This window comes from Pandoraea commovens (assembly GCF_024704525.1).
GTDB classification, from domain to species: Bacteria; Pseudomonadota; Gammaproteobacteria; order Burkholderiales; family Burkholderiaceae; genus Pandoraea; species Pandoraea commovens.
In genome coordinates this window covers 4,656,320-4,770,473 of record NZ_CP102780.1, presented here as the reverse complement: position 1 = coordinate 4,770,473, position 114,154 = coordinate 4,656,320, and the positions used below count along the sequence as shown (strand labels likewise).

The following is a 114,154-nucleotide window of genomic DNA, read 5'->3' as shown; positions in this document are numbered from 1 at the left end:
GGATTGCATTCATGGCCGTCATCCTCAGTGGGTCGCGAACAGCAGTTGATCGATGCGGGTCTCAAGCTCGCTCTGATGCGCCGTGCCGAGTTGTTCGGGGGCGATGCTGTTGAGTTCTGCCTTGACCTGACCCGGATGCGGCGAGAGCAGCAAAATGCGTGTGCCGATGCGGATCGCTTCGTCGATGCCGTGCGTGACGAACAGCACGGTGAAGCGCGTGTCGTCCCACAGGCGCAGCAGTTCGTCCTGCATCTTGCGGCGGGTGAGGGCGTCGAGCGCGGCGAACGGCTCGTCCATGAGCAGGACGTCCGGCTCCATTGCCATGCCGCGTGCAATGGACACGCGCTGCTTCATGCCGCCGGAGAGTGTGTGCGGATAACTGTCGATAAACTTCGCCAGACCGACTTTCTCGATGTAGTGGGCGGCGCGCTCAGCGGCGTCGCGTCCCTTGAGGCGTCCGCTGGCCGTGAGCGCAAACTCCACGTTCTGACGCACGGTTTTCCACGGCAGGAGTTGGTCGAACTCCTGGAACACCATCATGCGGTCCGGGCCGGGTTCGGTGATCGTGCGGCCTTTGAGGCGGATTTCGCCGTGAACCGGCGGCAGATAACCGCCGATGGCCTTGAGCAACGTCGATTTGCCGCAGCCCGACGGGCCGAGCAGCACGAAGCGGTCGCCCGGGTAGACGTTGAAGCTCACTTGCTGGGCGGCGGTGACGAGATAGTCGTCGGTCTTGTATTGCAGCGTGACGGCGTCGATTTCGAGCAATGGCGGCACTGCGGGCGAAGTCGTCCCCGCAGCGCCCGTATGGGGGGCGTTGTGCATTGCGTGTCTCCTGAAGAATGCGATAGTGCTTTTTTGTAGTCGGCTCGATACTAAGTAGCGAAGCTGTAGCGAACCTGACATCGGGCCGCGCCACGGCCCGAATTCAGGGGAAACACTGAGGTGGCTCACTGGGATTTCCGAGACAATCGCGCTCAGAAGACGAAAGCCTCAGGAAGATTAGGAGACGAGAAGACCATGCGCATCATGCTGGTGGAAGACACCGCCGATGTCGCCGAAGCGATCGCCACGCAATTGCGCAGGCTCGGCCACGCGCTCGATTGCGAGACCGACGGGGCGGTTGCCGCCGGCCGCATCGGCGACGACTACGACCTGCTGATCCTCGACGTCATGCTGCCGCATGTCGACGGATTCGAGTTGCTCAAACGCGTGCGCGAGCGCGGCCTGTCCACGCGCGTGCTGATGCTCACCGCGTGTGCCGAGATCGAGGAGCGCGTGCGTGCGCTCGATCTCGGCGCGGACGATTACCTCACCAAGCCCTTCGATTTCCGCGAGCTCGAAGCGCGTGTGCGTGCGTTGATGCGCCGCACCGGGCAGGACGCGACCAATCGTCTGACCTGCGCCAATCTGACGCTCGATCGCAAGAGTCGTGGCGTCGAAGTGGACGGCCAGCCCATCGAACTCACGCGCCGTGAAGTCACGCTGCTGGAAATTCTCGCCGGACGCCCGGGGCGTATTTTCGGCAAAGACGAATTGATGGATCGTTTGTACGGCGACGAGCCCGCGCCGAATGCGAACGCCATCGAACAATACGTCGCCCGTCTGCGCAAGAAGCTGGCCAGCGCGCAATTCCAGATTCGCACGCTGCGCGGGCTGGGCTACCAACTCGTCCTGTCATGATCGTCCCCGGTCGCTCTCTTTACCTGCGTCTGGTGATCCGCATGGGTGCGGTGCTGGCGTTCGCCGTCGTTGCGGTGCTGCTGGGCATCTGGTTTTCGACGCGCGCCGCCGTCGACCGGGCCTACGACCGCTGGTTGCTCGGCAGTGCCTTGCAGGTGGCGGAGAACACCTGGTACCAGAACGGTGAAGTGAACGTCGATGTACCGCTTGCGGCCTTTTCCGCGCTCGCTCCCGGCGATCAGATCTTCTACACCGTGCTCGATCCGAACGGCCGGTCCGTGGCGGGTGATTCGGAGTTCCGTCCGCCGATTCCGTGGGACAAGCTGGCTGACGGTCCTCTCGTGGTCGACGGCACGTATCAGGAGATGCCGATCCGCATCGCCATCGTGGGACGGCGCATGCCGGTGACGTCGCCCCATCCGTGGGCGGTGGTCGCGCTGGCACACACGCAGAATGCGCGCGAACGCTTCACACGCGGGTTGGCCGACAACACGTTGCTCATCACGATTGCGACCGGTGTGCTGACGATGCTCGCCGCGTTGTGGACGCTACGTCAGGCGCTCGCACCGCTCAAGCAAATCGAAGCGGCGATACGCGCGCGGGATCCGAACGACCTTGCGCCCCTTGCCGTGACGGTGCCTGCGGAAACGCTGGCGCTCGTGGGTGCGATCAACGACTTCATGCAGCGGCTCGCGACGTCGCGAGCGTTGATGCGTCGCGTGATCGGCGACGCGGCCCATCAACTGCGAACGCCGGTGACTGCGCTTACGGCGCAAGCGGAAATGCTGACGCAGACGCAGGACGAGGCGGCGCGTCAGACGCACATCGCCCGCATTCAGAAGCAGGCGCGCGGACTGGGTGGGCTGATCCATCAACTGATCAATCACGCGATGGTGCAGCATCGGGCGGAGAGCGTCGCGCCGATCCCCGTCGATCTGAACGAACTGTTGCAGACGGCGATGCGCGAGACGTTGTCGTACGCCACGCGCGATATCGACGTTGCGCTGCATGCGCCGGAGGAGCCGTGCATGATCGTCGGCGACGAGTTGAGTCTGCGTGAGGCGATCAAGAACGTGCTGGTCAACGCGGTGGCTTACGGCGCACCGCATCGTCTTCATGTGGACGTGACGCGTGTCGGCGATCAGTGGCGCTTGCGATTTTTCGACGACGGGCCGGGCATCCCGGAGCAGGAGTGGCAACGCGTACGCACCCCCTTCTCATCGCGCGCGGACGGACGCGAAGGCGCAAGCCTGGGCCTGGCGATGGTCGCGGAGGTCGTGCATGCCCACGGAGGACATATGAGCTTCGAGCGTGTGGATGGCGAGGGCTTTGCCGTCATCCTGACGTTGCCGGTCGCGGCATAAAAAAAGCGGCTCATCGCTGAACCGCTTTTTTCTCGTCCTCGCGGACGTTGCCTGCATCCGATCTCAGAAGCTATGTTCCAACGTCGGGAACGTGCTGTGCTTCACCGCCTGCACGTAAGCTTCAATCGCCGCCGCAATGCTCGGCTGGCCGTCCATGAAGTTCTTCGAGAACTTCGGCGACTTGCCGGGGAACACGCCGAGCATGTCCTGAAGCACCAGCACCTGACCATCGCAGTCGACACCCGCACCGATACCGATGGTCGGCATCGTCGGCAGTTCCGGCGTCACACGCGTGGCAAGCGCGGCGGGAATCGCTTCGAGCACCACGAGTTGAGCACCGGCCGCTTGCAACGCGCGTGCGTCTTCAAGCAGTTGCACCTGCGCCGCGTCTTCACGACCCTGCACCTTGAAGCCGCCGAACGCGTGCACCGATTGCGGCGTCAGACCCAGGTGGGCGCACACCGGAATACTGCGCTCGACCAGAAAGCGCACCGTCTCGGCAAGCCACGCGCCGCCTTCGATCTTCACCATCTGCGCACCCGCTTGCATGACGGCGACGGCGCTCTGATACGCCTGCTCCTTCGTACCGAACGTGCCGAAGGGCAGATCGGCCAGCACGAGCGCCTTCTCAACACTACGTGCCACACATTCGGTGTGATAGCAGATGTCGCGCAGCGTGACGGGCAGCGTCGTGCGCTGGCCTTGAATCACATTGCCCAGCGAGTCGCCGATCAGAATGGCGTCGACGCCCACGCGGTCCAGCAGCGCGGCGAAGCTTGCGTCATAAGCGGTGAGCATGGCGATCTTCTCGCCACGTGCGCGCATCTGGGCAAGTCCGGGAACGGTCACGGCCTTGCGGTTGGATTCTTGCAGATAACTCATGTCAGCCTCGGTTCAGGAGGGTTCGCGGGCAGCACAGATGCGACGGGTGCGCTATGAGCGCAGCGGAAGGCGGAGCTTCAGAGGTCAGCGTTCAGAGGCGAGCGCCCTTGACGAAGACTTCCTTGCGCCCGCGCATCTGATCGATGCGTTCGACCAGCAGGGCGAAGTCGCTGTCGTCGTGCGCCGGATCGAATTGTTCTGTGTCGACTGTCAACACCGGCGCAGCGGCGTAATGATAGAAGAATTCGCCGTAGATGTCGCACAGCGCGCGCAGATAGGTGTCCGGAATCTGCTGTTCCATCGGAATCGCACGCTTCTGGATGCGAGAGAACAGCGTTTCGGGACTGGCTTGCAGATGAATCACGAGGTCTGGCGCACGGTGCGGACGCTCGATATGCGCAACAAGCTTGCGGTACAGCTCAAGCTCGTCGGCAGACAGCGTAAGACGCGCGAACAGACCGTCCTTCTCCGGCAGGAAGTCGGTGAAGATCGGCTTGCCGTCGATTTCACGACGAGCAATTTCCGTCGCTTCATCGACACGCTGCAAACAGAACGACAACTGCGCGGGCAACGCATAACGCGCGCTGTCGCGATAGAAACGTTCGAGAAAGGGATTGAGCACCGGTTGTTCGAGCATCAGATCCGCACCGGCTGCGTCGGTCAGACGCTGCGCGAGCGACGTCTTGCCAACGCCGATCGGACCCTCGACGGCGAGATAGCGAAATCGCCCGAGTACAGGCGATCTCATGACGTGCAAACCCGCTTGGTCGGGCAGCAGCCCTGAGCAACGCGTTCGATGCGTTGATCGGCAACGTCGGGCAACAGGGCGCTGACGCGTCCCACGCCGGGAATGTCGAGTTCGGGGGCGATATCCGCGAGCGGATGCAGCACAAAGGCACGCAACGCGAGACGCGGATGCGGCACGATCAGATCGGGCTCAGTGATGCGTTCGTCGCCGTAGACCAGCAGATCGAGATCGAGCGTGCGCGGCGCATTCTTGTATGGCCGCTCACGTCCGAAATGCAATTCGATCTTCAAGCACAGGGCGAGTAGCTGGCGGGCGCTCAGACTCGTCTCGACGGCGACAGCGCAGTTGAGATAGTCGTCGCCGCTCGACTCGATGGGGGCGGTGCGATACAGGTCGGATTTGCCGATGATCGTGACGCCGATCTGCTGCGCCAGGCAGACGATGGCGTCCTTAATCGCTTGGCGGGCGTCGCCGAGATTCGCGCCGAGCCCGATATAGGCAACAGTCATTAAGCACCTTCGGAACCATGCTGTCGCGATGATACCCGCTTGCCATGATTCTCGCTGGTAGCGTTCTCACTACCGCCGCCGCCCTCATTGCCTCCGCCTTCACCACCTTCACCGCCACGTCCGCCCGAGGGCTTGCGACGACGACGGCGACGCTTCGCAGCAGGCGTCGATCCCGACGATCCGCTGCCTTGCGACAGCAGTTCGTCGCGCTTGACCGAGTCGCCTTCGAGGAAGTCCGTCCACCATTGACCAGCTTCGGCCGGGACTTCACCCGACTCGCAACGCAGCAACAGGAAGTCGTAACCGGCACGCAGGCGCGGATGTTCGAGCAGACGCAACGGCGTACGGCCGACGCGCTTGTCCAGACGCACCTGCAAGCCCCATATTTCCTTCATGTCGGCGACGAAACGGCGCTGGATGGCCAGCTTGCCGGTTTGTGCCTCGAGCACGTCGTCCATCGCGAGATGCAGCGCCGGAATCGGATATTCGCCAGCGCTCTGATAGGCCTGCCACTTCTCCAGTACCAGATGCCAGAGCAGCGCCGCGAACAGGAAGCCCGGCGACACCGGCTTGCCCGCACGAATGCGTGCGTCGGTATTGGCGAGTGCGAGCGTGACGAATTTCTCGCCGAGCGGCTGCTCCAGCACCACGTCGAGCAACGGCAGCAGACCGTGATGCAGACCTTGCGAGCGCAGTTGCTGCACACACGCCCAGGCGTGACCCGAGAGCAACAGCTTGAGCATTTCGTCGAACAGACGCGCCGCAGGCACGTTGTCGATCAGCGGCGCGAGTTGCGGAATCGGCTCGGCCGTCGCTGCGTCGATCTTGAAACCGAGCTTGGCCGCGAAGCGCACCACGCGCAGCATGCGCACCGGGTCTTCGCGATAACGCGTGGCCGGATCGCCGATCATGCGCAGCACGCGCTTCTGAATGTCTTCAAAGCCGCGGTGATAGTCGTGCACCGTCTGCGTCGCCGGATCGTAATACATGGCGTTGACGGTGAAATCGCGCCGGGCGGCGTCTTCGTCCTGCTCGCCCCACACGTTGTCGCGCAGCACGCGGCCCGATTCGTCGGTGACATGCGTCTTGCGATCGAGCTCGCCCTTTTTCGGACGACGCGCACCGATCTGCTCGCTATCGACTGCCTCGACCAACGCCCGGAACGTAGAGGTCTCGATGATCTCCTGTCCGAATTGCACGTGAACGATCTGGAAGCGGCGGCCGATGATGCGGGCGCGGCGGAACAGGCGCTGGACCTGCTCGGGCGTGGCGCTCGTGGCGACGTCGAAGTCCTTGGGGGCGATGCCGAGCAGCAGATCGCGCACCGCGCCGCCGACGACGAAGGCCTTGAACCCGGCTTGCTGCAACGTGTCGGTCACGCGCACGGCGTTCTTCGACAGCAGCGTCGGATCGATGCCGTGCACGGAAACGGGAATGACGACCGGCGTGCCGGGCGGCAGACTATTTACGCCGCCGTCGGTCTGGCCGTCTTTGCCGAGCAGCTTCTTGATGAATTTGCGGATCACTGGAACAACTCGAGAATGGGCCAGCGACGCGCCAGTGCGATTTCGCGCAGCGCCTCATCGGGGTTCGTTGCCACCGGATGGTTCACCTTCTCCATCAGGGGGACGTCGTTGGCGGAATCGCTATAGAAAAAGGCGTGGTTGAAGTCGCCCCAGGTCTTGCCGAGGCTGGCGAGCCACGCTTCGGTGCGGGTGATCTTGCCTTCGCGGAAGCTCGGCGTGCCCACGTACTCGCCGGTGTAGCGCGCGTTCGGGTCGTCGCCGACGGTCGCCGGTTCGGTACCGATCAGATGGTCGACGCCGAAGGCCTTTGCGATGGGGCGGGTGACGAACGTGTTCGTCGCCGTCACGATGGCGCACAGATCGCCCGCCTTGCGGTGCATGTCGAGCAGTTCGAGCGCTTCCGGACGCACGTGCGGCAGGATCGATTCTTCCATGTACTGCGCATGCCAGGCGTCGAGCTGGTCACGCGGATAGCGCGCGAGCGGGGCGAGGCAGAAACGCAGATAGGCCGGCATGTCGAGCCGACCTGCACGGTAGTCCTGATAGAAGGCTTCGTTGGCCTGCGCGTACGAGTCGCGCTCAACCGCGCCCTGGCGCACGAGGAAACGGCCCCATTCCTTGTCGCTGTCGGTCGGCAGCAGGGTGTGATCGAGATCGAAGAGAGCTAAATTGGTCATTGCGCGAATTTTACCTGAAGCGAAGGGCCGTCTAATGTCGTTCGGTGATTGAGGGGGCTGGCACCTGCGCGGAACGGGTCTCGATTGTTACCGAGAGGTACCTCATGTGATGTGTCCGGTAATGTCTCCGATCGGCCACCGCTCAGGGTTTGCCGTCCGGCGAGGCCGGGTCGGTATGGGTGAGCATCTGGCGTAGCAACGGCAGCGTGACCGCCCGCTTTTGCTCCATCGAAAACCGGTCGAGCCGGTCGAGCAAGGCCATCAGGCTCGACATATCGCGCTCGAAGTGCGTGAGCAGATAGGCCGGTACGTCGGCCGCCAACTGCAACCCACGCTCGCGTGCGGCGTTTTGCAGGGCCTGCTTCTTGCCGTCATCGTCCAATCCCACAATGTGAAATACGAGGCCCCAGCCGAGGCGGGTGCGCAGGTCTTCGCGCAGCGGCATGTCGACCGGCGGCTGTGAGCCGGCGGCCACGAACGCGCAGTGCGGACGGGCGCGGGTCTCGTTGAACAGATTGAAGGCGGCGATTTGTTGCGTGGGCGAGAGGTTGTCGCTGTCGTCCACGCAGTAGACCGTGCTGGCGTCGTCGAACGTGAAAGCGGCCAGCGGACTGTTGGGACGCAAATAACGCGCGCTCGGCCCCATGGCGTGGCACAGGGCCTCCATCAGATGGGTGCGGCCGGACCCGACAGCTCCCCAGAGGTAGATGCCGCGGTCGCGCGCCGTGCCCGACGAGAGTTCGGCGGGAAGGTCGGCAAGCGTCTGCGCCGCCTCGCGGTTGGGCCCGACAATAAAATTGTCGAACGTCGCGGGCGGCGGGGTGCCGAGGTCGAGATACAGTTGCTGAATCACGAACGAAGAAAGCCGGCTAAAGGCCGGCAGAGTACGGTTGTGCAGGGCACGCCGGGCATTCCTGGCGTCCGATATCCGGATTGCGTTCCGAAAGGACACGCGCATCGGGTAAAATCGCATTTTACCGAACCTTGATGCATTCCCGTCATGTCACACCCTAACGAAACTTCCGGCCTTTCCTATCGCGACGCTGGCGTCGACATCGAAGCGGGCGACGCATTGGTCGAAGCGATCAAGCCGTTTGCCAAGAAAACCCTGCGCGACGGCGTGCTGGGCGGCATTGGCGGCTTCGGCGCACTGTTCGAAGTGCCCAAGCGCTACAAGGAGCCGGTGCTCGTTTCGGGGACCGACGGCGTGGGCACCAAGCTCAAGCTGGCCTTCACGCTGAACAAACACGACACGGTCGGCCAGGATCTGGTTGCCATGAGCGTGAACGACATTCTGGTGCAGGGCGCCGAGCCGCTGTTCTTCCTCGACTACTTCGCCTGCGGCAAGCTGGATGTGGCCACGGCCGCGACGGTCGTCAAGGGCATCGCTCAGGGTTGCGAGCTGTCCGGTTGCGCGCTGATCGGCGGCGAGACGGCGGAAATGCCGAGCATGTACCCGGACGGTGAGTACGATCTCGCCGGTTTCGCGGTCGGTGCAGTCGAGAAGAGCAAGATCATCGACGGCAAGTCGATCGTCCCGGGCGACGTGGTGCTGGGTCTGGCCTCGTCGGGTGCGCATTCGAACGGTTACTCGCTGGTTCGCAAGATCATCGAGGTCGCCAAGCCGGATCTGGACGCCGACTTCCACGGCCAGCCGCTGCGCGACGTGCTGATGGCGCCGACGCGTATTTACGTCAAGCCGCTGCTGGCGCTGATGGAAACGCTGACGGTCAAGGGCATGGCCCACATCACGGGTGGCGGCATTGTCGAGAACATCCCGCGCGTGTTGCAGGATCATCTGACGGCCGACATCAAGCAAGATGCCTGGACGCTCCCGCCGCTGTTCCAGTGGCTGCAAGCGCACGGCAAGGTGGCCGACGCCGAAATGCACCGCGTGTTCAACTGCGGTATCGGCATGGCCGTGATCGTGTCCGCTGCCGACGCGGATGCTGCGGTCAAGCACCTCGAAGCCTCGGGCGAGACGGTCTACCGTCTGGGCACGATCCGCGAGCGCAAGGAAGGCGAAGCGCAAACGATCGTGTCGTAAGACACCCGTCGTCAGGAATGCAAAAAGCCCGCCGGAGATCCGGCGGGCTTTTTTGTTTTTGGGCTAGCGGGTTGTCATCGTCTGCGTTCGGACGGTGTTCGCCGTCGCCACTTCGACGATGTCAGCACGACGTCTCTTGTGTCGCCATCCGCCTGCGTGTTTCTCCGAGACAGAAGAACACAACGATTGCACACAACATCGTCGCCATGGCGAGGCGCTCGAGCAAGGCGGAGAACGCTTGTTCGTAGGCGTCGCGCAATACCGCTTCGCTCCACACAGGGACGCTTGCCGCCGCACCATGAAGATCGCCCGCCACGATGCGGTTGACCGCCTCACGAGTGATGTCGGGAGCCACGGCGCCATGCACGTCAGGCAAGTGCGTGCCAATCAGCGCGATCAGCACCCCGCCCACGAGCGCGAGCGCAAGACCTTCGCTTGCCACACGCGTCGTGTTGAAGATGCCCATGGCCATGCCCGCACGTTCCGTCGGCACCACGCTGACCGACAGACCGTCCATCAGCCCCCAAGGTATCGCGCTGCCGGTGCCGATCACGAGCATTGGCCAAAGCGAAGGGCTCAATACGCCGGTCTCCGGTGCACCGATGCTGCGCGCGAGCCACCCCAGACCGGCCGCTGCGATCACCAGTCCCGCACTGCAAAGCACACCCGCAGGCATGCGCCTTGCGAGTTGCGTCGCGATGAACGGCACGACAAGCATCGGCAACGACAGTGCCACCATCTTCAACCCCGCCACGATCTCACTGTCGCCGTGCACGCCGATGAAGCGTAGGGGCAACAACACCAGCAGCACGATGTAGCAAAGACAAGTCGCAATCGGCAACATCTGTACGCCGATGAAGCGCACGTAGCGAAACAACGTCAGGTCAAGCATGGGATGCGCAACATGCCGTTCGACGAAGACAAACGCAATCGCCAGCAACAACGCCAGCACGAGCGCACCGATTACCTCCGGTGCCGTTGTGCCAAGCGCCGGTGCCTGAATCACCCCGTAAGTGAAGCACGAGAGGGCGCCGGTGAACGTCAGTGTGCCGGGCCAGTCGAGGCCCGTGGCGGCTGGATCGCGCGATTCGCGCACGCACTGCGCGCCGATGACAAGCGCCAGCGCGGAGACGGCGGCTGTCGCACCGAACACGCCTTGCCATCCGAAGCGCGCAATCAACGCGCCCGCAAGCAGCGGGCCAAACGCCAGGCCGACGCCGAAGGTCGTCCCGAGCAACCCGTAAGCGCGGGCGCGGGCGTGACCGTCGAAGTCCTGCGCGAGCGATGCACCGCCACCAGCAAGCGTCGCCGCAGCCGCAACGCCTTGCAGCGCACGAAGCCAGTCGACGGCGAGCGCCGAGCGCGCCAGCGCCAATGCCAGCGATGTCAGCAGCAATGCACCGACACCCAGCAAGAAAACACGCTTGCGGCCGAACGCGTCGGCACATGCCCCTGCGGCCATCAGGCAGCCGCCGAACGCCAGCATGAACGCGCTGGTGATCCAGCGCATCTCCAGCGCACTGCCGTGCAGCGCCGCACCGATGGCCGGGGTGGCGACGGCGCCGCCGGAAAAACTCATCGGCAGCAACAACGCCGCGATGCAGACGGAAAACAAACCCAGCAACCGGCGGCGCAGCGAGGCGTCCGTTTGCGGTGAACCTCGAGAAGTCGTGATCGACATGAACAGATCCTGAAGAAGACGCGAATCCATACGAATCGACGCGTCGCAGACGAAAGAGGAACGTCGGCCGACGTCACGTCATACATGCTAGAAGATCGTCAATCGAGAATAAACAGGCGCAAAGTTCTCAGATTCAGGAATAAAATTCCGTAATTGACGGCGCGTGATACGCGACACTGCCGAACGGCGCGCGGTCCGCGAGTGAGAGGTAAGCGACGATGGACAATCTGGCGGAAATTACGGCTTTCGTACGGGCGGCCGAGACCTTGAGTTTCGTGGCGGCGGGGCGCGCGACGGGCGTGTCGGCATCGGCCATCGGTAAGCAAATCGCGAGACTCGAAACGACGCTCGGCGTGCGGCTCTTTCAGCGCAGCACGCGGCGCGTGAATCTCACCGAAGCCGGGCAGATGTACTACGAACGCTGCCGTCGCGTACTCGATGAGCTGGCCGACGCGCGCGCCATGCTTTCGCAGGTGTCGCAAACGCCGCGCGGCAAATTGCGTATCGGTTTGCCGGTCACGGCATATCGCTTCGTGATGCCGCTGTTACCTGCCTTCGCCGAAAAGTATCCAGACATCGAACTTGATCTGAACTTCGACGACCGTATCGTCGATCTGATCGAAAGCGGGTTGGATGTGGTGATTCGCAGCGGTGACCTGCCCGACTCCACGCTCATGTCGCGAAAGGCAGGGCCGTTCCGGTTCGTCCTGTGTGCGTCGCCGCGCTATCTCGCGAAGCGTGGCACGCCCCAATCGCCAGCCGATCTGGTGGCGCACGCGTGCATCCGTTTTCGCTTTCCGACGTCGGGGAAATTGCAGCCGTGGGCCTTTGTGGCAGAGGTGACGAACGAACCGAAGCTACCCACGAGCCTCACATGCAACAACATGGAGGCGTTGCTAAGCGCGACGACGCATGGGCTGGGCATTGCCTACATGCCCGACTTCCTTGCGCGCGACGCGCTCGCTGCCGGACAACTTCAGTCGTTCCTTGGCGAGTATCTGGAGAACCCAGGGCAGTTCTGGATGCTTTGGCCGTCGAGTCGGCATCTCTCGCCAAAGCTGCGCGTGTTCGTCGACTTCATGTGCGACCGGATGCTGTGAGCATCGCTCGCGGGCACCGAAGCGTCACCGTTTCATCCGCGCTTCCACCGCCGCCATCACATCGTCCAACGTCGTTTCCATCACCCGCACGAGATCGTCGAGCTGTGCGCTCGGGGCGGCGGCGCGCGGCGTAATGCGCAGGGTATGAAAGGGCATTGATGGCTCGAAGCGTCGCAATACGAGATCCGAATCGAGGAAGTCGTAGGCCGACACCGGGTGCAGCAATCCGATACCGACGTTCTCCTTGACCATCGTGCCGATGTTGATCGAATAGCGGGCCGTGGCCACGACCTGCTCGTGCAGATGACCGTCGGCGAACAACTGGTCCATGCCCCAGCGAATCATGTCCGTCGGCTCGTACGAGAGAATCGGCTGTCCCTTGAGATCGGCCAGACGAATCACCTTCTTGCGCGCGAGCGCATGACCCGCAGGTAATGCGCAGATCGCGTCGAGTTTGGCAAAGGAAACGGCGTCCGTCGCGGCCACGTCGATGGTGTCGGTCACCAGTCCTAGCGCTAGTTGATGCGTGACGACCTGATCGCGAATCAGGTCCGATGCGCCGGTCGTCAACGCCAGTTGCACGCTCGGATACAACGCCCGATAACCCGCCATCACGCGCGCGGAGAATCCGAGCCCGAACGACACGACTGAGCCGACACGAATCACGGCCCGGTCGGGGTTGCGCAGGTTCAGCGCGAACTCGCGGATGTTGTCGAGACCCGCATAGCGGCGCTCGACTTCCTCGAACAGGGCGAACGCTTCCGTCGTCGGCTCAAGACGGCCCCGCGCACGGTCGAACAGTGTGAGACGTGTCGAGCGTTCGAGATCGGCGACGAGACGACTCACCGCAGACTGCGACGTGCCGAGCACCTGTGCCGCTTTGGTGGTCGTGCGCGTGAGCATCAGCGCCCGAAAGGCGTCGATGTGCCGGAAATCCATCGATTCTCCACGGAAGGTTGGCGTGTGGGCAGACGTGTCAGGCCGCAGAATCAGACGTGAGCGACGACGCGCGAATCCTTGAGGCGCGTCGCCTCCCCATCCGGTGCAGCCACTGCCTTACAGCGCGAAAGCGTGGATTTTACCGCCCTTCATCACCATCGGAATTCGCTCCCCCTGCCCGAGCAGGCAGTCGAGCGACGCGAGCGGATTACCGTCGACGATCAGCACATCGGCATGCGCACCGGGCACGATCTCACCCAGTTGCCCCGACTGTCCGAGCACTTCCGCGCCGACGACCGTCGCACTGCGCAGAATCTCCGCAGGCGACAGTACTTCGGCACGCAGACGGAATTCGTCGCTTTGCAGACGCTGCGACTCGCCGAGCAGGTCCGAGCCGTAACCCATCTTCACCCCGGCTTCGCGGAAGATCTCCAGCGAGCGCAGACCGGCCGCGTGCACGTCGGCAATCTTCGCGACGCTGTCGTCCGGCAGGCCGAGCGACTTGCCTTCGTTGGCGAGTGCGTCGTAAGTCACCAGCGTGGGCACGGCATACGCGCCTTGCTCAGCCATAAAGCGTGCGGTCGGCGCATCGACAAGATTGCCGTGCTCGATGGTGCGCACGCCGCAACGCACGGCACGCTCGATGGCTGCCGCCGTGTAGGCATGCGCGAGCACGTAGGTGCCACGCCCGCGTGCTTCTGCAACGATGGCGCGGATTTCGTCTTCCGAATAACCCCATGCGCCAACGGGATCGGTCGGCGATGCCACGCCGCCCGACGCCATGATCTTGATCTGGTCTGCGCCCATTTGCAGCTCTTCGCGCACGGCGCGGCGCACTTCGTCCACGCCGTCGGCCACACGTGAGAGCGCGCCGACGCGCACGCAGCACGGGCATGGGCCGTCGGTGCCGATGTAGTCGGTGCGCGGGCGTCCGTCGCCGTGTCCACCGGTCTGGCTGATCGCGCGGCCCGACACGAACAGACGCGGGCCTTCGGCCAGTCCGCTCTCGACCGCATGCTTGATGGCGTGACCTGCGCCGCCTGCATCGCGCACGGTGGTGAAGCCGCGTCGCAACATGCCTTGCAGAATCGGCACAGATTTGAGCGTGACGAGCACGTTCGGCAGATGCGCTTGCGCCGAGAGATTGAGCTGCGTGGCGTGCACGTGCACGTGCAGATCGATGAGACCCGGCATGACGGTGCGGCCGTGCGCGTCGATCTCGCGTGCGGACGTCGCGCGAATCGGTTTGTCGGAGACTTCTTTGATGCGTCCGTTTTCAATCAGCACAGCGTGATCTTCGCGAAGCTCGCCCTTGACGGGGTCCAGCAGTGCGCAGTTCGACAGCAGAATCGACTCCATGACTTCTCCTCCGGGATGTTTTTCTGAGCGGACGCCTGTACGTCGGCATCCGCCTTCCGTTCTCAATCGATGGTCGCGTGCGCGAGCGTTCGCGGGGTCTGGGTGAGCATGATCGGGGTGTCGCCGGTGACGACCGAGTCGTCCAGGCGGAAGCCGCCCAGCCCGTAGACGTAGATGCCCGGCTCGGCCGAATACACTTCATTCGCCAGCAACGGACGATGGTTGAACGCCATGTCGTCCGGATACTCGTGACCGATGATGCCCATGCCGTGACCGGTGCGGTGACGGATGTACTCCCCGCAACCGGCCTTCTCGATGACGGCCTGCGCAGCGGCGTCGATGCCGGACACGGGCTTGCCGGTGATCGCGGCGCCGACTGCGGCTTCGTTCGCCGCGCGCGCGACTTCGTAGAAGCGCGCCTGTTCGCTCGACGGTTTGCCGCAGAACCACGTGCGTTCGTTTTCGATGACGAGACCATTCAGACGCGGGATCACGATATTCACCATGCCGTCACCTTCGCTGATGCGCGCACCACACGATGCGCCATCGCCATGCGGCGAGGCAGATGCAGGGCCGGAGAGTGTCCAGCAGCGCATGACTTCGAGGTTCTCGCCGGGGAAGCGTTTCGCACCTTCAGTGACCATCAACGCGGCCATCGAATAGTCGAGTTCCTGCACCAGACGCCCGGGACGAATGTTCTCGCGATACCGGTCCTGCACCCAATCCGCCAACTCGGAGGCCGCGCGCATGATGGCGATCTCTTCGTCGTGCTTCACCCAGCGCAGGCCGCGCATCTCCGCGAGCATCGGCACAAACTTCGCGTCGGGCAGCATGGCGCCTGCACGTGCAAGCGGACCGCCTGCGGCATCGACCCCAATACGCGATGCGGCCAGCCCCGCGGCGCGCAGCGTGTCCGCGATGAGCGCGGGCACTTCGGCAAGCAGCGGCTGACGTTGCGTGACGCGCGGATGCTCAGCGTAGAGCGTGACGCGTTCCAGATCGAGCCACAGGTGATGGCGCTCACGCGCCATCATCAGATGATGCGTAGACAGTTCGTTCATCACGGCGAACGGCTCGCCGTTACGCGGCACGCAAACGGCGATGGGGCGCTCCCACGTCTGGACGTCGACGTGAAAGTTGGTGGCCCATTGGAAGAAGTCTGCGGCGGTGAATACGAGTGCATCGACACGCGTGCGGTCCATCAGATCATTCATCAGCCCGCGACGGTACTGACGTGTGGCATCGGAGAGAGTCGGCATGGGGAAATCCTTGTCTGCAAACGAGAGGCGAAATGTCGGGGACATGCGCGCGGGCCAGGACAAGCGGAGCTGGCGCGCATGTGCGAAGTCAGGTCATCATCGTCTTCGCGTAACGGCGGTGAATGACCCAGTGAGAGGCGATGGCCAGTGCGAACGTCACGACCATCGACACGATGGACAGCACGGCGCCGAACGGCCAGTTGTTCGCTTTGGCGATCTGGTCGTAGATCGAAGGCGTCATCATCGTGATGCCGGTGCCGCCGAGCAGCACGGGGGTGGCATATGCGTTCATGCACAGAATGAAAACGAGCATCGTGCCCGCCGCGATACCCGGTGCGGCCATCGGGAGGATCACGCGGGTGAGTGTCTGACGGAAGGTCGCACCGAGATTGCGTGCCGCTTCTTCGACGGAAAAGTCCATGCCTTCGAGCACGCTCTGCAACGTCAGAATCATGTAGGGCAGCACGACCGCCGTGGTGCCGATAACGACCGCGAACGGCGTGTACAGCAGGCGAATCGGCTGCGGCACGATGCCCAGTGAGACGAGCAGCGAGTTGACGAAGCCAGCGTTGCCGAGCATCACCATCCAGCCCGCCGCGCGCACCACGTTGCCCACGAGCAACGGGAACACCAGCAGCATGACGAGCAGGCTCTTGAAACGGCTTTGCGTGCGCGCAAGCACATACGCGACGGGGAAGCCGAAGACGAGCGCGAGCACCGTGCACAGCGACGCGACTTTGATCGTCGTCCACAACACCGACAGGTAGTACGGATCGGTGAAGAACTTGATGTAGTTCGCGCCGGTGAGGGCCGCTTGCATCATGTCGACGGGGTCGAACCGGTTGAAGCTGTAGCGCACCAGTTGCAGACCCGGCAGCACGATCACCAACAGCACGACGAGCGTGGCGGGTGCTGCGAGCGAGCCGCCGGTGAACGCGCCGCGCACCGCGCGTGCGGTGGCGGCCCGGGAGGCTTCGGTGGACGGGCGAGGCGACGTCATGGTGGTGTCCGGCGTGTCGGCGACGTTCACAGCCCCACCTTGAATTCCTTGTTCCAGAAGTCGAGCAGTGCGGGCTTGTCGGCGGTGAAGCGCGCATAGTCGAGCTTCACCATGCGGTCGAGTTCGGCGCTCGTGAAGCCCACGCTTTGTTGCAGCGACGGCGGCAGGTTCGCGTTCTTCACGGTCGGCGCGTAGCCCATCGTCTCGGCGAAACCGATCTGGGCGCGCGGGTCGAGCATCGCGTTCAGATAGTTGAAGCCGCACGGCTTGGACTGCGAGTTCTTCGGCACGGCGGCTTCGAACGTCACCGGCACTGCGCCTTCCTTCGGCACAACGTAGTCGATGGGCACGCCTGCCTTCTTCCACTGAAGCGCGCGCGCCTTCCACATGCACGTGAACCAGATGTCGCCGCTCTTGAGTGCCGAGGCGACCGCTTCGTTCGACGGATAGACCTTGGGCTGCTGCGTCTTGCGCAACTCGCGCAGGAACTGCACGCCACCGGCCATATCGCCGTCCTTGTGACCGGCCGCGAGCGAACTGCTCACCACGTTGAAGTTGTAAAGAATGTCGGAGAAGCCGACCTTGCCCTTGAGTTTCGGATCGAGCGCGGCGGTGAACGAATCGGGCTTCGTACCGAGCTTTTCCGGGTTGTAGACGATCACCATCGCGCTGAAGATGTGCGGGATCGAGTACGGACGACGCAGCGTTTCGAGGGTGTTGGCCAGATTCGGCACGAGCTTAGCGTCGACGGTCTCGAGGATCCCCGAGCGGTTGATGTCGTACATGTCGAGGTCGGCGAGGCACGCAACGTCGAGCGAGCCGCGACGCGATGCCTTTTCGGCGCGCAGCTTCGTCATGCGTCCGACCTGATCGGCGGAGTCGTACGTCACCTTGCCGCCGGCGGCTTCGATGATCGGCTTGCCGATGTTCTGTTCGAGCAGGTTCAGATAGTCGCCGCCCCAGGTGCCGACTACCACGTTCGGACACGCCTCGGCGGCATACGCCGAGAGGGCATCGAGTCCGAGCGCGGGGGCAATCACCAGACCGGAAGCGGTCTTCAGGAACGTGCGGCGGTTAAGGGCGTGCGTCATGTCGTCATCCTTCTAAACGTCGGCCATCGAGGGCCTTGGCATGGGTCGAAGCGTGCGTGAAATGTGCGTGGAATATGCTTGGAATGAGGGCTTGGTCGTGAAACGTCAGGCGTTGAAAAACAGGCAGTCGGTGCTCGCGAAGCACGCCTTGAGTGCGCTGCCGGGCGCATAAAGACGGGCGTCGTCGCGCGCGGTATTCGGCACATGCGCCACGAGCATTTCGCCTTGCGGGCTCTTCAGCCGAAGCTCCAGCGTCGAGCCGAGATAGATCGTCTGATCGACGGTGACGGGCAGGGCGGTTTCGTGTTGCGCCGGGGCGTCGGTCAGGCGCAGGCGTTCGGGGCGGATGCCGAGTGTCTTTGCGTCGGGTGTCGCACCCGGGAGCGCAAGGCGCTCGCCCTTCGCGGTGACGAACTGGCCCGCGTCCATCTGTCCGGCGAGGAAATTCATCTTGCCGAGAAAGTTGGCGACGAAGGGGTTCGCCGGGCGTTCGTAGAGCGCGTCGGCGGTGCCGATCTGCTGCACGCAGCCGTCGTGCATCACGGCCAGACGGTCGGCAATCGCGAGGGCTTCTTCCTGATCGTGCGTGACGAAGATCGTCGTGAGGCCGAGACGGCGTTGCAGCGCGCGGATTTCTTCGCGCACTTCGGTGCGCAGCTTCGCGTCGAGGTTCGAGAGCGGTTCGTCGAGCAGGAAGACGTCGGGGCGAATCGCGAGCGCGCGGGCGATGGCGACACGTTGCTGCTGACCGCCCGAGAGCTGACGCGGATAGCGGTCGGCGAGCGACGTGAGACGCACCATGTCGAGCGCTTCGCGAATGCGTGTGGCGCGGTCGGCGGCGGACACGCGTCGCATCTCCAGTCCGAACGCCACGTTCTCGGCGACCGTCATGTGCGGGAACAGGGCGTAGCGCTGAAACACCATGCCGGTGTTGCGACGGTGCGGCGGCAGACGCGACACCTCTTTGCCGCCGATCCAGATTTCACCGGCCGTCGGCTCGACGAAGCCTGCGACCATGCGCAGCGTAGTGGTCTTGCCGCAGCCGCTGGGGCCGAGGAAGGCCACGAGTTCGCCTTCGGCGATGTCGAGTGAGAAGTCTGCAACGGCAGCGGCGTTGCCGTATTGCTTGCGCAGCGAGCGAAGCGAAACGTTGGCCATGTCAGATCACCTGGCTGAGTTTGACGAAGCGATCGGTGATCAGCATGACGATGCCGAGCAGCACGATCTGCGCCGCAGACACGGCGGCAATCGTCGGATCGAGGTTGAATTCGAGGTACTGCATGATCGCGATGGGCAGCGTGGTCTTGCCCGGTCCCACGAGCGGCAGCGTGAGTTCGAGGTTCTCGAACGACACGATGAAGCTGAACAGCACGGCCGCGACGATGGCGGGGCGCAGCATCGGCAGCGTCACTCGCCACAGCGTGCGCCAGGGGCCCGCGCCGAGGTTACGTGCGGCTTCTTCGATGGTGCCGTCGATCTGCGCGAGGCTTGCACCTACGAGGCGCATCGTCCACGGAATCGTCAGGCAGATGTGGGCGATCACGAGACCGCCGAACGTGCCGACGATGTCCATGTCGAGCGCGTTCTCGGCGCGCAGATAGAACAGATAGGTGGCAATACCCGCGACGATGCCCGGCACCACGAGGGGCAATAGCAAAACGTTGCCCAGCGTGCGACGCCCGGGGAAGCGGTAGCGGGCGAGCGCGAGCGATGCGGCCACGCCGAGGATGACGCCGCCGATGGCCGCGCACGCAGCGAGTTGCAGGGAAAGCAGGAACCCGTTGGCGAACGCAGCGTTGCGCCACGCGTTGACGTACCACGACACGGTATAGCCGCTCGGCGGGAACGTGATGATCGCGTCTTTGAAGAAGCTCAGCCAGACGACGAAGATCAGCGGACTCAGCATGAACAGGTAGATCAACGCGATCCCTGCACGCACCGCCCATTTCGTCCATGCCGCAACCGGCACGCGCCTCGGGCTGCCTGTCGGCCGCCTTAGCACATCACCCGTCACACCACTCGGCTCCATCGAAGTCTGCGTCATTGGCACCCTTCCCGGTATCGTGGATTCGATGCAAATTTGCATTGCTCGAAACGTTGATATGCAAATTAGCATATCAAAATCGACATGCAAACCGGAAAGCTGTCAGGGTTTCAACGGATGCCGCAGGGCGATTCGACGGGCGAGGGAGACGGGGTTCGGACGGCGGAACGCGCAGGGCGAGCAGGAGGGAGATACGCTTCGCGGCGACAGCCAGCGAAGCGTCGGGGATGAGGCGTTCAGTCGCCCCAGAGCGCGCGCACGGTCGCGAAGGCGCGTTGTGGGGCGTCGTCGGCGGTGCAGTCGACGATGTGACGCTCGGGCATCGAGCGCAGCCACGTGAGCTGACGTTTGCACAACTGACGCGTGGCGAAGACGCCCTTGTCGCGCATGGTGTCGTAGTCGGTCTCGCCGTCGAGGTATTCCCACACCTGACGGTAGCCGACGCAGCGCATCGACGGTAGCCCCGGATCGAGGTCGCCGCGCGCGCGCAAGCGCTCGACTTCTTCAATGAAGCCCGCTGCGAGCATCAACCGGAAACGCTCCGCGATGCGCGCGTGCAACACCGATCGGTCGCCCGGCTCCAGCGCCACAGGCACGAACGTGTGTGGCGAGGACGTGTCGGGCGTTTGTTCGGCCAGCCACTGCGACATCGGTTTGCCCGACAACTCGAAAATTTCCAGCGCGCGTTGAACGCGCTGCGCGTCGTTCGGTGCGAGGCGTGCAGCCGTCACCGGATCGACGCTCGCGAGCCGCGCATGCATCGCTGGCCATCCATCGCGTGCGGCGTCTTCATCGAGTTTTGCTCGCACATCGGCGTCGGCTGACGGCAATGGTGAGAGGCCTTGCGTGAGCGCTTTGTAGTACAGCATCGTGCCGCCGACGAGCAGCGGACGACGTCCGCGTGCGGCGATCTCGTCAACCAGACGCAGCGTGTCTTCGCGGAACTGCGCGGCCGAGTAGGCGTCGCGCGGATCGATGATGTCGATCAGGTGATGCGGCACGGCCGCGAGTTCGTCGGCGCTCGGCTTGGCTGTGCCGATATCCATCTCGCGATAGACGAGTGCGGAGTCGACGCTGATGATTTCCAGCGGGGTGGTTTGCGCGAGCGCGAGCGCGGCAGCGGTCTTGCCGGAAGCCGTCGGGCCCAGCAAGCAGACGATCGGAGTGTTTGCCTTCATGAACCGCTCAACGTCCGCGCATGAACAATTTGTCGAGGTCGCCGAGCGTGAGCTGGTACCAGGTGGGACGTCCGTGATTGCATTGGTCGGCACGCTCGGTCGCTTCCATCTGACGAAGCAACGCGTTCATTTCTTCGTGCGTGAGACGTCGGTTCGCACGCACCGCCGTATGGCAGGCGAGCGTGCCCAGCAACTCGTGCTGGCGCTCGGTGAGCACGCGCGAGCCGCCGTACTGACGCAGATCGGCCAGCACCGCGCGGGCCAGCGCCTGTGCGTCGGCACCGTCGAGCAGCGCAGGGATGGCGCGCACGGCGAGCGTCGTCGGGGACATGGCGGCGAGGTCGAAGCCGAGCGCAGTCAGCGTCTCCTGATGCTCTTCCGTTGTGCCGATTTCCACCGGGTCGGCGAAGAATGTCACCGGGATGAGCAGCGGCTGCACGGGGACGCTGCGCTCGACCAGCGCCTGCTTGAAGCGCTCGTAAAGAATGCGTTCGTGCGCGGCGTGCATGTCGACCAGCACGAGGCCGTAGGCGTTTTGCGCGAGGATGTAGATGCCGTGCAACTGGCCGAGCGCGAAGCCCAGCGGCTGTTCGAGTTGCATGGCGGCTGCGGCGTCGGCGGACGTGTCGCCGGCGGAGGCCGACAACGCATCGGCAAGACCGCCGGTGAGTGCTGCGCCGTCCGCAGTACCCAAACCACCCGCGCTACCGTAAGCCGGTGACGGGGCATCCGTCACCCCCGGCTGTCCGTAGGGACGTGCCGCGGGCGGCGCAGTGCGTCCGAAAAGATTGTCGTAGACGGACATCGGCTGCGGCACCGCCAACGAGCCTTGCTGCGCACGCGCGTTCCAGCTATTGCCTCCCGGCGTGCCGAAGCCGCCTGCCGGACGTGCGCCGAAGCCACCGCCAAGGCCACCGCTAAGCCCCCCCAATCCGCCTGCCGCACCCGGACCGGCGGCGAGACCACCGCTTTCCGTCAGATGCGCGGAGTGCGTTGCGCCGCCGCTGCCTGCCGCGCGCGCGAGCGCACGTTGCACCGCGTGGAACACGAACTGGTGGACGCTGCGGGCATCACGGAAACGCACTTCGATCTTCGACGGGTGAACGTTGACGTCTACCAACTGCGGCGGCAGTTCGAAGTACAGCACGTACGCCGGGTAGCGGTCGCCGTGCAACACGTCTTCATAGGCGGCGCGCACGGCGTGCGTGAGCAGCTTGTCGCGCACGAAACGGCCGTTCACAAAGAAGAATTGCTGGTCGGCGCGGCCACGGCTGGCCGTCGGCAGGCCGACGAAGCCCGACAGACGCAGTTCCGCCGCGCCTTCGTCCAGCGCGAGATGGGCGTCGGCGAAGTCGTTGCCAAGCACGCGCGAGACCCGTGTGGCGGCGTCCGACGCGTTCCAGTGCTCCACGGCCCGGTTGTTGTGCAGGATCGAGAACCCGACGTCCGGGCGCGCGAGGGCGCTACGGCGGATGACGTCCATGCAATGACCGAACTCGGTTTGCTCGGTCTTCAGGAATTTGCGGCGCGCGGGGGTGTTGAAGTACAGGTCGCGCACGTCGACCGTTGTGCCCACCGGACCGGCCGCCGGGGTGATTGCCCCGGTGTTGCCGTCGATGGCGGTCGCGTGCGGCGCATCGATCTGACGGCTGGAGAGCGTGAGCTGTGCGACCGAGGCGATGGATGCCAGCGCTTCTCCCCGGAATCCGAGCGTGAGCACCGACTCTAGCTCGTCTAGCGTGCGAATCTTGCTCGTCGCGTGGCGGGTCAGCGCCAGCGGGAGTTGCTCGGCGGACATGCCGCCGCCGTCGTCGGTAATGGCGATGCGGCGCACGCCGCCTTCTTCGAGCTTGACCTGGAGCGCACGGGCACCGGCGTCGAGGGCGTTTTCCAGCAGTTCCTTAACCACGGACGCCGGACGCTCGACCACCTCGCCCGCGGCGATCTGGCTGATGAGCTGGTCGGGCAGTACGCGGATGGCGCGCGCGGGCGCGAGGCCCGCTGGCATTGGGCCGGGACGGCGTTCGGGCGCGTTGGCCGACGTATCGGCGGCCGGGTCTTGCGCTTCGGGGGCGGGGGTCGGGGTGGCAGACATGGGAACCATTATAAAGGCTGCCCTCAAAGACATAAGCCGGGCGCCGTTTCGGCATGTGACACGTGATCTAATGCGTTCTGACGTATCCCCATCGGCGCGTTTCTTGTCATTATTTCGTCTTTAATTGGCAACTAATTCGACTGTGGGATGCTGGTATGATGCGACTCGTCGCGCGCCCGCAGGGACGGGCCGGCGTCCTTTATCTTGAGGAATCGACTTGGATACTTTGGTGCAATTGCTGGAGATGGTGCTCCATATCGATAAACATCTTGGGGTGTTTATCGATCAGTACGGAAATTGGGTGTACCTGTTCCTGTTCATGATCGTATTCGTGGAAACGGGGCTGGTGCTGTTCCCGTTCCTGCCGGGCGATTCCCTGCTGTTCATCGGCGGCGCTTTCGCGGCCACCGGGGCCATGGATCCGTGGCTGCTCGGCGTGCTGCTGTTTATCGCTGCGGTGACGGGCAACACACTCAACTACTGGATCGGCTCGAAGATCGGGCCGCGCGTGTATGAGAAGAACTGGCGTTTTCTCGATCGCGACGCGCTGCGTAAGACGCACGACTTCTACGAACACCACGGCGGCAAGACCATCGTGATGGCGCGTTTTGTGCCGGTCGTGCGCACGTTTGCCCCGTTTGTGGCCGGTGTCTCGGCCATGCCGTGGACGCGCTTCCAGCTCTACAACGTGCTGGGTGCCGCGATCTGGGTGGTGCTGCTCGTGGGTGGCGGCTACCTGTTCGGCAACCTGCCGCTGGTCAAGCAGTACCTGAACGTGATCGTGCTGGTCGGTATCTCGGCCGCCGTCGTGCCCATCGCCCTCGGCGCCGTGTGGAAGCTGTTCACGCGCGGTCGTCGTAGCAATACGGCACAAGGGCAGAGCAAGTAAGTCAGTCGATTTGCGAGGGAGCGGCGGACGTTCGTCACTCCCCGAAGCAGTCCAGGTCAGTACAAAAAAAATGGCGCGTCCGGTTTCCGACGCGCCATTTTTTGTTGGGTGGCAGAGACTTCGTGTGCTCAGGTGCTCAGGCCGTGCGATTCTTCGCGATGGGCGGATTCTTCGAGAAGTAGGCCCGGATCCCCTTGAGCAGCGCGTTTGCAAGCCGTTCCTGATAGGCCGGATCGTTCAGATACTGCTCTTCCTTGGGGTTACTGATGAAGGCCGTCTCGACCAGCACCGACGGAATATCCGGTGCCTTGAGCACCGCGAACGACGCTTGTTCGACGTTCTTGCTGTGCAGACGGTCCGCCACCGTGCCGATCTCGGCGAGCAGCGCGGTGCCGAACACCTTGCTGTCGCGAATCTGCGCCGTGGTCGACATATCGAGCAGCGCATGCGCCACCGTCCGGTCGTTGGTCTTGATGTTGACGCCGCCGATCAGATCCGAGGCGTTCTGCGTTTTTTCGAGCAGCCGGGCGGTCGCACTCGTCGCGCCCCGTTCGGACAGCGCGAACACGGAAGCGCCGTTGGCGGAGGGCGACGTGAAGGCGTCGGCGTGAATCGACATGAACAGATCGGCATCCACTCGACGCGCTTTCTGCACGCGCACGCCGAGCGGCACGAAGAAGTCGGCGTCGCGCGTCATCATGGCGCGCATGTTCGGCTGCGCATTGATCTTGTCGCGCAACCGTTTTGCGATCTGTAACACCACGACCTTTTCATACGTGCCGCTGCTGCCGATCGCCCCCGGGTCTTCCCCGCCGTGGCCGGGGTCGAGGGCGATGGTGAGCAGACGCGCCGTCTTCTGACCGCGCGGCGGCGGGGGCAGATCGTCGGTGTCGTCGTCGTTGCGCTGGGCGAGCGGCGGTGTCTTGTCCGGGGCGGCAGGCGTAGCGGGCGTGGGTCCGGGGCGCGCAGGACGCGTCGTCTGACCTTGCTGCGCATACCGCTGGAAGAACGCTTCGCTCTCTTCGCTGCTCGGCGTGTTGGCGTTGCCCGAGGTCTGCGGCGGATGCGAATTCTGCGCGAGCGCCTGCGCCTTGTTGGCGGTTTGCGCGAGCAACTCCATGAGCGGATCGGGCTCGACGGCCGGGTACAGATCGAACACGGTGCGGTACTTGTAGCCCGCCACCGGGGGCAGCGTGAACGACTGCGGCTTCACGCCCGCCTTCAGATCGAACACCATGCGCACGACGCCGGGCTTGAATTGCCCCACGCGCACCTGGGCGATCTGCGGATCGTTCGGCTGGATCTTGGCAACGAGGTCGCGCAGCGCAGGACTCAGGTCCACTTCGTCGAGATCGATGACGAAGCGGTTCGGACTTTCCATCAACTGCTGCTGGAATTTGACCGGGTTGTCGGTCTCCAGCGTGACACGTGTGTAGTCCCTCGCCGGCCAGACGCGCACTGCCACGATAGCGTTGGCGAACGCGAAGCGGGGGCCGGTGAGGGCGAGAATCAGGGTCGATGCGCCTGCGCGCAAAGCGCGGCGGCGGCCGGCGTTGGGCGATGAGGCGTCGTCGGTACGGGCGAAGCGTTTGATCAGCATGAGTTCAGGCAAGCAAGACCGGCCGGCGTGTAGGCGCTCGTCGTGAGACGGCGGGCATCGCCAACTGGTTCCAGCCAAAGGCGCAAATCGGGGGTGCCAAGGAGTCCTTCGGCTTTTTCCGGCCACTCGACCAGGCACAGGGCGTCGCCTGCAAAATGCTCGCGAAAGCCCGTGTCGTGCCATTCGGCCGGATCGGCAAAGCGGTACAGATCGAAATGATAGACCGGCAACACGCCTTGTGGTGTGTCGATGTTGTATGGTTCACACAGCGCGTAAGTGGGGCTTTTGACGCGTCCGGTGTGACCCAGCGCGCGTAACAGGGCGCGTACGAAGGTGGTTTTGCCCGCGCCGAGGTCGCCCGAGAGCTGCACGTGCAGTCCTGCGTGCGCGGCGTCGGTATGCGCCATGCGCTCAACGACAGCGCGAGCGAATGCCGCGGCGAAGGCCTCGGTGGCGGCTTCGTCCGGCAGCGCGAAGATGCGTTCGCCCAGCGGAAGCGGCGCAGAGGAGTCGGGCATGGCGGGCATTGCGTAAAATGGAGTCGATGAAAGCTTCCGTGATTTTCCCCGCTACCGCCGCACAAGTCGAGCCATCGGCACCTCCGAATGCAAAGGAAGTGTCGCCCTCGCGCGACATTGCGACGCCGTCGGCCCTCGCTGCCACCCTCGATCCGAAGGGTCTGGCCGCGCTTGCGGTGCAAATCCGGGGGTGGGCGCGCGAGCTTGGTTTCGGTCACGTGGGCATCACGGACATCGACCTCTCGCATGCCGAAACGGGTCTGCAACAGTGGCTCGACGACGGCTGTCATGGCGACATGGACTACATGGCGGCCCACGGTATGAAGCGTGCGCGGCCCGCTGAGCTGGTCCCCGGCACGGTGCGCGTGATCAGCGCCCGCATGAATTATCTTCCCAGCGACACCGACCTCGCCCAGTGGCGCAAGCGCGAAATGGCGCGTGCCGAGATGCCCGGCGAGGCTGTCGTGTCGCTCTATGCCCGGGGACGCGACTATCACAAGGTGCTGCGCAATCGTCTGCAACAACTGGCGGATCGCATTACGCAGGCCATCGGGCCGTTCGGTTATCGCGCGTTCACCGATTCCGCGCCGGTGCTGGAGGTCGAACTCGCGCAGAAGGCGGGGCTCGGCTGGCGCGGCAAACACACGTTGTTGCTCTCGCGCGACGCGGGCTCGCTTTTCTTCCTCGGTGAAATCTTCGTCGACGTTCCGCTGCCGGTCGACGCTGATGAAAGCGACAACGAGGACGACAGCGCCAGCTCAAGCACTCGCATGGATCGCGGCGAGCATTGCGGCCAATGCCGTCGCTGCCTCGATGTCTGCCCGACGGGCGCGATCACCGAAGCGTTTCGCGTCGATGCACGGCTGTGTGTGTCGTATCTGACCATCGAACACAAGGGCGCAATCCCTGAGCCGCTGCGTGCCAAGATGGGCAACCGCATTTACGGGTGCGACGACTGCCAGCTCTACTGTCCCTGGAACAAATTTGCGCAGCCGTCGCCGCTGCCCGATTTCGCACCGCGCAACAAACTCGATAACGCGTCGCTGGTCGAGCTGTTTGCGTGGACTGAGACGGAATTCATGGACCGGCTTGCGGGCAGCCCGATTCGTCGTATCGGCCACGAGCGATGGCTGCGCAATCTCGCCGTCGGCCTTGGCAATGCGCTACGCGAGACGCCCGATGCCGATGCCCGCATTCCCATGCGCGATGCGTTGCTTGCGCGTCGCGATCACCCCTCCGCGCTGGTGCGCGAACATGTCGAGTGGGCGCTTGCCCAGGAAGGAGTTCCGGTTTGAGCATGACTGAGCGCACGCAAGTTTCCGAGCCGATGCTCACGCGCAGCACGTCGCTCATCGACCAGTTCTGCGACACGATCTGGCTCGAAGACGGCCTGTCGCGCAACACGCTCGACGCCTACCGTCGCGATCTGCGTCTGTTCGCGGAGTGGCTGGCGGACGAGGCTAAGGCATCGAATACTGCAAATGGCGCGGACAAATTGCACGACACCCCGCACGACAATCTGCCCGCCATGTCCCTCGACACCGTGGACGAGGCGGCGCTCTCGGCCTATCTCGCATGGCGTCGCGAGAGTCTGGCGAGCAGCGTGAACCGCCGTCTGTCCGTCTTCAAGCGCTTCTATCAATGGGCGTTGCGCGAGCACCTCGTGCAGCAGGATCCGTGCTTGCGGATTGCGTCGGCCAAGCGGGCGCAACGTCTGCCGTCGACCTTGTCGGAAGCGCAGGTCGAGGCGCTGCTCGCCGCGCCGGATCTCGCGCAGCCGCTCGGTTTGCGCGACCGCGCCATGCTGGAGCTGATGTATGCGAGCGGCCTGCGCGTGTCTGAGCTGGTTGCGCTCAAGACCATCGAAGTGGGGCTGAACGAAGGCGTGCTGCGGATCTTCGGCAAGGGCGCGAAGGAACGGTTAGTGCCGTTCGGCGAAGAGGCGAACGGCTGGCTCACGCGATATCTGGCCGAGAGTCGTGGTGTGTTGCTCGCGGGACGCGCGTGCGACACGCTGTTCGTAACGCAACGCGGCGAGGGCATGACGCGTCAGGCGTTCTGGTATCTGATCAAGCGGTACGCGTTGCAAGCCGACATTCGTGCGCCGCTCTCACCGCACACGCTGCGCCACGCGTTCGCCACGCACCTGATCAATCACGGTGCGGATCTGCGCGTGGTGCAGTTGCTGCTCGGCCACGCCGACATCTCGACTACGCAGATCTACACGCACGTGGCGCGCGAGCGTCTCAAGTCGCTGCACGCGCAGCATCACCCGCGCGGCTGACGGTCGCGAACCGCGTTGGGCAACGTCAGAGCATCGCCTTGAGCTTGTGCTTGAGCACTTTGCCGGTCGATGCGGCAGGCAAGGCGTCGAGCACGCGAATCTGCGCGGGACGCTTGTACGGCGCGAGTCGCTGTGCGGCCCATCCCGCTAGCGCTTCGACGTCGACCTCATGTCCCGGACGCGCTTCCACAAACGCGATCACTTGTTCGTTGCCGTCGACAGCACGGCCGAGTACGGCCACCTGAAGCACGTCGGGATGACTTGCCAGCGCTTGCTCGACTTCAATCGGATAGACGTTAAAGCCCGAGTGGATGATGAGTTCCTTTGCGCGTCCGGCAAGGAACAATGCGCCGTCCGCGGCACGTCGGGCGAGATCGCCGGTGCGCAGCCAGCCGTCTTCCGTCACGGTCGCGGCCGTCAGTTCCGGCGCGCGGTAATAGCCGAGCATGACGTTCGGTCCGCGCACCCACAATTCGCCGACATCACCTTCGGTCACATCCTCGCCGTCGAGTCCCACGATACGCACCGCGACGCCCGGAATCACGGTGCCGACGGAGCAGTCTTCGCGCGGTGCGTCCAGCAAGGTCTGAGAGACGGTCGGGCCGCTCTCGGTAAGGCCATAACCGTTGTGGATGGGCAGGCCATAGAACGCTTCGACACGCGCCTTGAGGGCGGCGTCGAGCGGTGACCCGCCGGAGTAGACGAAACGCAGACGCGGCGCAACAAACGTCGCACCGGGTGTGGTGCCCTGCGTCGTCACATACGCCATCAGGCGCGCGTGCATGGCGGGCACGCCTTGCAGTATCGTCAGCCCGTCGTGTGCGAGCGAGTCCAGCACCGCCTCGGGGGTGAAACGCGCGGCGAGGCGCAACGTGCCCCCCGCGTACAACGTCCCGAGACACACGGACGTCAATCCGTAGACGTGCGAGATCGGTAGCACGCCATAGGCGATGTCGTCCGCGCCGACGCGTCGCAGCGTGCTCGATACCGCCGCAATGAACATCAGATTGCGATGCGACAAGCGCACGCCCTTTGGCGCACCGGTCGTGCCCGTCGTGTAAATCAGCGCCGCGCACTGTTCGGACGGATCGCTTTGCACCGGCTCAGCCACGCTCGCGGGATCGACGTCGGACACCGCCAGCGCGCCCAGCGCCAGTTCGGTCCAGGCCACCTTGGCAGCATCGGTACGCGCGTGCGCGGCGGCGTCGGGAGACGCATCGATGGCGTAGACGGCGCAACGCGGTTGCGCGTGCTCGCGAATCACCCGCAACTCGGCGGCAGAGAGGCGGGCGTTGCAGAGCAGCGGCCACGCGTCGAGCGAGGCGACGGCGAGCAGCAGCACCACATACGCGATGCCGTTCTCGCCGACGATCATCACGCGGTCGCCACCTCTGACGCCGTGCTCGCGCAAGCGCGTTGCACACGTGCTCACGGCATGCGTCAGTTCGCCGTACGTCATCCGGCCGAAGTCGTCGATCAGTGCGATGCGCGACGGCGTTTGCGCAGCGATGCGCGCTGGCAGGCTATCGATGCGCGCGGGCAAGTCGGTGAGGAACGCGTTCAAGGACGAAGCCAAGGACACCGCGTCGGCGTCGGTCGGCAACGGAAGCAGGGGCGATAAATGTGAGGCAGGCATGGCGGCATTGTAATGCCCGATGAAGCGATTGCTTACAATCCGTAATTAACGAACCCTGGGGGTCCCATTGCGCGCGTGCCCGAACGCCTGCAACGTGATCCGAGAACCGACTGCATTTTTTACGATATGAAATCCAAGGCCACCGCTGAAACCCCTGCGACCAAACAGCTCCGCGAAGCCAAGGTCGCATTTCAGAACCACTTCTACGAGTACCAGGAGCATGGCGGCACGCGTGTCTCGTCGGAGGCGTTGCAGGTGCCTGAGCACGCGGTCGTCAAGACGTTGATCATGGAAGACGAGGACGCGCATCCGCTGATCGTGCTCATGCACGGCGATTGTCAGGTGTCGACCAAGGCATTGGCGCGGCAAGCCGGACGCAAGCGCATCGAGACGTGCAAGCCGGAAGTCGCCAATCGTCATTCGGGCTTTCTGGTCGGCGGCACGAGTCCCTTCGGTACTCGCAAGCGCATGCCGATCTTCATGGAAGCGTCGATTCTCGAATTGCCGGAGATCTACATCAACGGTGGACGTCGCGGCTACCTCGTCTCGATGGCGCCCTCGGAAATCGTGCGAGTGCTCGCGCCCACGCTCGTGAACGTCGCGCTGATCGACTGACCGAGCCACAGCCCCCTAATCTCCTGATCCCCGGATCGTCCGTCTCCCATCGACGGTCATTGCGCATACCTCGATGCGCATGAGAAGTCTTTAAGAAAACACCCATTTCAACGCCATTGAGCGAAATCTGACTTGTCAGATTTCGCTCGCCTGCGCTCGTTTCTAAGATGGGGACTCCAGTTCGGCAACAGCGAATTCGCGAGTCTGCGTCGCTTTGCCGCAACGCGACAACGAGTGCAACGAATGGAAATGTATGACGCTGTATGACGCGATACGCCACGCGACGGACTTCGTCACGCGGGTTCTGCTGACCAGAACCCAACGAACCGGACAAGCCATCCGAACCGGACGCGGCGCACGCACGATGGTCGGTGCAGCGCTGGTGTCGGCCCTGACGATGACACAGACCACGGCAATGGCCAACGTCACCGTTTCGCCCATTGCGAGTGTGATTTCCAGCGGACAGCAGCAGGTCAGCATCATCAGAATTACGTCGCAATCGACACAGGCGCAATACGTGGACGTGTCGGTCAGGCGGATCGTGGCGCCTGCAACCCCCGACGAGCATGAAGTCGCCGTGAATATCGAGCAGGGCGACGGTCTGGTCGCGTCGCCTGCGAAATTCGTACTGGCTGCGGGCGCCACCCGACTCGTGCGTGTCGTCGCCCTCGGGCGGCCCCAGGTCGAGGCCGCTTATCGCGTCTATTTCCGCCCCGCGACGGCACCGGACGACACACCGGCGAGACCCACGCAGGGAGCGTTCGAGAACGACGTCAACGTGAGCTTCGTGTGGGGGGCGCTGGTGCGCGTCGAGCCGGCGAAACGCGCCCCTGGTCTCGCCTCCACCGAAGACAACACCGCCCTCAGGAACATCGGCAATGTCCGGGCCCATGTGCTTGCGATGGGCCGATGCACCGGCGATGCCGAGCACACCTGTCAGTGGCACGACATCGGCCGCAGTATCTATCCCGGCATGACGCAACCCATTCCCGACGCACTGCGCGACGCGCAGGTGCGTATCCGATATCGCGTCGATGGCGTGACGAACGAACAGGTCATGGACCTGCCGCGCGCGCCGTAGCCCGATTCGATGGGGCCGAAGAGCCTCATTTTCATCCGGTCGGATCGCCCGGCCGAACCGGGGACACCCCCCCGCATCAAGCAAACCAAGGAATTTCAAATATGAAGACGTTCAAGCAATTCGCCGCCGCGATGACACTGGTACTTCCGATGGCCGCCGCTCACGCGGCAGATGTCGTCATCGATCTGAGTGCCAATATCGATCCGACCCTGTCGGTGCTTCAGGCGAATGGCAGTCCCATGCCGCAGAATCTCGACCTCGGTTACAACGCGGCGACGGGTGATTTGAGCTCGCCGACGATTCAGACGCGTCTCTATACCAACGACGTGACCCGGAACGTGGAGGTGCGGCTTGGTTCCGCTGCGTCGCTCGTTCATGCGACCAATAACGCTGTTGCCGCCATTCCGCTGACGGTGCGACTCGATGGTCAGACGATCACGACCGCTGCGACCACGCTCAACGCCAATGAGGTCTGGACGGGGAGCGGGGTGGGCGAGTCGCGCACGCTGCCGCTGACGGTCTCGGGGCGCGCGGCAGGGGCGAACCCGCCCGTTGCCGGTCGCTATGTCGGCCGTCTTGAGATGGTGATCCTGGCGTCGGCAGCCGGTGGTAACTAAGGCAACGGCGAATCAGTAGAAGGGCGCAGACACGATGGAACGCGTGTCTGTTCCCTCTCATCGATCATGAAAACGCTTCGCCGCGCGTGCCTCGCCTGTTTGTCGTGGTTCGTCGTGACCGACGCCCCGGCACATGCCAATCCCCGCCCGCAAGTGCCTGCGGGATTCGAGGACATTGCGCTTGGTCAGGTCGAGCATCTCGAAGTGCGGTTGCTGGGGCAGTCGCTCGGGTTGTTCCCGGTGTTCGTTCGACCGGACGATGTGCGTCTCGAAACGCCCGAAGCGCTCGCACAGACCATCGACGAACGAATGAGCATCACCCGCGGCGACACGGCGGCGGTGTCGCTGGCTTCGCTGGTCGAGGCCCTGGCTCGTCCCATGCCCCGCAATGGTCATCTCGCGTGCGACGACATGAGTTCGGGCACGGGATGCCGGTTTCTGGAAACCGAGTCGGCCGGTGTCATCCTTGACGAAAGTCAGGGCACGCTCGAACTCTTTCTGTCCCGAGCCTGGCTTCCGGCGAAAAGCGCTCATGGCCCCGAGTTCCACGCGAATACGCCCGGCAGCGAAAACGCGCTGATTCACTCACAGATCGTGAACGCGGCGACGACCGATCGTTATCGCAACCTCACGGTCATGGGTAACGGCGCGCTGGGCATCTCGCCCGCCAGTTACGCAGGCTTTTCCTGGTCGCTCGTGCATTCGAGCTACAACCGGCGTCATAGCGATGCGAACGCCGTTCCTGCCACGAGCGCGCCGTCGTCGGGCGGCACGCAGGCGACGCTCGACAGTCTTTATTACCGTCACGATCTCGGCCCCCGCTATTACGTGCAATCGGGGCGTATGGATCAGCGCAATCTGTCCAGCGCGCAAGGCGGCAGTTTCGGCTTCACGCTACTGCCCGTGAGCCGCTTCGATGGCGCGCGGATCGGCACCTCTCAGGCTTACGTCAACGAATCGGCTGCGTCGCTGGGCTCGCCGCTGACGGTGTTACTGACGCGCGAGGCGCGCGTCGACGCCTATCGAGGTCACGAACTGCTGGGGAGCGCCTATTTCGCGGCCGGTGTGCAGCCGTTCGATACCCGTTACTTCCCGGAGGGGAGTTATCTGGTCAGCCTGCGAATCTTCGAGGGCGATACGCTGGTGCGTACCGAAACGGTGCCCTACTCGAAGGTGGGCGGCGGCGCGTCCGCGAAGGGCACGCAATGGTTCGTGCAGGCCGGGCGAGTCGTCGATCGGCTTGGCTATGCGAGCCATACCGCGCAACGGCGTGAAGGGGAGCGTGAGCGCCAGCGATTCACGTTTCAATCCGGTATTCGTGCCGCTTTCGGCCCCGGATTCACCTTCACGAGCGGTCTCGTCTGGTTGCAGTCGAGCCTCTACAACGAGTCCCAGATCGGCTGGCAACGGGAGTTCGCGTTGGGGCGTCTGACGACAACGGCGGCATTGCTGAGCGGCTCGGACGGTGCGCGCGGCAACACGCAATCCATCTCGTTTTCCAATGGCGTCGGCGTCAGTCTGTATCGCTATCAGATGCGTGATGCGGCATGTCGCGGTAGGGCCGCGGCGGCCGGTGCGGCGGGGGCGAATTTCGGCTGCTACGACGTGCTCAATGCGAGTGTCTCCGCGCCGCTGGGAAAGTGGCAGGCGGTCGCCGCATACAGCGAGAGTCAGTCTTTCGGACAACCTCGGCAGTGGGACGGTGATGGACTGGAAGATCCCTGGCTCGGCGCGGATCGCGCCGCCGGTGGCGTGTCGCGGACCTTGCAAACCGCGCTCAGTCGTTCGTTCCGCTGGGACAAACTCCTGATCAATGCGCGCGTCGGTGGCTATCACCGGCGTCAGGCCGGGATGGAGCGACGGGAAACCGGCGGCTTCGTCAGCGTATCGCTGAGCGCGCATCGCCCGGCCGCCGCTGGGCAGAGCCTGTCGACCTATGCGAGCGCAGGCGCCGACGTGCGCACCGGTGGCGGGGGCGAGCGCGGGGCGAGTACCGATTATCACGGGACGTATTCGCTGGTCTGGGAAGACGCGTCGCGCCGGGAGCTGATGCTGAGTCTGAATGCCAACGAACAAGGTGCGGGTAACGCGATCTTGCGAGGCGCGATCGACGGTCGATATGGTGACGCGCACGCGGCCGTTTCGCGCAGTTTGCTTCGTGCGGGCGGCGCAGAGGGTGGAGGTGGCGGAGGGCAGAGTTCTTTCGTCGGTGGATACGCGTCGAGTTTTGCGGTGTCGCGCGATGGCTTTCGGGTGGGCCCGGCCATGCTGGCAGGTGAGCCGCCTGCTGGCGTTGCGCTGGTGGTCGACGCCCTCGACGAGGATGACCCCACAGGCGCCGCCGCCGCGACGTTGCAGGTCGGGGGACGTTCGCTGCCGGTCGACTTCGGCGCGTCGGCGCTGAGTCCCGTCAGCGGTTACCGCGCGCTCAAGGGTGAAATCTCCGAGGCGCACGAGGGCGAGATCGATCATTCCGTGGCGCTGGTGCGCGGGGCGGGGCAGTACGACTACTTCCTGACACCGGGGCGCTTAAAAGTGCACCGAGTCGCAGCGGGTCGTATCTACACGTACGTCGGACGCGCCGTGGGGCCGGACGGCCTCTCGATGGAAAACGCGCGTGTACTGAGCGTGGTTGCGCCGCCGCTCGATGCGCAAGGCACATTCCTGGTCGAGTCTGCGCAGCGTCTCAAGCATCTTTACTTGTTGGACGGCGCTCAGCCGATGCGTTGCGAACTCAACGTGACCGAGCGGCAGGACGTGATTCACCTGACTGGCGTCACGCAGTGCGACCACGTCGCCCAACAGGCAATCCCGGAGTCGCTGCGCGCGCAGTTACGCGTGCAGCGTTTGCTCGGCGAAGCGTCGTCGGGACCGCAACAACAGGCGGCGATGCGAGACGCGCAGACCGGCGAGAACTAATTTGCGACGTCAACGATAGAGCGAGCCGAATGAAGGACGAGAGCAAGCACGAGAGGAAGCACGAGATGAAGCATGAGTGCATGCGCGTGATCCGGCGCGCGAAGTGGGTTGTCGCCGCCGTAGGGGCAATGGGCGTGGTATCTCCGGTCGTCGCGCAGATATTGCCTTCCGACCGCCACGAGAGCGTTTCGTTGACGTTCGACCGATCGTCGGTGCCAGCCAACTGGCTTTTCAGTGGGCAAGTGACGTCGCATTACACGCCGGGTGTCGGCATTGGTTCGCGCACGGCACATGTTTGCCGCTCGAACGTCGATACGACCTTGGGCGCCTGTCCGGTCAGACCCGCCAACGTGACCGGGCCGGTACCGACACCGATTTCCCTGCGATTCACCGAGGAGCGTTCCAAACTTCAGGTCGATCTGACGGTGGGCGGCACCAAAGTCACTACCGTTTCGGGCAGCACATGTACTCACGTGAGACCTCCGTTTCACACCGATCGGAACTTTGGAAGGTGCCAAGCGGGTCCTTATGACGTATCGCGATACGAACTGGCGATCCCCCGTGTCGAGTTGCAGAGGATTCCGGTCGGCGGCATCTGGCGGGCACGTCTTGAGTTCGACGTCGTCGAGCTGGGGAATCAGGTGAGAAGCGCAGCCCACAGCTACGACATCGAACTTCGCGTGACGGACGAACGGAATGCGCAGATTTACTTTCCGACGCTGTCCAGCACATCGCCACGAGTTGCGCTGGACTTAAGGCGACGCCCCGGACCCAACTTCGTCCCAATCGTGTATGGGGGGCGGTCGGTCGACATGTGCTTCTACGACGGGTTCGGCTCGAACTCTCCCGGCGCATTACGCGTGCGCGCCAGCGACGCACGTGCAAACTTTCCTGCGCGACCGCCCGGAAACGGGTTGCTCTTGAGGCAAGGGACGGACGGCTCGCAGCCCCGGCAGCGGATCGAGTATCGGGTCGGCCTGACGTATGCCGGTGCGCATCAGTGGGTGAGCGTGGGCGACACCGTAGGCACTACCTTTGCTTCGGTAGCGCAGGCGCCGATTCGGATCGTACGGTTGCCGGGCATTCCGGCGCCGGTGGCCTGTTCGCCGGGGACGCTCGTCTTCGAGGTCGTGCCGTTCGTCGAGAGCGAAAAGGACGCCGGGAGCTACGAGGGGCCACTCAGAATCGAGATGTTCGTCGACGCCGCGCTGGTATGAGTCGGGGGCCGGGTGAGCGGGTCAGGCCGCGTCGACGTCGCGCTCGGGCGACACCAGCGGCCCGTCATCCGGGAGGCCGGTTTGGAGGGCGAAGCGATAGAGCTGCGCGTCGCAGTCGACGCCGAGTTTTCGCATGACACTGCGTTTTTGCGCACTGACCGTTTGTTTCGTTCGGTAGAGTTTTGCCGCAATGGCAGTGATCGACATTCCCGACACATACATGCGCAGGACCTGCACCTCGCGCTGACTCAGCAATGCCGTGCGGGCGTCGGACACTGCGCCTGCGGGCGCAGTGCGGCGCGTAAGGTGCGTCGGGCGCGTCGGGCGCAATCCATCGTGCAACGCGTGGACGGCTGCGATAACGTCGTCGATGCCGCGCGATTTACAGAGTGTCGATGCAACACCGAGATCGGTAATCTGGCGAGCCATCGGCGCGTCCACCATTGCCGTCAACACCAGAATCCGAACGCAGGGAAACATGCGCCGCAACGTGGCGAGCAGCGACAGGCCGTCGCCGTACTTTCCGCCAGGCATGGTGTGGTCGATCACCAGTACGTCGCACGAGGTGCGATTGAGGACATCGACGATTTCTGCCACATGACGCGCAGTTCCCAACACCTCCAGTGAGGGCCGTTTGCCCAACTCGTGTTCGAGCCCGGCCACAACGACAGGATGGTGGTCAGCAATGGCGACGCGGATCGGTGTCATTCTTGAACCTCCCCAAAGCACGTGAACGCATAGTGCGCATATTTGAGGGACCGCTGCGTTCGAAGGGCGGTTCCGCAATCTACGTTGCGCAAGCGCACTTGGTGCTATTTCCCAAAAACGGAGGTGCATTTGCGCAACCCCGTGTTTGCCAGAATGGGGGCGCACGGCGTCTCAAGTAGAATGGCGGCCATTACAAGTCCTCCACTCGCACGAAGTTCATGGCCACACTGGTTTTTATCGTTCTCGCGTATCTGATCGGCTCGGTGCCGTTTGCGGTGATCGTCAGCCGCACGATGGGCCTCGCGGATCCGCGCAGTTACGGCTCGGGCAACCCGGGCGCCACGAACGTACTGCGTTCGGGCAACAAGAAGGCCGCCATCCTGACGTTGATCGGCGACGCCCTCAAGGGTTGGCTCGCGGTTTATCTGGCGGAACGTTTTGCCGACGCCTGGGGTGTGGGCGATTTCGGACTGGCGGCAGTGGCGCTCGCCGTGTTCCTTGGCCATTTGTACCCTGTGTTCCTGCGCTTCGCCGGTGGCAAGGGTGTGGCGACGGCCGCGGGCGTGTTGTTTGCCATCAGCCCGATTCTGGGACTGGCGGTGATGGCGACGTGGCTGATCATTGCGATCTTCTTCCGTTATTCGTCGCTCGCCGCGCTGGTCGCGGCCGTGTTTGCGCCCCTTTACTACGTCTTCATGTATGGTTTCGGGCCGTACTCCCCGGCGGTGATCGTCATGGCGGTCCTGCTGGTCTATCGCCATCGCGCGAACATCGGCAAGTTGATCGCAGGCAAGGAAAGCCGCATCGGGCAGAAGAAGTAGGCATGGAGACGGGCGAAGGCATTGCCCGTCGATCCAATAAAAAACCCGCAGCGAGTCTGCGGGTTTTTTGTGCCTGCAACGAACGCGGTAACGCTTAGTCGCGGAAGTTGTTGAAGTCGAGCGGCGTGTCGGTGACATCCTTGCGCAGCAGCGCCATCGCGCTTTGCAGATCGTCGCGCTTGGCGCCCGCGACGCGAACGCTGTCGCCCTGAATGCTCGCCTGCACCTTCATCTTGCTGTCCTTGATGATGCGCACGATCTTCTTGGCCAGGTCGCCTTCGACACCTTTCTTGACCTTCACGACCTGCTTGACCTTGTCGCCGCTGACTTTCTCGACCTTGCCGTAGTCGAGAAAACGCACGTCGACGTTACGCTTGGCCATCTTGGCGACGAGCACCTGCGTGACCTGATCGAGCTTGAAGTTGTCGTCTGCGAAGAGCGTGAGTTCCTGCTCCTTGTGCTCGACGCGCGAGTCCGATCCCTTGAAGTCGAAGCGCGTCGAGATTTCCTTGTTGGCCTGCTCGATGGCGTTCTTGACCTCTACCATGTTGGCTTCGCTAACCACGTCAAACGATGGCATCTGGCTCTCCTGAATGTCTAAGGGTTCGTGAAATGGCACGCACAGCGTGCCGTGTAAGTCCGGCGGGCGGCGGGGGCGGCCGGCGCGGTCGGCAGCCTTGGCAGCCTCGGTATAATGATGCGCAAAATTCTTTCGCCCGACATTGTAATTCAGCCGTCGGTCCCGCGTCCCCCCCGGGACGCTGTCCGGCACGGCGACACCCACTGGCCTGCCCATATTCCATGCTTCAGTTGCAACGCGACGTCAGCCTGCGCGAATTCAATACCTTCGGTCTGCCCGCCACCGCCCGCTATGTCGTGACCGTCGACAGCGAAGCGGCGCTGCTCGACGCGCTTGCCTTGCCCGAACTGGCCGGACTGCCGCGCCTCGTGCTCGGCGGCGGCAGCAACCTTGTGCTCACGCGTGACTTCGACGGGGTGGTGCTGCGCATGGCCATTCGCCACCGCGAACGTCTTCCGGACAACCCGGCAGATCCGTCCGCGCGCTATGTACGCGGCGGCGCGGGTGAAGTCTGGCACGATTTCGTCGACTGGACGCTCTCGCAAGACTGTCCCGGCCTGGAAAACCTGGCGCTGATCCCCGGCACGTTGGGTGCCGCGCCGATCCAGAACATCGGCGCCTACGGGCTGGAACTCGCCGAGCGCTTCCATGAAGTGCGTGCGCTCGATACGACGACCGGGGCGTTCGTCACACTCTCGCGCGACGATTGCGCTTTCGGCTATCGGGATTCGCTGTTCAAGCGCGAACCGGGCCGCTACATCATCGTGGCCGTGACGCTGCGCCTGCCGCAGCCCTGGCAGGCCGTGACCGGGTATGCCGACGTGTCGCGCACGCTGGCCGATGCCGGTATTGCACAGCCCGATGCGCGCCAGATCTTTGATGCGGTCGTCGACATTCGCCGCCGCAAGCTGCCGGATCCCGCGCAACTCGGCAACGCCGGAAGCTTCTTCAAAAATCCCGTCGTGGACGCCGCCACGTTTGAGGCGCTTCGCGCGCGTTTCCCGCAGGCGGTCGGCTATGCGCAGCCCGACGGCTCGTGGAAGGTCGCCGCCGGTTGGCTGATCGACCAGTGCGGCTGGCGCGGCAAGACCGTCGGAAACGCGGGCGTGCACGAGCGTCAGGCGCTGGTGCTCGTCAATCGCGGAGGGGCTACGGGGGCCGATATCGTCGCGCTGGCCCGCGCCGTGCAGGCCAGCGTTCGGGAACGCTTCGGCGTCTCGCTCGACCCCGAACCGCTCATGCTTTGATGGCGGTGGCGTCCGGCAAGCGTTGCAGATAATCGCGCTTCAGATCCACCGTGGAGCGCACGCCGACGTCGTCGAAATGCTCCGCGAGCCAGCGCTCTGCGGCCTCGCGGCCCCGATCGCGCAGCGTCGTGAGGAAGTGCCAGTCCGTGACGAATTTCGTTGACGAGGACAAGTCGTAAAGCTCCTTGTCGGCGCGAATCGAGTGGATCAGCGGGTACTTCAGCCGATCGCGAAACTCTGGCTTCAGCCATCCTTCGTCGAGCAGCTTGTGCACGAACGAGATCGCCCGGAATTCGCGTTGTAGCGAAGCGTTGAACGTGATCTCGTTCACCCGGTTCATGATCTGGCCCGGCAGCACCGGCTTCTCTTTGCGCTCGATCGGGTTGATGTGCACGATCAGGATGTCGCTCGTGACCGTCTCGTAATAGAACGGGTAGAGCGGCGGGTTGCCGAGATAGCCCCCATCCCAGAAAAAGTCCTCGTCGATCTTCACCGGTTTGAACAGCCACGGCAGACAGGCGGACGCCATCGCCACGTCGAGCGTGATCTCGTGTGTGCGGAAGATGCGGATGTTGCCGGTGCGGATGTTCGTCGCGGAGACGAACAGATGTGTCGCAGTGCTCTCGCGCAGACGCTCGAAATCGACCTGCGCTTCGAGCACGGTGCGCAGCGGATTGATCTCGGCCGGCGGTTGCGCGAACGGCATCATCCATTGCTGCATGCTCTGCATCCAGTCATGCCAGACGGGATACTCGGTCGGACGCCCGTTGAGCCAACTGAAGACGGTTTGCGCCCATGCGGTGGCCGACGAACCGGCTTGCGAAACACCCAGCCAGAAACTGTGCAACGCCTCACGCGCCTTCTCGCGCGGATCGACGTTGGGACGGTCGAGCAGACCATGCGCCAGCACCACGGCGTTCATCGTGCCTGCGGACGCGCCGCTGATGCCTTCGAACTCCAGACGTCCGTCTTCCAGCAGCTTGTCGAGCACACCCCACGTGTACGCACCGTGCGCGCCACCGCCTTGCAGGCCGAGATCGATGCCCTTGCGTCCGCCGTTGTTGCGTCGTGCACGGGAGGACTTCGCTTTCGCGCTGGCGCGGTGGCCGTCAGCGGGAAGCAGCGGGACGTCCGTCGGTTCGAGGTCCGGGTGAGTATCTGACGTATCGGACGTGTCCGATGGGTTGGACGGCGTGTGTAACGCTTCTGCCGCCGTCAGGGGTGACGCTGCAGACGTGTCGAGCGCGGACGAGGGCGTGTGGGGAGCGTCAGACGATTCAGGCACATCGGACGCTTGGCCGACAGCGTGGTCGGCCGATTCGGGAGGCAGTCGCGACATAGTGGGAAGCGGCGCCGGGCCGCGCTGAACCGGCCGAGAGGGCGATGACGCGGGAGACCCCGCGCCGTCGCGATGCTGGCCGGACGGTTAGCCGTAATGGCAAACGTAATCGAGCGTCTCCACGACCTCGATATCGAACTTGCTATTGCCCGGCACGGAGAATTCCTGACCGGCAGCGTACTCTTGCCACTCGGTCTGACCTGCCAGGCGGATGCGGCAGCGGCCGCCCGTGACTTCCATGATCTCAGGCGCATCGGTACCGAACTGGAGCGTGGCCGGGAAAATCACACCCAGCGTCTTGCGCGTGCCGTCCGGGAACAGGACGGTGTGCGAAACGCACTTGCCGTCGAAGTACGTGTTGGCGCGCTTGATTACGGAAACGTTGTCGAACTGAGTTGCAATTTGCGTCATGACCGAATGCTGTGTCGAATGCGAGCGAATGCCGCGATAGAGAGTCAATATGCCAGGCCGCTCAGGGCCAGGCGTGAATTCATGCTAGCACGTTTCGAGCGTCCACCCGGCGGCATTTTGTGCAATGCACAACGAATATGCCCCGATGTGGTGCGAGGCTGTGCAAATTCCGAAACGCTCTGATGGGCGGGGCGTACTGTGTCGTGCTGCGATGAAGCGCGCGGCGTCACGAGAATGGCTGACGGCGCGCGTCAGCGATGATAGCGGAACGTTAATCGCGGTGGGGTAACGAAAACCGCCCGGACGGCATTGCGCCAGTCCGGGCGGTGTGGCCGGGCTGGGTGTCCCGGCTGATCTGCATTCGGTGCGTCAGATGCGCTATAGGCGTCAGACGCGGCCCAGCATCAGGAACTCCATGAGTGCCTTCTGCACGTGCAGACGGTTCTCGGCTTCGTCCCAGACGACGCTTTGCGCACCGTCGATGACATCCGCCGAGACTTCTTCGCCGCGGTGGGCGGGCAGACAGTGCATGAAGAGGGCGTCGGACTTCGCGCGCTGCATCAGGTCGGCGTTCACGCACCATTGAGCGAACGCGGCCTTGCGTGCTTCGTTTTCCGCTTCGTAACCCATGCTTGTCCAGACGTCCGTCGACACGAGGTCGGCCCCTTCGCAGGCGGCGCGCGGATCGTCGAACTCACGCACGAACGGACGGCTCGATTCGGCCACCATCGCCTGATCGAGACGGTAGCCCGGCGGCGTCGAGATATTGAACTGGAAGCCGAAGATCTCGGCGGCCTGAATCCACGTGTAGGACATGTTGTTGGCGTCGCCGATCCACGTGACCGTCTTGCCCTTGATCGGGCCGCGATGCTCGTAGTACGTGAAGATGTCTGCCAGCACCTGACACGGGTGGTATTCGTTGGTCAGGCCGTTGATGACCGGCACACGCGAATGCTGGGCGAAGCGCTCGATGATCTCCTGACCGAACGTGCGGATCATGATGATGTCGGTCATGCGCGAGATCACCTGGGCGGCGTCTTCGATCGGCTCGCCGCGACCGAGCTGCGTGTCGCGGGTGTTCAGGAACACGGCGTGACCGCCCAACTGGTGAATACCGGCCTCGAACGACAGACGCGTGCGGGTCGAGCTTTTCTCGAAGATCATCGCCAGCGTGCGGTCGTGCAGCGGATGGTAAGTCTCGTAGTTTTTGAATTTCTTCTTGAGGATGCGGGTGCGCTCGAGCACGTAGTCATACTCGTCGAGCGTCAGATCCGAAAACTGAAGGTAATGCTTGATGGGTTTGGCGGTGGTCATTTGGATGTTCTGCTGGAGGCCGATCCCGCGTGCGTTCCTCGCAGATTTGCTGGGAACTCGAACGCGTTCGGCACGACGAACAAGCCTTGAGGCCTGTCCCCCCCGGTCAGGCTCGTGAAGGTGCTCTACCGGTGCTGGCTTTAGGGTGGACAGCCCGTAGTCTACCAAATCGTTTTGTCGTCACACGAAAAGCGTATGATCGAGCCCGCTGCTGCACAGCCAAAATCGGCTGGCAAGACCGAAAAAAACATCCGCAGCAATGGTGGGGGACAGGTTCCAGTCTTATATAAGATATAATACTGGCTCTGTCGGCCACGCTACCCGCGTACGGCTGGCCAGGTGTTTTTTGAGGTGATTGAGCGATATGACCGACCAGGTTTCCGCGCGCGAGTATTTCATTCAGGGGCTGACTCTGGATGGCAAGAAGTTTCGTCCGAGTGACTGGGCGGAGCGTCTGTGCGGCGCCGTGTCGTTCTGCGGCCGAAGCAATTCTGGCCCGAACGCATACATGCAGTACTCCCCCTATGTGCGTCCGACGATGGTGGGTGACGTCAAGTGCGTCGTTGTCGATGAGCGACTGAAAGAGATCGAGCCGAGAATGTTCGATTTCGTGATGAGTTTTGCGCGTGACAACGGGTTGCAAACGACGGAAGCCTGCTTCGTTCCCGACGTCAAATAAATCCCCCTTGGCCGCTGTCGGCCAGACGTGAGTGTCGGGCCTTCGGCCCTACTCACCGTCGCTTCGTCACATCTTCGCCCTTCCGGCACGTTCCCCTTCCAGCTTGTCTCCCGTGGTGCTCGATGCGCTCGGCAGAATTGCGTGTTTTGTATGGCGTAACGAGGGGAATGAAGGAGAAGGAAGAGGGAGCGCAGAATAGAAAAAAGCCCGCATGAAGCGGGCTTTTTAGTGTCCCGACCGTAGTCGGAACCGGCAAGCAACTTGTAGTGCTTTGCAGCTAAGCGGGAATACCCAGCTTAGGCAGCAGCCGACATCGCCTTGATAGCGGCCGACAGGCGGCTCTTTTGGCGAGCAGCGGTGTTCTTGTGAACGATCTTCTTGTCAGCGATGATGTCGATCGTCTTTGCCGAAGTGCGCAGCACTTCCTTGGCAGCGGCTTGGTCGCCGGTGGCGATTGCCTTGCGAACAGCCTTCACAGCCGTGCGCAGACGCGAACGCAGCGCCGAGTTGTGGGCGTTGATCTTAACGGTTTGACGCGCGCGCTTGCGTGCTTGTGCGGTATTTGCCATGTTCAGTGAATTCCTTGAATTGCTCCGCCTAATGCGGCTTCTGTGCAGTTTGGCTCCGCTCCCTGGGAGACACGGTGGCCAGGAAGCAATCCATTGACTTCGAAACCGACGATTATAGACGAAGCCCAACGGAAATTGCAACTTCTTTGCTGCAATGCTGTGCGTATAATACGCGCAACATGAATTTGCTCAAAGCTCTCGCTACGGTCAGCGGTTTTACGATGCTTTCGCGCATCACCGGCCTGATTCGTGAAATTCTTATCGCACGCATGTTTGGTGCCGGTCCCATGACCGACGCCTACAACGTGGCGTTCCGTATTCCCAATCTGCTGCGCCGCCTGTCCGCTGAAGGGGCGTTTTCGCAGGCATTCGTCCCAATTCTGGCCGAATTCAAATCGCAACGTAGCGAAGAAGAGACGAAAACGCTCGTCGACTCCGTGACGACGGTGCTTTTCTGGGTGCTCCTGTCCATCACGATTGCCGGGGTGCTCGGCGCGTCAGGCGTGGTCTACGCCGTCGCGACGGGCCTGTCGCGCGAAAACGGCACGTTCGATGCCGCCGTCTTCATGACGCGCGTGATGTTCCCCTATATCACCCTGATCTCGATCACGACGCTCGCCGCAGGCGTGCTCAATACGTGGCGTCAGTTCTCGATGCCCGCATTTGCACCGGTGCTGCTCAACGTCAGCTCGATCGTGGCATCGCTGTGGGTGGCGCCGCATCTGGAGACGCCGGTCTACGCACTCGCGTATGCCGTGATCGTGGGCGGCGTGCTGCAACTGATCATTCAGCTCCCGGCGCTCGCCCGCATCGGCATGTTGCCCCGCATCACGATCAATATTGCGGCGGCGCTTCGCAACGCGGGCGTCAAGCGGGTGCTCGCTAAGATGGTGCCGGCCACGCTCGCCGTGTCGGTCGCTCAGGTCAGCCTGATCATCAATACGAACATTGCGTCGCGATTGGCGCAGGGCAGTGTGTCGTGGCTGGCGTATGCAGACCGTCTGATGGAGTTTCCGACGGCGCTGCTGGGTGTGGCGCTGGGCACGATTCTGCTGCCGAGTCTGGCGCGCGCGCATGCCGATGACGATCCCGCCGAGTATTCTGCGTTGCTGGACTGGGGGCTGCGTCTGACCTTCCTGCTGGCAATGCCCAGCGCAGTCGGCCTGTTCGTCTATGCTGAGCCGCTCACCGCGACCCTGTATCAGTACGGACGCTTCGATGCGACCGACGTCGTGATGACGGCGCACGCGCTCACCGCCTACGGCGTCGGCCTCGTCGGGCTGATCCTCATCAAGATTCTCGCGCCGGGCTTCTACGCCAAGCAGGACATCAAGACACCCGTGAAGATTGCCATCGTGGTACTGATCGCCACGCAGCTCTCGAACGTGCTTTTCGTGCGCTGGTTCGCCCATGCGGGGTTGTCGCTGTCGATCGGCGTCGGCGCATGCATGAACGCCGCGCTGCTTTTCGCGGGACTCTATAAGCGCGGCATTTACCGGCCGGCGGCGGGGTGGCGTCTGTTCTTCGTCCAGCTTCTGGCGGCGTGTCTGATCCTAGCGGGCGTACTGCTGTGGTTCACGCAGAGCTTCGACTGGGTGGCCCTGGGGGCGCGTCCGCTGGCGCGCATTGCCTTGCTCGGTGCGAGTCTGGTGCTATGCGCCGTGGTGTATTTCGGGGCATTATTCCTCATGGGTTTCAACTTCTCGTTCTTCCGTCGGCGCACCCGCTCTTGATCCTGGTGATCCATTAGCGGGCCGGTCGCGGCGGAACTCACGGATACCGCATGGCGAATCGAATTCTGGAGTATTTTGCTGCGCTGGTTGCGTCCGACGACGGCCTGCCGTTGACCGAGGCAGCCATTGCCATCGCACAGGACGTCTATCCCGATCTCGACGTGCAGGACACGCTTACCCAGATCGATGCGCTGGCTGCACGTCTGGCCAAGCGTCTGCCGCCGGACGCCGGGCCGTTGCAAAAGCTGCAACTGCTCGACCATTTCTTCTTCCGCGAACTCGGCTTCACCGTCAATCAGAACGACTATTACGATCCGGATAACAGCCACCTGCATGTGGTGCTGGATCGGCGTCGCGGGATTCCGATTTCGCTCGCCGTGCTGTGCATGGAGATCGGTCATCAGATCGGGCTGCCGTTGCGTGGCCTCTCGTTCCCCGGGCACTTTCTGCTGCGTCTCGCGGTGCCCGCCGGGGATGTCGTCATCGACCCCATTTCGGGCAATTCCCTTTCGCCGCAACGCCTGCTCGAAATGGTCGAACCGTACCTGAAGCACTATCGCGACGAAAGCGCCGAGCCGATTCAGGAACTGGCGTTGTGGGCGTTGCTGCACCCGTTCCTGGAGCCCGCGACGCCGCGCGAGATTCTGGCGCGCATGCTTCGCAATCTGCGGGCCATCTATACACAGAACGAACGGTGGGAGCGGCTGCTGGCGGTGCAGGAGCGTATGGTGCTCGTGCTACCCGATCAGCCCATCGAGAAGCGGGATCGCGGGCTGGCGTATGCGCGTCTGGGTCTGGTGCGTCCGGCGCAGGACGATCTGGAGTGGTATCTGGGCAAGCGTCCCGAAGCGGACGACGCCGATGCGATTCGTCAGGTGCTCGACGACCTGAGCCGCCGTCCGGGCAGCCACGGGTAAGTTTCGCCCACAGCGTCATCCATAAAAAACGCCAGCCGCATTCCCGGCTGGCGTTTTGACGTCGGGCGCTGGCCCGCGCGCGTCTTGCGTCGACTACACCGACTGCATCGACAACTCCTGCACTTCGCGCTTGAGCCCCGGCTTGTAACCGAAATGGAAGAACACTTCGGCCATGAGGAACATCGGGGCGATAAAAATCTGGAAGATGTTATCGAGCAGGGCGGGCTTGCGGCCCTCGTAGTGGTGGCCGATCAATTGCACGATCCAGCCGCCGACGAACAACACACCGAAGACGGCGAGCGCCCACGGCCAAGGCAGCTTCGCCAGATGTTGCGTGAGCGCCAGCAACACGGCGAAGAACGCCGTCATGGCAAGCGCCAGCGGTACATCGAGCAGGAAGTAGTACATCAGCAGGACTAGCACGATCACGTGCGTTGCGTTCAGGCCGCTGGGGCCGAGCGGCACCCACGAGAACGCTTGCATCACCGCGAGGATGATCATGGGAACGCCGAAGAAATGCGTGAGACGGTTCTTGGGACTGCGGTGATAGCGCTGATAGAACGACATCTGTTGCGCCAGTGATTTCATGCCAGCCTCCTGCCTCGGGGGACGACGGGGAGAATATCTGGGCACCGGCTGGAGCATGAAAAACCGGTGTCTTTAGCCGACCGCAATCTGCGTCCGGCATTCCATTGTAGCCATAGTCCGAACGACATTTTGGTGCGCTGCGACAAAGTGTCCGCAGCGCGCCGTTTGCACCATGCCCTACGTGTTATCGACCGTCGGTGCGGCTATTTCGGCTGCATGCGAATCGCGCCGTCGAGGCGAATCACTTCGCCGTTCAGCATCGGGTTGCGCACGATCTGTTCGACCAGCATCGCGTATTCGGCAGGTCGGCCGAGTCGTGGCGGAAACGGCACCATCTGGCCGAGCGACGCCTGCACTTCGGCGGGCATGGCGAGCATCATCGGTGTTTCGAAAATGCCCGGCGCGATGGTCATCACGCGAATACCGCTGCGCGAGAGATCCCGTGCCACCGGCAGTGTCAGGCTGGCCACGCCGCCTTTCGATGCCGCGTAAGCGGCTTGTCCCATCTGACCATCGTAGGCAGCGACCGACGCTGTATTGACGATCACGCCGCGCTCGCCTTCGCCGTTCGGCTCGCCCTGACTCATCGCGGTGGCCGCGAGGCGAATCATGTTGAAGGTGCCGATCAGATTGATCTGGATGACGCGCGCAAAGGCGTCGAGCGGATGGGGGCCATCGCGTCCGACCGTCTTGCTGCCGATGGCGATGCCCGCGCAGTTGACGAGCCCGCGCAACCCGCCGAGTGCCTGTGCTGCAGCCACAGCGGCCTTGCCGTCATCTTCCCGGGTGACGTCGCATTTCACGAACTTGCCCCCGAGCTTTTCGGCGAGCGCTTCGCCTTCGTCGACATTCACATCGGCCAGTACGACCTTCGCGCCAAGTCCTGCAAGCCAGCGCGCCGCGGCCGCGCCGAGCCCTGAGGCGCCACCGGTGATCAGAAACACATTGCCCTGAATTTCCATGCGTCATCCTCCATTGGCAAAAAAGGCGGCGCAGTCTGAACTGGCCGCCTTCTTCTGTGGCGTTACTGATGGGGCAGAACCCCTTGCCGGACCGCACGCGTTGCGAACAACACGGAGTCGCGGGGCGGCATCGACCGATGGACCCGGTCGACTTACTTCAGTGCGTCGAACGCGCGCGCGCGGATTTCATCCACGCTGCCCTGGCCCGAGATCTTGCGGTACTGCGGTGCCTCGACGATCGCGCCGGGGCTGCCGTGCTTGGCCCAGTCCGAATAGTAGGCGACCAGCGGCTTGGTCTGCGACTCATACACCGCGAGGCGCTTCTTGACCGTTTCTTCCTTGTCGTCGTCGCGCTGGACAAGCGGCTCGCCGGTCACGTCGTCGACGCCTTCGACCTTCGGCGGATTGAACTTGACGTGGTACGTGCGGCCCGATGCCGGGTGCGTACGACGTCCGCTCATGCGGGTGATGATCTCATCGAACGGCACGTCGATTTCGAGGACGAAGTCGATGGCGACGCCGGCTTCCTTCATGGCTTCCGCTTGCGCGATGGTGCGCGGGAAACCGTCGAAAAGATAGCCGTTTTTGCAATCGGCGGCCGTCAGACGTTCCTTGACCATGCCGATGATGACGCCGTCCGGCACCAGATCGCCTGCATCCATGAAGCGCTTGGCTTCAAGGCCGAGTTGCGTGCCTTCCTTGATCGCGGCGCGCAGCATGTCGCCGGTCGAGATTTGCGGGATGCCGAATTTTTCTTTGATGAAAGTGGCTTGGGTGCCTTTGCCGGCCCCGGGTGCCCCCAACAAAATCAGACGCATCGATGACTCCTGAAAGTTTGTGATTTGTGAATGCTGTGCGTGCGGCAGGCAGGTGCGTCTCCGGTGCTCTGCGGCGGTTGCGGGTCCTGTGACCGGCGAACCGCGCTGCGCGCAGACATCGCGCCCGGCAGTGCGCGACGCGCGCGACCGGGGGTCTGCTCGCGAGAATCAGAGCGATTATGCCACGTCATGCCCGCCCGGCGGCGTTTTGCAGACAGCGCGGTGTCGCGTCGGTGCGATTTCCGGGACGCGTGCCGACGTCAGTTTTTCAGCAATGCGCGCACGCGTTCGAGGTCTTCAGCCGTGTCGACGCCCGGCAGCGGCGCGTCGTCCGTCACGAGTACGGCAATACGCTCGCCGTGCCAGAGCGCACGCAACTGCTCCAGCGATTCGGCCGTCTCGATGGGGGCTTGCGGCAAACTCGGGTAGCTGCGCAGGAACTTGGCGCGATAGGCGTACAGGCCGATGTGACGAAAGACCGTCGTCGTGGCGGCGGGCAACGTAGCGACGCTCGCGAGTCCGGCGGACCACGCGTCACGCGACCACGGAATCGGCGCACGCGAGAAATAGAGCGCGCGGCCATGCGCATCGAGCACGACCTTGACGACGTTCGGGGAGAAAATCTCTGCGTTGTCGGTAATCGGATGCGCGGCGGTCGACAGTGCGCATTCGGGGTGTTCGGCCAGATGAGCCGCGACGGCGTGCACCAGACGCGGATCGATCAGCGGCTCGTCGCCCTGCACGTTGACGACGATGGTGTCGTCAGGCCAGCCTTGCGCCACGGCGACCTCGGCCAGACGGTCGGTGCCTGTCGGGTGGTCCGGGCGGGTCAGCACCACGTCGAAACCGTGCGCGGATACCGCATCGACGACGCTCTGGGCGTCGGTCGCTACGACAACCTGGCGCGCGCCCGATTCGCGCGCACGTTCGGCGACGCGCACGACCATCGGCTTGCCACCGATATCGGCGAGAGGCTTATTGGGCAGACGCGTCGACGCCAGGCGCGCAGGCACCACGGCGACAAAATCGGTGGCGGCGGCAGTGGCGGTAGCGACACCCTGGGTGCCGGGACGCAACGTCGTATCGCTCACGATGCGGACTTGTCGTCGTTCATCGGAACGGGCGTGCCTTCGACAGACTGACGTGCTTCGTCGGCCAGCATGACGGGAATGCCGTCACGAATCGGATAAGCGAGCTTGTCTGCATGGCAAATCAGCTCCTGGGCTTTTTTATCCAGCTCCAGCGGGCCCTTGCACAACGGGCAGACGAGAATCTCAAACAGTCGGTTGTCCACGCAATTTCTCCACTACCAGTGATACGAGGCGCGCATCGAGCGCTGCCTCGGCAGGTACGGCCCACACACGCGGGTCGGACCAGGTGACGCATTTTACTGCATCCTTTTCGGTGATCAGGATGGCGTCCGCGGCCACGCCGTCGAACGGATTGGTCGCAAAGTCGTAATGATCGGGCAACGCCAGCGTCTCGATCTGCAACCCTGCTGCGCGCAATGCCGCGAAGAACCGCTCCGGTGCCCCGATGCCCGCGGCTGCCAGCACGCGCTTGCCCGCAAAGTGAGACAGCGCGCGGCTGAGCGACGGCTGGCTGACGCACCACGCATCGCCTAACGTCAACGTCAGACGCCACGTATGCGGCCAATCCGGCAGCGTTCGGCCATACGGATCGTTAATGAGGTTCACGTCGCGTTGTCGCGATAGCGGTTCGCGCAGCGGCCCCGCTGGCAGCAAGAAGCCGTTGCCACCGAGCCGATGATCGAATACGGCGATTTCGACGTCGCGTGCGAGGGCGTAATGCTGAAGACCGTCGTCACAGACGATGACGTCGCATTCGGGATGCGCAGCCAGTAACGCCCGACCGCCTTCCACGCGCGACGGCCAGACCCACACGGGCGCGCCGGTCCGTTTCGCGATCAGCAGCGGCTCGTCGCCAACGGCTTCCGGACGTGCCGTGCGCACGACTTCCGTCGGCTGGGTCAGCGTCGCCCCGTAGCCTCGCGAAAGCACGCCGGGCGTGTAGCCATGTTCACGCAACGCGCCGACGAGTGCGATGACGGTCGGCGTTTTGCCGGTGCCGCCCACCGTCAGATTGCCGACCACGACGACCGGGACTGGAAGTCGTGTCGACGGTTTCCAGCCACGACGAAAGCCCATGCGCCGCCACGCCGCAATGCCGCCGAAGATCCACGAGAGCGGCCAGAGCAGCCAGGCGGCGAGCCCCCGGCGTTGCCACTGCGCCGTGACCCAATGGACCAGCGAGCCCGACAGACGCGGCACGAGGGCGCGCGCGCGCGCGCCTTTCGCGGTGTCCGGCTGTCGCGACGGGTGTCGTGTCATCGGGACGGCTGCGCAGGTGTGCCGTGCGCCGTTGTCGAACGGGCAGCGAAGGTCAGACGCGACAATCCGGCCTCACGCGCGGCCTCCATCACATTGATGACGGACTGATGCGTGCTCTTGGCGTCGGCGTTGATGATGATCACCGGCGGCTCAGCGCCGGTATTGGCGGGGCCAGCCGCCTGACGCAGCGCGGCCGTCAGACCGGCAACGTCGCGTTGTGCCAGCGCATGCCGGTCGATCGCGTAGCTGCCGTCGGCGCCTACCGAAACGACAATCTGACGCGGCGGCACGACCGCTTTTTCGGCGTCTGCCGTGGGCAGATTGACCTTCAGCGCCGTGTAGCGCGTGTAGGTCGTCGTGACCATCAGAAAGATCAGGATGACGAGCAGCACGTCGATGAGCGGGATCAGATTGATCTCCGGTTCATCGCGCGTGGAGAGACCTCGACGGAAATTCATCGCATGTCTCTCGAATCAGTGCCGCGGCAGCGTGGCATCGAGAAAATGGACCGCCTGCGTTTCGAGTTCGACGAGGAAGGCGTCGACGCGGGTGCGGTAGTACCGATAGAAGATCATTGCCGGAATCGCGATCATCAGCCCGAAGCCGGTGTTGTAGAGCGCAACGGAGATGCCGTGTGCCAGTTGGGCCGGATCGGTGCCCGTTGCATCCTGCGAACCGAAGATCTCGATCATGCCGATCACCGTGCCGAACAGACCCATGAGCGGTGCGACCGAGGCGATGGTGCCCAGCGCGGGCAGAAAGCGCTCCAGCTCATGGGCGACGGCACGCCCCGTTTCCTCCAGCGCCTCTTTCGCGCCTTCGCGCGGGCCCTGCGGATTGTGGGCGACGTAGCGCACGCCGGTCGCGAGCACACGGCCCAGCATGGAGCCGCGCGCCAGTGCTTCGGTGGCGTCTTGCTTGGCAGCGCCACGGCGCGCGAGCGTGATCGCGTTTTCGAGTACGCCGGTCGGCAGCACACGTGCGCGGCGAAGCGACAGGGCGCGCTCGACGATCAGGGCGAGGGCAATGATGGAAGCGATGAGAAGTGGCCAGATGGGCCAGCCGGCGGCCTGGATGACGGCGAACAAAGAGACCTCTTGCTTGTTGCGGGGGATGGGCAAACGAGTCCGAACTGTAGCGTGCAGGGGGGGGATGGGCAAGCACCGTTTTCCACACCCGACGAGCACAAGGATGTGGACAACCTTTGGATACTCTCGGCAACTCTTTGACGCGGTGGAACTTTTTAGTTCGTGATGAAAAAATGGGCAATGAGCGGTTTCAGAAATGAACACCTCCGCAAGCTCACAAATCCCAAGATTTCCTCGTTAGCCTGTGGATAACTATGTGTACATGTCGGCCTGGGAAGATATATCTTGTCGTGTGTCACGTAAACACGCCTTTTTACGCCGTGGAAGCCCTCCGCAAAGCCCGATAAATCAAGGGTTTGCGCCCGGTGCGTAGGAATTGTCGGGCATCCGGGCGCGAAAACCCTTAAATTAGCGGGCCTGTGGACAGTTTTTCGTCAGCGCACACGCATGAACCTATCTTTCGACGACGCCCGGCCCACTGGTGGTGCGGATCGCGTACTCAGTGTTTCGGATTTGAACAAGGCCGTTGCCGGCGTGCTGGAGCGGAGTTTCCCGTTGGCATGGGTCAGCGGCGAGATTTCCAACTTCACGCGCGCCGCCAGCGGCCATTGGTATTTCTCGATCAAGGACGCACAGGCGCAAATGCGTTGCGTGATGTTCCGCGGTCGCGCGCAGCATGCGGATTTCTCACCGAAGGAGGGCGATCGCGTCGAGGTGCGTGCCTTGCTCTCCATGTATGTGCCGCGCGGCGAGGTACAACTCAACGTCGAAGCGATCCGGCGCGCGGGGCAGGGCAATCTCTACGAGGCATTCCTGCGCCTGAAGGAAAAGCTCGCCGCTGCCGGGCTGTTCGATGCCGGGCGCAAGCGTGAATTGCCGCGGTATGCCCGGCGCGTGGGCGTTGTCACGTCGTTGCAGGCGGCCGCCTTGCGTGACGTGCTGACAACGCTCGCGCGTCGCGCCCCGCATGTGAGCGTCGTCATTTATCCCGCGCCCGTGCAGGGGGCGGACGCCGCCACAAAGCTCGCGGCGGCGCTCGATACGGCCAATGCGCGCGGCGAAGTCGACACCCTGCTGTTGTGCCGGGGCGGAGGTTCCATCGAGGACCTCTGGGCGTTCAACGAAGAAGTGCTGGCGCACGCCATTGCGCGCAGCGAACTGCCGGTGGTCTCCGGCGTCGGGCACGAAACCGATTTCACGATTGCCGACTTCGTCGCGGACGTGCGCGCGCCCACGCCCACGGCAGCAGCAGAACTGATCTCGGCGGCGCGCGACGAGTGCCTGCGCGAAGTCGATCGGGAGCGTCAGCGTCTGAGTCGTGCAATGCGTCGCACGCTCGAGCAGCGCGCCCAGCAGCTCGACAGCCTGTCGCGCGCGATGGTCTCCCCGCGCGAGCGTCTGGCGCGCCAGCGTGGGGAACTGGCGCATCTGGCCGATCGCATGCGCCACGCCCTCGAACGCCCGCTGGCCCAGCGTCACAGCCGATTCGAGATGTTGCGTCTGCGCCATGCACGGGCTGTGCCGGATGTCGCGTCGCAACATGAGCGCGTGGCATTGCTCGAACAACGTCTTCAGACGGCCATGTCGCGCCGTGCCGAGCGCTCGGCACAGCGCCTGACCGACGCCACCGCGCAGCTTGAACTACTCAACCCGCGTCGCACGCTGCAACGCGGATACGCCGCAGTCCTCGATGCGAAGGGGCAGCCGCTGCGAGACCCTCGAAAACTTCAGCGTGGTCAGCAAGTGACCATGCACCTTGCAGACGGGGCGGCCGACGTAGGCATTGGTGATGTCCAGGTCAGGCTAGACGATACTTTTTAGTCGACGCGGTTCGGCAAAGCTGGCGAATCGCAGGCATCGTGCGCTGATTAGCCGGGATCGGCAAACAATCGTCACATTGCTAAGGCAGAGTGCGGCAAACCAAGTACCCGTTGGGTTTGCGGGGTTTTCGCATCTGCCCTAGAATCGATGGCTCCGGATAACGCAAAATCGGGTTCCCCTCAGAGCACAAAGGACAATTGCCATGGAACACAAGCTCCCTGAACTGCCGTACGCCATCGATGCACTGGCGCCGACCATCTCCAAGGAAACGATGGAGTATCACTACGGCAAGCACCACCAAGCCTATGTGACCAACTTGAACAACCTGATCAAGGGCACCGAATTCGAAAACGCCAGCCTCGAAGACATCATCAAGAAGTCGTCGGGCGGCGTGTTCAACAACGCAGCGCAGGTGTGGAACCACACCTTCTTCTGGAACACGCTGTCGCCGAACGGCGGCGGTGCACCGACTGGCGATCTGGCCAAGGCCATCGACGCCAAGTTCGGCTCGTTCGACGCATTCAAGGAAACGTTCTCGAAGTCGGCCGTGGGCAACTTCGGTTCGGGCTGGACGTGGCTCGTGAAGAAGGCCGACGGTTCGGTCGACATCGTGAACACCAGCAACGCTGCCACGCCGCTGACCGGCGCCGACAAGCCGCTGATCACGATCGACGTGTGGGAACACGCCTACTACATCGACTACCGCAATGCGCGTCCGAAGTTCGTCGAGGCATTCTGGAACCTCGTCAACTGGGACTTCGCCGCGAAGAACTTCGCGTAATCGACGTTCCCGGAATTTGCCGGCCGACACAGAGTCGACTTCAGTGAGCCTTCGCTGAAGGGCACGTCAGACGCCCAACCCGAGCGTCTGGCGTCGCCGGCAAACCTCAGCTCGCTGTCCGCCACATCAACGCACGACTTCGGCGCTTGTTTCACCGCATCCGCCGCCACATCGCTGCAACACACCCTTCCCGCATCAAGACGTCTCACGCGTCTCATCGTTTCCCATTGTTTTCAACGGTCACCGGATTGCAGGCTTTTGCGCCGCGCTTGATCGACGTCAACATTCGTACGCGGGCACCTCGTTAGAGTGAACCCTTCAATCCGAACGGACAACGTATGCCAGACCCTGCGCCATCGTGCGAGGCCGCCACGGCCATTGCGCATTTCGCGATCGACACCCGATGTGCCGACGCGTTTCAAGACACACCGCCCCGCTTCTGGCTCGCCGATCCGCATCTGATGCGCAGCCTGCCCCCCGCCGCCTGGACGCTCTTTCGTCTGGCCGAATACAAGCGCGGCGGGACGGCCACACACATGTGGCGCGTCGGCGCGCTGGCATGGCGATTCGCACAGACGCTAGGGATGTCCGCCATCAAGGCGCAGGCGTTGGGGCTTGCGGCGGCGCTGCATGACACCGGCAAGCTTTGCATTCCGAATTCGATTTTGGAGAAGCCGGGCAGGTTGTCGCCCGACGAGATATTGACGATGCGTATGCATCCGGAGTTGGGGGCCGAGATGCTGAATGCCATCGGCGGTGCTGCATGCGAGTTGGCGGCCACGGTGGCGCGCACGCATCACGAACGCTACGACGGCACCGGCTATCCCTATGGGCTTTCCGGCAACCGCATTCCGTTGGCCGGACGCATTGTGGCGCTGGTCGACGTTTTCGATGCACTCGCCAGCCATCGCCCGTATCGTGCGGCGTTAAGTCCGGCGCAGATCGTCGGCGCGATGCTCGCCGAGCGTGGACGCCACTTCGATCCGTGGTTGCTGGATCGATTTCTCGAGCAGTCGCTCGGTGCGGCGCTGGAAATATCGAGCGGCGCGCGATAGCGACTACCGGCGCGCTGCATGAAGGATGCGCAAGGAAGGGATCAGCGCGGCAGGTTGGAGATCTTCGAACCTGCTTTGATCTTCTTCTTCGCAAACCAGCCCTTGTTCATCTCAAGCGCGTATCGCACAGCAGCACGAGGGCAATGGTTGTCTTCCGTTTGCGGTTCCATGTCCTCGATGTTCACGATCGTGCCGTCGTCGGCGAGGAACGCGATGGACAGCGGCAGATCGGTGTTCTTCATCCAGAAGCAGTGACCGGCGCTTTGCTCGAACACGAAGAGCATGCCCGCATTGTCGGCCATGGCCTTGCGATACATCAGGCCCTGTTCGCGGTCTTTCTCGTTCGCGGCGACTTCGGCCTTGATGAGGTACATGCCCGCAGAGAGTTGCACGGTCGGGAATTCCCCGGGCTGCTTGATTTGCGCGATGGCGCTTGCCGGGGCGAGCGCCATGACGGCGGCGATGCTGGTGAACGTTGCGCTGGCGGCGAGCGCGGCCAGTTGACGCGAAATCCGGATCACAAAAGACTCCTGAGAAGATCGGGGGGACGTCAAGAATACGGTCGGACGACAGTGGAAATTCCGCAGCAAATTCGTCGGGAATCCGGCGAATTTGCCCGAATTTTCCTCGAGCGGATAGCGGCTCATTGTATCTGCCGGACGAAAAAAAAGCAGGTTGCACGAGCAACCTGCTTGTTACCGTACGTTGCGCAGGCGTGCTGCGCGACGCGGTACTTACTTGCTTGCAGCGGCCGGAGCTTCGGCAGCAGCAGCCTTCTTCGACGACTTCTTGGCGTGCTTCTTGTGGGTCGACGACTTCTTCTTGGCAGCCGGCTTGCTAGCAGCAGCCGGAGCAGCCGTGTCGGCAGCAGCCGGAGCAGCAGCTTGGGCGAACACGCCCGTTGCGAACAGGCCAGCGACCAGGGCAGCGATCAGTTTTTTCATGAGATTCCTCGTTGGAGCTCGATGTTTGGGTGGTGTACTCGTTGACCCGCGAAGTGAGTCATCTCCTTTAACGTCCCGTCGGAACTTCGGTTGACAACCCGCTCGCGGATTTTTTCGACGACAAGTATTACGGCTTGTTACCGACCGGCGGTTGGCTCATCGGCTTCTTGGCGTGCTTCTTGTGGTGATGCTTTTTGTGCTTGGTGGTCTTCTTCGCCGGCGTGGCATGGTCACCCGCCGGAGCCGCCATCGCAGGCGCTGCTGCTGCGGGCGCCGCCGGAGCGACAGGCGCCGTCGCGGGCGCCGATTGTTGGGCCATCGCGGCACCGGACACGATCAGGCCGGCGGTCAGTGCGAGCAGCAGTTTGTTCATGATGTGGTTTCCTCGTTTCGGTAGTGGTGCGTATGTTGCGCACCTGTTCCCTCAACGAGATGGACGACGGCTACGTTGACCGGAAAGTGTAAGTATTTGTTGCGGCAGTTCGCACCACTGACCGGGTGAGAGATTTAACGAAAAGACGTCGACCGGGCCGATGGCCACGCGCACGAGCCGAAGTGTCGGTTTGCCGACGGCCGCCGTCATGCGTCTGACCTGGCGATTCTTGCCTTCGACGAGTTTGATTTCGAGCCAGTGCGTCGGAATGCTGGCGCGGTAGCGGATCGGCGGATTGCGTGCCCAGAGATGCTCGGGCTCGGGGATTTCGCGTGCCTCGCACGGCAACGTGACGAAGTCGCCCAGATCGAGGCCGCCACGAAGACGGGCAACGGCCGCTTCGTCGTACGCACCTTCGACCTGCGCCCAATAGGTCTTGGGCAGCTTTCGCTCGGGCTCTGCGATGCGCGCCTGCAAGCGGCCGTCGTCGGTGAGCAGTAGCAAGCCTTCGCTGTCGGCGTCGAGACGGCCCGCCGGATAGACGTCTGGGAGATCGATGCACTCGGCGAGCGTCGGGCGCGTCGGATGCGGCGAAAACTGGCAGATCGTACCGAAAGGCTTATTGAGAGCGAGAAGTGTCATACCGGGTGATGGCGAGGGGGATGCCTGAGGAAGCTGGTCAGCGGCGACATGTTAATGCATAATCGAAAACGTCACTCTTATGTCTTATATAAGACTTGATTTGTGTCACACGCATTTCGAAGCGCTATGACTAAAATAAGGCAGCGCTGCGCAGGGCGTTCACGTATCGACCACAATGCGGTTTCGTGGTGCGCACGTACCGGCCGCTCATGCTGTCCGACGCAAGCCATCTGATGCACGCATTCCGATCCATCCAATTGGAGCCCCACCATGTCGTATCAGCACATCAAGGTCCCGGCAGGCGAGAAGATCACCGTCAACAAGGATTTCTCCCTGAACGTGCCGGACAATCCGATCATCCCGTACATCGAAGGTGACGGCACGGGCGTGGACATCACGCCGGTGATGCTCAAGGTCGTCGACGCGGCGGTGGAAAAGGCCTACGGCGGCAAGCGCAAGATCAGTTGGATGGAGATCTACGCGGGCGAAAAGTCGACGCGCATCTATGGTCCGGACGTGTGGCTGCCTGACGAAACCCTCCAGGTCGTGAAGGACTACGTCGTGTCGATCAAGGGCCCGTTGACGACTCCGGTGGGGGGCGGCATTCGCTCGCTCAATGTGGCGCTGCGTCAGCAACTCGATCTGTACGTGTGTTTGCGTCCGGTGCAGTACTTCAAGGGCGTGCCATCGCCGGTGCGTCAGCCGGAGAAGATCAACATGGTGATCTTCCGTGAGAACTCGGAAGACATCTATGCGGGCATCGAGTGGGAAGCCGAATCGGCGGGCGCGAAGAAGTTGATCGCGTTCCTGCAGAACGAGATGGGTGTGAGCAAAATTCGCTTTCCGCAGACGTCGGGCATTGGTGTGAAGCCGGTGTCGCGCGAGGGCACCGAGCGTCTGGTGCGCAAGGCGATTCAGTACGCGATCGACAATAACCGCGACACGGTGACGCTCGTGCACAAGGGCAACATCATGAAGTTCACCGAAGGCGCGTTCCGCGACTGGGGATACGAACTTGCGAAGAAGGAGTTTGCGGCAACGGAGATCGACGGTGGTCCGTGGTGCAAGGTGAAGAATCCGAAGACGGGCAAGGAGATCACCATCAAGGACTCGATTGCGGACGCCTTCCTGCAACAGATCCTGCTGCGTCCCGCAGAGTACGACGTGATTGCCACGCTGAACTTGAATGGCGATTACGTTTCCGACGCGCTCGCGGCACAGGTCGGCGGCATCGGTATCGCGCCGGGCGCAAACTTGTCCGATTCGGTCGCGATGTTCGAAGCGACGCACGGCACCGCGCCGAAGTACGCGGGCAAGGACTACGTGAATCCTGGCTCGGAGATTTTGTCGGCGGAGATGATGCTGCGTCATATGGGCTGGACGGAGGCTGCGGACCGCATCATCGCGTCGATGGAAAAATCGATTCTGTCGAAGAAGGTGACGTACGACTTTGCGCGTCTGATGGAAGGCGCCACGCAGGTGTCGTGCTCCGGCTTCGGCGATGTGATGATCGAGAACATGTAAAGAAGCCATCGCGGGGCGAGTCGCCCTGCAATGACTTACGCAAACCCCGACGCAGCGATGCGCGTCGGGGTTTTTTTGCGTAACGACGTCGGGATGGCCGGAGGACGGAAGCGTGGCTAGCCACTTCTTTTTTCGTGGCACGACCGGCCAGCAAATTGGGCGTCCCACATTGCACCGAGCGCATAACTCCCTGCGACGCACAAACTGATACGACTCGCGTTGGCGAGTCCGTCGACGATGGTCGACGACATCACACAGATCAGCAGCAGCCACTGCGGGAAAAACGCAACGCCAAAAGCGAAGTCATGGGAAATCGCAATCGGTCTGCGAACGCCTTGTCGCCGAGTTCGCCACGTTTGCCACGCAACGTAAGAAATGCCACTGATTGCGGCCCCGCAATCGACCCAGTTGGCGTCGAATTTAATATCCAGCCACATATCGCGTCACCGTCGGCGAAAAATCCAGATTGCGGCGAGTGCCGCAGTCATGAGGCCGACAATGTCGCGCGGGTCGTAGGGAAGATCCGTACGACCAACGGCGACGCCGGTCAGCGTGGCACCGATCAGCGCAAAGTTCGCAACGTGTCGGAGTTTCTTTCGGGTTTCGGAGGGGAGTCTGATCATTGGGATTTCTGAACAAGTACAGCGCAGGGGGCACGGAGGAAATTCTATTTCGGCCCAATACGTCGAGTGCAAGCGATTCGTCAGAAATCGCCTGGCAAATCCGAATAATCCCGAAGTGGGTGACTGCGTCACCGTATAACGATGTGCGTTGTGACGAAATGATCACCCGTGTTCGGTGTGTGGCTGCCGAACTCGCGGGGGAAGCCGACGCGCCATGTCACGACATCGGTGCCCGGCACGTTGCCCGCCTGATACCAGACGATCATGCCCGAGAACTTCATATCCTCGCATCGCTGACCCTTCGGGACGACGTAGCTGATCCACTCCGGCGCCACCTCGCCGAGCGTAGGGCGCGAGTCGAGTTCGAAGGTCGGTGAGCCAAGGTCGCGGCACAGTACGCTGTGATTGGTCTGCTCCCAAATCATGACCTTCTGACCGACGGCAGCTTCCACCTCCAGCGTTGGCGGCGGAAAGGGGGAATTCGGTGGTTCGGCGCTCGCCGCACTCGCCCCGAGGGCGCACGTCACCCACACGGCTTTCCACAGCCAGTGCAGACCGCGCTGCGTCGGTGGCACATGCAGAATGTGCGATGAACGTGACGCACCCAATGTACGCAATGTCCTTCCGGTGGTGTCCATGATGGATCTCCCACCCCCGTGGCAGCCGACGCAGGGGCGTTCTCCTCCCCGAAAACCGCGTCGGCAGACGCTTTCATTACAGTGCACGGACGGCGACAACGCAAGGTGCGGTCAATCCTAAGTCGCGTGCTACGCTTTTAACGTTGTCAAAGACAAGCGCCCAGGCATTGCCCCGACGACGACGGGCACCGATATCTGCACCATCTCTGAGAGGACGAAGATGAAGGTCAACCGCATTGTTGCGAATCTCGCCGCGCCGACGCCACAGGCGCTGCAAGCGGCGCAGCGCTTTTACGGCGAACTGCTGGGGCTGGATCTGTTGATGGACCACGGCTGGATTGCGACGTATGGCAATGCGTCGAAGATGTCCGTGCAGATGAGCGTCGCTACCGAAGGCGGCAGCGGCACACCGGTGCCGGATCTGTCCGTCGAAGTGGATGACGTCGACGAGGCGCTCGCCCGTATGCGCGAAGCGGATGTCGCCATCGAATACGGCCCTGCCGACGAACCGTGGGGCGTGCGGCGTTTCTACGTCCGAGATCCGCTCGGTCGTCTGCTCAACATCCTCGCGCATCGCTAAAGGGCGTTCAGATCGCCCCTACTTTGACTTTCCCGCCGTCGCAGTCCATCGCCAGTCGAAGCGTGCTGCGAGTTGTTGTGCTTCGAACGCCTGCGCCACGTGATCGACAAACACGCGCGTGCGCAACGGCAGCAACTTCTTGTTTGAGTAGTAGATGGACACACCGCCGTACTCGTCGAACCATCCCGGCAGTAGCCGCTGAATACGGCCGTCGGCGAGCATCGGGGCAGCGTGAGGCATGGGCAGGAGCGCCACGCCATAACCCAGCGCAACGGCGTGCGCCATCGCCTCGGGATCGTCGAAGATCATCCGCGTTCGGGCTTCGACGGTGATGCGCTCACCGTCGACATTGCGCAAGTCCCACGCGCGCAAACGTCCCGTCATGCCGGAGCGGCGGATCACCGCATCGAGCGTGGTTAGATCAGAGGGGGCCATCGGCACCTTGCGTCCCGCCATATACGCAGCGGAAGTGCACATCACCGCATAGGTCGGTGCGAGACGCCGTGCGATGACGCCCGGTGTGAGTTCGATGCCGCCGCCAATGGCCGCATCGAATCCCTCGCCGACAACGTCCACGCTGCGATTATCGAAACGCCAGTCAGGCACGATGTCCGGATAGCGGGCGAGAAAGTCGCCCAACATCGGGACGAGATACTCGCGCCCGAACGAGTGCGCCACGCTCACTTTCAGCGTTCCAGACGGTGCGCTCTCGCGCTCGGCCGCACGTGAAAACGCGTCGGTCAGCGCCGCGAACGGGCTGTCGACATCAAGCAGGAATCGTTCACCACCCGCGGTCAGCGTGAGGCTGCGGGTGCTGCGATGGAACAGTCGCAGGCCAAGCTGCGCTTCAAGGCGCGCCACGTTTTTGCTGACGGCGGCAGGCGTCATACCCAGTCGACGCGCAGCCGCCGAGAAGCTCCCGGCACGGGCGCTTAGCACGAACGATTCGATCAGATGCAGCGCGTCCATCTCTCACCTGTTCCATTGGGTTGAAAGTGATGATCAGCATTATGGTCTAGTTTGAGGGTAATTCGAAGCCGATACTGCGTTCACTTCCTAACTCAGTGGAGCAACATCATGGCAACGAACTTTCAAGGCAAGGTGGCTTTCGTGACGGGCGGCTCGCGCGGTATCGGCGCGGCTGTCGTGCAGCGACTCGCCGACGACGGCGCTGCGGTCGCCTTTACGTATCACGGCTCGAAGGAGGCTGCCGAAGTGCTGGCTGCGCGCATTCAGGCCGCCGGCGGCCGGGCGATTGCCCTTCAGGCGGACGTCGCAGACCCCGAAACGCTCACGCGTGCGGTGAACGAGGCGGCACGTCAACTCGGCAAGATCGACATTCTGGTGAACAACGCCGGTGTCTTCTCCACGGGCAACATCGCCGACCTGGCGCTCGACGAGTTCGATCGCATGCTCAACATCAACGTGCGAGCCGTCTTCGTCGCGTCGAAGGCAGCGCTCGCGCACATGGGCGACGGCGGCCGCATCATCAACATCGGCTCGTGCAATGCCGAGCGCATTCCGTTCCCCGGTTTCGCCACGTACGCGATGAGCAAGTCGGCGCTCGTCGGTCTCGTGAAGGGCATGGCGCGTGACCTCGGCCCGCGTGGGATCACCGTCAACAACGTACAGCCGGGACCGACCAACACCGACATGAACCCGGCCGCTGGCGATCATGCGGGCAGCATGCACGACGTGATGGCGATCAAGCGTCATGCGCACCCGGCAGAGATCGCAGCGATGGTGGCGTATGTCGCCAGCGAAGACGCCGGTTTTGTGACGGGCGCGAGCCTGACCATCGACGGCGGTTTCAACGCCTGACGATCGGGACACGCGAGGCAAGCCAACTGGGAGACGTCGGATTTTCACGTCTCTCGTTGGCGCGTCGTAAGCGTAAGAAATGCAACGGACTTCGGGGCTTCGGAGGCGGTCGTAAGGGCTGCGAAGACATGTTGTCCCGAAGGGGAGTCGCTTCGAACGCCGCGTCACTGCGGGCTTCGGTGAACGTCACCCGCAAGTCGGCCATCATTGGAATGTCGACGTCAACGTATTACCGCCGTAACGCGACGTAAGCTGGCTCACCGTCGTACGTAAACTCACGCGCCGAACGTCGATCTAGACTGCGCGCATGAAGGTCGTTCACCTCTCCCACACACCGGTAGCGGGCAGTCCGGGCAATATCGTCGCGGCACTGAACCGGCACACCGACATCGCGGCGCGGCATGTTGTCTACAACGCTGCGGCGTATGCTTCGCGCACGTTCGCCGTCGATCTCGACTGGCAGTGTCAGCGTGAGGAAGCGCTCGATGTCCTCGCCGAAGCGGACGTCATCCATATTCATCAGATTTTCCCGATGGAAACGACGTTCGGCGCGGATCTGCTCACGCGCTTCGGCAACAAGAAGCTGATCCGTCAGTTTCACTCTGCGCCCGAACTTTGGTCTCGCGACGATGCTTCGATGCGCGAGCGCATTGTCAACGACCCGCTCCCCCAACTCGTGATTGCGCAGGGGCCGGAGCGCTTCTACCCGTTCGCTCGCGTTGTGCCCAACATCGTGCCGCTCGACGACGCACGTTATCTGCCACATCCCGAATGCGCGGGCGAGACGGGGCGGCCGGTGGTCGTGTTCTCGCCAAGCGGGCGCTCGTCCGGTTGGCGCAAACGCTGGGAGACGAAGGGGGCGCCGCAGACATTGCGTCTGCTGCGAAAACTCGAACGTCGCGGGCTGTGTGAAGTCCGGCTGATCACCGGCACACCGCACAACGAGTGTTTGCGAATCAAGCAGCGTGCCGCGATTGCGCTCGACGAATGCGTGACGGGCAACTATCACCTCTCCGGGCTCGAAGCGTTATCGCAAGGCAAGCCCACGCTGGGACATCTCGACAATCGCGTGCAATCCCAATTACGGCGTCTCACGGGGGCGTGCGATTTGCCCTGGGTCGACGTGCCGCTCGAAGCGGCTGAGGCACCGCTGGTGGCGTTGCTGACGAATGCGGCGTTGCGCGCGGAGATCGGTGCGGCGTCGCGCAAGTGGATGGAAACCTACTATCACGACGCCACCCTGGTCGGGCACTACCGTCAGGCCTATCTCGATCTGTTCGAAGCCCCCGGGCGTTTCGGCGAGCGCCGCATCGACGATGCTGCGCAATGGCTCGGCGTCGCACTGCCGAATCTGCGCTGGCGCGCGCGTCGCAATGCGAATGCGTTCTGGCGCGGGCTGTGGGAAACATGGCATGGGCGCTGAACGGTGACTGACGAATACTCCGTCGCTGCTTCTTCGCGTCCTCGTCGCTTCCTCGTCACTCAGAGAACAATTCGAACAGCAGCGTACGCATCCACTGACTTGCCGGTTCGCGGTGATACCGCGCGTGCCAGAACAGATTGATCTGCACGTCGGGAATGTCGAGGGGATGGTCGACGTAACGCAAGCCGAAGTGTTGCGCGCTGCGCTGCGCGAACTTCTCCGTCACGGTGGCGATGAGGTCGGTGGCATGAAGAATGTCGGCCAGCGCGACGAAGTGGGGCACGCGTAGCCGTATGTTGCGTTGCACGTGAGCGCGTGCCATGAACTCGTCGACCTGTCCGTGGCCGGTGCCTGCGGCTACCACCATCACTTGTTCGGAGCGCTCGAAGTCTTCGCGCGTCATGCGTGCCGTCGAAGTCTTCCTCGATCGTGCAGACGTCGTCACGCGATCGAGCGGATGCCCGGGGCGAAACATGCACACGTACTTCTGCCGGAACAGACGCCGCTGAAAGAACTCTGCCGAGAGATCCGGCAGATGCCCGACGGCCAGATCCACCTGACCCGCCGCCATCTCCTCACGCAAGTTCACCGCCGTGTTGCGCACCGTGCTGACCGTAATGCCTGGTGCGCGCTCCCCTAAGGCGTGCATCAGCTTCGGCAGGAAATGCACCTCGCCAATGTCCGTCATCGCAATCTGAAACGCACGCTGGCTCGTGGCGGGATCGAAGGCCAGTTGACGGTTGAACACACCGTGCAGCGCGTCGAGGGCCGCCGCTACCGGTTCGGCCAGCTCGGTGGCCATCGGCGTGGGCAGCATGCCCCGCGAGGTGCGGATGAAAAGCTCGTCATTGAACAACTTACGCAGACGGGCAAGCGAATTACTGACGGCCGGTTGCGTCACGCCGAGGGCTTCGGCGACGCGGGACACGCGTCGTGCGTTGTAGAGGTGCTGGAAAACTACCAGCAGGTTCAGATCGACGGTATGCAAGTCCATAGCGAGTCCGTATCGAGTCCGTAGCGGGTCCATATGCGTCTTCCCGACGCGAGGCGCCGACGTCAGCAAAATCACTGAAATTTATAGGGCATATAAACAAGATTCTATTGGTTTATATCGATCGTTGCGCGATGCTTCTTGCAAACGGCGTCTTAACGCCATCAGCGGTGCCCGGAAGGCACCGTCAGAACGGAGACAATCCCCATGCAAGTTCACGTGCAGCCGCTTGGCGAGCGAGTTGACGTCGCCTCGGGCGACAACCTTCTCAAAGTCCTGACCGATCGCAATATTCCGGTGTCGTACAGTTGCCTGTCCGGCCGTTGCGGAACATGCCGGTGCCGTGTGGTGTCGGGGGACGTGCGTGAGGCGCAAGGCGTTGAGTATCGTCACCATGACGAAGGGCATTCGAACGAACGCTACGTGCTCGCTTGCCAGTCGACCCTCCACGGCGATTGCGAAATCGAGTTGCCCGCGCTGGACGAAGTCGTGGTGCATCCGGCGAAAATTCTCAAGGCGACGGTGCTGGCCATCGAGTCGCTGACCCACGATATCAAACGTCTGGTGCTCAAGCCCGCTAAGCCGCTTAGCTTCTCGCCGGGGCAATACGCCACGCTGCAATTCACACCGGCACACATCCGTCCGTATTCGATGGCCGGGCTCGAAGCCGACGACACGCTCGAATTCCACATCCGCCGCGTGCCCGGCGGCGCTGTCACCGGTTACGTCGACGAGCAACTGAAGGTGGGCGACGCGGTGCGCGTGTCCGGCCCGCTGGGTACATCGTATTTGCGTACGCGTCACGACGGCCCGATGCTCTGCGTCGCGGGTGGCACCGGTCTGGCGCCCGTCTTGTCGATCGTGCGCGGCGCGTTGGCCAGCGGCATGACCAATCCCATCGAGATCTATGTCGGCGCGCGCTCGGCCGAGGACGTCTATGGGCTCGCGTGGTTGCGCGAACTCGCGGCGCGTCACGACGGCATTCGCTTGCACGTCGTGACGACGGTGGCGGCCTCATCTGCGTCTGGCGCGCACAAACGCGCCGCGCCGCAATACCGCACTGGCCACGTGACCGACGCGCTTGCCGCCGATTTTGCCGCCCCCGAATCCCTTGTCGGCTGGCGCGCCTATCTGTGCGGTGCCCCGCCGATGGTCGACGCGGCGACGCGTCTGCTTCGCCAGCGCGGCATCGACAGTGCCCACATCTACGCCGACGCGTTTTACGCAAAGGCCGCGTGAATTCCGCTTTCACCGCTTTCACCGCTTCTTTGCATTCCCCGCATCCCTCAGGAGACGAACGTGACGACAACACCCCAGACCGGATTCGATCCGGCGCCTTGTGCCGATCATGATGCAGCCGGACACACTTCGGCGATCTCGGCGACCTCGGATATTTGGCCTACCGATGGCTCCAGCCGCATCCCGTTTCGGGTCTACACCGACGAACAACTGCACCGGCGAGAACTGGAGCAGTGCTTTTACCGCCAGCACTGGAACTACGTCGGATTGGAAGCCGAAGTGCCGAATCCGGGTGACTTCAAGCGCACGGTGATCGGCGAGCGCTCCGTCATCGTGACGCGCGACGCGAGCGGCGAGATCAATGTGGTTGAAAACGTATGTGCGCATCGAGGCATGAAGTTCTGCCGGGAGAAGCGCGGTAACCGCACCGATTTCCACTGCCCGTACCACCAGTGGAACTACGACCTGAAGGGCAACCTGCAAGGCGTACCGTTCCGACGCGGCGTGAAGCAGGACGGCAAGGTCCACGGCGGCATGCCGAAGGATTTCCGGCCGGAGGATCACGGACTCACGAAACTGAAGGTCGCCACGCGTGGCGGGGTGATCTTCGCGTCGTTCGATCACGACGTCGAATCGCTGGAGGACTTCCTGGGGCCGGACATCTGTGCGTACTTCGACCGGCTGTTCGACGGACGCAAGCTCAAAATTCTCGGCTACAACAAGCAACGCATTCCGGGTAACTGGAAGCTGATGCAGGAGAACATCAAGGATCCGTATCACCCGGGGTTGCTGCATACGTGGTTCGTCACCTTCGGCCTCTGGCGTGCCGACAACAAGTCGCGGCTGGTGATGGACGCGCATGGGCGTCACGCCGCGATGGTTTCCACGCGCGGACAGGGCGGGGGCGGTGAGGTGACGTCCGGGGTGTCGAGCTTCAAGGAGTCGATGGCGCTCAACGACATGCGCTTTCTCGACATCGTGCAGGAAGACTGGTGGAAGGGGCCGACGGCGGTCCTCATGACGCTGTTTCCCAGCGTCATCCTTCAACAGCAGGTCAATTCGGTGTCCACGCGTCATATCCAGCCGCGCGGCCACAACGCGTTCGACTTCGTGTGGACGCACTTCGGATTCGAAGACGACACCGAGGAAATGACCCAGCGGCGTCTGCGTCAGGCCAATCTGTTCGGCCCGGCGGGGTTCGTCTCTGCCGACGACGGCGAAGCCATCGAGTGCTCGCAGGAGGGGTTCGCGCAAAAGCCGTGGCACCGGGTGCTGGCGGAGTTGGGCGGCACGGGCGTGGAAAACACCGAACACATGGTCACGGAAACGCTGATTCGCGGCATGTACGCGTACTGGCGTCGCGTGATGGGCGTCTGACGATATCTGGGGAGACGATTCGATGGTGGATTTTGCAACGTTTCAGGCCGTGGTCGAGCTCAATGCAGCCTACGCGGCGGCGCTCGACGCGCAGCAGTGGGACGCCTGGCCCGAGTTCTTTCTGGACGAATGCGTCTATCGCATTCAGCCGCGCGAGAACTTCGATATGGGCCTGCCGCTCGCCACGCTCTCGTTCGAGAGCAAAGGCATGCTGCGCGACCGCATCTACGGCATTCGCGACACGCTGTTTCACGACCCGTACTACCAGCGTCACGTGATCGGGCTGCCCTCGATTCGTGCGCAGGACATCGACACCCTGCACGTCGAGGCGAACTATGCCGTGTTTCGCACGAAGCCCGACCAGCTCACGGACATCCTGTCGGTCGGGCGGTATCTGGACATCGTGAAACGCACGGACGACGGCTGGAAGTTTGCGTCGCGGCAATGCATTTTCGACAGCGAGATGATTCCCAACTCGCTCATTTATCCGATCTGATACGGCTGACAGGACTGACAAGAGGACATCATGAGCGGCAACTGGATTGAGGCGGCGTCGCGCGACGCGATCCCCGAGGACGATGTGGTCGGCGTGGTCGTCGGAGGACGGGACATCGCGCTGTATGGCGTGGACGGCGACGTGTTCGCCACGGACAACGTGTGCACGCACGGCAATGCACGGTTGTGCGACGGTTTCCTAGAGGGGCACGAGATCGAGTGCCCGTTGCATCAGGGAAAATTCGACGTGCGTACGGGCGCAGCCATGTGCGCGCCGCTGACCGAAGGGGTCAGAACCTACCCGATCCGCATCGAGGCCGGAAAGGTCTACGTCGATCTGGGTTGACGTCCCCGGCACCCGGTCGCTTCGGGCGCCGACTTTAGGGGAAAATGTCCAAACGGGCCGCCTATCGGGCGGCCCGTGGCATTTGTGGGGCGCGTATCGCCTTGGCGGGCGGGCATGGGCAGGGGGTGGCTGCCCTCAGGCAGAGGTACGAACAAGAGGTACGAATAAAACGAACCGGTCGATTCAAAAAACTCAACGATGTGCCGGGCGATGCATCGAATGAACCGTCCTTTTGTCGCAAGCGGCGCTTTGGAATTCGTTAAAAGACTATTTGTTGCCGACACTCAACGTGCGTCATTTCTGTGCAGCGGCGGCGCAGACGACTGCGTAGGATTACTTAGTCAATTCAGGTAATTGCGTAATTGATTTCCGCAATTCGAGATAGGTAAGGAGTATTTTAATAACGGAGTGGAATGTTGCGATGAATATAGTTTTATAAGGGATTAATCGCAGTTTAATACCGTAAAGATTTGCCGGTGGAGCGGAAAGTTGCGTGCGATTTGCATGCAAAAACGGATCCAAAATATATGAACGTTTCGCATGCATTGTTGCGGTGCAATAAAAAACCCGGCCGAAGCCGGGTTTCTAATGCTGCGAACTGCCTGGCTCAGTTCGGAGCCGTGATGTTCGAAGCCTGCTTGCCCTTCGGGCCTTGGACGACCTCGAACTGAACCTTCTGACCTTCCTTCAGGGTCTTGAATCCATTCATCTGGATCGCCGAGAAGTGAGCGAACAGATCTTCGCCACCTTCGTCCGGCGTGATGAAACCAAAACCCTTGGCATCGTTAAACCATTTGACCGTACCGGTTGCCATACAAACTTCCCCTAAACAATTACGACTACTACATATCACCGCAACAACGAGCACATCTGAAAAACCCGCCGGCTGGCGGCGGCTTCTTAGGCTCACCCAGGCATCTTTTCTTTTAAACCACTTATAGAGGAAAAGCGCCAGTTCGATTGTTTTCGCTAACTACCAATAGTGTCAAGCCCTTTTTGAACGATAGAAGTTACGTTCGATCAGGTTTTACCCTTATATCTTGGAGGGTATAAGGCGTGCGGAGACACGCCCTTGAAATTTGGGTTAAGCTGACTCATATGGGTGTGGCACCCCCGGTGGTCGGGGCTGCAGCGCCTTGCTGGACAACGCACGCGCTGATCGACGAGTGTTGGCATGCCGGTGGACGACCGGACGGCAGGCGGCATTGGGGCTCCGATGGCTTCCTGCACCCGAGAGTTGTTTAGAATCCACGTATGGCAACCTTACCGACAACGCATGACGACACCGTACAGGAGCGGCAAGAGCAACAGCTCAAGCCGCCGTCCATGTACAAGGTGGTACTGTTGAACGACGATTTCACCCCGATGGAGTTCGTGGTGATGGTCATTCAGGAATATTTTAATAAGGACCGGGAATCTGCCACGCAGATCATGCTCAAGGTTCATCGCGAGGGCAGGGGAGTTTGTGGGGTCTTTACGCGCGACGTCGCGGCGACCAAAGTTGAGCAAGTTGTTAGCCATGCAAGGCAGTCCGGGCACCCGCTGCAGTGCGTGATGGAGGAAGCATGATTGCCCAGGAATTGGAAGTCAGCCTGCACATGGCGTTTATGGAAGCGCGCCAGGCACGACACGAATTCATCACGGTCGAGCACCTGTTGCTCGCCCTGTTGGATAACCCGACTGCAGCCGAAGTGTTGCGCGCCTGCGCGGCCAATCTCGACGATTTGCGACAGAACCTGCGCAACTTCATCGCAGATAACACGCCGACGGTGCCGGGCAGCGACGAGGTCGACACACAGCCCACGCTCGGTTTCCAGCGCGTGATTCAACGCGCCATCATGCACGTTCAGTCCACTTCCAACGGCAAGAAGGAAGTGACGGGCGCGAATGTGCTGGTCGCCATTTTCGGTGAGAAGGACTCCCACGCGGTCTACTACCTGCAACAGCAGGGCGTGACGCGTCTGGACGTCGTCAACTTTATCTCTCACGGCATTACCAAGACCGGCGCGTCCGGCGAGTCGGCCAAGGCTGGCGAAGGTAGTGCCGAAGGGGAAGAGGGCGCCAACGCCAAGGAAAGCCCGCTCGCTCAGTACACCCAGAACCTGAACCAGATGGCGCGCGACGGCAAGATCGATCCGCTCATCGGCCGGGAATCGGAAGTCGAGCGCGTGGTGCAGGTGCTGTGCCGCCGTCGCAAGAACAATCCGCTGCTCGTGGGTGAAGCCGGTGTTGGCAAGACGGCAATTGCCGAAGGCCTCGCCTGGCGCGTCACGCGCGGCGAAGTGCCCGAGATTCTGCAGGACGCCACCGTGTACTCGCTGGACATGGGCGCGCTGCTCGCGGGCACCAAGTATCGCGGCGACTTCGAGCAACGTCTGAAGGCGGTGCTCAAGGAACTCAAGGAGCGCAACAACGCGATCCTGTTCATCGACGAAATTCATACGCTGATTGGCGCAGGTGCTGCGTCGGGCGGCACGCTCGATGCGTCTAACCTGCTCAAGCCTGCGCTCTCCTCGGGGCAGCTCAAGTGCATCGGGGCTACGACCTTTACCGAGTATCGCGGCATCTTCGAGAAGGACGCTGCGCTGTCGCGTCGTTTCCAGAAGATCGACGTGAACGAGCCGACCGTCGAGCAGACGGTGCAGATTCTGCGCGGCCTGAAGTCGCGTTTCGAAGAGCACCACGGCGTGAAGTATTCGTCGAGCGCACTGTCGGCTGCGGCTGAGTTGTCGGCCAAGTTCATTACCGACCGTCACCTGCCGGACAAGGCCATCGACGTGATCGACGAAGCAGGCGCTGCGCAGCGGATCCTGCCGAAGTCGAAGCAAAAGAAGACCATCGGCAAGGGCGAGATCGAGGAAATCGTCTCGAAGATTGCGCGCATTCCGGCGCAAAGCGTGTCGGCAGACGACCGCGGCAAGCTTCAGACGCTCGATCGTGATCTGAAGAGCGTGGTGTTCGGGCAAGACCCGGCCATCGACGCACTGTCCGCTGCGATCAAGATGTCGCGTGCCGGTCTGGGCAAGACGGACAAGCCGATCGGCGCGTTCCTGTTCTCGGGTCCGACCGGTGTCGGCAAGACGGAAGTTGCCAAGCAACTCGCGTTCACGCTGGGCATCGAGCTGATCCGCTTCGATATGTCGGAGTACATGGAACGCCACGCGGTGAGCCGTCTGATTGGCGCGCCGCCGGGATACGTGGGCTTCGATCAAGGTGGTTTGCTGACGGAAGCCGTTACGAAGAAGCCGCATTGCGTACTGTTGCTCGACGAAATCGAGAAGGCGCATCCGGATATCTTCAACGTGCTGCTTCAGGTCATGGACCACGGCACGCTGACGGACAACAACGGTCGCAAGGCCGACTTCCGCAACGTCATCATCATCATGACGACGAACGCGGGGGCCGAGACGATCAACCGTGCGAGCATCGGCTTCACGAACGAGCGTCAGGCCGGTGACGAGATGGCCGACATCAAGCGCATGTTCACGCCGGAGTTCCGCAACCGTCTGGACTCGATCATCAGCTTCAAGCCGCTCGACGAACAGATTATCCTGCGCGTGGTCGACAAGTTCCTCATCCAGCTGGAAGACCAGCTGCACGAGAAGAAGGTCGAGGTCGTCTTCACCGACAAGCTGCGCGCGTATCTGTCGAAGAAGGGCTTCGATCCGCTCATGGGCGCGCGGCCGATGCAGCGTCTGATTCAGGACACGATCCGTCGTGCGCTGGCAGACGAACTGCTGTTCGGGCGCCTGACGAGCGGGGGCCGTGTGACCGTCGATCTCGACGAGCACGATCAGGTGCAGCTGTCCTTCCCGCAAGACGGCAACACCAAGGCTCAGCCGGAAGCTGCCGAAGTCGAGTAATCGACTCGACACTGTCGCAAAGAAAAGCGCCGCGAAATGCGGCGCTTTTCTTTTGTCCGTCGTCCGCGTGGTGTGTGAGCGAACTTCGGCGTCGTTACTACAGTGTCGTTACTGCTTACCGGTACTGCCGAAGCCACCGGCGCCGCGATCGCTTTCCGGGAATTCGTCGACGATGTTGAACTCGGCTTGCACGACCGGCACGATCACCAGTTGTGCCAGACGCTCGAACGGGTTCAGCACGAACGGCTCGTTGCCGCGATTCCACGTCGAGACCATCAACTGGCCCTGATAGTCCGAGTCGATCAGGCCGACTAGATTGCCCAGCACGATGCCGTGCTTATGGCCGAGACCGGAGCGCGGCAGAATCAGGGCGGCGTAGCCCGGATCGGCCAGATGGACGGCCAGACCCGTCGGCACGAGCACGGTCTGGCCCGGGGCGATAGTCATGGGTGCGTCGAGGCACGCACGCAAATCGAGGCCGGCGCTGCCCGGCGTGGCATAGGCGGGCAACTGCGTGCGCAGGCGTTCGTCGAGGATCTTGACGTCGAGTTTCATGGCGTATGGCGGTGAATTAAAGCGAGTGAATCAAAAATTTTCCGGGCGGGGATGGCGCAAATCGTCAGGTCCGATCAGTCATCGGCACGCAGCGAAAACGCCTGCGCCAGTAGTTCGTGCGAGCGCAGACGGGCGCGATAGCTGCCAGCGACCGTCAGCACGGTGATTTCGTCGGCTTCGAACTGCTCCTGCAACTCCAGCACACGTTCGGTCACGCGCTCCGGGGTGCCGATGATACTACGTGGCTTCTCCCGGGCGATCACGGACAGTTCCCGCTCCCGGTATTGCAGCTTGGCCTGCGCACCCTGATCGAGGCTCGGGATGGGTTCGTTCATGCCGTACGCCATCTGCACGCGACGCAAATCCACGCCCGCTTCCAGCGCCTCGGCTTGCGCATCCGTGTCCGCGCAGATGATGAACAACGCGACCGAGCAGTAGGGCTTGTCGAGCTGGCCCGGCGTGAAGCGTTCGCGATAGGCCTGCGTCACGCGATGGCCGTAATGGGCATTGATGAAGTGCGCGAAGCAGTAGCGCAGGCCGAGTTGTGCGGCGAGCAATCCGCCGAACTCGCTGGAGCCGAGTACCCACAATTCGGGGCGCGTTTGCACGGCCGGTTGCAGCAGCACGCCACGGTACGGGTGATCGTCGGCCAGCGTGTCGCCGAAGAGTCCCGCCAGCTCGGCGACTTGTTGCGGGAAGTGTTCGCCTGCATCGTACGGCCCCTTGGCGACGGCGCGCGCGGTGCGCATGTCGCCCCCCGGCGCGCGCCCCACCCCGAGGTCGATGCGATTCGGAAACAGCGCTTCGAGCATCAGAAATTGCTCGGCGAGCTTGAACGGGCTGTAGTAGGGCAGCATCACGCCGCCCGAGCCCACGCGCAGACGCTTCGTCACGCTCGCCAGCCGGGCGATCATGACTTCCGGCGCGGGGTTGGCCACGCCGCGCAGGCCGTGGTGCTCGGCGCACCAGTAGCGCGTGTAGCCGAGATCGTCGGCGGCTTGCGCCAGTTCGACGGTGGCGGCGATGGCGTCGGCCACACTGTGGCCGTGGATGACCGGTGTCTGATCGAGCACCGACAGTTTGATACGTGCAGTGGGTTGCGTCACGAGTGGGTCGCTCCGATCAGTGAGCGCTGCCGGCGGACGAATCCACCGGGGCGGCACCGGGGCCTGCATGCGGCAGGCGCGCAATCATCAGAATGGCGACGATGCCGCCAACGGCACCGCAAAGGAAGATCGAGGCGTAGCCGAAGAAGTTGGCGACGAGACCGGCCATCGGTCCGATCAGGCCGAGCGCGAGATCGAAGAACGCCGAGTACGCGGCCAGCGCTGCGCCGCGGTTCTGCGGCGGCACCGAACGCAGCGCCTCCACACCGAGTGCCGGAAACACCAGCGAGAAGCCCATCCCCGTGAGCGCTGCGCCCGCGAGCGCCATATGCGGATTGACGGCGCCCCACAGCAGGAACTGACCGATGGCGCTGAAGACGAGCGAGCACATGGCGACGCGGCGTCCGCCGAAACGGTCGACTGCGTGCGAGAGCAGAATCCGCATCGCGATGAACGTGCCGCTATAGAGCGTGAGTGCGAACGCTGCGCCCGACCAGCCGTGGCTCGCATAGAACAGCGTAATGAACGCTGCAATGACAGCGTAGCCGATGCTGCCGAGCGTCATCGCGAGGCCCGGACGCCACACCAGCCCGACCACCTTGAAGAACGATAGACGGGTGCCGCCGACCGGAGCCGCAGCGGGCAGGCGTAGCGCAATAGCGAACGCCACGGCAGGCAGGCCGATGTTGACCAGCGAAACGACGGTGAAGCCCGCCGCTTGCAGCAAATACGCACCAAACGGTGCACCCACGGCGAGCGCGGTGTACATCGACACGCCTTGCCACGAAATCGCTTTGCTCGCGTGCGCTGCGCCGAGCAGGCCGATGCCCCACGACATGCCGCCCGTGAGCAGCAGGCTTTCGCCGAAGCCGAGCACGACGCGTCCCGCCAGCAGCACGCCCAGCGCCAGCGAGGGGTTCGGCACCATGGAGGCGACGAGGTACAGCACACCGGCCGCTGCGCAGCCGCACAGGCCGGTCAGCACAGCATTGCGCGGGCCGCGCGTGTCGACGGTGCGTCCGGCATAGGAGCGTAGCAGGAGCGTGACGACCGACTGGATACCGATCGTCACGCCGACCACGAACGAGCCGAAGCCCAGCGTTTCGTGGACGTACACCGGCAGCACGGGTAGCGGCATGCCGATGGTCATGAAGCCGAAGAACATGATCGCGGCGAGCATGCTCAGTGTCCCGTAGACACTGACGGCTGGCCGCGAGGAGGAAGGAGGTTGCGTCATCTGATGGTTATCGTGTGCGATGCCCGAGAGCCCGGGTACTGATGGCGGCAGGTCGTGGGGCGCGTAATGCCATCGCAGGTCGTCGCAGGTTGCCGCCGCGCCTGCCAGTCTGTCAGCGTCGCCGGACAACGACAATGACAGACGGACTGGCTGTAGGGGTATTGGGACGGGGGATCAGTGCGGCGACGGCAGCCGCGCGGCGATTTCGATGATCAGGCTGCGGGCGAGCGCTTGCTTGTCGGCACGCGGCAAACGCTTCTGTCCCGCTTCGTCGAACAGAATGACTTCGTTGTCATCCTGCCCGAACGTGGCCGGGCCGAGATTGCCCACAAGCAATGGCACCTGTTTGCGCTGGCGCTTCTGCGCACCGTGCTTTTCGAGATCGCCCGACTCGGCCGCAAAGCCCACGCAAAACGGCGGCTTCGGCAATTGCGCCACGGCGGCGAGAATGTCCGGGTTCTGGACGAATTCGAGTGTCGGGACGTCGGCGTCGCCCGTCTTCTTGATCTTGTCGTGCGCGACGTCGCGCACGCGCCAGTCAGCCACGGCGGCCACCGCGATGAAGATGTCGTTACGCGAAACATCGGCCATCACGGCGTCATACATCTGTTGCGCCGTCTGGACGTTGCTGCGCGTCACGCCGTAGGGCGTCGCGAGCGAGGTCGGTCCGGCTACGAGATGCACATCCGCACCCGCCTGCGCGGCGGCGCGCGCGAGGGCGAACCCCATCTTGCCGCTGGAGCGATTCGTGAGTCCGCGCACCGGATCGATCGGCTCGAAGGTCGGGCCTGCGGTGATGAGCACGCGGCGTCCCGCGAGACGCTTCGGCTGGAAGAAGCCAGCGAGTGCTTCGTACAGGTCTTCCGGTTCGAGCATGCGTCCGTCGCCGATTTCGCCGCAGGCCTGATCGCCGCTGCCCGGGCCGAGGATCGCGATGCCGTCGCCGCGCAGCGTTGCCGCGTTGCGTTGTGTGGCCGGATTGGCCCACATCTGACGGTTCATCGCGGGTGCTACCAACAGCGGGCAATCGCGCGCCACACACAACGTGGAGAGCAGATCGTCGGCCATGCCGTGCGCGAGCTTGGCGAGGAAGTCAGTGGAAGCGGGGGCAATGAGAATGGCGTCGGCCTCACGCGAGAGGTCGATGTGCGCCATGTTGTTGTCGATGCGGTTGTCCCATTGACTGGTGAATACCGGGCGGCCCGAGAGCGCCTGCATCGTGAGCGGGGTGATGAATTGCGTGGCGGCTTCGGTCATCACGACCTGCACCGTGGCACCGGCCTTGATGAGCAGCCGCGTAAGTTCTGCCGACTTGTAGCAGGCGATGCCGCCCGTCAGGCCGAGCACGATGGTCTTGCCAGCCAGTTCACCACGTTCCATAAGAAATGCCTCCTCCAAAGTGCCGCGCGGCGCCTCCAGGGCGCCGCGACGGTGTTTGCTGCTTACCGACCCGTCACACCGGCTGCACGCCGTGGACGCATCGTGCCGCAGATCGCTGCGGCCCGGTTCTGCTGCGCTACTTGCCGCGCCGCACGCGTCGCAACTCGTCGATCACCAGCAGCACTGCACCCACGCAAATGGCCGAGTCGGCCACGTTGAACGCCGGCCAGTGCCAGCCGCCGACGTGAAAGTCCAGAAAGTCGATCACATGACCGTAGACCACCCGATCGATCACGTTGCCCAGCGCGCCGCCGAGAATGAGTGACAACGACAGGCAGAACATCTTCTGACCGTTATGACGCTTGAGCAACACCACGATGACTGTCGCAGCCACGATGCCGAGCAGCGTGAAGAACCAGCGCTGCCAGCCACCGGCAGCCGCCAGGAAGTTGAACGCTGCGCCCTTGTTGTACACCAGCACGAGATTGAAGAACGAGGTCAGCGGGCGGAATTCGCCGTACTGGAACGTCTTCAGAATCGTGAGTTTGGTGACCTGATCGATCAGGATCGCAATGACCGCGATGCCCAGCCACGGCGCCAGTCCGAGGGACGCGCCGCTACCGGCGTTGCTGCCACCACCACGCTTCGCGCCCGTACGGGCGCCTGCTTTGCTTGCCATTATGCCGCGCTCCGGTGTTCGCCGCTGCCGAAGAGATTCGACACGCAACGTCCGCAAAGGGTCGGGTGAGCGGCGTCTGCGCCCACGTCTTCACGATAGTGCCAGCAGCGCTCGCACTTCTGATGCGTCGACGGCGTGACGACCACACCTTCCTCGGCTTCCGATGCGACTTGCGAGACCTTCGCGGCCGACGTGATCAGCACGAAACGCAGGTCGTCGCCGAGGCTGGCCAGCACGTCGTACTTGCGACCCGAGACGCGTACGTCCACTTCGGCTTGCAGCGACGAGCCGATCTGCTCGGCGGCGCGCGCTTCTTCCAACGCCTTGGTGACGTCGCCGCGCACCGTGCGCAGCAGATGCCACTTCTCGAGCAGACGCGTGCCTTGCGCGACTTCCGGATAAGCGTAGTACGTTTCCGTGAAGATCGTGTCGTTGCCCGGCTGGAACACCTGCCACGCTTCTTCTGCCGTGAACGACAGGAACGGGGCCATCATCTTCAGCAGGCCGTGCGTGATGTGATACAGCGCGTTCTGCGCGGCGCGGCGTGCCGGGGCGTCCGGCGCGCTCGTGTACAGACGATCCTTGAGGATGTCGAGGTAGAAGCCGCCGAGGTCTTCGGAGCAGAACGTCTGAAGCTTGGATACGACCGGGTGGAACTCGTAACGGTCGTAGTGGCCGAGCACTTCGGTTTGCAGCGATTGCGACAGCGCCACGGCGTAACGGTCGATTTCCAGCCACTGATCCACCGGCATGGCGTGCTTCGCGTGGTCGTAGTCGGCCAGGTTCGCGAGCAGGAAGCGCAGCGTGTTGCGGATACGGCGATAGCCTTCCGTCACGCGCTTGAGGATCTCGTCCGAGATCGACAACTCGCCCGAGTAGTCGGTCGAGGCCACCCACAGGCGGATGATTTCGGCGCCAAGCTTGTCGGCCACTTCCTGCGGCACGATCGTGTTGCCGATCGACTTCGACATCTTGCGGCCCTGACCGTCGACGGTGAAGCCGTGCGTGAGCAGCGCCTTGTAAGGCGGACGGCCGTCGAGCATCGACGCGGTCAGCAGCGACGAATGGAACCAGCCGCGATGCTGATCCGAGCCTTCCAGATACAGATCGGCCGGGAAGCCCAGCTCATGGGCATGCGAGCCGCGCAGCACGTGCCAGTGCGTGGTGCCCGAGTCGAACCACACGTCGAGCGTGTCGCGGTTCTTCACGTAATCCTTGGCTTCGTCGCCGAGCAGCTCGACCGGGTCGAGCGTCTGCCAGGCTTCGATGCCTTCGGTTTCCACACGCTTGGCCACGGCTTCGAGCAGCTCGGGCGTGCGCGGGTGCAGGGCACCGGTTTCCTTGTGGACGAAGAACGCCATCGGCACGCCCCATTGGCGCTGACGCGAGAGCGTCCAGTCCGGGCGGTGCGCGATCATGTTGTGCAGACGTTGCTTACCCCACGACGGGAAGAACTCCGTCGCTTCGATACCGGCGAGCGCGATCTCGCGCAGCGTCTGGCCGTTACCCGGCGCGCCGTCGACCGGCTTCACGTCCATGCCCGCAAACCACTGGTTCGTCGCGCGATAGATGATCGGCGACTTGTGGCGCCAGCAGTGCATGTAGCTGTGCGTGTACTTGAACGAATGGAACAGCGTGCCCGCGTCGCGCAGTGCGTCGACGATCTGCGGGTTGGCGTCCCAGATCGACTGACCGCCGAACAGCGGCAGGCTGTCCTGATAGCGGCCGTCACCCAGCACCGGCATGCGGATTTCCGAATCCGGCATGTCGTGCGCCTTGCACGACACGAAGTCTTCCACGCCGTAGGCCGGCGCCGAGTGGACGATACCGGTACCGGTATCGGTCGTCACGTAGTCGCCGAGGTAGACCGGCGAGGTGCGGTCGTAACCTGCATCTGCTGTGGCGAGCGGGTGACGGAAGCGGATCAGCGAGAGCGCTTCACCCTTCGTGCGCGCGACGATCTCGCCGTGCAGGCCGTACGTCTTCAGGCACTCTTCGACGCGATCGGTCGCGAGGATCAGCAGGCCGCGCTCCGTCGAGACGAGGGCGTACTCCACTTCCGGATGGACGTTGAGCGCCTGATTCGACGGGATGGTCCACGGGGTCGTCGTCCAGATGACGATGAACCCGTCTTCGCGCGGCAGCTTCGGCAGACCGAAGGCCTTGGCGACCTTTTCCGGTTCGGCGAAGGCGAAGCCCACGTCGATGGCCAGATCGGTCTTGTCCTTGTACTCGACTTCCGCTTCGGCCAGCGCCGAGCCGCAGTCGAAGCACCAGTTCACCGGCTTCAGACCGCGATACACATAGCCGTTCTTCAGGATCTGCGCGAGCGCACGAAGCTCACCGGCTTCGTTCGCGAAGTTCATGGTCTTGTACGGATTGTCCCAGTCGCCAAGCACGCCCAGGCGCTCGAAGTCGGCCTTTTGGCGCTCGATCTGCACGGCAGCGTACGCACGCGCCTTTTCCTGCACTTCGCGCACCGGCAGGTGCTTGCCGAACTGCTTTTCGATCTGGATTTCGATGGGCATGCCGTGGCAGTCCCAACCCGGCACGTAGGCGGCGTCGAAGCCCGCGAGGCTGCGCGCCTTGACGATCATGTCTTTGAGGATCTTGTTGACCGCGTGACCGATGTGGATGTCGCCGTTCGCATACGGCGGGCCGTCGTGCAGGATGAACTTCGGACGGCCTTTGCTGGCTTTGCGGATCTTGTCGTAGATCTTCTTTTCCTGCCATTGCTTGACCCACAGCGGCTCGCGCTTGGGCAGGTCGCCACGCATCGGGAACGGCGTGTCCAGCAGGTTGACGGGGTATTTGCTCGGGGCTTTCTTTTCGCTCATGGATGCAACGCTATCGAATTTTGGGTATCGGATGTAGGGCGCTCGCGCCGGTGGCGTTGCCGGGGCCTTGCTGACCTTGTGGGCCATGAAGGGCGGCGTCCGGGCAGGTGCCAGAGACGGCTGCGGGCCGCGCGCGAGGCGCAGGGCGCCGGCGCACGCGGGCGAAGATCAACTAATTCGGTCGGTCGCCGTGGTGGCGAAGTCGCGTCGTACGCTCGGGCCATTGGCGTCGAGCGCATGGGCGAAATAGGCACGGGCTTCGCGCGTGTCCTGCGCAATGGCGGCTTCGAGTTCGGCCAGTCCGTCGAATTTCGCTTCGTCACGCAGTTTCTGCAAAAATTCCACGCGCACCAGTTTGCCGTAGCAATCGCCCACGAAGTCGAGCAGATGCACTTCGAGCAGCACGCGACCGGAATCGTCCACGGTCGGTCGCAGGCCCAGGCTCGCCACGGCGGGCAGCGGTTTGTCCGCCAGACCGTGTACCTGAACGACGAAGATGCCCGAGAGGGCCGGGTGCTTGTGCGCGATGCGCAGATTGAGCGTCGGGAAGCCCAGCTTGCGGCCGAGCTTCATGCCGTGCACGACGTGACCGGTGATCGCGTACGGACGACCGAGCAGCGCGTGGGCGCGCTCGAAGTTGCCGTCGGCGAGCGCCGCACGCACTTCCGAGCTGGAAATGCGCACGCCGTCGTGTGCGATGGTCGGCATTTGTTCGACGACGAAGTCGAAGCGACGGCCAGCGTCGCGCAAGTATTCGATGTCGCCCGCGCGCTTCGCGCCGAAGCGGAAATCGTCTCCCACCAGCAGCCAGCGCGTGTGCAGGCCGTCGACGATGATGTTGCGCACGAAGTCTTCGGGCGACTGTCCGGCGAAATGGGCGTTGAAGTGTTCCACCACGAGACGGTCGACGCCGTGCGAGCGCAGCGCTTCGAACTTGTCGCGCAGATTGGAGATGCGGGCAGGCGCCCGGTCGGGCATGAAGTATTCGCGGGGATGCGGCTCGAACGTCATCACGCACACCGGCAAGCCGCGCGCAGCCGCCGCCGCGCGCACGCGCGCGAGCAGTGCCTGGTGGCCCAGATGCACGCCGTCGAAATTGCCGATCGTCAGCACGCAGGGCGCTTTGCTTTGCGCGTTGGGTAGACCCCGGAAGACTCGCACGATAAGGAAGCGTCTACAGGACGTTGAATGATGAAATAGCCGCGCGGCGTGGCTGAGAGGGTCTGGCGGCCTGTCGCGCCCGGGGACAACCGGTCGACACAGGGCGCTCGAACCGACATTGCGGCGCCGCAGAACGTTGAATTATAAACGCTTCGGGGCCATCGCGGCGCGGATCGCGCTGTCTGGTGCGCCGCGCCAATGATAAAATCCGGCGATGAAGAACATTGTCATCCTGATTTCCGGACGAGGCAGCAACATGCAGGCCATCGTCCGGGCCTGTACCGCAGAAGGCTGGCCGGCCCGCGTGGCCGCCATCATCGCTAATCGTCCCGACGCCGAAGGCCTGGCATTTGCCCAGGAAAACGGCATTCCCACGGCCGTGGTCCCGAGCCGCGACAAGACCCGCGAAGATTTCGACGCCGAGCTGGCCGCCGAGATCGACCGCCACCAGCCCGATCTGGTTGTGCTTGCCGGGTTCATGCGCATTCTCACGCCGGCATTCACCGGTCGCTACGCCGGACGTCTCATCAACATCCATCCGTCGCTGTTGCCCGCGTTCCCGGGGCTGCAAACGCACGCGCGTGCACTGGAAGCCGGCTGCAAGATCGTCGGCGCAACGGTGCATTTCGTGACGGCCGAGCTGGACCACGGTCCGTACGTGCTGCAAACCGCCTTGCCCGTGCGCGACGGCGACACGCCCGAGACACTGGCAGAGCGCATTCTGCCCCTGGAGCACATCATTTACCCGCGCGCCGTGCGCTGGTTCGTGGAAGACCGTCTGGTCATCGCCGAGGGTCGCGTCACGCTGACCCCACGTGCAGACGGCACTTCCGATTCACAAGATTCGCAATGGCTTTTTGGTGAGGACGCATGAGCACCCGCCCGACCCAGCGCCGCGATGGCGCCAAACAATCCGGTCACCGCTCAGGCGGCCGTTCCTCCGATAGCCGTCAGTCGTCCAAGGGTAGCAGTGGCGGCAATGGTGGCAATGGCGAGCGCCAGGAGCGCTACGTCCGTCCCGACAAGTACGACCGCACGCGCTACGAGCGCCGTCCGGACGCCCCGGTCGGTGGCACCGGCATGCGCGGCGAGCGCCTGCCCCCGGCGCTTTTCGAACACACGCAGCGCCTGCTCGGCAGCGTGCTGACGTTCACCGGTCCTGCCGACACGCTGGTCAGCACGTACTTCCGCGCTAACGACAAGCTGGGCCACCGCGAGCGCGGTGTGCTGGCGGAGACGGTCTTCGCCATCCTGCGTCGCAAGCTTGAATTCGGTCAGCATGCCGTGAGCGGCACGGGCTCGCAGGAGCGCCGTCTGGCACTGCTCGGACTAGCCTTCACGCGCGGCATCGCGTCGGTAGAACTCGTCGCCACGCCCGAAGAAGCTACTTGGCTCGAACACGTCGGTCAGATCGATCCGGCCAGCCTCGCGCCGCGAGTGCGCACTAACTTGCCTGCGTGGCTGTACGACCGTCTGGCCGCGCGTTTCGACGCCACCGAACTGGAAGCCCTCGCCGCTGCGCTGAACCAGCCGGCGCCGCTGGACTGTCGTGTGAACCTGATCAAGGCGAACCGCGACGACGTGCTGGCCGGCCTGCGCGAGAGTGGCTTCTCGGCCGAGCCGACCCCGATGGCACCTAACGGCATTCGTCTGGCGGGCAAGCCTGCGTTGCAGAAGCATCCGTTGTTCATGTCCGGTGCCATCGAAGTGCAGGACGAAGGCAGTCAGTTGCTGTGCCAACTGGTCGCACCGCGTCGTGGTGAGATGATCGTCGACTTCTGCGCGGGGGCGGGCGGCAAGACGCTCGCCATCGGCGCGGCCATGCGCTCGACCGGGCGTCTGTATGCGTTCGACGTGTCGGAGAAGCGTCTGGCCAAGCTCAAGCCGCGTCTGGCGCGTAGCGGCCTGTCGAACGTCTATCCGGTGATGATCGACAGCGAGAACGACAGCAAGATCAAGCGTCTGGCGGGCAAGATCGACCGCGTGCTGGTCGACGCACCGTGCAGCGGGCTCGGCACGCTGCGCCGCAATCCGGATCTGAAGTGGCGTCAGTCGCCGCAGTCGGTCGAAGAACTCACGCAGAAGCAGACGTCCATCCTCGCGAGCGCCGCGCGCCTCGTGAAGCCGGGCGGCCGCCTCGTGTACGCGACGTGCAGTGTGCTGACCGAAGAGAACAGCGCGATTGCCGAGGCGTTCCTCGCTGCGCATCCGGACTTCGTGCTGCTCCCGGCGAACGAATTGCTGGCGGCGCAGAAAATCGGACTCGACACGGGCAAGTACCTCGAATTGCTGCCGCACCGCAACGCGACCGACGGCTTTTTCGCCGCCGTGTTCGAGCGTCGTCCGGCTGCCAAGGCTTCAGTCGTGCCGTCAGCTAATATCGACGAATAACAAGAAGAGATAGAAGGATATGGCGATGCAGGAAAGTCCGGCTTTCGCGCGGTTGGTGCGGGATGTCGTTCGCGACTTCGGCGATCCGCAGATCATCTGGCAGATCGTCGCCCTCGTGGGCGCGCTCGCCGTCGCCCTTCTGTTGCGTCGCTGGATGATCGGTCGCCTCGACCGCCATTTCGAGCGCGTCGCACCTGCACGCCGCGCGGGCTCGTCGAGCCTGCGCCGCTCGTTCTTCCCGATGTTCGGCTGGATGTGCGTGGCGCTCACGCGCGTGGTGCTTCAGGAATACACGCACGTCTCGCTGCTGATGCTCGCGGAAGTCCCGTTATTCGGCACTGCGCTCATCTATCTCGCGTTCTACTTCGCCCGCAGGCTGTTCGCCTCGTCGCCCCATGCTTCTGGGCTGCTCAAGGTGTTCGAGCGGGTGTTCACGACGCTCGCCTGGTTCTCGATGCTCGCCTACGTGCTGGGTGTGCACGACGACATCCTCAAGTGGCTCGCCGGCGTGAAGTTCGCGGTCGGCTCAAGCCATCTGACGTTGCTCTCGATGCTGTCCGGCCTGCTCTGGATCGGCGTGACGCTGGTGCTGGCGATGTGGGTCGGCTCGCTGATCGAAGACCGGATCATGCGCACGACCACGCTCGACGGCAACCTGAAGGTGGTGCTCTCGCGTGTGGTCAAGGGCCTGCTGACGCTGATCGCCGTGCTCGCGACGTTGTCGTTTGTCGGCATCGACATCACCGTGCTGGGCGTGTTCGGCGGCGCGCTTGGCGTGGGGTTAGGGTTCGGTTTGCAGAAGATCGCCTCGAACCTCGTGTCGGGCTTCATCATCCTGCTGGACCGGTCCGTGCGCATCGGCGACCTGATCACGGTGTCGACGTATCACGGCACCGTCTCGCAAATCAACACGCGGTACTCGGTCGTGCGCGGGCTAGATGGCGTGGAAGCGCTGGTGCCGAACGAGCAACTGGTGACGAACGTCGTGCAGAACCATTCGTTCACCGAGACCCGGGGACGCGCCAAAGTGAACGTGCAGGTCGCGTATAGCGCGGACGTCGAACTGGCGATGTCGCTCATGCTCAAGGCGGCCGAAGACATCCCCCGCGTGCTTGCGGATCCGCCCCCCTCGGCGCTGTTGCTGAACTTCGGTGCCGATGGGATGGATCTGGAAATGGGATTTTGGGTGCAGGATCCGGCGCAAGGCAGCGGCGCCATCCGCTCCACCATCAATTTGCGGATTTGGCGCACATTTCGTGAGCACGGTATTGAAATTCCGTATGCTCAGCGCGAAATACGTATCCTGAACGACTGGGCGGATGGGATTCCTGCGCAAGCCCCTCATCTGCCGGTCGATGGCCCCGTTTCGCCGGAGAGGGCGCGCGAATTGCCGGATTCGGCCAATGCGACGCCCCAAACGCCCTTGCCACAGGCGGATGACGCTGGAAAGACGGCCCGATAGACCCTTTTCCCTAAGCCGACGGGTTGACCTGCGACAAATTGCGTGGCTGCAAGGCGACACACGGGCAACGGTCCGTCGGGTAAAATGCGTCCCAAACCATAAAACCAGACGTTCACTGGCACGTTTACCGCCCATATCGCACCGGCATCCGCAACTTGCCGACCTCCAGCGAATCGAAGCGTCAAGCGAGCGCAAGAACGAGACCTGACGCGACGGCCTATGTCCACATCGGCCGCTTCGGCCCGACAAGACAAGACACGGCACATTTCGATGCTTAGCCGTGATGCCTACCGTATTGATTAGTTTGGAGTGATATTTTGCTGGACAGTCTCCTTGGATTTCTCTCGACCGGTCTGCTCGACTGGAGCGGCTGGAAGATTTTCTTCTACACGTTGGCCGTCACCCATGTGACGATCGCCGGTGTGACCATCTATCTGCATCGTTGCCAGGCGCACCGCGCGCTCGACGTGCATCCGATCGTCGCCCATTTCTTCCGTTTCTGGCTGTGGATGACCACGGGCATGATCACGAGCGAGTGGGCTGCGATTCACCGCAAGCACCACGCTAAGTGCGAAACGCCGGAAGACCCGCACAGCCCGCAAACGCGCGGCCTGTGGAAGGTGCTGGCCGAAGGCGCCGAACTCTATCGCGCTGAAGCGAAGAACGAAGAAACGCTGCGCAAGTTCAGCCACGGCACGCCGAACGACTGGATCGAGAACAACATCTACAAGCGTTACCCGATTCTGGGTATCAGCATGATGATGATCATCAACATCGCACTGTTCGGTGCCCTCGGTCTGACCGTGTGGGCTGTGCAGATGGTGTGGATCCCGTTCTGGGCCGCTGGCGTGATCAACGGTCTGGGCCACTACTGGGGCTACCGCAACTTCAATTGCGCCGATGCGTCGACGAACCTGCTGCCGTGGGGCATCATCATCGGCGGCGAAGAGCTGCACAACAACCACCACACGTACGCCACGTCGGCCAAGCTGTCGAACAAGTGGTACGAATTCGACATCGGCTGGCTGTACATCCGTACGCTGTCGTTTGTGGGCCTGGCCAAGGTGAAGAAGGTTGCACCGACGCCGAAGCTCGCAAAGATCAAGGCGGCATGCGACGACGATACGTTGCAGGCCGTGCTCTCGAACCGCTATGAAGTGATGGCGCGTTACGCGAAGACCTTCCAGCGTGCCTACGGTGAAGAACTGGCGCGCTTCAAGGACAAGCGTCAGCATGGCGAATATCAGCTGTTCCGCGGTGCGCGCAAGTGGCTGCATCACGACGAAGCATCGCTGCAAGAGCCGCAGAAGCAGCAACTGGGCGAGATCTTCGCGCACAGCAACGCCGTGAAGACGTATTACGAACTGCGTCGCGAACTGGCCGGTATCTGGGACCGTTCGAACGCTTCGCGCGAGCAGTTGCTGGGTCAGTTGCAGAACTGGTGCCATCGCGCCGAGCAAAGCGGCATTCACGCATTGCAGGAATTCGCGACGCGTCTGCGCCGCTACGCGTGAACGGGTTCAGCCAGAAATCTGTTTTTGACGCATAATCGAAACCCCGCCACGGCGGGGTTTTGTCATTCCCGGTCCCCCTCGGGCCACGCGAAAATGAATGCCTCACTTAAATCCGTAGAATTCGAGCGCCCCGCATCGAGTGGCGCCACGTGCGTAGCCCACGCCTGGGCGCGTGTCCCGGATGCGCCGTCGCAGGAGGAACGCGCGGCGCTCAAGGCCAAGATCAAGCGTTTGCTCGTTGAGCGAGACGCCGTGTTGGTGGCGCACTATTACGTCGATTCCGACCTGCAGGATCTCGCCGAAGAGACCGGCGGCTGCGTGGCCGATTCGCTCGAAATGGCGCGTTTCGGCCGGAATCATGCCGCCAAGACGCTCGTGGTGGCCGGCGTGCGTTTCATGGGCGAGACGTCGAAGATTCTGAGTCCCGAAAAGCGCATTTTGATGCCCGATCTCGACGCGACCTGTTCGCTCGATCTGGGCTGTCCGGCAGATGAGTTCGCCGCATTCTGCGATGCGCATCCGGATCGCACGGTCGTCGTCTATGCGAACACGAGTGCCGCCGTGAAGGCGCGTGCCGACTGGATGGTGACGTCGTCCATCGGCCTCGAAATCGTGGCGCATCTGCACGCGCAGGGTAAGAAGATTCTCTGGGCACCGGACCGACATCTGGGTAGCTACGTCCAGAAGCAGACCGGGGCCGACATGTTGTTGTGGCAGGGCGCTTGTCTCGTACACGACGAGTTCAAGGGCACTGAACTTGAACTGCTGCGCCGCGAATACCCGAACGCCAAGGTGCTGGTGCACCCGGAGTCGCCTGCCGCGGTCGTCGAGCTGGCGGACGTGGTCGGTTCGACCTCGCAAATGATCACGGCGGCGCAGACCATGGATGCCACCGAGTTCATCGTGGCGACCGACAACGGTATTCTCCACAAGATGCGCGCCGCAGCGCCGGGCAAGCGCTTTATCGAAGCGCCGACGGCGGGCAACAGCGCCACGTGCAAGAGCTGCGCGCACTGCCCTTGGATGGCGATGAACAGCCTGCAAAATCTGGCCGACGTGCTGGAGACCGGGGCGAACGAAATTCACGTCGATCCGGAGATCGGCCGTCGCGCCCATACCTGTATCGACCGTATGCTGACGTTCGCTGAAGCGCGCAAACAGAACGTGCGCGCCAGCGGTGATTTCGCGCGCGACGGCGCACTCTTTTCCGGTGTAGGCCCCGCATAATGACGCAATCGAAAACGTTGAGCACTGCCGAGGCACTCTCCCCTGAATTCGCCGTTTTCGGCGAACCGATCGAAGCGGCAATGACGCGCAATGTGCGCGATGCGCTGGACGAAGACATCGGCAGCGGTGACCTGACGGGCCTGCTGGTGCCGCCGGATGAAATGGCGCATGCGCGCATCATCGTGCGCGAGTCGGCCGTGCTTTGCGGTGTGCGCTGGTTCGAGCGCTGCATGCAGGGCGTGGACGCGTCCGTACGCGTGCAGTGGCACTACCGCGAAGGCGAGCGCATGGCGCCCGATTCGGTGGTGTGCGACATCCAGGGTCCGGCGCGTGCGTTGCTCACGGGTGAGCGCACGTCGATGAACTTCCTTCAGATGCTCTCTGGCGTTGCGACCTCCGTGCGCCGGTATGCGGATATCGTGGAGGGCACCAAGGCACGCGTGCTCGATACGCGCAAGACCTTGCCTGGCCTGCGCCTCGCGCAGAAGTTTGCGGTGCTCGTTGGCGGCGGGACGAACCAACGTCTCGCGCTCTACGACGGCATTCTGATCAAAGAGAATCACATCGCGGCCGCTGGCGGCATTCGTCAGGTACTGGCAAACGCCGATCGTCTGGCTGACGGAGCGTCCGTCCAGATCGAAGTGGAGTCGCTGGAAGAGTTGGCGACGGCGCTCGAATGCGGCGCAACGTCGATCCTGCTCGACAACTTCACGCTGGAAATGATGCGTGAAGCGGCGCGCATCTCGGATGGACGTGCTGTACTGGAAGCGTCGGGCGGCATCAATCTTGAAACGGTGCGTGCGATTGCGGAGACGGGCGTCGACCGTATTTCCATCGGCGGGCTGACGAAGGATGTCCGTGCGACCGACTTCTCCATGCGGATTCTGGAGACGGTGGGGTAATCGTCTCGATCAATCCGCCGCGCTGAAATGGCGTGGCAAGCAAAAAGGCCGCAGGTTTGACCCTGCGGCCTTTTTGTTTGCGTGATCGGTTGAGCGTGTGACTTACCGCTTGCGGCGCGGCAGCGGTGGCGAAATCACCGTCGGCAGCGCCTTCGGCAGCGTATCGGGGAAGTCGCGCGAGAAGTGCAGTCCCCGGCTTTCGCGACGCGACAACGCGCTATCGACGATCAGCGACGCGACGTCCACCAGATTCCGAAGCTCAAGCAAATCCCGGCTGACGCGGAAATTCGCGTAGTACTCGGCGATCTCCTCGCGCAGCAGGGCAATGCGATGTTGCGCGCGCTCCAGTCGCTTGGTCGTGCGCACAATACCGACGTAGTTCCACATCATGCGGCGCAGCTCGTCCCAATTGTGGGCGACGACGACTTCTTCATCCGCATCCGAGACGCGGCTTTCGTCCCAGGCGGGCGCATCGGTGGTGGGCGGATGTTTGGCTTCGTCCCGTTGGATATCTTCTGCCGCCGCCTTCCCCAGCACAATGCACTCCAGCAGGGAGTTGCTGGCAAGTCGGTTCGCGCCGTGCAGACCCGTGCATGTCGCTTCCCCGACGGCATAAAGCCCCGGCAGATCGGTGCGGCCGCGCATATCGGTCACAACTCCGCCGCAGGTGTAGTGCGCTGCGGGTACGACCGGAATCGGCTGCTTCGTGATGTCGATGCCCAGCTCTGCGCAGCGCGCCAGAATCGTCGGGAAATGCTCGCGCAGGAACTCGGGACTTTGGTGGCTGATGTCGAGATAAACGCAGTCGAGGCCGTGCTTTTTCATCTCAAAGTCGATGGCGCGGGCGACGATGTCACGCGGTGCCAGTTCGGCGCGCGGGTCGTGTTGCAGCATGAAGCGGGTGCCGTCGGGCAGCACCAGGCGGCCGCCTTCACCGCGCACGGCTTCCGAGATCAGGAACGACTTGGCGTACGGATGGTAGAGGCACGTCGGGTGAAACTGGATGAACTCCATGTTCGCTATGCGGCAACCCGCGCGCGACGCCATGGCAATACCGTCGCCGGTGGCCGTATCGGGGTTCGTCGTATAGAGATAGACCTTGCCCGCACCGCCGGTGGCCAGCACCGTATGCCGGGCCGTCATGGCGTGCACCTCACCGGTGCCGAGATCCTGAACGTACAAGCCCTGACAGTGACGGCCGACTGTGGGCGCGTCGTCGGCGCGATCGGAGGTGATCAGATCGACGGCGAAGTGATTCTCGAACAGCGTGATGTTCGGATGTTTGCGCACGCCCTCGGTGAGCGTGGCGATGACGGCATGCCCGGTGGCGTCGGCGGCGTGAATGATGCGTCGGTGGCTATGTCCGCCTTCGCGCGTCAGGTGAAAACCGAGTTCGGCCTCTGAGTCACGGGTAAAAGGTACGCCCTGTTCGATGAGCCACTCGATGGCTTCGCGGCTGTGTTCAACGATGAATCGCGTGGCTGCTTCGTCGCAGAGGCCTGCGCCAGCGATCAGGGTGTCGGCGACATGCTCGTCGACGCTGTCGGTCGAATCCAGTACGGCGGCGATGCCGCCCTGTGCCCAGTCGCTCGCACCTTCGGGCATCGGACGTTTGGCGACGAGCGCCACACGGCAGGTATTGGCCAGATGCAGGGCGACGGACTGGCCGGCGAGCCCGCTGCCGACGATGACAACATCGAAATTCATGATACGCGTGGTGTCTGGGATCGACGCGACGACACGGGCGCGATCCTCGTAATGGGAGAGGACCCAGTATAGCGAGTCAATACGCGCGTGGCACATGACCCTATGCGCACATCGGGGAAATCGTGCTTGCAAAGACTACGCATAGCGTAGCGGTGCACTTTTCGGGACGCGTAAACGAAAATACCCCGCCAGAGGCGGGGTATCGAACGCAGTAGCAAGCTACTGCGATGAAACCTGTTGATCTTATTTGATCTTGGTTTCTTTGTATTCGACGTGCTTACGAGCCACCGGGTCGAACTTGCTGATAGCCATCTTTTCCGGATGGGTACGCTTGTTCTTGGTGGTCGTGTAGAAATGACCCGTGCCTGCGGTCGATTCCAGTTTGATCTTGTCGCGAGCGCCTTTTGCCATGATGAGCTCCTAAACTTAGATGGCGTTACGCGAACGCAGGTCCGCGAGAACGACATCGATGCCGACCTTATCGATCAGGCGCAAGCCGGCGTTCGAAAGACGCAGACGCACAAAGCGGTTTTCGCTCTCAACCCAGAACCGGCGATTTTGCAAGTTCGGGAGGAAACGACGCTTGGTTTTGTTGTTGGCGTGGGAAACGTTGTTGCCGACCATCGGCGCTTTCCCGGTCACTTGACATACGCGTGCCATGAAGCACTCCTAACCCAGAATTCTGTGTAAAAAAAGGTGAGTCGAAAAGACAGACCGCGATAATACCACAAAAATCCCAGACAAATCAATCGCTTTAGTCGATGTAGGACGTGAGTCCCTGGCGGGAAACGTCTGTCGGAGATTCGGGAAGGGAAGGAGTATAGCGTAAGCCGGGCCCGAAAGCGACCCGGTTGCCGAATTTGTGTGCAGGGTGTTGTTCCACGTCACAGTTCACCGCCCTCGGCCATTGAGTAGACGGTGTCTCCCGCCACGATGAAATGATCGAGCAGACGGATCTCCAGCAGGGCCAGTGCATCGCCCAGTTGACGCGTGAGCGCAAGATCGGCTGCACTTGGCGTCGGGATGCCGGACGGGTGATTGTGGGCCACGATGATGGCAGCCGCATGAAGGTCCAGCGCTGCACGCACGATTTCCCTCGGGTAGGCGCATGTCTGGGTGAGTGTGCCCTCGAACATGATGCGCGTGCCGACCAGCCGATGTGCTGCATCCAGAAACAGGCAGACGAAGCGCTCGCGAGACATATCCTGCAACGTGAGCCGCAGATAGTCGCGCACGCGGGTGGGCGAATCGAGCAGGCAGCCCGACTGCATTCCCTCGCGCAACATGCGGCGCGCGACTTCGAGGGCCGCCTGAAATTGGAGCGACTTCGCCTGACCAAGCCCCGGTATCTGACGCAGCGTCTCGAACGGGGTGGCAAGCAGGCGGGCAAGCGAGCCGGTGCGTGTCAGCAACTCGCGCCCGAGTTCGACGGCGTTGCGGCCTTGCGAACCGGTGCGCAGCAAGATGGCGAGCAATTCGGCATCGGACAGGGCATTCGGCCCATGGGCCAGCATTTTTTCACGAGGGCGCTCAGCGAGCGGCCAGTGGGCGATGGACATGACGACTCCAGCATCGGGGACCGATGATCGGACACGGCCACGCGCATGATCGCGGGTGTCACGGATGACAAGGGAAAGACAAACCGGGAAGCCGCCACGGGAAAATTTCGGGGCGGCTTTGATGGGGAGCCGGACGCGCAACGCGTCGTCGCTTACAATAATAGCTTGACCTTGCTGTGAGACCCCCATGAGTTCTGTTGCAACCCCCGTGGTTCAAGACAATTCCTATCTGACGCTCCACTACCGGATTGGCGCGCCCGATGGCGCGGACATTGTCAACACTTTCGAAGGCACCCCTGCGACGATGCAGCTGGGCGGCGGCCAGATGGCGCCGACGCTGGAGCAGGCGATGCTGGGCATGACAGTGGGGGAGCGACGCCGCGTCGAGCTGGCACCGGAGCAGGCCTTTGGCCCGCGCAATCCGGATCTGCTGCAACGCGTCTCGATGAAGACGTTGCAGGAGAACAGCAACTTCGGGGAAGAATATAGCGTTGGCGATCTGGTCGAGTTCAACGCGCCGAGCGGTGGCCGCTATGCGGGCATCCTGCGCGAACTGGGCGACGGCTGGGCATTGTTCGACTTCAACCATCCGCTGGCGGGCCAGCCGATCGTGTTCGAAGTCCAGATTATTGGCATTCTGTAGGAATCGAAATGAGCGCCACCCAAGTCGTAGCACCGATGTTGTCGGATGCAGAAATCCTGCTGGCTCAGCCGCGCGGCTTTTGCGCGGGGGTCGACCGCGCGATCGAGATTGTCGAACGCGCGCTGGCGATGTACGGCGCACCGATCTACGTGCGTCACGAAATCGTGCACAACGTGTATGTCGTGGAGAACCTTCGCAAGAAGGGCGCGATCTTCATCGAAGAATTGTCCGATGTGCCTTCGGGCAACACGCTGATCTTCAGCGCGCACGGCGTCTCGCAAGCGGTGCGTGCCGAGGCCGAATCGCGCGGTCTGCGCATTTTCGATGCGACTTGCCCGCTCGTGACGAAGGTTCACGTCGAAGTCGCCAAGATGCGCGGACAAGGTCTCGAAATCATCATGATCGGCCACAAGGGTCACCCTGAAGTGGAAGGCACGATGGGGCAGTCGGGCGAGGGCATGTTCCTCGTCGAGACGATCGAAGACGTGCTCGCGCTGCAAGTGGCCGACGAAAGCAAGCTGGCTTTCGTGACGCAGACGACGTTGTCGGTCGACGACGCTGCCGAAGTCATCAACGCGCTCAAGAAGCGCTTCCCGCTGATCACCGAGCCGAAGAAGCAGGACATCTGCTACGCCACGCAGAATCGCCAGGACGCGGTGAAGTTCATGGCACCGCAGTGCGACGTGGTCGTGGTCGTCGGCAGCCCGAACAGCTCCAACTCGAACCGTCTGCGTGAAGTGGCCGAGAAAATGGGTGTGCCCGCCTATATGGTGGATTCGCCGGATCAGCTCAAGCCGGAGTGGTTCGACGGCAAGCGTCGCATCGGTGTGACGGCTGGCGCTTCGGCACCCGAGGTGCTGGCGCAGTCGATCGTGTCGCGTCTGCGCGAACTGGGCGTCAATCAGGTCAAGGTGCTCGACGGCGTGGAAGAGAACATCGCGTTCCCGCTGCCCAAGGGCTTGACCCAAATGGCGAGCTAAGAAGCAGTACGCCGGGTTAGGCTGCGGCGCCAGCGGCGCACCGACCACCCGCAGCAAAACTCACGGCCTGTGCTCACACTGCATGGCCGATAAACCGGGTGCCGTACCTCACGGCCCCGGTTTTTTTACGCCTGTCCGCCCGCGTCTCCCGCCCGCCTGCGCTTCCTGCCCCGCACCCCAATCCTCTGCCGGTCGCATCAGGCCGCCTGAGGTTGCCGACCGTCGTTCGTCCATCCGCCCGTCGAACGCTGCAAAAAAACCATTGCGGTATTTTCGCACCGTCACCGCAAATTTCGCACAACCCCCGCATGTCGGAAATTGGAGGTTTTAACGTCTCGTCTGCCAAAACCGAATGACATTATTGATAATTCAACGAACATAGAATTAAAGAAAATAAAAATCGTCCGGATTTCCGGAATCTAATTATTTATATGCTTGCTTAATTAGAAAGAACCCTCCAAATCCAATGGGCATGCTAATTGCTTACTAGATTGGTATGGCATCCGGGCCCTTGAATGGTGCACCGGTTGCACCATAAGGCCGCCCGGGGAATCGCGCGCGGGCGCGTAAAACCATTCACAAATTCGGGGTTGCGCTTTTGAAAAGATAGGGTTGCACAAGTCGGTATAAAACCTTAGTCCTCCATTATGGAAAACCCTGTGGCTACGGGCGTCGCAGCCGCAAAGAATGGAGTTACAATGCGCGCGTTTCGCATACGAAACATCGATTTGGCGTTATTAAATCGCCGACAATCTGGAGATAATCACATGCAACTCAAGTTCGCGAAGGTACTGCCCGTAGTCGCCGCGGTGACGCTGCTGGCGGCTTGCGGCCAGAAGGAAGAAAAGCAGGCCGATTCGGGTGCCGCTTCTGCACCTGCCGCGACGACTGCCGCCAGCGGGGGCGGCGATGCGGTTGTCATTAAGATCGGTCACGTTGCACCGTTGACGGGCCAAATTGCTCACTTGGGCAAAGATAACGAAAATGGTGCACGCCTGGCCATTGAAGAGGCCAACAAGGCGGGTCTGACCATCGATGGCAAGCCGGTCAAGCTTGAGCTGGTAGCAGAAGACGACGCCGCCGATCCGAAGACCGCAACGCAGGTTGCTCAGAAGCTGGTCGACGAGAAGGTTGTCGCCGTGGTGGGCCACTTGAATTCGGGCACGACGATCCCGGCCTCGAAGATCTATAGCGATGCGGGCATCGTGCAGATCTCGCCGTCGGCGACCAACCCGGCTTACACGCTGCAGGGCTTCAAGACGACCTATCGCGTGGTCGCCACCGACGCACAGCAGGGTCCGGCACTGGCTAACTACGCGACCAAGTCGCTCAACGCCAAGTCGGTCGCCATCGTCGACGACGCCACGGCATACGGCAAGGGTCTGGCCGACGAGTTCGAGAAGACCGCCAAGGCCAACGGCCTGAAGGTGCTCTCGCACGACGCGACCAACGACAAGGCCACGGACTTCCGCGCCATTCTGACCAAGATCAAGGGTGAGAAGCCGGACATCATCATGTACGGCGGTATGGATGCCACCGGCGGTCCGTTCGCCAAGCAATCGAAGGAACTGGGTATTGGCGCCAAGGTGCTGGCCGGTGACGGCGTGTGTACCGACAAGGTGGCCGAACTCGCTGGCGACGCCATCGACAACATCGTCTGCTCGGAAGCGGGTATGGCGCTGTCGAAAATGGAAGGCGGTGCGGACTTCTCGAAGCGTTACGAAGACCGCTTCAAGCAGCCGATTCAGATCTACGCCCCGTTCACGTATGACGCCGTCAACGTGATCATCGATGCGATGAAACGTGCCAACTCGGCAGACCCGGCCAAGATCCTGGCGGCCATGCCGGCCACGGACTACAAGGGTGTCATCGGCCACATCGCCTTCGACAGCAAGGGCGACATGAAGGAGCCGGTGATCACGCTCTACAACTACAAGGATAAGAAGAAGAGCGTGCTTGACGTGGTGAAGATGTAAGTCCCGGGCGCTCGCGCCATGAAACGGCACCGCTGCCTACCCGTTCGGTGCCGTATCACTATCTGCGGAAAGAGGCCGTGCCTGCATGACGGGCACGGCTCTCCTCCTGACACAGGATTACGCCTCATAACCCGCAGTTCTCTCGGCCCCCTCGCGCGCCTTATCGGGCAAGCGTGTCGAGAGCCCGTTTCCGGGACAAGGAGTTAGCTTCATGGATATCTTTATCCAACAAATCTTGAACGGCCTCGTGCTTGGCAGCGTCTACGCGATCATTGCACTGGGCTATACGATGGTCTACGGCATTCTGGGCATCATCAACTTTGCCCACGCCGACGTGATGATGATCGGCGCGATGGTCGCGCTGTCCACCATCAACCTGCTTTTGAAGATCGCGCCGGACATGAACCCGGCGCTCATGCTGGCGATTGCCACGCTCGTGTGTATGCCCGTGTGTGCGATAGCCAACTTCGTGATCGAGCGTGTGGCCTACCGGCCGTTGCGCAACGCGCCGCGCCTGGCCCCTCTGATCACCGCCATTGGCGTCTCGCTGCTGCTGCAGACGATCGCCATGCTGATCTGGTCGCGTAACCCCCTCTCGTTCCCGCAACTGCTGCCGACCGACGCCATGAACGTCATTCCGCCGCGCGACGGCCACCCAGGGGCGGTGACTAACGGCACCGGCATCGTGATCGTGGTCGTGGCGTTCCTCGTCATGTTCGGTCTGACCCAGCTCGTGAACCGCACCAAGCTCGGGCGCGCCATGCGTGCGACGGCGGAAAACCGCAACGTCGCCGGTCTCATGGGCGTGAACCCGAACTTCGTGATCTCCGCGACGTTCGCCCTCGGTGGCGCACTCGCCGCGCTCGCAGGCGTGATGATGGCCTCGAACTACGGCAACGCGCACTTCTACATGGGCTTCATCCCCGGCATGAAGGCGTTCACCGCTGCGGTGCTCGGCGGTATCGGCAACTTGCAGGGGGCGATGGTCGGCGGCGTGCTGCTTGGGCTGATCGAAGCGTTGGGGGCGGGCTACATCGGCGATCTGACCGGTGGCGTCTTCGGGAGTAACTATCAGGACGTGTTCGCTTTCGTCGTGCTGATTGTGGTGCTGGTGTTCCGTCCGAGCGGTCTGCTCGGCGAGCGCGTGGCAGATCGTGCATAAGCGGGGAGGATCGACATCATGAATCAACCCGTGCAAACGTCGCCGGCGACGCAGATTTCTGCCGCCGCCGCGACCCGCAAGGCCTATCGCGGCCTTGCGTTCTTCCTGATCGCTGCCATTTTCGCACCCATGCTCGTCGGCTACGCCGGCGGCAACTACTGGGTGCGTGTGCTCGACTTCGCGCTGCTTTACATCATGCTCGCGCTGGGCCTGAACATCGTGGTGGGCTTCGCTGGCCTGCTCGATTTGGGGTACATCGCGTTCTATGCGGTGGGGGCATACGTCACGGCCTTGCTCAGCTCGCCGCACCTGACCGTGCACTTCTCCTGGATTGCCTCGATGTTCCCGGGTGGCCTGCATGTACCGGTCTGGCTCACGATACCGATAGGGGCGGCTATTGCGGCGATCTTTGGTATCTTGCTGGGGGCGCCGACGCTGCGTCTGCGTGGCGACTATCTTGCCATCGTGACGCTGGGCTTCGGCGAGATCATCCGTATCTTCATGAACAACCTCGACAGGCCGGTGAACATCACCAACGGCCCGATGGGGATTACCGGGATTCAACCGGCATCGCTGATGGGTTTCGATTTTTCGAAGGCCCACAATTTCTTCGGCGTGCAGGTCAACTCGGTGTACATGTACTACTACCTGTTCGTGATCCTCGCGCTACTCATCGCGTTTGTGTGTGTGCGCTTGCAGCACTCGCGTATCGGACGCGCTTGGGTGGCCATTCGTGAAGACGAAATCGCCGCCAAGGCAATGGGCATCAACACGCGCAACATCAAGCTGCTTGCGTTTGCGATGGGCGCGTCGTTCGGCGGCGTGGCAGGTGGCATGTTCTCCGCGTTCCAGGGTTTCGTCTCGCCCGAGTCGTTCACCTTCTGGGAGTCGATCGTCGTGCTCTCGATGGTGGTGCTCGGCGGCATGGGCCACATTCCGGGCGTGATCCTGGGCGGTGTTCTGCTCTCGGCCTTCCCTGAGTTGCTTCGCTCGACCCTGGGACCCTTGCAGATGAAGTTGTTCGGTAGCGTCATCGTCGATCCCGAAGTGATCCGGCAGTTGCTGTACGGTCTGGCCATGATTTTGATCATGCTGTACCGTCCGGCCGGCCTGTGGCCGTCGCCGCGTCCGGAAGAGCGGACTCTGTAAGTCGAGGGAGATGACCTGAATATGAGCGAACAAATTCTTCTGTCCGTCAAGGGCGTGAACAAGCGCTTCGGCGGTCTGCAGGCCCTCACTGACGTGGGCCTGGAGATCAAGCCGGGGCAGATCTACGGGCTGATCGGCCCGAACGGCGCGGGCAAGACCACGTTCTTCAACGTGATCACCGGTCTCTACACCCCGGACTCCGGCGAGTTCCGGCTCGACGGTGCGGCTTACAAGCCGACCGCCGTGCACGAAGTCGCCAAGGCCGGTATCGCACGTACGTTCCAGAACATTCGTCTGTTTGGCGGCATGACCGTCGTCGAGAACGTGATGGTCGGGCGTCACGTGCGTACGAAGATGGGTGTGATCGGCGCCATCGTCCGGTATCCGGGTGCGAAGGCCGAGGAGCGCGCCATCCGCGATCGTGCGATGGAGTTGCTCGAATACGTGGGCGTGGCGAAGTACGCCAACTACACGGCAGCGAACCTCTCGTACGGCCACCAGCGTCGTCTGGAGATCGCGCGCGCGCTCGCCACCGATCCGAAGCTGCTGGCATTGGACGAACCGGCCGCTGGCATGAACGCCACGGAAAAGGTCGAGCTGCGCGGTTTGCTCGACAAGATCCGTAGCGACGGCAAGACGATTCTGCTCATCGAGCACGACGTGAAGCTGGTGATGGGTTTGTGCAACCGCATGACGGTGCTCGATTACGGCAAGGTGATTGCCGAAGGTTTGCCGCAGGATGTCCAGAAGAATCCGGCGGTGATTGAAGCGTATCTGGGTTCGGGAGGCCATTGATGAGCGCAATGTTGACGATCAAGGGCCTGAAAGTCGCTTACGGCGGGATTAAGGCGGTCAAGGGCATCGACCTGAGCATCGAGCCGGGCGAGCTGGTCACGCTCATCGGCGCGAACGGTGCAGGCAAGACGACAACCATGAAGGCCATCACGGGCTTGTTGCCGTGGGCCGATGGCGACATCGAGTATCTGGGCAAGTCGATTCGCGGCGTGAAGGCGTTCGATCTGCTCAAGCAGGGGCTGGCGATGGTGCCGGAAGGTCGCGGCATCTTCACGCGCATGACCATCCTCGAGAACATGCAGATGGGGGCGTATCTGCGCAACGACAACGCGGGCATCAAGCAGGACATCGACAAGATGTTCGGCATCTTCCCACGTCTGAAAGAGCGTAAAGATCAGCTCGCGGGCACGCTCTCGGGCGGCGAACAGCAGATGCTGGCCATGGCGCGTGCGCTCATGAGCCAGCCCAAGCTGTTGCTGCTCGACGAGCCGTCGATGGGTCTCTCGCCGATCATGGTGGAGAAGATCTTCGAAGTGGTGCGTACGGTGTCGGGCGAGGGCGTGACGGTGCTGCTCGTGGAGCAGAACGCACGTCTGGCGCTGCAAGCGGCACATCGTGGCTACGTGATGGACAGCGGGCTGGTCACCATGACCGGCGACGCGAAGGACATGCTCGACGATCCGAAGGTGCGCGCCGCGTATCTGGGGGAGTGAGTGTCGAATTCGCGTGACCGACCGACGGCGAGCCGTCGCCAGTCGGTCCGTGGATGAGCAAAGGGCGCCGAAGGCAACTTCCGGCGCCCTTTGTGTTTTCACGACATTCGAAGGCTGCGCGACGTAGCGCCTACTGCGCCATCGCTGCCAGCGGCAGCCGCTTGCCGAGGCTTATGACATCGTCGGCGGCGTAGCCGTGTGCGTTGTAGAACGCGAGGGCTTCGCGCGACTGCGTGAGCACTTGCAGATTGAGCTTGAGACAGCCGCGTGCGGCCAGCGCGATTTCAGCGTGATGCAGCAACGCGCTTGCCACGCCGCGACGTCGCAACGCATGCGCGACGGCCAGCGAATAGACCCAGCCGCGATGTCCGTCATACCCGGCCATGACCGTGCCGACGATCTTGCGTTCGCGCACGGCGACGAAGAACAGGTCGTCCTGCATGGCCACCTTGTTGGCAATCGAGCGTCGCGGTTCGCGATGTGGCTTGTCGGCGCGGTTGTACTCCGGAAAGGCTTCGCGCCAGAGCGCGATGACGGCGTCGGTATCCGCGTCGTCGAATGTGCGGATATGGATGTCGGCGGGCATGCGGGTCATGGTGCTTCCTGTTGGCCGGTGTAGATGTCCGGCCGGTGAATCTGCATCATCTTGTTCACCGCGCCGAGCGGCTCGAAGCCATAGCGCGCGTAGAGACTTGCGGCATCGGTCGTGGCGAGCAGAAAGCGACGCAGCCCTTGCAGTGCCGGATGCGCAAGCACATCCTCGCACAGGCGCTTGCCGATCCCCAGACCGCGCATGGACGGATCGACGAACACGTCGGCCAGATAGGCGAACGTGGCGTGGTCGGTGATCACGCGGGCGAAGCCGACCTGGCGTGCAGGCCCACCTTCGACCTGCGTCGCATACGCGCCAAAACAAAGCGAATGCGTGATCGCGCGCATGAGCGTGTTGCGCGGAATGTCTTGCGCCCATGCTGTTTGCGTCGACAAGGCGTTGTGGATGAAGCCGATGTCGAGCCGTGCGGGATCGGCCGAAATTTCGACGATGGCGTCGGCGGGCGGTGTCGGGTGGCCCTGGCTCATGTCGTTCATCGATGGAGTCTCCAATGGGGTGTCGTTCTGACTCGCGCGAATCACATTCGGGCGAGTGTCGTCATGCGAAACGCTGGGTTCATGCGTGCATTCAGACGTGCTTCGCGAGCAGCGTGTCGAGCATCGACAGCATCTGATCGATCTCTTCGCGGCTCACGTTCAGTGCGGGCATGAAGCGCAGCAGGTTCGGACGTGCCGAGTTGAGCAGCAGCCCGTCCGGTGTCATGTCGCGTGCGGCTTCGACCAGTTGCGGGCCGATGTCGCGACCGAGCAGCAATGCACGGAGCAGACCCGCGCCGCGTTCCCCCTGACCGCCGTAGCGCGACGACAGATGCTGCAATCCGGCGCTCAGATAATCCGCTTGCGCACGCACGAATTCGAGGAAACCCGGCGAGCTGACCGTGCGCATCACGGCGAGTCCGACGGCGCACATCAGCGGGTTGCCGTTGTACGTGCCGCCCTGATCGCCCGGCTGGAAGACGGCGAACTCGTCGCCGCACAGCATGGCGGCGAGCGGCACACCGCCGCCGATGCCTTTGCCGAGCGTCATGATGTCGGGTTTGATGCCCGACTGCTGATACTGGAAGAGGGTGCCGGTGCGTCCGCAGCCGGTCTGCACTTCGTCCACGATCAGCAGGAGTCCGCGCGCCGTCGTCAGTTCGCGTAGCGCCTTCATGAACTCGGTCGTTGCGGGCACGACACCGGCTTCGCCCTGAATCGGTTCGAGCATCACGGCCACCGTCTCGGGCCCGATGAGGGCTTCGACCGATGCGATGTCGTTCAGCTCGGCCTTCGGAAAGCCGGGCACCTGCGGTGCGAAGATCGTATCCCAGCCGGGCTTGCCGCTTGCGGACATTGTCGCGAGCGTACGGCCGTGGAAGGCGTTCTTGAACGTGATGATCTCGAAGCGTGCCTTGCCTGCGTTGTTCGGGTGCAGTTGCCCCCACTTGCGCGCGAGTTTGATGGCGCTTTCGTTGGCTTCTGCGCCGCTGTTGGCGAAGAAGACCTTACCGAGTCCGGAGAGATTGGCGAGCAGATCGGCCAGCTCGATCATCGGCAGGTTGTAGTAGGCGGGGCTCGGGTTGAGCAGTAGCGAGCCTTGTGTGGCGAGGGCGTCGCGCATGACCGGGTGGCAATGGCCGAGGCTGTTCACCGCCCAACCCTGAATGAAGTCGAGATATCGCTTGCCTTCGTGGTCGTACAGCCAGCCGCCCTTGCCGTGCGTGAACACGAGTTCGGGACGCGTAGTAATCGGCAGCAGTGCCTGCGTGGGCAAATCGGCGAACTTGGCATGGCGTGCCGCCTTGGACGAGGTTGACGATGCAGCGGCGGACGGTTGAGCAAGCGACATAACGGTCTCCGAAGGTAGGTGAGAAGAGACTTGGGAATAAAAAAAGCCACGGGGGTTGCCCGTGGCTTCGCTGTGCTTGAGAACTTGCGTGTTATCGCAGTCGATAGCGTGCGCCGCGGCATCCCGGTTGGGGCAGCGTACGGCGACGTCGGATCGAGGCGATGGCAATCAGGTTCATGTCGGCAAGCATAAGGCGGTGACGCGGCGCTTGTCAAAGGGAATGCATGCGGTGTGGTTTGCATGCATCTTTTGCGCATCCCTTCGATGGCGGCCGGTCGTCACGGCCATGAGGTTCATAGGGTCATTGACCGCCGCCGGGGTTATCGGCTTCGGTGGTGAAGGCATCGGCGAAGAACGCGTCTTCCGGCAACTGGTGGTGAGCGATGAAGTCGCGACGGGCCGACTCCACCATTACGGGCGCACCGCAGGCGTAGACCTCGTAGCCCGACATATCCGGCAGGTCTTCGGCGACAGCGCGGTGCACGAAGCCCGTGCGGCCTTCCCAGGCGTCTTCGGGCGCGGCTTCGGAGAGGACCGGCACGAACTTGAAGCCGGGAATCTCACGGGCCCATTGCTCGGCCAGTTCGCGCAGGTAGATGTCTTTGCGCTGACGTGCGCCCCAATAGAGCGTCATCGGGCGGTCGAGGCCCTTGTGTGCGGCATGTTCGACGATGGCCTTGATCGGCGCGAAGCCGGTGCCCGAGGCGAGCAGCACGATCGGCTTCTCGGAGTCTTCCCGCAGGAAGAACGTGCCGAGCGGGCCTTCGAAGCGCAGGATCTCGCGCTCCTTCATGTTGTTGAACACATGGTCGGTGAAGACGCCGCCGGGCATGTGACGCAGATGGAGTTCGAGGAAGCCTTCCTCGTGGGGCGCGGTGGCCATCGAATAGCTGCGACGTTTGCCGTCTTTCAGGATGAATTCGATGTATTGACCGGCGAGGTACTGAAAGCGCTCGTTAGCGGGCAGTTGGAGGCGCATGACGATGACGTCGTCGGCGCGGCGCTCCAGCGCGTTCACGCGGCAGGGCAGGCGTTTGACCGGGATGTCGCCGATGCCCTTGACCTCACGCGACTCGATGACGAGATCGCCTTTCGTGTGGGCGCAGCAGAGCAGGGCGAAGCCACGGGTTTCCTCGTCCTTGGAGAGGGCCGAGCTGGAGTGTGCGCCGTGTTCGACGGTGCCTTCGACCAGTTTGGCCTTGCACGAGCCGCAACCGCCGTTTTTGCAACCGTAGGGCAGGCCGATGCCTTGGCGCAGTGCGGCGGAGAGTACGGCCTCGCCATCTTCGATCTGGAACTCGCGCCCGCTCGGCACGAGGGTAACGTTGTAAGCCATACTACAATCCGAAAAATGAAAAAACCGTCCAAACCTCTCGGTCGCCCGCGCCTGCTGGTCGTGGGCTGTGGCGACGTCGGCATGCGCGCACTGCCGGCTCTCGTCGAACGTTTTCGTGTCTTTGCCGTGACGTCCAGCGACGCGCGCCATGCGGCGTTGCGTGCGGCGGGCGCGGTGCCCGTCGTTGCCAATCTGGATGACGCTGCGAGCTTGCAACGCTTGGGCCGTCTGGCCTCACGGGTGTTGCATCTGGCACCGCCTGCCGGGGTCGCGGGCAGCGGCACGCAGGACCTGCGTACACGCCGTTTGCGCGCTGCGCTGAACCGGCCGTCGAAACGCAATATTGTACCCGAGGGGGGGCTTCGAGCCCTGTCAGGTTTGGCTCACCTGGCCCCCGCGTCGCGCCGGATTCTCGTCTACGCGAGCACCAGTGGCGTCTACGGCGACTGCGGCGGCGCGGTGGTGGACGAGACCCGCACACCTGCGCCCCGTTCGCCTCGTGGACAGCGTCGTGTGGACGCCGAGCGGACTGTGCGCACGCTGGGCCGTCCGTCCTTTCATGGCCGTCATCCGCGACGTGTGTTGACGACGGGGGCTGCGCGAGCGCGTGCGGCGTCGGTGTCCGGTACGAAGGCGTCGTGGCGCCGGACGGTGCATGCACGCGTGTCGTGGCGGGCGTCTGTCGTGCGGATTCCGGGGATCTATGCGGCTGATCGTTTGCCGCTGGCGCGTTTGCAGAAGGGCACGCCTGCGTTAGTGGCGTCGGACGACGTCTTCACCAACCATATCCACGCCGACGATCTCGCGGCGATTCTGATTCGCGCGATGTGGCGGGGCAGGGCGCAGCGGGTCGTGCATGCGAGCGACGACACCGAGTGGCGCATGGGCGAGTACTTCGACCGCGTCGCGGATGCGCTGGGCTTGCCCCGGCCGCCGCGTGTGTCGCGTGACGAGGCCCGACGGGTACTGGAGCCGACGTTGCTCTCCTTCATGTCCGAGTCGAGACGCCTTGCCAACACCCGGCTCAAGCGCGAACTCGGGTACGCATTGAGGTATCCCGACGTGGCGGCGCTGCTGTCGACGTTGACACCGCTCTCGCCGCCTGAGCCGACACCATCGTCGCGCCCATCCGCTGACGTGCCGCCGACCAACACGGCAGCCTGACGACGAATATCTGACCGCTGCCTCAGCCATCGTTCTCCAACGTCCCACCGAGTGCTTTGACGAGCGAGAGCGTTGCGTCGATCTGCGCGAGGCGGGACTGCGCGGCGTTGCGGCGGGCCTGACGCGCGAGACGTTGGGCGTCGAGCCACGATTGCAGGTCGATGTCGCCTGCGCGGTAGCGCGCCTCCGAGAGTTCCGCCGCTCGTTGCGCGAGGGCGGCGGCGCTGGCGAGCGACGTGTACTGCGACGTCGTTCGCTCGCGTGCAGAGAGGGCGTCTTCGACTTCTACGAGCGCTGTGAGCAACGTGTTGCGAAACGTCGCGACCGATTGCTCGTAGTCATTGCGCGCGAGTGCCGTTGTAAAGCGTGACGTTTGCACCTGGAGGAACGGCATCGCAAGCGAAGCGGCGAGCGTACCCACGGGATTGGCGAGCAGACGCGAGAGCGACTCGCTGGTGGTTTGCGCGGTGCCGGTGAGCGTGAGGGATGGATAGAACGACAGACGGGCGGCGTCGACATCTGCCAGACGCGCGCGAACACGCGTCTCGGCGGCGGCGAGGTCCGGGCGGTGTGCGAGAAGCGACGCAGGCAGACCGGGCGCGACCTCGGGCAACTGCGCGACCACGAGCGAATTGCGCTCAGTAAAGCGTGTCTGCGCGGGACGTCCGAGCGCGTTCGCCAGAGAGTGCCGGGCGGCATCGCGCAACCGTTCCCATTCCGCGAGTGCGCCCGCGACCGCATCGCGATCCTGTTGTGCCTGCACGGGGTCGAGCGCCGACACCGAACCGGCACGCCGACGCGCGGCGACCAGCGCGACGGCGCGCTCGGCTGCGTCGAGGTCTTCCGTTGCACTGCCCACATTCTCGTTCAGATAAGCGACGCGCCAGTAGAGCGAGGCGACCTGGCTTGAGAGCGAGAGGGCGGCGGCGCGGCGGTCCCATGCGCTGGCGGCGGCCTGCCAGTTGGCGGCGTCGCGTTGCGCCGCGAGCTTGTTCCAGAGATCGACTTCGTAGCTGATGCCGACGCTTGCGCCGGAGGTCGTCTGCGTCTGTCCATTCAGACGTTGTGCGGCTTGTCCGCCGTCGAGCGCGCGCGCCTTCGAACCGGTGATGTTGGCGGAGAACTGCGGCCAGCGATTGGCGCCGGTCAGTCCGGCCTGGAGCGCGTCGCGATCCGCTTGCAGGGCTTTGAGGGCGAGTGCTGGGTTGGCCGCGAGCGCCTGAGAAATGAGCGAGTCGAGCTGAGGTTCGCGAAACGCGCGCCACCACGGTGCAATATCCGCGTCGTCTGCCATGCGTGTGCTTTCCCCTTGCGCTTCACCTGACCCAGTGCCGTCGATGGGCGTCTGGAATTGCGACGGGACGGGCAACGTCGGGCGTTCATAGGCTGTGCGGGTCAGGCTGCAAGCGCTGAGCATCATGCAGACGGCGACCGCGACGAGCGATGGAGCGAGGCCGGGGGGCGGTCGGAAAAATCCTGAAAGGCAATTCATCGAATCTGTCAAAAAGACCCCCGCGCGCGACACCGAATCGCGCGCGGGGTATAAAAGCCATCCCGAGCCTGAGGGGGGGATGCAGCGGGACGGCGGGGGCAATCATTCACGGGCCAGGGCATCCACCGGATCGAGACGTGCGGCGCTGCGCGCGGGGAGCCAGCCACTGAGCATGCCGATGGCGCAGGCGCAGGCCACGGCTGCCGCAAACGTATTCGGCGAAAAGACCACCGAGACTTGAGGCACGAACGTCGCGACCAGCCAGCCGATGGCGTAAGACAGCACCACGCCGATTGCGCCGCCCATCAGGCAGACGAGCACGGCTTCGATGAGGAACTGCCGGAGGATGTCCTGACGGCGCGCGCCGATCGCGCGACGGATGCCGATCTCACGGGTGCGTTCCGTCACGGAGACCAGCATGATGTTCATCACGCCGATGCCGCCGACCACGAGTGAGATGAGGGCGACGAACGAGAGCAGCAGCGTGAGCATCTGGCTCGTGCGTGAGATCGACTTCACGATCGTGTCCATGTTGAACGTGAAGAAATCCTTCTTGCCGTGGGCGCGCGTGAGCAGGCGAATGATTCCGGCTTCGGCGGCGGCGGGCGGGTGGCCATCGAGAATGCGGACCGTGATCGATTCCAGATGTTGCTGACCGGCGATTCGGCTCGCGACCGTCGTCCAGGGGACATAGACATTGAGCGAGCGGCTGACGAACATCGACGAGCGATCGCGCACAACGCCGATTACGCGTAGCGGCAGCGAGCCAGCGAGCACGATTTGTCCGATGGGATCGCCGCCGTTCGGCAGCAGCTTGCGCAGCGTGTTTTCACCGAGCAGGGCAACTTGTGCCTGACGTTCCACTTCAGTGGCGTCGAAGCTGCGTCCGCGGGCGAGTTTCAGGCCGTTGGCGCGCATGAAGTCGGCGCTCTCTCCGTGAACTTGCGCGTCCGTATCAATGCGACCGAAGCGCATACGGACCGTGCGCGGGCCGACTTGTGCCGTCACGCTGTCCGTGTAGGGCTGGGCGGCGAGCAGATCGGCGTCGCGGGGCAGGAGCGTACGAATCTCTGCGGCCTTGTCGTCGTTGAAGTCCTTGCCGCGCAGTACCGTGATCGTGTTCGGGGCGATGTTGCCGATATCGTTAAGCACGCGTCGTTTCGTCCCTTCGCCGATGGCCGACAGCGAGACCACCGACGTAATGCCGATGATGATGCCGAGCATCGTGAGACCGGTGCGCAGACGGTGGGAGGCGAGCGCGTGCCACGCCATCGACAGGCTTTCCGCGAACGTCGGCCAGCCACTCATCCAGCGAGTCAACGCGTTACCGCGCGACATTTCGGGCGTATCGGCGACCCGCGAATCTACCGAACTTTTGGGATCGGAAGACGCATCACGCGTCTCGTCCGTCACCGAAGCTTCGATTGCATGCGGCGTGTCGTTTAGCCGATCGCACTTGATGCGTCCGTCGGCGATTTCAATCACGCGTTGCGCCCATGCGGCGACGTTCGGATCGTGCGTGACGAGGATGATTGTGTGCCCCCGCGCGTGGAGTTCGCGCAGGATGTGCATCACTTCCAGCCCGCTGTGACTGTCGAGTGCGCCGGTGGGTTCGTCGGCGAGGATGATGTCGCCGCCGTTCATGAGGGCGCGGGCAATACTGACGCGTTGTTGTTGCCCGCCGGACATTTGCGAAGGCCGGTGCGAGAGATGCTTGCCGAGCCCGAGACGTTCGAGCAGCGCGGCGGAGCGCGACGACCTTTGCGAGCGCGGGATACCGGCGTAGACGGCGGGCACTTCCACGTTGCCTTGGGCCGAGAGATGGCCCATCAGGTGATAGCGCTGGAAGATGAAGCCGAAGTATTCGCGGCGCAGTTGAGCGAGCGCGTCGTCCGAGAGAGAGGCGACATCGTGCCCGTCGATTTCGTAGCGTCCGTGGGTTGCCCGGTCGAGGCAACCGAGCACGTTCATGAGCGTCGACTTACCGGAGCCGGAGGGGCCCATGATCGCGACCATCTCGCCGCGCTCGATGACGAGTTCGACATCGCGCAGGACCGTGACTGCACCGTCACCTTCGCCGAACGAGCGAGAGATTCCGGAGAGTCGCAGGAGCGGGGCGGAGGCGTTCGTCACAGGAGCGTACCTGCGTCGTTGCTACCGGACGGCGGCGCGTCGGTCGGATCGGCGGTCACGACACGATCACCTTCGGCGAGCCCGTCGAGTGCTTGTGCGGTGAGACGGTTGTCGAGTCCGACCTTCACCCAGCGTGGGTGGGCGACGCCCTTGGCGTCGAGTACACGGACGCGATAACGGCCGTCGGCGCGTTTCTCACCGAGGGCGACGGAAGGAAACGTCAGCGCATTCGAAATTCGAGCACTCACGATAGACACTTGCGCGGTCATATCGGGACGGAGGACACCGGCCGGATTGGGCACATCGAAGAGGGCGTTAAAGAAGATTGCGTTATTGATCTTCTCGGGCGAGGGTTGGATGACGCGGAGCTTGCCTTCGTAGCGTTTGTCGGGTGCGCCGAGGATCGTGAAGTAGACGGGAAGACCCGCGCGGATGCGCACGACATCGGCTTCCGAGACTTGAGCGCGAATCGTCATCATCGAGAGGTCGGCGACTTTCAGGATCGTCGGGATTTGATAGATGGCGGTAACCGTCTGTCCTTCCTGGGTGGTGATGGCGGTGACCGTGCCGTTAATGGGCGCGGTAATACGCGTATAGGACTGATTCGTGCGTGCCTTATCGACCTTCACCTTTTGCTGGCTGATCTGGGAGTCGAGGGAGGCGAGTTCTGCGGTGAGGGCATCGGCTTCCGTGCGTGCCTTTTCGAGGTCGCGGGGCGAGGTAGCGTCGTCGGCGGCGAGTTGGCGTTGACGAGCGAGTTCGCGGGCGGCTTGGGCGTGGCGAATGGCTTTGGCGCGTCGGTCGGCGGCGAGTGTGGTGAGTCCGGCGTTGGCTTCGCGCAGGTCGTTATCGCTGGAGGTCGGATCGATAACGGCGAGCAGTTGCCCTTTCGATACGGTGTCTCCGAGAACCACCTTGAGAGAACGAAGTTGTCCGTTGGCTTGCGAGCCGACTTCGACTTGTTTGATGGGTTGGAGGACACCGGTGGCGAGGACGGCGTCTTCGAGATCGGCGCGGGCGACCTTAGCGGAGAGATAGGCGGGCGGTGTGGGCCGGGGCCATTGCCAGGCGACGAGGGATGTGAACAGGGCGACGACGACTGCGCCGATCTTGCGACGTCGGGTAAAGCGAAAAGAAGAGAAGCGAGAAAAGAGGCGCGTCATTGATGGAGAGAAAAGGCGAAAGCCGTCGCGGGGAGAAGCGAACGTGAGGGGGATGCTAAACAAAGGTGTGGAGACAAACTGTTTTTAGTTGTTGGGACTTTGTGAACAGAGATAACGGGAGAGAAAAAACAAAGAAAAGCGATCAAAGGAGACAAAAAGAAACAAAGGGGGGGGTGCGAGAAGGGCAAAGCAAAGTGGGTGAAGCGCAGAGAAGTGCTGGGAGTGATTGAGGTGGGTGATGCGTGTAGAGGGACAGGAAGTGTGTGGGCGACGACACGGCCGTCCCGCAGCAGTTGCGGAGCACGTGCGGGGCGGGTGTGGCGTCGCGATGGAGCGAGAGTAGAGCGGTGTCGACGGGACCAAGTGTTTTGGTCAAGGAAGTGAGAAGCGGGAGGTGTCGTTTGAGGCACTGAGTGCTTCGAGGGAGACGGACCGGGGCCCCTTTCTGCAGCGAGTTGGGTTTATGTCTGAGCGGCGGAAAGGGGCTCCGGTCCGTTAGGGGGGAGGTATTAGGAGCGGAGGGGGGGGGGGAAATGTGGAGAGTAGGAAAGGGAAAGGAGCGGGTTGTGGTTTAGGTGTGGGAAAAGGCTTAAGCGCCTTATTCCGTAAGGGATGGCGGGATATTGAGGGTGCTGGGCGAGTGGATACGGAATATCTGCACAGTGTGAAGATTGCGGGTCGTCTTCGGCGAACGGCGTCGATCCGTGGTGGGTTATGTAAGGCAGTCGCAGCGACGTTGGGTCGCTAAATTCGCTATAATTTCGCCTTAATTCGCCTAACGTCTACGAAATCTCGATTTTCTAGCCTTTTGCGTCGCCGTGAGGTCGTGAAATGATCTCAGTCCGCCTTACCAATCCTTTCTGAAATAAGGATTGGACGCCATTCTGTTGGATGCTTCGGTCAACGCTTCACTGGACGGGCGCGCAAACTGCGGTGTATCTCGTCACGGAGGGGTACAAAGCATGGCCATTACCATTGGTTCGCCGGACGCGGCGGTGCATCGTGCCTGGCGCTTGCCGGGACAAGGGGCGGCTTCGACGGTCGGCACACATCGTGCGGCGTCTGGAGCAGATCGATATGCCAATGCGCTGCGGGCGCTCTCCAGTACGCCGGAGCCCGTGTCCGTCACGCAAGACGATGCAGTGAAACTGTCGCAAAACGCGACGGCACCGCGCGCAACCTAATTTACCGAGAAATATTCATGAGTCTGCATGTTCTTCTGGTCGATGACGATCCCGTCGTTCGCGACCTATTGCGCGAATTGCTGCACGCCAATGGCATGCAGGTCTCGGTGCTTCACAACGGCGCGTCGTTGCTGCGCCGGTTGGAGCTCGAACGACCGTCCGTCATTTTGCTCGACATCATGATGCCGGAGCGCGACGGCCTGCGAGCATTGCAGGACCTGCGTGCGGCGGGTGAGGATATCCCGGTCATCATGTTGTCGGCGCGTGGCGGCCCGCTCGATCGCGCGCTCGGCCTTGAACTGGGTGCCGACGATTACCTTGCCAAGCCGTTCGATCCGCGCGAGTTGCTGGCGCGTATCCACGCGGTGCTGCGCCGTCGTGGCCCGGTCGCGGCCAGCGCGCCGGACGCCCGTGCGCCGTACCGATTCGGTCCGTTCGAGTTGGATTACACGCTGCGTACCCTTCAGCGAGAGGGCGAGCGCCTGCCGCTGCGCGATACCGAATTCGCCATGCTCAAGGCGTTCACCCAGCATCCCATGCAGGTGCTGCCGCGCGTCAAACTGCACGCCATGTTGTATGGCGACGGTATCGCCTTCCGCGACCGCAGCCTCGATGTGCCCGTGTGGCGTCTGCGCCGTCTCATCGAAGCTGACCCGTCGGAGCCGCGCTACATCCAGACCATCCGTGGCAAAGGCTACGTGTTCGTGCCGGGTGGCGAACTGACCGAGGGCGCGACGTCCGAGGCCCGCGAGCGCGCTGGCGGTATGGGAGACGCCAGCGACATCGGCAACGTCGGCAATGTCGGCGACGGCGGTATGTCGCTCGCTACTACGGCATCGGCAGGCAAGCGCACCGCGCGCGGCTGGCGGGAGTCCGCTGCGTGAATTTGCGTTGGTTGCTGCGCGACTCCCTGTTCGCGCGCATGGCATGGCTGGGCATTGCCGTCTTGCTGGTGATGCATCTCGTGTGGAGCGCGCTGGTGTTCTACCAGCGTCCGCGCCAGCAAGTCGACGGCTTCGCCCGAGGCTTGCTGGTGGCTATTCAAAGCGTCGATCAGCGGGCTGTCGATCCCGGGAGCCTTGCGCCACCGCATGCCGTGCGTCGCGTTCCTGTGGCGCAAACGCCGACCTTCACCAACGAAGCCGACGACGAGCGCGCCACGCGTCTTCGTCACGAACTGCTCTCGCGGCTGCCGCCAGACACCCAACTGCACATCGTCAACGAACGCAAACGCAGCAATATCTGGGTGCTGTTGCCGCAACGCGACGAGTGGATCGTCATCGGACTCGATCTTCCGCCGATGCCGCCGTTCGTGCGCGAGACCGTCGGTATTCTCATCGGTGCCGTGCTGCTCGCGTTGCTCGTCGCATGGCAGATGCAGCGCCCGATTGCCCGGCTCGCGCATGCTGCCCGGGTGATCGCTCGAGGACGGCGTCCCGCCTTGTTGCCCGAGCAAGGACCGCATGAGTTGCGCGACCTGACTCACGCATTCAACGAGATGGCCAAGCGGCTGGCCGAAGCCGAAGACAATCAGGCCATCATGCTCGCGGGCATTGCGCACGACCTCAAATCGCCACTCACGCGTCTTCGCCTGCGCGCCGATCTCATCGACAGCGAGAATTCTCGCGATGGCTTTGTGCGCGATATCGCGTCCATCGATCACATCGTTCAGCAATTCCTCGCCTATGCGAGAGACGAAGCCGATACCAGCCCACTGATCGGCGTCGATGCGTTCCTGCGCGAGCAATTTCCGGCCGACGAAGAGACCCCCGATTCCGGCGCTGTCACCGGTCCCATCGAGCGAGCCGCCGAAGCGACGGACGATGCCTCGCTATTCGTCAGCAACTTGCGCGCGGGGCCTGAATTCATGCTGCCGCGCACGCTGCTCGACCGCGTGATGTCGAACCTCGTCGACAACGCGCTGGAGCACGGTGAGCCGACCGTGCGTCTGGCGACGTGGCGCGACGAGGCGACCGGATACATCGAAGTCAGCGACTGCGGCAAGGGCATCCCGGACGATCAGGTGGCGCTCGCGATGCGTCCGTTCGTGCGGCTCGATGCCTCGCGCGGTGGCGAAGGCCACTGCGGTCTCGGGCTGTCGCTCGTCGTGCGGCTCGTGGAAGGGCTGGGCGGTGCGGTGCGTCTCGACCGATCGCCCGGCGGGGGATTGCGTGTGACGCTCAAACTGCCGATGCTCAGTAAATCTCCGGCACGATGATTTCCGACGGCACCGGGTGACGCATATAGCTCTCGCTGCGGGCGCGCTCGGGAAGCACCACCTGTGAGCGCTCCACGTCGTGATACGGCACCTGGTTGAGCAGGTGATGAATGCAGTTCAGACGCGCGCGCTTCTTGTCGTCGGCCTGCACCACCCACCACGGCGCTTCCGGAATGTGCGTGCGCTCCAGCATCACTTCCTTCGCGACCGTGTACTTCTCCCAGCGCGTGCGGCTCTCCAGATCCATCGGGCTCAGCTTCCACTGCTTGAGCGGATCCTGAATCCGGGCCATAAAGCGCGCTTCCTGTTCTTCGTCCGAAATCGAGAACCAGTATTTGACGATCTGGATGCCGCTGCGCACCAGCATTTTCTCGAACTCCGGTACCGAGCGGAAGAACTCCTCGTACTCGTTCTCCGTGCAAAAGCCCATCACATGCTCGACACCGGCGCGGTTGTACCAGCTACGGTCGAACAGCACGATCTCGCCTGCGGCTGGCAGATGCTGGACATAGCGCTGGAAATACCATTGCGTGCGTTCGCGATCGTTAGGTGCGGGCAGTGCGGTCACACGGCACACGCGAGGATTCAGGCGCTGCGTGATGCGCTTGATCGCGCCACCCTTACCCGCGGCGTCGCGGCCCTCGAAGATCACCACCAGACGGTGACGACT

The 114,154-nt window shown here is 62.9% G+C and carries 108 protein-coding genes and 1 pseudogene (2 of these 109 cut by a window edge); 47 read left to right on the top strand and 62 right to left on the bottom strand.

Annotated elements, in window-relative coordinates; all coding sequences use genetic code 11:
- A protein-coding gene (locus NTU39_RS21430) for an ABC transporter permease (protein WP_174984651.1) crosses the window boundary here: on the bottom strand, positions 1–13 show its beginning. Its footprint begins 896 nt before the window's first position; 13 of the gene's 909 nt are visible here — the first part of the coding sequence; the start codon lies at positions 11–13; the stop codon falls past the left edge of the window.
- Between the two features lie 11 nt (positions 14–24).
- Positions 25–825, bottom strand: coding sequence for an ABC transporter ATP-binding protein (locus NTU39_RS21425; RefSeq protein ID WP_257958520.1), 801 nt, complete (start codon positions 823–825; stop codon positions 25–27).
- Between the two features lie 195 nt (positions 826–1,020).
- Between NTU39_RS21425 and NTU39_RS21420 the strand changes: the two genes are divergently transcribed.
- Positions 1,021–1,683 carry a response regulator transcription factor gene (locus NTU39_RS21420; protein ID WP_150576202.1) on the top strand — a complete coding sequence of 221 codons (663 nt, stop codon included), beginning with the start codon at positions 1,021–1,023 and terminating at the stop codon, positions 1,681–1,683.
- Positions 1,680–3,047, top strand: a complete 1,368-nt coding sequence (locus tag NTU39_RS21415; protein WP_257958519.1) for a sensor histidine kinase — start codon at positions 1,680–1,682, stop codon at positions 3,045–3,047. The genes NTU39_RS21420 and NTU39_RS21415 overlap by 4 nt, the downstream gene beginning before the upstream one ends.
- Positions 3,048–3,110: 63 nt before the next feature.
- Here the strand turns inward: NTU39_RS21415 and panB are convergent, their stop codons facing one another.
- The 6 genes from panB to hda all read right to left on the bottom strand — a co-directional run bounded on the left by panB (position 3,111) and on the right by hda (position 8,242).
- Positions 3,111–3,929 (bottom strand): 3-methyl-2-oxobutanoate hydroxymethyltransferase, encoded by an 819-nt coding sequence (gene panB, locus NTU39_RS21410; protein WP_150664412.1) that lies wholly within the window; start codon positions 3,927–3,929, stop codon positions 3,111–3,113.
- Positions 3,930–4,020: 91 nt separating this feature from the next.
- Positions 4,021–4,677 (bottom strand): deoxynucleoside kinase, encoded by a 657-nt coding sequence (locus NTU39_RS21405; RefSeq protein ID WP_150664411.1) that lies wholly within the window; start codon positions 4,675–4,677, stop codon positions 4,021–4,023.
- Positions 4,674–5,186, bottom strand: a complete 513-nt coding sequence (gene folK, locus NTU39_RS21400; protein WP_150576205.1) for a 2-amino-4-hydroxy-6-hydroxymethyldihydropteridine diphosphokinase — start codon at positions 5,184–5,186, stop codon at positions 4,674–4,676. The genes NTU39_RS21405 and folK overlap by 4 nt, the downstream gene beginning before the upstream one ends.
- Positions 5,186–6,712 (bottom strand): polynucleotide adenylyltransferase PcnB, encoded by a 1,527-nt coding sequence (gene pcnB / locus NTU39_RS21395; protein WP_150664410.1) that lies wholly within the window; start codon positions 6,710–6,712, stop codon positions 5,186–5,188. The genes folK and pcnB overlap by 1 nt, the downstream gene beginning before the upstream one ends.
- Positions 6,709–7,389 (bottom strand): histidinol-phosphatase, encoded by a 681-nt coding sequence (locus NTU39_RS21390; protein WP_150664409.1) that lies wholly within the window; start codon positions 7,387–7,389, stop codon positions 6,709–6,711. Before NTU39_RS21390 ends, pcnB begins: the two co-directional genes overlap by 4 nt.
- 142 nt (positions 7,390–7,531) lie before the next feature.
- Positions 7,532–8,242, bottom strand: a complete 711-nt coding sequence (gene hda, locus NTU39_RS21385; RefSeq protein WP_150664408.1) for a DnaA regulatory inactivator Hda — start codon at positions 8,240–8,242, stop codon at positions 7,532–7,534.
- A gap of 147 nt (positions 8,243–8,389) precedes the next feature.
- Here hda and purM point away from each other — a divergent pair, with 147 nt between their 5' ends.
- On the top strand, positions 8,390–9,436 hold the full coding sequence (gene purM, locus NTU39_RS21380) for a phosphoribosylformylglycinamidine cyclo-ligase (RefSeq protein WP_150664407.1): 1,047 nt from the start codon (positions 8,390–8,392) through the stop codon (positions 9,434–9,436).
- Positions 9,437–9,557: 121 nt separating this feature from the next.
- Here purM and NTU39_RS21375 read toward each other — a convergent pair whose 3' ends face one another.
- Positions 9,558–11,147: an MFS transporter gene (locus NTU39_RS21375; protein WP_373275331.1), complete on the bottom strand. Its 1,590-nt coding sequence runs from the start codon at positions 11,145–11,147 to the stop codon at positions 9,558–9,560.
- Between the two features lie 188 nt (positions 11,148–11,335).
- Here NTU39_RS21375 and NTU39_RS21370 point away from each other — a divergent pair, with 188 nt between their 5' ends.
- Positions 11,336–12,217, top strand: a complete 882-nt coding sequence (locus NTU39_RS21370; protein WP_257958518.1) for a LysR family transcriptional regulator — start codon at positions 11,336–11,338, stop codon at positions 12,215–12,217.
- Between the two features lie 24 nt (positions 12,218–12,241).
- On the opposite strand, the gene NTU39_RS21365 is transcribed toward NTU39_RS21370, so the two are convergent.
- The 9 genes from NTU39_RS21365 to mutL all read right to left on the bottom strand — a co-directional run bounded on the left by NTU39_RS21365 (position 12,242) and on the right by mutL (position 23,191).
- A complete protein-coding gene (locus tag NTU39_RS21365) occupies positions 12,242–13,156 on the bottom strand; it encodes a LysR substrate-binding domain-containing protein (protein ID WP_257958517.1) in 915 nt (304 codons plus the stop codon).
- A 117-nt stretch (positions 13,157–13,273) separates the two neighbouring features.
- Complete coding sequence (locus tag NTU39_RS21360) at positions 13,274–14,515, bottom strand: metal-dependent hydrolase family protein (RefSeq protein ID WP_150661721.1); 1,242 nt, start codon at positions 14,513–14,515, stop codon at positions 13,274–13,276.
- Positions 14,516–14,577: 62 nt separating this feature from the next.
- Positions 14,578–15,774, bottom strand: a complete 1,197-nt coding sequence (locus tag NTU39_RS21355; protein ID WP_150664404.1) for a M24 family metallopeptidase — start codon at positions 15,772–15,774, stop codon at positions 14,578–14,580.
- Between the two features lie 88 nt (positions 15,775–15,862).
- Entirely contained in the window at positions 15,863–16,774 is a 912-nt protein-coding gene (locus tag NTU39_RS21350) for an ABC transporter permease (RefSeq protein ID WP_246184559.1), read from the bottom strand.
- Positions 16,775–16,800: 26 nt separating this feature from the next.
- Entirely contained in the window at positions 16,801–17,865 is a 1,065-nt protein-coding gene (locus NTU39_RS21345) for an extracellular solute-binding protein (protein ID WP_150664403.1), read from the bottom strand.
- Positions 17,866–17,970: 105 nt separating this feature from the next.
- Positions 17,971–19,023, bottom strand: a complete 1,053-nt coding sequence (locus NTU39_RS21340) for an ABC transporter ATP-binding protein (RefSeq protein WP_150664402.1) — start codon at positions 19,021–19,023, stop codon at positions 17,971–17,973.
- 1 nt (position 19,024) lies between these two features.
- Positions 19,025–19,909, bottom strand: a complete 885-nt coding sequence (locus tag NTU39_RS21335) for an ABC transporter permease (protein WP_150664401.1) — start codon at positions 19,907–19,909, stop codon at positions 19,025–19,027.
- Positions 19,910–20,145: 236 nt separating this feature from the next.
- Positions 20,146–21,087 carry a tRNA (adenosine(37)-N6)-dimethylallyltransferase MiaA gene (miaA, locus tag NTU39_RS21330; protein WP_257958516.1) on the bottom strand — a complete coding sequence of 314 codons (942 nt, stop codon included), beginning with the start codon at positions 21,085–21,087 and terminating at the stop codon, positions 20,146–20,148.
- A 7-nt stretch (positions 21,088–21,094) separates the two neighbouring features.
- Positions 21,095–23,191, bottom strand: a complete 2,097-nt coding sequence (gene mutL / locus NTU39_RS21325; protein ID WP_373275330.1) for a DNA mismatch repair endonuclease MutL — start codon at positions 23,189–23,191, stop codon at positions 21,095–21,097.
- Between the two features lie 208 nt (positions 23,192–23,399).
- On the opposite strand from mutL, the gene NTU39_RS21320 reads away from it, so the two are divergent.
- The gene (locus tag NTU39_RS21320; protein ID WP_046292988.1) at positions 23,400–24,071 is read left to right on the top strand and encodes a VTT domain-containing protein; all 672 of its coding nucleotides are present in this window, start codon (positions 23,400–23,402) and stop codon (positions 24,069–24,071) included.
- Between the two features lie 136 nt (positions 24,072–24,207).
- Here NTU39_RS21320 and NTU39_RS21315 read toward each other — a convergent pair whose 3' ends face one another.
- Positions 24,208–25,671: an N-acetylmuramoyl-L-alanine amidase gene (locus NTU39_RS21315; RefSeq protein ID WP_174984649.1), complete on the bottom strand. Its 1,464-nt coding sequence runs from the start codon at positions 25,669–25,671 to the stop codon at positions 24,208–24,210.
- The gene (tsaE, locus tag NTU39_RS21310; RefSeq protein ID WP_150664398.1) at positions 25,665–26,198 is read right to left on the bottom strand and encodes a tRNA (adenosine(37)-N6)-threonylcarbamoyltransferase complex ATPase subunit type 1 TsaE; all 534 of its coding nucleotides are present in this window, start codon (positions 26,196–26,198) and stop codon (positions 25,665–25,667) included. Before tsaE ends, NTU39_RS21315 begins: the two co-directional genes overlap by 7 nt.
- Positions 26,199–26,206: 8 nt before the next feature.
- Here tsaE and queG point away from each other — a divergent pair, with 8 nt between their 5' ends.
- Together queG and xerD are read left to right on the top strand one after the other, a co-directional pair.
- The gene (gene queG / locus NTU39_RS21305) at positions 26,207–27,484 is read left to right on the top strand and encodes a tRNA epoxyqueuosine(34) reductase QueG (protein WP_257958515.1); all 1,278 of its coding nucleotides are present in this window, start codon (positions 26,207–26,209) and stop codon (positions 27,482–27,484) included.
- A gap of 2 nt (positions 27,485–27,486) precedes the next feature.
- Positions 27,487–28,473: a site-specific tyrosine recombinase XerD gene (gene xerD / locus NTU39_RS21300; protein ID WP_150664396.1), complete on the top strand. Its 987-nt coding sequence runs from the start codon at positions 27,487–27,489 to the stop codon at positions 28,471–28,473.
- Positions 28,474–28,498: 25 nt separating this feature from the next.
- On the opposite strand, the gene NTU39_RS21295 is transcribed toward xerD, so the two are convergent.
- Positions 28,499–30,049 (bottom strand): class I adenylate-forming enzyme family protein, encoded by a 1,551-nt coding sequence (locus NTU39_RS21295; protein WP_257958514.1) that lies wholly within the window; start codon positions 30,047–30,049, stop codon positions 28,499–28,501.
- 186 nt (positions 30,050–30,235) lie between these two features.
- On the opposite strand from NTU39_RS21295, the gene NTU39_RS21290 reads away from it, so the two are divergent.
- From NTU39_RS21290 to NTU39_RS21270, 5 genes are all read left to right on the top strand, one after another.
- Positions 30,236–30,724 carry an aminoacyl-tRNA deacylase gene (locus tag NTU39_RS21290; protein WP_150664394.1) on the top strand — a complete coding sequence of 163 codons (489 nt, stop codon included), beginning with the start codon at positions 30,236–30,238 and terminating at the stop codon, positions 30,722–30,724.
- A gap of 253 nt (positions 30,725–30,977) precedes the next feature.
- Positions 30,978–31,805 carry a fimbrial protein gene (locus tag NTU39_RS21285; RefSeq protein ID WP_257958512.1) on the top strand — a complete coding sequence of 276 codons (828 nt, stop codon included), beginning with the start codon at positions 30,978–30,980 and terminating at the stop codon, positions 31,803–31,805.
- A gap of 101 nt (positions 31,806–31,906) precedes the next feature.
- Positions 31,907–32,422 (top strand): CS1 type fimbrial major subunit, encoded by a 516-nt coding sequence (locus tag NTU39_RS21280; protein WP_150664392.1) that lies wholly within the window; start codon positions 31,907–31,909, stop codon positions 32,420–32,422.
- Positions 32,423–32,488: 66 nt separating this feature from the next.
- The gene (locus tag NTU39_RS21275) at positions 32,489–35,341 is read left to right on the top strand and encodes a TcfC E-set like domain-containing protein (protein WP_257958511.1); all 2,853 of its coding nucleotides are present in this window, start codon (positions 32,489–32,491) and stop codon (positions 35,339–35,341) included.
- Positions 35,342–35,370: 29 nt separating this feature from the next.
- Positions 35,371–36,558 carry a CblD like pilus biogenesis initiator family protein gene (locus NTU39_RS21270; RefSeq protein WP_257958510.1) on the top strand — a complete coding sequence of 396 codons (1,188 nt, stop codon included), beginning with the start codon at positions 35,371–35,373 and terminating at the stop codon, positions 36,556–36,558.
- A gap of 21 nt (positions 36,559–36,579) precedes the next feature.
- On the opposite strand, the gene NTU39_RS21265 is transcribed toward NTU39_RS21270, so the two are convergent.
- Positions 36,580–37,266 (bottom strand): response regulator, encoded by a 687-nt coding sequence (locus tag NTU39_RS21265; protein ID WP_174984647.1) that lies wholly within the window; start codon positions 37,264–37,266, stop codon positions 36,580–36,582.
- A 218-nt stretch (positions 37,267–37,484) separates the two neighbouring features.
- Here NTU39_RS21265 and plsY point away from each other — a divergent pair, with 218 nt between their 5' ends.
- The gene (gene plsY, locus NTU39_RS21260) at positions 37,485–38,087 is read left to right on the top strand and encodes a glycerol-3-phosphate 1-O-acyltransferase PlsY (protein WP_150664388.1); all 603 of its coding nucleotides are present in this window, start codon (positions 37,485–37,487) and stop codon (positions 38,085–38,087) included.
- Positions 38,088–38,181: 94 nt separating this feature from the next.
- Here the strand turns inward: plsY and NTU39_RS21255 are convergent, their stop codons facing one another.
- Positions 38,182–38,667, bottom strand: a complete 486-nt coding sequence (locus tag NTU39_RS21255; protein ID WP_257958508.1) for a YajQ family cyclic di-GMP-binding protein — start codon at positions 38,665–38,667, stop codon at positions 38,182–38,184.
- Between the two features lie 221 nt (positions 38,668–38,888).
- Here NTU39_RS21255 and murB point away from each other — a divergent pair, with 221 nt between their 5' ends.
- Entirely contained in the window at positions 38,889–39,914 is a 1,026-nt protein-coding gene (gene murB, locus NTU39_RS21250; RefSeq protein WP_150664386.1) for a UDP-N-acetylmuramate dehydrogenase, read from the top strand.
- On the opposite strand, the gene NTU39_RS21245 is transcribed toward murB, so the two are convergent.
- The 3 genes from NTU39_RS21245 to argF all read right to left on the bottom strand — a co-directional run bounded on the left by NTU39_RS21245 (position 39,904) and on the right by argF (position 42,978).
- On the bottom strand, positions 39,904–41,253 hold the full coding sequence (locus NTU39_RS21245; RefSeq protein WP_257958507.1) for a patatin-like phospholipase family protein: 1,350 nt from the start codon (positions 41,251–41,253) through the stop codon (positions 39,904–39,906). The two genes, murB and NTU39_RS21245, sit on opposite strands and share 11 nt — an antisense overlap.
- 87 nt (positions 41,254–41,340) lie before the next feature.
- Positions 41,341–41,664 carry a pyrimidine/purine nucleoside phosphorylase gene (ppnP, locus tag NTU39_RS21240; protein WP_039400939.1) on the bottom strand — a complete coding sequence of 108 codons (324 nt, stop codon included), beginning with the start codon at positions 41,662–41,664 and terminating at the stop codon, positions 41,341–41,343.
- Between the two features lie 387 nt (positions 41,665–42,051).
- Positions 42,052–42,978 (bottom strand): ornithine carbamoyltransferase, encoded by a 927-nt coding sequence (gene argF, locus NTU39_RS21235; protein ID WP_039404085.1) that lies wholly within the window; start codon positions 42,976–42,978, stop codon positions 42,052–42,054.
- Between the two features lie 364 nt (positions 42,979–43,342).
- Here argF and NTU39_RS21230 point away from each other — a divergent pair, with 364 nt between their 5' ends.
- Complete coding sequence (locus tag NTU39_RS21230; RefSeq protein WP_150664384.1) at positions 43,343–43,657, top strand: DUF3579 domain-containing protein; 315 nt, start codon at positions 43,343–43,345, stop codon at positions 43,655–43,657.
- Positions 43,658–43,953: 296 nt separating this feature from the next.
- Here the strand turns inward: NTU39_RS21230 and rpsT are convergent, their stop codons facing one another.
- A complete protein-coding gene (gene rpsT / locus NTU39_RS21225) occupies positions 43,954–44,226 on the bottom strand; it encodes a 30S ribosomal protein S20 (RefSeq protein ID WP_010807144.1) in 273 nt (90 codons plus the stop codon).
- A 134-nt stretch (positions 44,227–44,360) separates the two neighbouring features.
- On the opposite strand from rpsT, the gene murJ reads away from it, so the two are divergent.
- Both murJ and NTU39_RS21215 read left to right on the top strand, forming a co-directional pair.
- Positions 44,361–45,959, top strand: coding sequence for a murein biosynthesis integral membrane protein MurJ (murJ, locus tag NTU39_RS21220; RefSeq protein ID WP_425495016.1), 1,599 nt, complete (start codon positions 44,361–44,363; stop codon positions 45,957–45,959).
- A 50-nt stretch (positions 45,960–46,009) separates the two neighbouring features.
- Positions 46,010–46,876 (top strand): SirB1 family protein, encoded by an 867-nt coding sequence (locus NTU39_RS21215; protein ID WP_039400930.1) that lies wholly within the window; start codon positions 46,010–46,012, stop codon positions 46,874–46,876.
- Positions 46,877–46,969: 93 nt separating this feature from the next.
- Here the strand turns inward: NTU39_RS21215 and NTU39_RS21210 are convergent, their stop codons facing one another.
- From NTU39_RS21210 to NTU39_RS21175, 8 genes are all read right to left on the bottom strand, one after another.
- The gene (locus NTU39_RS21210; RefSeq protein WP_174984644.1) at positions 46,970–47,464 is read right to left on the bottom strand and encodes an Mpo1 family 2-hydroxy fatty acid dioxygenase; all 495 of its coding nucleotides are present in this window, start codon (positions 47,462–47,464) and stop codon (positions 46,970–46,972) included.
- Between the two features lie 203 nt (positions 47,465–47,667).
- Positions 47,668–48,426, bottom strand: coding sequence for an SDR family NAD(P)-dependent oxidoreductase (locus NTU39_RS21205; protein WP_257958504.1), 759 nt, complete (start codon positions 48,424–48,426; stop codon positions 47,668–47,670).
- Between the two features lie 152 nt (positions 48,427–48,578).
- Positions 48,579–49,244: an adenylate kinase gene (gene adk, locus NTU39_RS21200; RefSeq protein ID WP_150664380.1), complete on the bottom strand. Its 666-nt coding sequence runs from the start codon at positions 49,242–49,244 to the stop codon at positions 48,579–48,581.
- Between the two features lie 260 nt (positions 49,245–49,504).
- Positions 49,505–50,320 carry a 3-deoxy-manno-octulosonate cytidylyltransferase gene (kdsB, locus tag NTU39_RS21195; RefSeq protein WP_150664587.1) on the bottom strand — a complete coding sequence of 272 codons (816 nt, stop codon included), beginning with the start codon at positions 50,318–50,320 and terminating at the stop codon, positions 49,505–49,507.
- A gap of 11 nt (positions 50,321–50,331) precedes the next feature.
- Complete coding sequence (locus NTU39_RS21190) at positions 50,332–50,538, bottom strand: Trm112 family protein (protein ID WP_039400921.1); 207 nt, start codon at positions 50,536–50,538, stop codon at positions 50,332–50,334.
- Positions 50,519–51,595 (bottom strand): tetraacyldisaccharide 4'-kinase, encoded by a 1,077-nt coding sequence (gene lpxK, locus NTU39_RS21185; protein WP_257958503.1) that lies wholly within the window; start codon positions 51,593–51,595, stop codon positions 50,519–50,521. The genes NTU39_RS21190 and lpxK overlap by 20 nt, the downstream gene beginning before the upstream one ends.
- Positions 51,592–52,053: an ExbD/TolR family protein gene (locus NTU39_RS21180; protein WP_257958502.1), complete on the bottom strand. Its 462-nt coding sequence runs from the start codon at positions 52,051–52,053 to the stop codon at positions 51,592–51,594. Before NTU39_RS21180 ends, lpxK begins: the two co-directional genes overlap by 4 nt.
- A gap of 15 nt (positions 52,054–52,068) precedes the next feature.
- A complete protein-coding gene (locus NTU39_RS21175; RefSeq protein WP_150664377.1) occupies positions 52,069–52,683 on the bottom strand; it encodes a MotA/TolQ/ExbB proton channel family protein in 615 nt (204 codons plus the stop codon).
- A 447-nt stretch (positions 52,684–53,130) separates the two neighbouring features.
- On the opposite strand from NTU39_RS21175, the gene xseA reads away from it, so the two are divergent.
- The 3 genes from xseA (at position 53,131) to NTU39_RS21160 (ending at position 56,340) form a co-directional block, all read left to right on the top strand.
- Positions 53,131–54,504: an exodeoxyribonuclease VII large subunit gene (gene xseA, locus NTU39_RS21170; protein ID WP_257958500.1), complete on the top strand. Its 1,374-nt coding sequence runs from the start codon at positions 53,131–53,133 to the stop codon at positions 54,502–54,504.
- 202 nt (positions 54,505–54,706) lie between these two features.
- Complete coding sequence (gene sodB, locus NTU39_RS21165) at positions 54,707–55,285, top strand: superoxide dismutase [Fe] (RefSeq protein ID WP_150664375.1); 579 nt, start codon at positions 54,707–54,709, stop codon at positions 55,283–55,285.
- A 338-nt stretch (positions 55,286–55,623) separates the two neighbouring features.
- Positions 55,624–56,340 (top strand): HD-GYP domain-containing protein, encoded by a 717-nt coding sequence (locus NTU39_RS21160; RefSeq protein WP_150664374.1) that lies wholly within the window; start codon positions 55,624–55,626, stop codon positions 56,338–56,340.
- A 41-nt stretch (positions 56,341–56,381) separates the two neighbouring features.
- Here the strand turns inward: NTU39_RS21160 and NTU39_RS21155 are convergent, their stop codons facing one another.
- From NTU39_RS21155 to NTU39_RS21140, 4 genes are all read right to left on the bottom strand, one after another.
- Positions 56,382–56,861, bottom strand: a complete 480-nt coding sequence (locus NTU39_RS21155; protein ID WP_373275329.1) for a DUF192 domain-containing protein — start codon at positions 56,859–56,861, stop codon at positions 56,382–56,384.
- Positions 56,862–57,074: 213 nt separating this feature from the next.
- Complete coding sequence (locus NTU39_RS21150; protein WP_039400908.1) at positions 57,075–57,284, bottom strand: hypothetical protein; 210 nt, start codon at positions 57,282–57,284, stop codon at positions 57,075–57,077.
- A gap of 127 nt (positions 57,285–57,411) precedes the next feature.
- Positions 57,412–57,657: a hypothetical protein gene (locus NTU39_RS21145; RefSeq protein ID WP_150664373.1), complete on the bottom strand. Its 246-nt coding sequence runs from the start codon at positions 57,655–57,657 to the stop codon at positions 57,412–57,414.
- A gap of 51 nt (positions 57,658–57,708) precedes the next feature.
- Positions 57,709–58,299, bottom strand: coding sequence for a pseudouridine synthase (locus NTU39_RS21140; protein WP_257958499.1), 591 nt, complete (start codon positions 58,297–58,299; stop codon positions 57,709–57,711).
- A 270-nt stretch (positions 58,300–58,569) separates the two neighbouring features.
- On the opposite strand from NTU39_RS21140, the gene icd reads away from it, so the two are divergent.
- Positions 58,570–59,823: an NADP-dependent isocitrate dehydrogenase gene (icd, locus tag NTU39_RS21135; RefSeq protein WP_150664371.1), complete on the top strand. Its 1,254-nt coding sequence runs from the start codon at positions 58,570–58,572 to the stop codon at positions 59,821–59,823.
- 751 nt (positions 59,824–60,574) lie between these two features.
- On the opposite strand, the gene NTU39_RS21130 is transcribed toward icd, so the two are convergent.
- Complete coding sequence (locus tag NTU39_RS21130) at positions 60,575–61,084, bottom strand: hypothetical protein (protein ID WP_257958498.1); 510 nt, start codon at positions 61,082–61,084, stop codon at positions 60,575–60,577.
- A 220-nt stretch (positions 61,085–61,304) separates the two neighbouring features.
- On the opposite strand from NTU39_RS21130, the gene NTU39_RS21125 reads away from it, so the two are divergent.
- Positions 61,305–61,664, top strand: coding sequence for a VOC family protein (locus NTU39_RS21125; protein ID WP_257958496.1), 360 nt, complete (start codon positions 61,305–61,307; stop codon positions 61,662–61,664).
- An 18-nt stretch (positions 61,665–61,682) separates the two neighbouring features.
- Here the strand turns inward: NTU39_RS21125 and NTU39_RS21120 are convergent, their stop codons facing one another.
- On the bottom strand, positions 61,683–62,633 hold the full coding sequence (locus NTU39_RS21120; protein WP_257958495.1) for a LysR family transcriptional regulator: 951 nt from the start codon (positions 62,631–62,633) through the stop codon (positions 61,683–61,685).
- A gap of 108 nt (positions 62,634–62,741) precedes the next feature.
- Here NTU39_RS21120 and NTU39_RS21115 point away from each other — a divergent pair, with 108 nt between their 5' ends.
- Both NTU39_RS21115 and NTU39_RS21110 read left to right on the top strand, forming a co-directional pair.
- The gene (locus NTU39_RS21115) at positions 62,742–63,485 is read left to right on the top strand and encodes an SDR family oxidoreductase (protein ID WP_150664367.1); all 744 of its coding nucleotides are present in this window, start codon (positions 62,742–62,744) and stop codon (positions 63,483–63,485) included.
- Positions 63,486–63,792: 307 nt separating this feature from the next.
- Positions 63,793–64,908: a glycosyltransferase family protein gene (locus tag NTU39_RS21110; RefSeq protein ID WP_257958494.1), complete on the top strand. Its 1,116-nt coding sequence runs from the start codon at positions 63,793–63,795 to the stop codon at positions 64,906–64,908.
- Positions 64,909–64,963: 55 nt separating this feature from the next.
- Here the strand turns inward: NTU39_RS21110 and NTU39_RS21105 are convergent, their stop codons facing one another.
- Entirely contained in the window at positions 64,964–65,902 is a 939-nt protein-coding gene (locus NTU39_RS21105) for a LysR family transcriptional regulator (protein ID WP_150664365.1), read from the bottom strand.
- Between the two features lie 204 nt (positions 65,903–66,106).
- On the opposite strand from NTU39_RS21105, the gene NTU39_RS21100 reads away from it, so the two are divergent.
- The 4 genes from NTU39_RS21100 (at position 66,107) to NTU39_RS21085 (ending at position 69,356) form a co-directional block, all read left to right on the top strand.
- Positions 66,107–67,138 carry a 2Fe-2S iron-sulfur cluster-binding protein gene (locus NTU39_RS21100; protein WP_257958493.1) on the top strand — a complete coding sequence of 344 codons (1,032 nt, stop codon included), beginning with the start codon at positions 66,107–66,109 and terminating at the stop codon, positions 67,136–67,138.
- A 135-nt stretch (positions 67,139–67,273) separates the two neighbouring features.
- A complete protein-coding gene (locus tag NTU39_RS21095) occupies positions 67,274–68,515 on the top strand; it encodes an aromatic ring-hydroxylating dioxygenase subunit alpha (RefSeq protein ID WP_257960121.1) in 1,242 nt (413 codons plus the stop codon).
- Positions 68,516–68,537: 22 nt separating this feature from the next.
- Positions 68,538–69,011, top strand: coding sequence for an aromatic-ring-hydroxylating dioxygenase subunit beta (locus NTU39_RS21090; RefSeq protein ID WP_257958492.1), 474 nt, complete (start codon positions 68,538–68,540; stop codon positions 69,009–69,011).
- 30 nt (positions 69,012–69,041) lie between these two features.
- A complete protein-coding gene (locus tag NTU39_RS21085) occupies positions 69,042–69,356 on the top strand; it encodes a non-heme iron oxygenase ferredoxin subunit (protein ID WP_150664362.1) in 315 nt (104 codons plus the stop codon).
- A gap of 607 nt (positions 69,357–69,963) precedes the next feature.
- On the opposite strand, the gene cspD is transcribed toward NTU39_RS21085, so the two are convergent.
- On the bottom strand, positions 69,964–70,170 hold the full coding sequence (gene cspD / locus NTU39_RS21080) for a cold shock domain-containing protein CspD (protein ID WP_039400870.1): 207 nt from the start codon (positions 70,168–70,170) through the stop codon (positions 69,964–69,966).
- A 440-nt stretch (positions 70,171–70,610) separates the two neighbouring features.
- Here cspD and clpS point away from each other — a divergent pair, with 440 nt between their 5' ends.
- Both clpS and clpA read left to right on the top strand, forming a co-directional pair.
- Entirely contained in the window at positions 70,611–70,925 is a 315-nt protein-coding gene (gene clpS / locus NTU39_RS21075) for an ATP-dependent Clp protease adapter ClpS (protein WP_010807118.1), read from the top strand.
- Positions 70,922–73,219: an ATP-dependent Clp protease ATP-binding subunit ClpA gene (gene clpA, locus NTU39_RS21070; protein WP_150664361.1), complete on the top strand. Its 2,298-nt coding sequence runs from the start codon at positions 70,922–70,924 to the stop codon at positions 73,217–73,219. Before clpS ends, clpA begins: the two co-directional genes overlap by 4 nt.
- A 108-nt stretch (positions 73,220–73,327) precedes the next feature.
- Here clpA and dut read toward each other — a convergent pair whose 3' ends face one another.
- The 7 genes from dut to NTU39_RS21035 all read right to left on the bottom strand — a co-directional run bounded on the left by dut (position 73,328) and on the right by NTU39_RS21035 (position 82,174).
- The gene (dut, locus tag NTU39_RS21065) at positions 73,328–73,774 is read right to left on the bottom strand and encodes a dUTP diphosphatase (RefSeq protein ID WP_150576255.1); all 447 of its coding nucleotides are present in this window, start codon (positions 73,772–73,774) and stop codon (positions 73,328–73,330) included.
- Positions 73,775–73,848: 74 nt separating this feature from the next.
- Complete coding sequence (locus NTU39_RS21060; RefSeq protein WP_246184557.1) at positions 73,849–74,880, bottom strand: LLM class flavin-dependent oxidoreductase; 1,032 nt, start codon at positions 74,878–74,880, stop codon at positions 73,849–73,851.
- A gap of 16 nt (positions 74,881–74,896) precedes the next feature.
- Positions 74,897–76,117, bottom strand: a complete 1,221-nt coding sequence (locus tag NTU39_RS21055) for an MFS transporter (protein ID WP_257958487.1) — start codon at positions 76,115–76,117, stop codon at positions 74,897–74,899.
- Positions 76,118–76,291: 174 nt separating this feature from the next.
- Complete coding sequence (coaBC, locus tag NTU39_RS21050) at positions 76,292–77,497, bottom strand: bifunctional phosphopantothenoylcysteine decarboxylase/phosphopantothenate--cysteine ligase CoaBC (RefSeq protein ID WP_150664359.1); 1,206 nt, start codon at positions 77,495–77,497, stop codon at positions 76,292–76,294.
- Positions 77,498–77,633: 136 nt separating this feature from the next.
- Positions 77,634–78,176 (bottom strand): signal peptidase II, encoded by a 543-nt coding sequence (lspA, locus tag NTU39_RS21045; RefSeq protein WP_257958486.1) that lies wholly within the window; start codon positions 78,174–78,176, stop codon positions 77,634–77,636.
- Positions 78,176–81,013: an isoleucine--tRNA ligase gene (gene ileS / locus NTU39_RS21040; protein ID WP_257958485.1), complete on the bottom strand. Its 2,838-nt coding sequence runs from the start codon at positions 81,011–81,013 to the stop codon at positions 78,176–78,178. Before ileS ends, lspA begins: the two co-directional genes overlap by 1 nt.
- Positions 81,014–81,181: 168 nt before the next feature.
- Complete coding sequence (locus NTU39_RS21035; RefSeq protein WP_150664356.1) at positions 81,182–82,174, bottom strand: bifunctional riboflavin kinase/FAD synthetase; 993 nt, start codon at positions 82,172–82,174, stop codon at positions 81,182–81,184.
- Between the two features lie 214 nt (positions 82,175–82,388).
- Between NTU39_RS21035 and purN the strand changes: the two genes are divergently transcribed.
- The 6 genes from purN (at position 82,389) to nadC (ending at position 89,670) form a co-directional block, all read left to right on the top strand.
- Positions 82,389–83,048, top strand: coding sequence for a phosphoribosylglycinamide formyltransferase (gene purN, locus NTU39_RS21030; RefSeq protein WP_150664355.1), 660 nt, complete (start codon positions 82,389–82,391; stop codon positions 83,046–83,048).
- 206 nt (positions 83,049–83,254) lie between these two features.
- Positions 83,255–84,565: an RsmB/NOP family class I SAM-dependent RNA methyltransferase gene (locus tag NTU39_RS21025; RefSeq protein ID WP_150664583.1), complete on the top strand. Its 1,311-nt coding sequence runs from the start codon at positions 83,255–83,257 to the stop codon at positions 84,563–84,565.
- Positions 84,566–84,584: 19 nt separating this feature from the next.
- Positions 84,585–86,027 (top strand): mechanosensitive ion channel family protein, encoded by a 1,443-nt coding sequence (locus NTU39_RS21020; RefSeq protein WP_373275328.1) that lies wholly within the window; start codon positions 84,585–84,587, stop codon positions 86,025–86,027.
- A 317-nt stretch (positions 86,028–86,344) separates the two neighbouring features.
- Entirely contained in the window at positions 86,345–87,541 is a 1,197-nt protein-coding gene (locus tag NTU39_RS21015) for a DesA family fatty acid desaturase (RefSeq protein ID WP_150664353.1), read from the top strand.
- 93 nt (positions 87,542–87,634) lie between these two features.
- On the top strand, positions 87,635–88,768 hold the full coding sequence (gene nadA / locus NTU39_RS21010) for a quinolinate synthase NadA (RefSeq protein ID WP_257958480.1): 1,134 nt from the start codon (positions 87,635–87,637) through the stop codon (positions 88,766–88,768).
- Positions 88,768–89,670 carry a carboxylating nicotinate-nucleotide diphosphorylase gene (gene nadC, locus NTU39_RS21005; RefSeq protein WP_373275327.1) on the top strand — a complete coding sequence of 301 codons (903 nt, stop codon included), beginning with the start codon at positions 88,768–88,770 and terminating at the stop codon, positions 89,668–89,670. Before nadA ends, nadC begins: the two co-directional genes overlap by 1 nt.
- 102 nt (positions 89,671–89,772) lie before the next feature.
- On the opposite strand, the gene nadB is transcribed toward nadC, so the two are convergent.
- From nadB to radC, 4 genes are all read right to left on the bottom strand, one after another.
- On the bottom strand, positions 89,773–91,377 hold the full coding sequence (gene nadB / locus NTU39_RS21000) for an L-aspartate oxidase (protein WP_257958479.1): 1,605 nt from the start codon (positions 91,375–91,377) through the stop codon (positions 89,773–89,775).
- A 243-nt stretch (positions 91,378–91,620) separates the two neighbouring features.
- Positions 91,621–91,788, bottom strand: coding sequence for a 50S ribosomal protein L33 (gene rpmG / locus NTU39_RS20995; protein WP_039400834.1), 168 nt, complete (start codon positions 91,786–91,788; stop codon positions 91,621–91,623).
- Between the two features lie 15 nt (positions 91,789–91,803).
- Positions 91,804–92,037: a 50S ribosomal protein L28 gene (gene rpmB / locus NTU39_RS20990; RefSeq protein ID WP_150664350.1), complete on the bottom strand. Its 234-nt coding sequence runs from the start codon at positions 92,035–92,037 to the stop codon at positions 91,804–91,806.
- 224 nt (positions 92,038–92,261) lie between these two features.
- Positions 92,262–92,936 carry a RadC family protein gene (gene radC, locus NTU39_RS20985; protein ID WP_046292941.1) on the bottom strand — a complete coding sequence of 225 codons (675 nt, stop codon included), beginning with the start codon at positions 92,934–92,936 and terminating at the stop codon, positions 92,262–92,264.
- Positions 92,937–93,123: 187 nt separating this feature from the next.
- Between radC and NTU39_RS20980 the strand changes: the two genes are divergently transcribed.
- From NTU39_RS20980 to NTU39_RS20950, 7 genes are all read left to right on the top strand, one after another.
- Entirely contained in the window at positions 93,124–93,579 is a 456-nt protein-coding gene (locus NTU39_RS20980) for an FKBP-type peptidyl-prolyl cis-trans isomerase (protein WP_039400826.1), read from the top strand.
- An 8-nt stretch (positions 93,580–93,587) separates the two neighbouring features.
- Entirely contained in the window at positions 93,588–94,559 is a 972-nt protein-coding gene (gene ispH / locus NTU39_RS20975; RefSeq protein WP_174984641.1) for a 4-hydroxy-3-methylbut-2-enyl diphosphate reductase, read from the top strand.
- 767 nt (positions 94,560–95,326) lie between these two features.
- Positions 95,327–96,535 (top strand): branched-chain amino acid ABC transporter substrate-binding protein, encoded by a 1,209-nt coding sequence (locus NTU39_RS20970; RefSeq protein ID WP_150664348.1) that lies wholly within the window; start codon positions 95,327–95,329, stop codon positions 96,533–96,535.
- A gap of 211 nt (positions 96,536–96,746) precedes the next feature.
- Complete coding sequence (locus tag NTU39_RS20965) at positions 96,747–97,697, top strand: branched-chain amino acid ABC transporter permease (RefSeq protein ID WP_150664347.1); 951 nt, start codon at positions 96,747–96,749, stop codon at positions 97,695–97,697.
- Between the two features lie 18 nt (positions 97,698–97,715).
- Positions 97,716–98,846 (top strand): ABC transporter permease subunit, encoded by a 1,131-nt coding sequence (locus tag NTU39_RS20960; protein ID WP_150664346.1) that lies wholly within the window; start codon positions 97,716–97,718, stop codon positions 98,844–98,846.
- 21 nt (positions 98,847–98,867) lie between these two features.
- The gene (locus NTU39_RS20955; protein ID WP_150664345.1) at positions 98,868–99,641 is read left to right on the top strand and encodes an ABC transporter ATP-binding protein; all 774 of its coding nucleotides are present in this window, start codon (positions 98,868–98,870) and stop codon (positions 99,639–99,641) included.
- Entirely contained in the window at positions 99,641–100,354 is a 714-nt protein-coding gene (locus tag NTU39_RS20950) for an ABC transporter ATP-binding protein (RefSeq protein WP_373275326.1), read from the top strand. Before NTU39_RS20955 ends, NTU39_RS20950 begins: the two co-directional genes overlap by 1 nt.
- 130 nt (positions 100,355–100,484) lie before the next feature.
- Here NTU39_RS20950 and NTU39_RS20945 read toward each other — a convergent pair whose 3' ends face one another.
- The 4 genes from NTU39_RS20945 to NTU39_RS20930 all read right to left on the bottom strand — a co-directional run bounded on the left by NTU39_RS20945 (position 100,485) and on the right by NTU39_RS20930 (position 104,130).
- Complete coding sequence (locus NTU39_RS20945) at positions 100,485–100,949, bottom strand: GNAT family acetyltransferase (RefSeq protein ID WP_150664343.1); 465 nt, start codon at positions 100,947–100,949, stop codon at positions 100,485–100,487.
- Complete coding sequence (locus tag NTU39_RS20940) at positions 100,946–101,443, bottom strand: GNAT family N-acetyltransferase (protein ID WP_257958477.1); 498 nt, start codon at positions 101,441–101,443, stop codon at positions 100,946–100,948. Before NTU39_RS20940 ends, NTU39_RS20945 begins: the two co-directional genes overlap by 4 nt.
- Positions 101,444–101,534: 91 nt before the next feature.
- Positions 101,535–102,794, bottom strand: a complete 1,260-nt coding sequence (locus NTU39_RS20935; protein ID WP_246184556.1) for an acetylornithine transaminase — start codon at positions 102,792–102,794, stop codon at positions 101,535–101,537.
- Between the two features lie 301 nt (positions 102,795–103,095).
- The gene (locus NTU39_RS20930; RefSeq protein ID WP_150664341.1) at positions 103,096–104,130 is read right to left on the bottom strand and encodes a CDP-6-deoxy-delta-3,4-glucoseen reductase; all 1,035 of its coding nucleotides are present in this window, start codon (positions 104,128–104,130) and stop codon (positions 103,096–103,098) included.
- A gap of 15 nt (positions 104,131–104,145) precedes the next feature.
- Here NTU39_RS20930 and NTU39_RS20925 point away from each other — a divergent pair, with 15 nt between their 5' ends.
- The gene (locus NTU39_RS20925; RefSeq protein WP_246184555.1) at positions 104,146–105,294 is read left to right on the top strand and encodes a Rossmann-fold NAD(P)-binding domain-containing protein; all 1,149 of its coding nucleotides are present in this window, start codon (positions 104,146–104,148) and stop codon (positions 105,292–105,294) included.
- 22 nt (positions 105,295–105,316) lie between these two features.
- Here NTU39_RS20925 and NTU39_RS20920 read toward each other — a convergent pair whose 3' ends face one another.
- The 3 genes from NTU39_RS20920 to macA all read right to left on the bottom strand — a co-directional run bounded on the left by NTU39_RS20920 (position 105,317) and on the right by macA (position 110,082).
- A complete protein-coding gene (locus tag NTU39_RS20920) occupies positions 105,317–106,711 on the bottom strand; it encodes an efflux transporter outer membrane subunit (RefSeq protein WP_257960120.1) in 1,395 nt (464 codons plus the stop codon).
- A gap of 177 nt (positions 106,712–106,888) precedes the next feature.
- Positions 106,889–108,919 (bottom strand): MacB family efflux pump subunit, encoded by a 2,031-nt coding sequence (locus tag NTU39_RS20915; protein WP_257958476.1) that lies wholly within the window; start codon positions 108,917–108,919, stop codon positions 106,889–106,891.
- The gene (gene macA, locus NTU39_RS20910; RefSeq protein ID WP_257958475.1) at positions 108,916–110,082 is read right to left on the bottom strand and encodes a macrolide transporter subunit MacA; all 1,167 of its coding nucleotides are present in this window, start codon (positions 110,080–110,082) and stop codon (positions 108,916–108,918) included. Before macA ends, NTU39_RS20915 begins: the two co-directional genes overlap by 4 nt.
- Positions 110,083–111,044: 962 nt before the next feature.
- On the opposite strand from macA, the gene NTU39_RS20905 reads away from it, so the two are divergent.
- The 3 genes and pseudogenes from NTU39_RS20905 to NTU39_RS20895 all read left to right on the top strand — a co-directional run bounded on the left by NTU39_RS20905 (position 111,045) and on the right by NTU39_RS20895 (position 113,484).
- Positions 111,045–111,266: a hypothetical protein gene (locus NTU39_RS20905; RefSeq protein ID WP_046292932.1), complete on the top strand. Its 222-nt coding sequence runs from the start codon at positions 111,045–111,047 to the stop codon at positions 111,264–111,266.
- A gap of 17 nt (positions 111,267–111,283) precedes the next feature.
- Positions 111,284–112,012: pseudogene (locus tag NTU39_RS20900) on the top strand (response regulator); the annotation flags it as partial.
- A 134-nt stretch (positions 112,013–112,146) separates the two neighbouring features.
- Positions 112,147–113,484: an ATP-binding protein gene (locus tag NTU39_RS20895; RefSeq protein WP_257958468.1), complete on the top strand. Its 1,338-nt coding sequence runs from the start codon at positions 112,147–112,149 to the stop codon at positions 113,482–113,484.
- Here the strand turns inward: NTU39_RS20895 and ppk2 are convergent.
- Positions 113,462–114,154, bottom strand: partial view of a polyphosphate kinase 2 gene (gene ppk2 / locus NTU39_RS20890; protein ID WP_257958467.1) — the 3' portion only. It continues 228 nt past the right edge of the window; 693 of the gene's 921 nt are visible here — the last part of the coding sequence; its start codon lies beyond the right edge, outside the window — the gene reads right to left on this strand; it ends in the stop codon at positions 113,462–113,464. The two genes, NTU39_RS20895 and ppk2, sit on opposite strands and share 23 nt — an antisense overlap.

Coding starts and splice junctions, on each gene's coding strand:
- NTU39_RS21425 (WP_257958520.1), bottom strand. CDS start 825: ATGCACAACGCCCCCCATACGGGCGCTGCGGGGACGACTTCGCCCGCA.
- NTU39_RS21420 (WP_150576202.1), top strand. CDS start 1,021: ATGCGCATCATGCTGGTGGAAGACACCGCCGATGTCGCCGAAGCGATC.
- NTU39_RS21415 (WP_257958519.1), top strand. CDS start 1,680: ATGATCGTCCCCGGTCGCTCTCTTTACCTGCGTCTGGTGATCCGCATG.
- panB (WP_150664412.1), bottom strand. CDS start 3,929: ATGAGTTATCTGCAAGAATCCAACCGCAAGGCCGTGACCGTTCCCGGA.
- NTU39_RS21405 (WP_150664411.1), bottom strand. CDS start 4,677: ATGAGATCGCCTGTACTCGGGCGATTTCGCTATCTCGCCGTCGAGGGT.
- folK (WP_150576205.1), bottom strand. CDS start 5,186: ATGACTGTTGCCTATATCGGGCTCGGCGCGAATCTCGGCGACGCCCGC.
- NTU39_RS21390 (WP_150664409.1), bottom strand. CDS start 7,389: ATGACCAATTTAGCTCTCTTCGATCTCGATCACACCCTGCTGCCGACC.
- purM (WP_150664407.1), top strand. CDS start 8,390: ATGTCACACCCTAACGAAACTTCCGGCCTTTCCTATCGCGACGCTGGC.
- NTU39_RS21375 (WP_373275331.1), bottom strand. CDS start 11,147: ATGGATTCGCGTCTTCTTCAGGATCTGTTCATGTCGATCACGACTTCT.
- NTU39_RS21370 (WP_257958518.1), top strand. CDS start 11,336: ATGGACAATCTGGCGGAAATTACGGCTTTCGTACGGGCGGCCGAGACC.
- NTU39_RS21365 (WP_257958517.1), bottom strand. CDS start 13,156: ATGGATTTCCGGCACATCGACGCCTTTCGGGCGCTGATGCTCACGCGC.
- NTU39_RS21360 (WP_150661721.1), bottom strand. CDS start 14,515: ATGGAGTCGATTCTGCTGTCGAACTGCGCACTGCTGGACCCCGTCAAG.
- NTU39_RS21355 (WP_150664404.1), bottom strand. CDS start 15,774: ATGCCGACTCTCTCCGATGCCACACGTCAGTACCGTCGCGGGCTGATG.
- NTU39_RS21350 (WP_246184559.1), bottom strand. CDS start 16,774: ATGACGTCGCCTCGCCCGTCCACCGAAGCCTCCCGGGCCGCCACCGCA.
- NTU39_RS21345 (WP_150664403.1), bottom strand. CDS start 17,865: ATGACGCACGCCCTTAACCGCCGCACGTTCCTGAAGACCGCTTCCGGT.
- NTU39_RS21340 (WP_150664402.1), bottom strand. CDS start 19,023: ATGGCCAACGTTTCGCTTCGCTCGCTGCGCAAGCAATACGGCAACGCC.
- NTU39_RS21335 (WP_150664401.1), bottom strand. CDS start 19,909: ATGACGCAGACTTCGATGGAGCCGAGTGGTGTGACGGGTGATGTGCTA.
- miaA (WP_257958516.1), bottom strand. CDS start 21,087: ATGAAGGCAAACACTCCGATCGTCTGCTTGCTGGGCCCGACGGCTTCC.
- mutL (WP_373275330.1), bottom strand. CDS start 23,191: ATGGTTCCCATGTCTGCCACCCCGACCCCCGCCCCCGAAGCGCAAGAC.
- NTU39_RS21315 (WP_174984649.1), bottom strand. CDS start 25,671: ATGCTGATCAAACGCTTCGCCCGTACCGACGACGCCTCATCGCCCAAC.
- tsaE (WP_150664398.1), bottom strand. CDS start 26,198: ATGCCCGCCATGCCCGACTCCTCTGCGCCGCTTCCGCTGGGCGAACGC.
- queG (WP_257958515.1), top strand. CDS start 26,207: ATGGAGTCGATGAAAGCTTCCGTGATTTTCCCCGCTACCGCCGCACAA.
- xerD (WP_150664396.1), top strand. CDS start 27,487: ATGACTGAGCGCACGCAAGTTTCCGAGCCGATGCTCACGCGCAGCACG.
- NTU39_RS21290 (WP_150664394.1), top strand. CDS start 30,236: ATGAAATCCAAGGCCACCGCTGAAACCCCTGCGACCAAACAGCTCCGC.
- NTU39_RS21285 (WP_257958512.1), top strand. CDS start 30,978: ATGACGCTGTATGACGCGATACGCCACGCGACGGACTTCGTCACGCGG.
- NTU39_RS21280 (WP_150664392.1), top strand. CDS start 31,907: ATGAAGACGTTCAAGCAATTCGCCGCCGCGATGACACTGGTACTTCCG.
- NTU39_RS21275 (WP_257958511.1), top strand. CDS start 32,489: ATGAAAACGCTTCGCCGCGCGTGCCTCGCCTGTTTGTCGTGGTTCGTC.
- NTU39_RS21270 (WP_257958510.1), top strand. CDS start 35,371: ATGAAGGACGAGAGCAAGCACGAGAGGAAGCACGAGATGAAGCATGAG.
- NTU39_RS21265 (WP_174984647.1), bottom strand. CDS start 37,266: ATGACACCGATCCGCGTCGCCATTGCTGACCACCATCCTGTCGTTGTG.
- plsY (WP_150664388.1), top strand. CDS start 37,485: ATGGCCACACTGGTTTTTATCGTTCTCGCGTATCTGATCGGCTCGGTG.
- NTU39_RS21255 (WP_257958508.1), bottom strand. CDS start 38,667: ATGCCATCGTTTGACGTGGTTAGCGAAGCCAACATGGTAGAGGTCAAG.
- murB (WP_150664386.1), top strand. CDS start 38,889: ATGCTTCAGTTGCAACGCGACGTCAGCCTGCGCGAATTCAATACCTTC.
- NTU39_RS21245 (WP_257958507.1), bottom strand. CDS start 41,253: ATGTCGCGACTGCCTCCCGAATCGGCCGACCACGCTGTCGGCCAAGCG.
- ppnP (WP_039400939.1), bottom strand. CDS start 41,664: ATGACGCAAATTGCAACTCAGTTCGACAACGTTTCCGTAATCAAGCGC.
- argF (WP_039404085.1), bottom strand. CDS start 42,978: ATGACCACCGCCAAACCCATCAAGCATTACCTTCAGTTTTCGGATCTG.
- NTU39_RS21230 (WP_150664384.1), top strand. CDS start 43,343: ATGACCGACCAGGTTTCCGCGCGCGAGTATTTCATTCAGGGGCTGACT.
- rpsT (WP_010807144.1), bottom strand. CDS start 44,226: ATGGCAAATACCGCACAAGCACGCAAGCGCGCGCGTCAAACCGTTAAG.
- NTU39_RS21215 (WP_039400930.1), top strand. CDS start 46,010: ATGGCGAATCGAATTCTGGAGTATTTTGCTGCGCTGGTTGCGTCCGAC.
- NTU39_RS21210 (WP_174984644.1), bottom strand. CDS start 47,464: ATGAAATCACTGGCGCAACAGATGTCGTTCTATCAGCGCTATCACCGC.
- NTU39_RS21205 (WP_257958504.1), bottom strand. CDS start 48,426: ATGGAAATTCAGGGCAATGTGTTTCTGATCACCGGTGGCGCCTCAGGG.
- adk (WP_150664380.1), bottom strand. CDS start 49,244: ATGCGTCTGATTTTGTTGGGGGCACCCGGGGCCGGCAAAGGCACCCAA.
- lpxK (WP_257958503.1), bottom strand. CDS start 51,595: ATGACACGACACCCGTCGCGACAGCCGGACACCGCGAAAGGCGCGCGC.
- NTU39_RS21180 (WP_257958502.1), bottom strand. CDS start 52,053: ATGAATTTCCGTCGAGGTCTCTCCACGCGCGATGAACCGGAGATCAAT.
- xseA (WP_257958500.1), top strand. CDS start 53,131: ATGAACCTATCTTTCGACGACGCCCGGCCCACTGGTGGTGCGGATCGC.
- sodB (WP_150664375.1), top strand. CDS start 54,707: ATGGAACACAAGCTCCCTGAACTGCCGTACGCCATCGATGCACTGGCG.
- NTU39_RS21160 (WP_150664374.1), top strand. CDS start 55,624: ATGCCAGACCCTGCGCCATCGTGCGAGGCCGCCACGGCCATTGCGCAT.
- NTU39_RS21150 (WP_039400908.1), bottom strand. CDS start 57,284: ATGAAAAAACTGATCGCTGCCCTGGTCGCTGGCCTGTTCGCAACGGGC.
- NTU39_RS21145 (WP_150664373.1), bottom strand. CDS start 57,657: ATGAACAAACTGCTGCTCGCACTGACCGCCGGCCTGATCGTGTCCGGT.
- NTU39_RS21140 (WP_257958499.1), bottom strand. CDS start 58,299: ATGACACTTCTCGCTCTCAATAAGCCTTTCGGTACGATCTGCCAGTTT.
- icd (WP_150664371.1), top strand. CDS start 58,570: ATGTCGTATCAGCACATCAAGGTCCCGGCAGGCGAGAAGATCACCGTC.
- NTU39_RS21130 (WP_257958498.1), bottom strand. CDS start 61,084: ATGGACACCACCGGAAGGACATTGCGTACATTGGGTGCGTCACGTTCA.
- NTU39_RS21125 (WP_257958496.1), top strand. CDS start 61,305: ATGAAGGTCAACCGCATTGTTGCGAATCTCGCCGCGCCGACGCCACAG.
- NTU39_RS21120 (WP_257958495.1), bottom strand. CDS start 62,633: ATGGACGCGCTGCATCTGATCGAATCGTTCGTGCTAAGCGCCCGTGCC.
- NTU39_RS21115 (WP_150664367.1), top strand. CDS start 62,742: ATGGCAACGAACTTTCAAGGCAAGGTGGCTTTCGTGACGGGCGGCTCG.
- NTU39_RS21110 (WP_257958494.1), top strand. CDS start 63,793: ATGAAGGTCGTTCACCTCTCCCACACACCGGTAGCGGGCAGTCCGGGC.
- NTU39_RS21105 (WP_150664365.1), bottom strand. CDS start 65,902: ATGGACTTGCATACCGTCGATCTGAACCTGCTGGTAGTTTTCCAGCAC.
- NTU39_RS21100 (WP_257958493.1), top strand. CDS start 66,107: ATGCAAGTTCACGTGCAGCCGCTTGGCGAGCGAGTTGACGTCGCCTCG.
- NTU39_RS21090 (WP_257958492.1), top strand. CDS start 68,538: ATGGTGGATTTTGCAACGTTTCAGGCCGTGGTCGAGCTCAATGCAGCC.
- NTU39_RS21085 (WP_150664362.1), top strand. CDS start 69,042: ATGAGCGGCAACTGGATTGAGGCGGCGTCGCGCGACGCGATCCCCGAG.
- cspD (WP_039400870.1), bottom strand. CDS start 70,170: ATGGCAACCGGTACGGTCAAATGGTTTAACGATGCCAAGGGTTTTGGT.
- clpS (WP_010807118.1), top strand. CDS start 70,611: ATGGCAACCTTACCGACAACGCATGACGACACCGTACAGGAGCGGCAA.
- clpA (WP_150664361.1), top strand. CDS start 70,922: ATGATTGCCCAGGAATTGGAAGTCAGCCTGCACATGGCGTTTATGGAA.
- dut (WP_150576255.1), bottom strand. CDS start 73,774: ATGAAACTCGACGTCAAGATCCTCGACGAACGCCTGCGCACGCAGTTG.
- NTU39_RS21055 (WP_257958487.1), bottom strand. CDS start 76,117: ATGACGCAACCTCCTTCCTCCTCGCGGCCAGCCGTCAGTGTCTACGGG.
- coaBC (WP_150664359.1), bottom strand. CDS start 77,497: ATGGAACGTGGTGAACTGGCTGGCAAGACCATCGTGCTCGGCCTGACG.
- lspA (WP_257958486.1), bottom strand. CDS start 78,176: ATGGCAAGCAAAGCAGGCGCCCGTACGGGCGCGAAGCGTGGTGGTGGC.
- ileS (WP_257958485.1), bottom strand. CDS start 81,013: ATGAGCGAAAAGAAAGCCCCGAGCAAATACCCCGTCAACCTGCTGGAC.
- purN (WP_150664355.1), top strand. CDS start 82,389: ATGAAGAACATTGTCATCCTGATTTCCGGACGAGGCAGCAACATGCAG.
- NTU39_RS21025 (WP_150664583.1), top strand. CDS start 83,255: ATGCGCGGCGAGCGCCTGCCCCCGGCGCTTTTCGAACACACGCAGCGC.
- NTU39_RS21020 (WP_373275328.1), top strand. CDS start 84,585: ATGGCGATGCAGGAAAGTCCGGCTTTCGCGCGGTTGGTGCGGGATGTC.
- nadA (WP_257958480.1), top strand. CDS start 87,635: ATGAATGCCTCACTTAAATCCGTAGAATTCGAGCGCCCCGCATCGAGT.
- nadC (WP_373275327.1), top strand. CDS start 88,768: ATGACGCAATCGAAAACGTTGAGCACTGCCGAGGCACTCTCCCCTGAA.
- nadB (WP_257958479.1), bottom strand. CDS start 91,377: ATGAATTTCGATGTTGTCATCGTCGGCAGCGGGCTCGCCGGCCAGTCC.
- rpmG (WP_039400834.1), bottom strand. CDS start 91,788: ATGGCAAAAGGCGCTCGCGACAAGATCAAACTGGAATCGACCGCAGGC.
- rpmB (WP_150664350.1), bottom strand. CDS start 92,037: ATGGCACGCGTATGTCAAGTGACCGGGAAAGCGCCGATGGTCGGCAAC.
- radC (WP_046292941.1), bottom strand. CDS start 92,936: ATGTCCATCGCCCACTGGCCGCTCGCTGAGCGCCCTCGTGAAAAAATG.
- NTU39_RS20980 (WP_039400826.1), top strand. CDS start 93,124: ATGAGTTCTGTTGCAACCCCCGTGGTTCAAGACAATTCCTATCTGACG.
- ispH (WP_174984641.1), top strand. CDS start 93,588: ATGAGCGCCACCCAAGTCGTAGCACCGATGTTGTCGGATGCAGAAATC.
- NTU39_RS20970 (WP_150664348.1), top strand. CDS start 95,327: ATGCAACTCAAGTTCGCGAAGGTACTGCCCGTAGTCGCCGCGGTGACG.
- NTU39_RS20965 (WP_150664347.1), top strand. CDS start 96,747: ATGGATATCTTTATCCAACAAATCTTGAACGGCCTCGTGCTTGGCAGC.
- NTU39_RS20960 (WP_150664346.1), top strand. CDS start 97,716: ATGAATCAACCCGTGCAAACGTCGCCGGCGACGCAGATTTCTGCCGCC.
- NTU39_RS20955 (WP_150664345.1), top strand. CDS start 98,868: ATGAGCGAACAAATTCTTCTGTCCGTCAAGGGCGTGAACAAGCGCTTC.
- NTU39_RS20950 (WP_373275326.1), top strand. CDS start 99,641: ATGAGCGCAATGTTGACGATCAAGGGCCTGAAAGTCGCTTACGGCGGG.
- NTU39_RS20945 (WP_150664343.1), bottom strand. CDS start 100,949: ATGACCCGCATGCCCGCCGACATCCATATCCGCACATTCGACGACGCG.
- NTU39_RS20940 (WP_257958477.1), bottom strand. CDS start 101,443: ATGAACGACATGAGCCAGGGCCACCCGACACCGCCCGCCGACGCCATC.
- NTU39_RS20935 (WP_246184556.1), bottom strand. CDS start 102,794: ATGTCGCTTGCTCAACCGTCCGCCGCTGCATCGTCAACCTCGTCCAAG.
- NTU39_RS20930 (WP_150664341.1), bottom strand. CDS start 104,130: ATGGCTTACAACGTTACCCTCGTGCCGAGCGGGCGCGAGTTCCAGATC.
- NTU39_RS20925 (WP_246184555.1), top strand. CDS start 104,146: ATGAAAAAACCGTCCAAACCTCTCGGTCGCCCGCGCCTGCTGGTCGTG.
- NTU39_RS20920 (WP_257960120.1), bottom strand. CDS start 106,711: ATGCTCAGCGCTTGCAGCCTGACCCGCACAGCCTATGAACGCCCGACG.
- macA (WP_257958475.1), bottom strand. CDS start 110,082: ATGACGCGCCTCTTTTCTCGCTTCTCTTCTTTTCGCTTTACCCGACGT.
- NTU39_RS20905 (WP_046292932.1), top strand. CDS start 111,045: ATGGCCATTACCATTGGTTCGCCGGACGCGGCGGTGCATCGTGCCTGG.